103 protein-coding genes and 3 pseudogenes (1 of these 106 cut by a window edge) are annotated in these 115343 nt (G+C 68.8%); 36 read left to right on the top strand and 70 right to left on the bottom strand.

Going from position 1 to position 115343, the window contains the following annotated elements; all coding sequences use genetic code 11:
- Positions 1–191 precede the first annotated feature (191 nt).
- Positions 192–2156: a 3-hydroxyacyl-CoA dehydrogenase/enoyl-CoA hydratase family protein gene (locus POL67_RS11510; protein ID WP_271917301.1), complete on the top strand. Its 1965-nt coding sequence runs from the start codon at positions 192–194 to the stop codon at positions 2154–2156.
- A 14-nt stretch (positions 2157–2170) separates the two neighbouring features.
- Positions 2171–3454, top strand: coding sequence for a thiolase family protein (locus POL67_RS11505; RefSeq protein ID WP_271917300.1), 1284 nt, complete (start codon positions 2171–2173; stop codon positions 3452–3454).
- Positions 3455–4242: 788 nt separating this feature from the next.
- Here the strand turns inward: POL67_RS11505 and POL67_RS11500 are convergent.
- The 3 genes from POL67_RS11500 to POL67_RS11490 are packed head-to-tail and all read right to left on the bottom strand — an operon-like array spanning position 4243 to position 7509.
- Positions 4243–5070: a hypothetical protein gene (locus tag POL67_RS11500; protein WP_271917299.1), complete on the bottom strand. Its 828-nt coding sequence runs from the start codon at positions 5068–5070 to the stop codon at positions 4243–4245.
- Positions 5071–5079: 9 nt separating this feature from the next.
- Positions 5080–6054, bottom strand: a complete 975-nt coding sequence (locus POL67_RS11495; RefSeq protein ID WP_271917298.1) for a hypothetical protein — start codon at positions 6052–6054, stop codon at positions 5080–5082.
- Positions 6055–6090: 36 nt separating this feature from the next.
- Positions 6091–7509, bottom strand: a complete 1419-nt coding sequence (locus POL67_RS11490) for a hypothetical protein (protein WP_271917297.1) — start codon at positions 7507–7509, stop codon at positions 6091–6093.
- A 166-nt stretch (positions 7510–7675) separates the two neighbouring features.
- On the opposite strand from POL67_RS11490, the gene POL67_RS11485 reads away from it, so the two are divergent.
- Positions 7676–8563 (top strand): CAP domain-containing protein, encoded by an 888-nt coding sequence (locus POL67_RS11485; RefSeq protein WP_271917296.1) that lies wholly within the window; start codon positions 7676–7678, stop codon positions 8561–8563.
- 4 nt (positions 8564–8567) lie between these two features.
- Here POL67_RS11485 and POL67_RS11480 read toward each other — a convergent pair whose 3' ends face one another.
- Positions 8568–10400, bottom strand: coding sequence for a B12-binding domain-containing radical SAM protein (locus tag POL67_RS11480; protein WP_271917295.1), 1833 nt, complete (start codon positions 10398–10400; stop codon positions 8568–8570).
- Positions 10401–10780: 380 nt separating this feature from the next.
- Between POL67_RS11480 and POL67_RS11475 the strand changes: the two genes are divergently transcribed.
- A complete protein-coding gene (locus tag POL67_RS11475; RefSeq protein ID WP_271917294.1) occupies positions 10781–11218 on the top strand; it encodes a TFIIB-type zinc ribbon-containing protein in 438 nt (145 codons plus the stop codon).
- Here the strand turns inward: POL67_RS11475 and POL67_RS11470 are convergent.
- A complete protein-coding gene (locus tag POL67_RS11470) occupies positions 11215–11739 on the bottom strand; it encodes a hypothetical protein (RefSeq protein ID WP_271917293.1) in 525 nt (174 codons plus the stop codon). The two genes, POL67_RS11475 and POL67_RS11470, sit on opposite strands and share 4 nt — an antisense overlap.
- Positions 11740–11838: 99 nt before the next feature.
- On the bottom strand, positions 11839–12915 hold the full coding sequence (locus POL67_RS11465; protein ID WP_271917292.1) for a vWA domain-containing protein: 1077 nt from the start codon (positions 12913–12915) through the stop codon (positions 11839–11841).
- Between the two features lie 274 nt (positions 12916–13189).
- Between POL67_RS11465 and POL67_RS11460 the strand changes: the two genes are divergently transcribed.
- The 5 genes and pseudogenes from POL67_RS11460 to POL67_RS11445 all read left to right on the top strand — a co-directional run bounded on the left by POL67_RS11460 (position 13190) and on the right by POL67_RS11445 (position 17240).
- Positions 13190–13591, top strand: a complete 402-nt coding sequence (locus tag POL67_RS11460; protein ID WP_271917291.1) for a hypothetical protein — start codon at positions 13190–13192, stop codon at positions 13589–13591.
- A gap of 92 nt (positions 13592–13683) precedes the next feature.
- On the top strand, positions 13684–14661 hold the full coding sequence (locus tag POL67_RS11455; RefSeq protein ID WP_271917290.1) for an ATP-binding cassette domain-containing protein: 978 nt from the start codon (positions 13684–13686) through the stop codon (positions 14659–14661).
- Positions 14658–15416, top strand: a complete 759-nt coding sequence (locus POL67_RS11450) for an ABC transporter permease (RefSeq protein ID WP_271917289.1) — start codon at positions 14658–14660, stop codon at positions 15414–15416. The genes POL67_RS11455 and POL67_RS11450 overlap by 4 nt, the downstream gene beginning before the upstream one ends.
- A gap of 88 nt (positions 15417–15504) precedes the next feature.
- Positions 15505–15720 (top strand): annotated as a pseudogene (locus POL67_RS54190) (tetratricopeptide repeat protein); the annotation flags it as partial.
- A 527-nt stretch (positions 15721–16247) separates the two neighbouring features.
- Complete coding sequence (locus POL67_RS11445; RefSeq protein WP_271917288.1) at positions 16248–17240, top strand: hypothetical protein; 993 nt, start codon at positions 16248–16250, stop codon at positions 17238–17240.
- Here POL67_RS11445 and POL67_RS11440 read toward each other — a convergent pair.
- From POL67_RS11440 to POL67_RS11425, 4 genes are all read right to left on the bottom strand, one after another.
- Positions 17206–18375, bottom strand: a complete 1170-nt coding sequence (locus tag POL67_RS11440) for a 5-(carboxyamino)imidazole ribonucleotide synthase (RefSeq protein WP_271917287.1) — start codon at positions 18373–18375, stop codon at positions 17206–17208. The genes POL67_RS11445 and POL67_RS11440 overlap by 35 nt on opposite strands.
- A gap of 4 nt (positions 18376–18379) precedes the next feature.
- Complete coding sequence (gene purE, locus POL67_RS11435) at positions 18380–18868, bottom strand: 5-(carboxyamino)imidazole ribonucleotide mutase (protein WP_271917286.1); 489 nt, start codon at positions 18866–18868, stop codon at positions 18380–18382.
- 181 nt (positions 18869–19049) lie between these two features.
- Positions 19050–19796 (bottom strand): hypothetical protein, encoded by a 747-nt coding sequence (locus POL67_RS11430; protein WP_271917285.1) that lies wholly within the window; start codon positions 19794–19796, stop codon positions 19050–19052.
- A 368-nt stretch (positions 19797–20164) separates the two neighbouring features.
- Entirely contained in the window at positions 20165–20965 is an 801-nt protein-coding gene (locus POL67_RS11425; protein WP_271917284.1) for a cupin domain-containing protein, read from the bottom strand.
- 257 nt (positions 20966–21222) lie between these two features.
- On the opposite strand from POL67_RS11425, the gene POL67_RS11420 reads away from it, so the two are divergent.
- Positions 21223–23481 (top strand): hypothetical protein, encoded by a 2259-nt coding sequence (locus POL67_RS11420; RefSeq protein WP_271917283.1) that lies wholly within the window; start codon positions 21223–21225, stop codon positions 23479–23481.
- A 152-nt stretch (positions 23482–23633) separates the two neighbouring features.
- Complete coding sequence (locus tag POL67_RS11415; protein WP_271917282.1) at positions 23634–24767, top strand: hypothetical protein; 1134 nt, start codon at positions 23634–23636, stop codon at positions 24765–24767.
- A 62-nt stretch (positions 24768–24829) separates the two neighbouring features.
- On the opposite strand, the gene POL67_RS11410 is transcribed toward POL67_RS11415, so the two are convergent.
- A complete protein-coding gene (locus POL67_RS11410; protein ID WP_271917281.1) occupies positions 24830–25408 on the bottom strand; it encodes a peroxiredoxin in 579 nt (192 codons plus the stop codon).
- A gap of 58 nt (positions 25409–25466) precedes the next feature.
- On the bottom strand, positions 25467–26831 hold the full coding sequence (locus POL67_RS11405; protein WP_271917280.1) for a hypothetical protein: 1365 nt from the start codon (positions 26829–26831) through the stop codon (positions 25467–25469).
- Positions 26832–26909: 78 nt separating this feature from the next.
- Between POL67_RS11405 and POL67_RS11400 the strand changes: the two genes are divergently transcribed.
- A complete protein-coding gene (locus tag POL67_RS11400; RefSeq protein WP_271917279.1) occupies positions 26910–29165 on the top strand; it encodes a bifunctional salicylyl-CoA 5-hydroxylase/oxidoreductase in 2256 nt (751 codons plus the stop codon).
- A 3-nt stretch (positions 29166–29168) separates the two neighbouring features.
- Here the strand turns inward: POL67_RS11400 and POL67_RS11395 are convergent, their stop codons facing one another.
- Positions 29169–29957 (bottom strand): class I SAM-dependent methyltransferase, encoded by a 789-nt coding sequence (locus tag POL67_RS11395; RefSeq protein WP_271917278.1) that lies wholly within the window; start codon positions 29955–29957, stop codon positions 29169–29171.
- Positions 29958–30174: 217 nt separating this feature from the next.
- Between POL67_RS11395 and POL67_RS11390 the strand changes: the two genes are divergently transcribed.
- The 3 genes from POL67_RS11390 (at position 30175) to POL67_RS11380 (ending at position 32368) form a co-directional block, all read left to right on the top strand.
- Positions 30175–30780, top strand: coding sequence for a sporulation delaying protein family toxin (locus tag POL67_RS11390; protein WP_271917277.1), 606 nt, complete (start codon positions 30175–30177; stop codon positions 30778–30780).
- A gap of 80 nt (positions 30781–30860) precedes the next feature.
- Positions 30861–31430 carry an SdpA family antimicrobial peptide system protein gene (locus POL67_RS11385; RefSeq protein WP_271917276.1) on the top strand — a complete coding sequence of 190 codons (570 nt, stop codon included), beginning with the start codon at positions 30861–30863 and terminating at the stop codon, positions 31428–31430.
- Positions 31421–32368: a sporulation-delaying protein SdpB family protein gene (locus POL67_RS11380; RefSeq protein WP_271917275.1), complete on the top strand. Its 948-nt coding sequence runs from the start codon at positions 31421–31423 to the stop codon at positions 32366–32368. The genes POL67_RS11385 and POL67_RS11380 overlap by 10 nt, the downstream gene beginning before the upstream one ends.
- Here the strand turns inward: POL67_RS11380 and POL67_RS11375 are convergent.
- Entirely contained in the window at positions 32329–33234 is a 906-nt protein-coding gene (locus POL67_RS11375; protein WP_271917274.1) for a LysR family transcriptional regulator, read from the bottom strand. The genes POL67_RS11380 and POL67_RS11375 overlap by 40 nt on opposite strands.
- A gap of 108 nt (positions 33235–33342) precedes the next feature.
- Here POL67_RS11375 and POL67_RS11370 point away from each other — a divergent pair, with 108 nt between their 5' ends.
- Positions 33343–34002: a YceI family protein gene (locus POL67_RS11370; protein ID WP_271917273.1), complete on the top strand. Its 660-nt coding sequence runs from the start codon at positions 33343–33345 to the stop codon at positions 34000–34002.
- A 5-nt stretch (positions 34003–34007) separates the two neighbouring features.
- On the opposite strand, the gene POL67_RS11365 is transcribed toward POL67_RS11370, so the two are convergent.
- From POL67_RS11365 to POL67_RS11275, 19 genes are all read right to left on the bottom strand, one after another.
- On the bottom strand, positions 34008–34778 hold the full coding sequence (locus tag POL67_RS11365) for a MopE-related protein (RefSeq protein WP_271917272.1): 771 nt from the start codon (positions 34776–34778) through the stop codon (positions 34008–34010).
- A 253-nt stretch (positions 34779–35031) separates the two neighbouring features.
- Positions 35032–36351 carry a DUF58 domain-containing protein gene (locus tag POL67_RS11360; protein ID WP_271917271.1) on the bottom strand — a complete coding sequence of 440 codons (1320 nt, stop codon included), beginning with the start codon at positions 36349–36351 and terminating at the stop codon, positions 35032–35034.
- Between the two features lie 7 nt (positions 36352–36358).
- Entirely contained in the window at positions 36359–37324 is a 966-nt protein-coding gene (locus tag POL67_RS11355; protein ID WP_271917270.1) for an AAA family ATPase, read from the bottom strand.
- A complete protein-coding gene (locus tag POL67_RS11350) occupies positions 37321–39603 on the bottom strand; it encodes a DUF4350 domain-containing protein (protein ID WP_271917269.1) in 2283 nt (760 codons plus the stop codon). Before POL67_RS11350 ends, POL67_RS11355 begins: the two co-directional genes overlap by 4 nt.
- Complete coding sequence (locus POL67_RS11345; protein ID WP_271917268.1) at positions 39600–40400, bottom strand: hypothetical protein; 801 nt, start codon at positions 40398–40400, stop codon at positions 39600–39602. Before POL67_RS11345 ends, POL67_RS11350 begins: the two co-directional genes overlap by 4 nt.
- Positions 40397–41362, bottom strand: coding sequence for a stage II sporulation protein M (locus POL67_RS11340; protein WP_271917267.1), 966 nt, complete (start codon positions 41360–41362; stop codon positions 40397–40399). Before POL67_RS11340 ends, POL67_RS11345 begins: the two co-directional genes overlap by 4 nt.
- Positions 41359–42135 (bottom strand): RDD family protein, encoded by a 777-nt coding sequence (locus tag POL67_RS11335; protein WP_271917265.1) that lies wholly within the window; start codon positions 42133–42135, stop codon positions 41359–41361. Before POL67_RS11335 ends, POL67_RS11340 begins: the two co-directional genes overlap by 4 nt.
- A gap of 39 nt (positions 42136–42174) precedes the next feature.
- Positions 42175–42834, bottom strand: a complete 660-nt coding sequence (locus POL67_RS11330) for a Uma2 family endonuclease (RefSeq protein WP_271917264.1) — start codon at positions 42832–42834, stop codon at positions 42175–42177.
- A gap of 63 nt (positions 42835–42897) precedes the next feature.
- Positions 42898–43311: a hypothetical protein gene (locus tag POL67_RS11325; protein ID WP_271917263.1), complete on the bottom strand. Its 414-nt coding sequence runs from the start codon at positions 43309–43311 to the stop codon at positions 42898–42900.
- A gap of 122 nt (positions 43312–43433) precedes the next feature.
- Positions 43434–44054 (bottom strand): hypothetical protein, encoded by a 621-nt coding sequence (locus POL67_RS11320; RefSeq protein ID WP_271917262.1) that lies wholly within the window; start codon positions 44052–44054, stop codon positions 43434–43436.
- Between the two features lie 86 nt (positions 44055–44140).
- On the bottom strand, positions 44141–44674 hold the full coding sequence (locus POL67_RS11315) for an RNA polymerase sigma factor (RefSeq protein ID WP_271917261.1): 534 nt from the start codon (positions 44672–44674) through the stop codon (positions 44141–44143).
- A gap of 131 nt (positions 44675–44805) precedes the next feature.
- The gene (locus POL67_RS11310) at positions 44806–45825 is read right to left on the bottom strand and encodes a serine/threonine-protein kinase (RefSeq protein WP_271917260.1); all 1020 of its coding nucleotides are present in this window, start codon (positions 45823–45825) and stop codon (positions 44806–44808) included.
- Positions 45826–45834: 9 nt separating this feature from the next.
- Positions 45835–46896, bottom strand: coding sequence for an ABC transporter ATP-binding protein (locus POL67_RS11305; protein WP_271917259.1), 1062 nt, complete (start codon positions 46894–46896; stop codon positions 45835–45837).
- A gap of 15 nt (positions 46897–46911) precedes the next feature.
- A complete protein-coding gene (locus tag POL67_RS11300; protein WP_271917258.1) occupies positions 46912–47700 on the bottom strand; it encodes an ABC transporter permease in 789 nt (262 codons plus the stop codon).
- Positions 47697–48623 carry an ABC transporter permease gene (locus tag POL67_RS11295; protein WP_271917257.1) on the bottom strand — a complete coding sequence of 309 codons (927 nt, stop codon included), beginning with the start codon at positions 48621–48623 and terminating at the stop codon, positions 47697–47699. Before POL67_RS11295 ends, POL67_RS11300 begins: the two co-directional genes overlap by 4 nt.
- A 10-nt stretch (positions 48624–48633) precedes the next feature.
- Positions 48634–49785, bottom strand: a complete 1152-nt coding sequence (locus tag POL67_RS11290; RefSeq protein WP_271917256.1) for an ABC transporter substrate-binding protein — start codon at positions 49783–49785, stop codon at positions 48634–48636.
- 29 nt (positions 49786–49814) lie between these two features.
- Positions 49815–51266, bottom strand: a complete 1452-nt coding sequence (locus POL67_RS11285) for an aldehyde dehydrogenase family protein (RefSeq protein WP_271917255.1) — start codon at positions 51264–51266, stop codon at positions 49815–49817.
- Positions 51263–52591 (bottom strand): 4-aminobutyrate--2-oxoglutarate transaminase, encoded by a 1329-nt coding sequence (gene gabT / locus POL67_RS11280; RefSeq protein ID WP_271917254.1) that lies wholly within the window; start codon positions 52589–52591, stop codon positions 51263–51265. Before gabT ends, POL67_RS11285 begins: the two co-directional genes overlap by 4 nt.
- Positions 52592–52612: 21 nt before the next feature.
- On the bottom strand, positions 52613–54079 hold the full coding sequence (locus POL67_RS11275) for an aldehyde dehydrogenase family protein (RefSeq protein ID WP_271917253.1): 1467 nt from the start codon (positions 54077–54079) through the stop codon (positions 52613–52615).
- Between the two features lie 248 nt (positions 54080–54327).
- Between POL67_RS11275 and POL67_RS11270 the strand changes: the two genes are divergently transcribed.
- Positions 54328–55566 (top strand): AAA family ATPase, encoded by a 1239-nt coding sequence (locus POL67_RS11270; RefSeq protein WP_271917252.1) that lies wholly within the window; start codon positions 54328–54330, stop codon positions 55564–55566.
- Positions 55560–56330 carry a hypothetical protein gene (locus POL67_RS11265; protein ID WP_271917251.1) on the top strand — a complete coding sequence of 257 codons (771 nt, stop codon included), beginning with the start codon at positions 55560–55562 and terminating at the stop codon, positions 56328–56330. The genes POL67_RS11270 and POL67_RS11265 overlap by 7 nt, the downstream gene beginning before the upstream one ends.
- An 11-nt stretch (positions 56331–56341) precedes the next feature.
- Here the strand turns inward: POL67_RS11265 and POL67_RS11260 are convergent, their stop codons facing one another.
- The 3 genes from POL67_RS11260 to POL67_RS11250 all read right to left on the bottom strand — a co-directional run bounded on the left by POL67_RS11260 (position 56342) and on the right by POL67_RS11250 (position 59873).
- Positions 56342–57010: a hypothetical protein gene (locus tag POL67_RS11260; protein WP_271917250.1), complete on the bottom strand. Its 669-nt coding sequence runs from the start codon at positions 57008–57010 to the stop codon at positions 56342–56344.
- Positions 57011–57421: 411 nt separating this feature from the next.
- Positions 57422–58390: a Uma2 family endonuclease gene (locus POL67_RS11255; RefSeq protein ID WP_271917248.1), complete on the bottom strand. Its 969-nt coding sequence runs from the start codon at positions 58388–58390 to the stop codon at positions 57422–57424.
- A 91-nt stretch (positions 58391–58481) separates the two neighbouring features.
- The gene (locus POL67_RS11250; protein ID WP_271917247.1) at positions 58482–59873 is read right to left on the bottom strand and encodes a M12 family metallopeptidase; all 1392 of its coding nucleotides are present in this window, start codon (positions 59871–59873) and stop codon (positions 58482–58484) included.
- 81 nt (positions 59874–59954) lie between these two features.
- Here POL67_RS11250 and POL67_RS11245 point away from each other — a divergent pair, with 81 nt between their 5' ends.
- Complete coding sequence (locus POL67_RS11245) at positions 59955–60320, top strand: DUF4377 domain-containing protein (protein ID WP_271917246.1); 366 nt, start codon at positions 59955–59957, stop codon at positions 60318–60320.
- Between the two features lie 51 nt (positions 60321–60371).
- Here POL67_RS11245 and POL67_RS11240 read toward each other — a convergent pair whose 3' ends face one another.
- The 3 genes from POL67_RS11240 to POL67_RS11230 are packed head-to-tail and all read right to left on the bottom strand — an operon-like array spanning position 60372 to position 66129.
- Entirely contained in the window at positions 60372–60668 is a 297-nt protein-coding gene (locus POL67_RS11240) for a hypothetical protein (RefSeq protein ID WP_271917245.1), read from the bottom strand.
- Positions 60665–65200, bottom strand: a complete 4536-nt coding sequence (locus POL67_RS11235) for a sigma 54-interacting transcriptional regulator (RefSeq protein ID WP_271917244.1) — start codon at positions 65198–65200, stop codon at positions 60665–60667. Before POL67_RS11235 ends, POL67_RS11240 begins: the two co-directional genes overlap by 4 nt.
- 23 nt (positions 65201–65223) lie before the next feature.
- A complete protein-coding gene (locus POL67_RS11230) occupies positions 65224–66129 on the bottom strand; it encodes a hypothetical protein (RefSeq protein WP_271917243.1) in 906 nt (301 codons plus the stop codon).
- A 283-nt stretch (positions 66130–66412) separates the two neighbouring features.
- Here POL67_RS11230 and POL67_RS11225 point away from each other — a divergent pair, with 283 nt between their 5' ends.
- Positions 66413–67456: an alpha/beta hydrolase gene (locus tag POL67_RS11225; protein WP_271917242.1), complete on the top strand. Its 1044-nt coding sequence runs from the start codon at positions 66413–66415 to the stop codon at positions 67454–67456.
- 78 nt (positions 67457–67534) lie between these two features.
- Here the strand turns inward: POL67_RS11225 and POL67_RS11220 are convergent, their stop codons facing one another.
- Positions 67535–67978, bottom strand: coding sequence for a hypothetical protein (locus tag POL67_RS11220; RefSeq protein ID WP_271917240.1), 444 nt, complete (start codon positions 67976–67978; stop codon positions 67535–67537).
- A gap of 173 nt (positions 67979–68151) precedes the next feature.
- On the opposite strand from POL67_RS11220, the gene POL67_RS11215 reads away from it, so the two are divergent.
- On the top strand, positions 68152–68430 hold the full coding sequence (locus tag POL67_RS11215) for a hypothetical protein (RefSeq protein ID WP_271917239.1): 279 nt from the start codon (positions 68152–68154) through the stop codon (positions 68428–68430).
- An 8-nt stretch (positions 68431–68438) separates the two neighbouring features.
- On the opposite strand, the gene POL67_RS11210 is transcribed toward POL67_RS11215, so the two are convergent.
- The 8 genes and pseudogenes from POL67_RS11210 to dnaB all read right to left on the bottom strand — a co-directional run bounded on the left by POL67_RS11210 (position 68439) and on the right by dnaB (position 78446).
- Positions 68439–68867, bottom strand: a complete 429-nt coding sequence (locus tag POL67_RS11210; RefSeq protein WP_271917237.1) for a hypothetical protein — start codon at positions 68865–68867, stop codon at positions 68439–68441.
- Between the two features lie 225 nt (positions 68868–69092).
- Positions 69093–71147 carry a PrkA family serine protein kinase gene (locus tag POL67_RS11205; protein WP_271917236.1) on the bottom strand — a complete coding sequence of 685 codons (2055 nt, stop codon included), beginning with the start codon at positions 71145–71147 and terminating at the stop codon, positions 69093–69095.
- Positions 71148–71168: 21 nt separating this feature from the next.
- A complete protein-coding gene (locus tag POL67_RS11200; RefSeq protein ID WP_271917235.1) occupies positions 71169–72353 on the bottom strand; it encodes a hypothetical protein in 1185 nt (394 codons plus the stop codon).
- A 58-nt stretch (positions 72354–72411) separates the two neighbouring features.
- Positions 72412–73722: a YcbK family protein gene (locus POL67_RS11195; RefSeq protein WP_271917234.1), complete on the bottom strand. Its 1311-nt coding sequence runs from the start codon at positions 73720–73722 to the stop codon at positions 72412–72414.
- Between the two features lie 61 nt (positions 73723–73783).
- Positions 73784–74788: an L-threonylcarbamoyladenylate synthase gene (locus tag POL67_RS11190; RefSeq protein ID WP_271917233.1), complete on the bottom strand. Its 1005-nt coding sequence runs from the start codon at positions 74786–74788 to the stop codon at positions 73784–73786.
- A 40-nt stretch (positions 74789–74828) separates the two neighbouring features.
- On the bottom strand, positions 74829–75584 hold the full coding sequence (locus POL67_RS11185; protein ID WP_271917232.1) for an isochorismatase family protein: 756 nt from the start codon (positions 75582–75584) through the stop codon (positions 74829–74831).
- Positions 75585–75684: 100 nt separating this feature from the next.
- A complete protein-coding gene (locus POL67_RS11180; RefSeq protein ID WP_271931065.1) occupies positions 75685–76944 on the bottom strand; it encodes a hypothetical protein in 1260 nt (419 codons plus the stop codon).
- Between the two features lie 40 nt (positions 76945–76984).
- Positions 76985–78446 (bottom strand): annotated as a pseudogene (gene dnaB / locus POL67_RS11170) (replicative DNA helicase).
- Positions 78447–78684: 238 nt separating this feature from the next.
- Here dnaB and POL67_RS11165 point away from each other — a divergent pair.
- A complete protein-coding gene (locus POL67_RS11165) occupies positions 78685–79554 on the top strand; it encodes a carbohydrate kinase family protein (RefSeq protein ID WP_271930797.1) in 870 nt (289 codons plus the stop codon).
- Between the two features lie 64 nt (positions 79555–79618).
- Here the strand turns inward: POL67_RS11165 and rplI are convergent, their stop codons facing one another.
- The 6 genes from rplI to POL67_RS11135 form a co-directional block, all read right to left on the bottom strand.
- The gene (gene rplI / locus POL67_RS11160; protein WP_276075574.1) at positions 79619–80074 is read right to left on the bottom strand and encodes a 50S ribosomal protein L9; all 456 of its coding nucleotides are present in this window, start codon (positions 80072–80074) and stop codon (positions 79619–79621) included.
- A 13-nt stretch (positions 80075–80087) separates the two neighbouring features.
- Complete coding sequence (gene rpsR, locus POL67_RS11155) at positions 80088–80405, bottom strand: 30S ribosomal protein S18 (RefSeq protein ID WP_136929515.1); 318 nt, start codon at positions 80403–80405, stop codon at positions 80088–80090.
- A gap of 3 nt (positions 80406–80408) precedes the next feature.
- Entirely contained in the window at positions 80409–80948 is a 540-nt protein-coding gene (rpsF, locus tag POL67_RS11150) for a 30S ribosomal protein S6 (RefSeq protein ID WP_271917231.1), read from the bottom strand.
- A gap of 124 nt (positions 80949–81072) precedes the next feature.
- Complete coding sequence (gene pth, locus POL67_RS11145; RefSeq protein ID WP_271917230.1) at positions 81073–81765, bottom strand: aminoacyl-tRNA hydrolase; 693 nt, start codon at positions 81763–81765, stop codon at positions 81073–81075.
- Positions 81766–81864: 99 nt separating this feature from the next.
- The gene (locus POL67_RS11140) at positions 81865–82599 is read right to left on the bottom strand and encodes a 50S ribosomal protein L25 (protein WP_271917229.1); all 735 of its coding nucleotides are present in this window, start codon (positions 82597–82599) and stop codon (positions 81865–81867) included.
- Between the two features lie 169 nt (positions 82600–82768).
- Positions 82769–83713: a ribose-phosphate pyrophosphokinase gene (locus POL67_RS11135; protein ID WP_136929512.1), complete on the bottom strand. Its 945-nt coding sequence runs from the start codon at positions 83711–83713 to the stop codon at positions 82769–82771.
- Between the two features lie 199 nt (positions 83714–83912).
- Here POL67_RS11135 and ribF point away from each other — a divergent pair, with 199 nt between their 5' ends.
- Positions 83913–84908: a riboflavin biosynthesis protein RibF gene (gene ribF, locus POL67_RS11130; RefSeq protein ID WP_271917228.1), complete on the top strand. Its 996-nt coding sequence runs from the start codon at positions 83913–83915 to the stop codon at positions 84906–84908.
- Between the two features lie 10 nt (positions 84909–84918).
- On the opposite strand, the gene POL67_RS11125 is transcribed toward ribF, so the two are convergent.
- From POL67_RS11125 to POL67_RS11115, 3 genes are read right to left on the bottom strand one after another with little or no spacing between them, the layout of a single operon-like run.
- A complete protein-coding gene (locus tag POL67_RS11125) occupies positions 84919–85929 on the bottom strand; it encodes an Lcl C-terminal domain-containing protein (RefSeq protein ID WP_271917227.1) in 1011 nt (336 codons plus the stop codon).
- Entirely contained in the window at positions 85926–86894 is a 969-nt protein-coding gene (locus tag POL67_RS11120) for a hypothetical protein (RefSeq protein ID WP_271917226.1), read from the bottom strand. Before POL67_RS11120 ends, POL67_RS11125 begins: the two co-directional genes overlap by 4 nt.
- The gene (locus POL67_RS11115) at positions 86869–88182 is read right to left on the bottom strand and encodes a serine/threonine-protein kinase (RefSeq protein ID WP_271930792.1); all 1314 of its coding nucleotides are present in this window, start codon (positions 88180–88182) and stop codon (positions 86869–86871) included. Before POL67_RS11115 ends, POL67_RS11120 begins: the two co-directional genes overlap by 26 nt.
- On the opposite strand from POL67_RS11115, the pseudogene POL67_RS53530 reads away from it, so the two are divergent.
- The 10 genes and pseudogenes from POL67_RS53530 to POL67_RS11065 form a co-directional block, all read left to right on the top strand.
- Positions 88093–88662 (top strand): annotated as a pseudogene (locus POL67_RS53530) (carboxyvinyltransferase); the annotation flags it as partial. The gene POL67_RS11115 and the pseudogene POL67_RS53530 sit on opposite strands and share 90 nt — an antisense overlap.
- 73 nt (positions 88663–88735) lie before the next feature.
- A complete protein-coding gene (locus tag POL67_RS11105) occupies positions 88736–89257 on the top strand; it encodes a carboxyvinyltransferase (RefSeq protein ID WP_271917225.1) in 522 nt (173 codons plus the stop codon).
- Entirely contained in the window at positions 89254–89976 is a 723-nt protein-coding gene (gene cmk / locus POL67_RS11100; protein ID WP_271930790.1) for a (d)CMP kinase, read from the top strand. The genes POL67_RS11105 and cmk overlap by 4 nt, the downstream gene beginning before the upstream one ends.
- Positions 89945–90922: a hypothetical protein gene (locus tag POL67_RS11095; protein WP_271917224.1), complete on the top strand. Its 978-nt coding sequence runs from the start codon at positions 89945–89947 to the stop codon at positions 90920–90922. Before cmk ends, POL67_RS11095 begins: the two co-directional genes overlap by 32 nt.
- 19 nt (positions 90923–90941) lie before the next feature.
- Entirely contained in the window at positions 90942–92114 is a 1173-nt protein-coding gene (locus tag POL67_RS11090; RefSeq protein ID WP_271917223.1) for a hypothetical protein, read from the top strand.
- A gap of 270 nt (positions 92115–92384) precedes the next feature.
- Positions 92385–94127 carry a 30S ribosomal protein S1 gene (locus POL67_RS11085; protein ID WP_373372356.1) on the top strand — a complete coding sequence of 581 codons (1743 nt, stop codon included), beginning with the start codon at positions 92385–92387 and terminating at the stop codon, positions 94125–94127.
- Positions 94128–94207: 80 nt separating this feature from the next.
- Entirely contained in the window at positions 94208–94609 is a 402-nt protein-coding gene (locus tag POL67_RS11080; RefSeq protein WP_271917221.1) for a YfiM family protein, read from the top strand.
- Positions 94610–94648: 39 nt separating this feature from the next.
- A complete protein-coding gene (locus POL67_RS11075) occupies positions 94649–95185 on the top strand; it encodes an HIT family protein (protein WP_271917220.1) in 537 nt (178 codons plus the stop codon).
- Positions 95182–96564, top strand: a complete 1383-nt coding sequence (locus POL67_RS11070; protein ID WP_271917219.1) for an AI-2E family transporter — start codon at positions 95182–95184, stop codon at positions 96562–96564. The genes POL67_RS11075 and POL67_RS11070 overlap by 4 nt, the downstream gene beginning before the upstream one ends.
- Positions 96565–96622: 58 nt before the next feature.
- Complete coding sequence (locus POL67_RS11065; RefSeq protein ID WP_271917218.1) at positions 96623–97618, top strand: tetratricopeptide repeat protein; 996 nt, start codon at positions 96623–96625, stop codon at positions 97616–97618.
- A 45-nt stretch (positions 97619–97663) separates the two neighbouring features.
- On the opposite strand, the gene POL67_RS11060 is transcribed toward POL67_RS11065, so the two are convergent.
- Positions 97664–98047, bottom strand: coding sequence for a response regulator (locus POL67_RS11060; RefSeq protein WP_271917217.1), 384 nt, complete (start codon positions 98045–98047; stop codon positions 97664–97666).
- 133 nt (positions 98048–98180) lie between these two features.
- Here POL67_RS11060 and POL67_RS11055 point away from each other — a divergent pair, with 133 nt between their 5' ends.
- On the top strand, positions 98181–98606 hold the full coding sequence (locus tag POL67_RS11055; protein ID WP_271917216.1) for an HIT family protein: 426 nt from the start codon (positions 98181–98183) through the stop codon (positions 98604–98606).
- A 46-nt stretch (positions 98607–98652) separates the two neighbouring features.
- Positions 98653–100038 (top strand): hypothetical protein, encoded by a 1386-nt coding sequence (locus POL67_RS11050; RefSeq protein WP_271917215.1) that lies wholly within the window; start codon positions 98653–98655, stop codon positions 100036–100038.
- Positions 100039–100053: 15 nt separating this feature from the next.
- Here the strand turns inward: POL67_RS11050 and POL67_RS11045 are convergent, their stop codons facing one another.
- The 12 genes from POL67_RS11045 to POL67_RS10990 all read right to left on the bottom strand — a co-directional run bounded on the left by POL67_RS11045 (position 100054) and on the right by POL67_RS10990 (position 114913).
- Positions 100054–102729: a PEP/pyruvate-binding domain-containing protein gene (locus POL67_RS11045; RefSeq protein ID WP_271917214.1), complete on the bottom strand. Its 2676-nt coding sequence runs from the start codon at positions 102727–102729 to the stop codon at positions 100054–100056.
- Entirely contained in the window at positions 102726–103190 is a 465-nt protein-coding gene (locus POL67_RS11040) for a MarR family winged helix-turn-helix transcriptional regulator (RefSeq protein WP_271917213.1), read from the bottom strand. The genes POL67_RS11045 and POL67_RS11040 overlap by 4 nt, the downstream gene beginning before the upstream one ends.
- Before the next feature lie 119 nt (positions 103191–103309).
- Positions 103310–104701: an asparagine--tRNA ligase gene (asnS, locus tag POL67_RS11035; protein ID WP_271917212.1), complete on the bottom strand. Its 1392-nt coding sequence runs from the start codon at positions 104699–104701 to the stop codon at positions 103310–103312.
- 57 nt (positions 104702–104758) lie between these two features.
- Positions 104759–105610 (bottom strand): sulfurtransferase, encoded by an 852-nt coding sequence (locus tag POL67_RS11030; RefSeq protein WP_271917211.1) that lies wholly within the window; start codon positions 105608–105610, stop codon positions 104759–104761.
- A gap of 13 nt (positions 105611–105623) precedes the next feature.
- Positions 105624–106916, bottom strand: a complete 1293-nt coding sequence (locus POL67_RS11025; protein ID WP_271917210.1) for a hypothetical protein — start codon at positions 106914–106916, stop codon at positions 105624–105626.
- A 7-nt stretch (positions 106917–106923) separates the two neighbouring features.
- The gene (locus POL67_RS11020; protein ID WP_271917209.1) at positions 106924–108771 is read right to left on the bottom strand and encodes a serine/threonine protein kinase; all 1848 of its coding nucleotides are present in this window, start codon (positions 108769–108771) and stop codon (positions 106924–106926) included.
- A 7-nt stretch (positions 108772–108778) separates the two neighbouring features.
- Positions 108779–110059 carry a hypothetical protein gene (locus POL67_RS11015; RefSeq protein WP_271917208.1) on the bottom strand — a complete coding sequence of 427 codons (1281 nt, stop codon included), beginning with the start codon at positions 110057–110059 and terminating at the stop codon, positions 108779–108781.
- Between the two features lie 89 nt (positions 110060–110148).
- Complete coding sequence (locus POL67_RS11010; protein WP_271917207.1) at positions 110149–111516, bottom strand: hypothetical protein; 1368 nt, start codon at positions 111514–111516, stop codon at positions 110149–110151.
- 57 nt (positions 111517–111573) lie between these two features.
- Positions 111574–113226: a DUF2254 family protein gene (locus POL67_RS11005; protein ID WP_271917206.1), complete on the bottom strand. Its 1653-nt coding sequence runs from the start codon at positions 113224–113226 to the stop codon at positions 111574–111576.
- 28 nt (positions 113227–113254) lie between these two features.
- Complete coding sequence (locus POL67_RS11000) at positions 113255–114100, bottom strand: RomY N-terminal domain-containing regulatory protein (RefSeq protein WP_271917205.1); 846 nt, start codon at positions 114098–114100, stop codon at positions 113255–113257.
- Positions 114101–114242: 142 nt separating this feature from the next.
- Positions 114243–114590, bottom strand: a complete 348-nt coding sequence (locus POL67_RS10995) for a hypothetical protein (protein WP_271917204.1) — start codon at positions 114588–114590, stop codon at positions 114243–114245.
- A complete protein-coding gene (locus POL67_RS10990; RefSeq protein WP_271917203.1) occupies positions 114578–114913 on the bottom strand; it encodes a hypothetical protein in 336 nt (111 codons plus the stop codon). The genes POL67_RS10995 and POL67_RS10990 overlap by 13 nt, the downstream gene beginning before the upstream one ends.
- A gap of 121 nt (positions 114914–115034) precedes the next feature.
- On the opposite strand from POL67_RS10990, the gene POL67_RS10985 reads away from it, so the two are divergent.
- On the top strand, positions 115035–115343 hold the 5' end (the start) of the coding sequence (locus POL67_RS10985) for a tetratricopeptide repeat protein (protein ID WP_271917202.1). Its footprint extends 603 nt past the window's final position; only the first 309 of its 912 coding nucleotides appear in the window; its start codon is at positions 115035–115037; its stop codon lies beyond the right edge, outside the window.

Below are 115343 nucleotides of genomic sequence, written 5' to 3'. Positions count from 1 at the left end.
CCCTCGTCCTCGTCTGTTCGACGCCGCGACAAGCCAGCGCGGCAGGGCAAGCGCGAAGACCTCTGCGCAGCCTCCGGGGAGGGGAGAGCGCGCCAAGCCTTGGCGCCGCGGCTCTCCGGTGATAAGGGCCGGCCCTGCTTCGGAGGCACCCGGCCGCGGGCCGCCCCGACGCGCCGGAGGTGTTCTCACACATGATCGTTGGCGTGATCGGCTCGGGATCGATCGGCCCGGATCTGGCGTACGGCTTCGTATCCGCCATCGCCAGGGAAGGTGGCCGCGTCTATTTGCACGACATCAAGCAAGAGGCGCTCGACGCGGGCATGGCTCGTATCGGGACCTACGTGGCGAAGGCCCTCGCCCGCGGCAAGCTCTCCGAGAGCGCCGCGCGCGCGGTAAAAGAGGCCCTCGTCCCGACCCTCTCCCTCGCGGACCTCGCCGCGTGTGATTACGTCCTCGAGGCCGCGACCGAGGATCTTCCCATCAAGCGCAAGATCATCGCCGCGCTGGAAGCCACGGTCCGGCCCGACTGCCTGATCGGCTTTGCCACGAGCGGCATCCCGCGCGCCGAGATCGCGAAAGGGACGAAGCACCCCGAACGTTGCTTCGTGAACCACCCCTTTTATCCCGCGTGGCGCGCTCTCCCGGTCGAGGTCGTCCTCTCGGGCGACGACGCGTTCGGCGAGCGGATGCTCCGCACGCTGGAGAAGCTCGGCAAGGTCCCCATCATCACGGCCGACGTCGCGTGTTTCGCGGCCGATGACATTTTCTGCAATTACGTCTCCGAGGCCGCGCGTATTGTCGCCGAGGGCGTGGCCACGCCGGCGCAGGTCGACGCGATCGTGAATGACGCGATCGGCGGCGGCGGCCCGCTCAATGTGATGGACTTGACCCGGGGCAACCTGCTCACGGTCCATTGCCAGGAGCTCATGCGTGATGCGCCCACGGGCAGCGCGTGGTTCGAGCCGCCCGCCATTCTGCGCGAGGTCGGCAATCGCCCCTGGCACGACCCGAAGAACCGCGGCGACGGCCGGTACGACGAGGCGCTCGGCAAGAAGGTCCTCGATCGCATCCTCGCCGTGCTCTTCGCGCGCACCTATTTCGTCGCCGACGAGACCATCTGCGCCCCCTCGGACCTCGACTGGCTCACGCGCATGTCGCTCGGCTTCCGCAAGGGCCTGCTCTCGCTCGCCGAGGAGTTCGGCATCGAGCGCGTGCACGCCGTGTGCACCACGTACGCCTCCGCGCACCCGGGATTCCACGTCCCGAAGAGCATCACCGAAAAGAACCTCCCGCGCTTCCGCAAGAACGTCGTCGTCGGGCGCGACGGCGACCTCGCGATCGTCTCGGTGCGCAGGCCCGAGGTGCGCAATGCGTTGAACCGCGAGACGCTCTCCGAAATCGAGGCGTCGATGAAGGAGCTCGCCGCGGACGACACGGTCAAAGGCGTGATCTTCACGAGCCAGGACGGCGCGCTCGCGGGCGCGGACATCGGCGAGCTCGCCTCGCTGAAGACGCCGGCCGATTGCGAGGGCATCTGCCATTTCGGCCACGCGGTGCTGGACACCATCGCCTCGATGAAAAAGCCCGTCGTGGCGGCGCTCAATGGCCCCGTCCTCGGCGGCGGCGCCGAGATTTCGATGGCGTGCCACGGCCGTGTCATCGGCCCGGAGCTCGTCCTCGGCCAGCCCGAGGTGAACCTCGGCATCATCCCCGGTTATGGCGGCACGCAACGATTGCCGCGGCTCATCGGCTTCGAGCGCGCGCTCGACCTCCTCCGCACGGGCCGCACGGTCGGCGCGAAGGAAGCACACGCCTGGGGCTGGGCGACGCTCGCACCCGTGAAGGATTTCCTCGGCGAGGCGAAGGCCCTCGTGCAGAAGCACCTCGCGGGCGAGATCAAGCTCGCGCCCGTCGATGCGGCCCCGATCGCGGTCCCCGACAAGCTCCCCGCCACGGACCTCGGCCACCATTCGCGGGCCATCGACGCGATTCTGGTCTCCGTCGTCCGCCGCGGCAATGCCTTGCCGCTCGCCGAGGGCCTCGCGCTCGAAGCGAAGGGCTTCGGGCAATGCAAGGAGACGGTCGACCTCGACATCGGCATGAAGAACTTCATCCAGAACGGCCCGCGTGTACCGGCGGCGTTCCTCCACGAATGAGATCGGAGCGTTCGATGAGCAAGGAGACCAGCATCGTCATCCTCGACGGCGGGCGTCGCACCCCGCGCGCCGACATCCTCGTGGACAACAAGGCCCCGGGCCTCTTCTCGCGTTTCTCCACGACCCAGCTCGGCGGCATGGCCATCAAGGCGACGCTCGGGCACACGAAGATCGACCCCAGCCTCGTGGGCCACGTGGTGATGGGCATGGCCCAGCACAGCCACCGGGACTCAATTTACGGCGCGCAAGGCATGCGCTGGCGCGGCGGCCTCGGCAAGGACGTCCCGGCCCTCACCGTGGCGCGTATCTGCGGCAGCGGCGCCGAGGCGATCTGCGTCGGCGCGGAGATCCTCCTCGCAGGCCTGCGCAACGACGAGGAGCGCCCGTTCACCGTCGTCGGCGGCGCCGAGAGCATGCAATACCCCTTCTGCCTCTACGATTACCGCGGCAAGAAGGTCGGCGCGGCGACGCAGAAATACGGCCCCATCGAGGCGAAGGGTCTGCCCGCAGGCACGCACCTGCAGGACATGCTCCTCATGAGCCTCTACGACCCGAGCGCGAAGCTGGCCATGGCAAACACGGCCGAGGAGCTCGGCCGTCGTTACGGCATCCAGCGCGAGGAGGCCGACGCCTTCGCCTATCGCTCCCATAAAAACGCGAAAGCCGCCCGCGACGCAGGCCATTTCGACGAGGAGATCGAGCCGGTCGCGCTCCCCGCAGACGACGGCGGGGATCCCACGATCCTGAAATACGACACGCACATCCTCGAAGATCCGAGCCCCGCGAAGATGGGGCGTCTGCCGCCTGCATTCGAGGCAGGCGGCATCATCACGGCGGGCAACGCGAGCGCAGTCGTCGACGGCGCAGCGGCGATGCTCATCGGCAAGGAGTCAGACGCCGAGCGTCACGACGCGCGCCCGCTCGCGCGCATCGCAGGCATGGGCGTGGCCGCATGCGACCCGCAAATCATGGGCTGGGGCCCCGTCCCCGCCGTGAAAAAAGCGCTCGCGAAGGCAGGCATCACGGGCAAGGACGTGGACATCGTCGAAATCAACGAAGCATTCGCCCCCCAAGCGCTCGCCTGCGTCCGCGATTTCGAGAAAATGGGCATCGACCCGGAGCGCGTAAACCCGATGGGCAACGCAATCGCACTCGGCCACCCACTCGGCGCAACAGGCGCGATCCTGACGCTCACGTGTGCCTACGCGCTCCGCCGGACGAAGAAGCGCTACGGCATCGTGACGATGTGCATCGGCGGCGGGCAGGGCATCGCGCTCGTGCTCGAGTCGATGGGCTGAGGCGTCTCACGCGTAGGCCGTCGCGCCGGGGCGCTGCCCCGGACCCCGCGGGGGCTGTTCGCCCCTCGACCCGAACCAGGCACGGCCTGGACCGGGGATGGAAGAACTGCGCGATGCGCAGTTCTTCCAACGGGCCGGTGGCAAGACCATGGAGCTGGGTTTCAAGCTGGCGTCGGTTCGATGAACTGCGCGATGCGCTGTTCATCGATGAGGCCGTGTCTTCCAGCTTGGAGGCCGAGCAAAAAGGCGACGGGGACGTGTGTGCGAGAGATGGGCGCACGGTCGGAAGAGACGACGTCGAGTCTCCGGAGGTACGACGTCGTGCCTCGGAGGGACGAGGACGTGTCTCTGGGGCGTGCGGCCGAGTCTCCGGAGGTACGAGGTCGTGCCTTGGAGGGACGAGGACGTGTCTCTGGGCAGTGCGGCCGAGTCTCCGAGGTACGAGGGCGTGCCTCGGAGGGACGAGGGCGTGTCTCTGGGCAGTGCGGCCGAGTCTCCGGAGGTACGAGGGCGTGCCTTGGAGGGACGAGGACGTGTCTCTGGGCAGTGCGGCCGAGTCTCCGGAGGTACGAGGGCGTGCCTTGGAGGGACGAGGACGTGTCTCTGGGCAGTGCGGCCGAGTCTCCGGAGGTACGAGGGCGTGCCTCGGAGGAACGAGGCCGTGCCTCTGGGCAGTGCGGCCGAGTCTCCGGAGGTACGAGGGCGTGCCGTTTGGAAGATGAGGCCACCGCCTCAGGACACGACGTCATGCGACGGGGCGTTGCCCATCGAGCTGTCCGCGCTTGGCTCTACAACTCGTCCTTCCCGCCCGTGAGCATCGCTTCCAGCCGATCGGCCTGCTCGGCGATGGCCATTGCGATGGTCACGAAGCGGGCTCGATCCAGCGCTCGCAGCGGATACCGCGCCACGATCGTGTAATGCTCGGCTCGTTCGCAGAGCGCGCCCACGTCGAGCGAGCGGCTTCGGCGCAGCGCCTCCTCTGGCGTGAGACGATTCTTGGGACAAACGGGGCTCTCCAGCGTCACCCACGTTCCTTCGCTGCCGCTCTCCTCCTCGAAGCGCGGCGTGTGCGCGTGTGCGAGCAGGCCTTGCGTTCGCCCTACTGGTTTTTGCCAGGCGACTGTCACGCCGAAGGCTGTCTCGCCGCGCCCGTCCAGCGAGAACAGGTGGCGTGCGCGACGCGCGAGATCGTCGAAGGATGCCGGTTTGCTCCACGGATCCACGTCTGCTTCGGTCGCTTCCTCTTCCTCGACGTCCTCGCCTGCGGCCACTGCGGCGAGGTCTCGCACGCTTGCGAGCATGGCCTCGGCGATTGCGAAAATGGCGGGCAACACGGCGCCCGAATCCCGCGGGTCGATGACGAGGGACACGGTCTGGCCGTCGAATCGCACCGAGAGCGTCCCGATGCGCAGCTCCTCTCCGGCGGACTCGGGCAGGAGGGAGGGACCGAGCTCGATGTCGACGTCGAGCCCTTGCGGGGCTTCTTGCTCCATGTCGACGATGGCCCGCGCGATGCGTGCGTCCGGGAAAAAGGCCATGGCCTCCTCCAGGCTTGCGAGTGCGTGGGCTGGGGAGAACCGAGCGTAGGGCAGCGTGAAGCAGAACGGACGGGGCATGGTTTTCTCTCAGGAACGGGCGAGCTTGCCTTCTTCGATGGCCAGACCGAGGATGTCTGCCTGCTCGGCGAGCGCGAGCGAGATCTCCAGGAACAAGGACGCGTCGAGCGCGCGCACGGGATAACTCGTCGTGAGGAGGTACGTCTCGCCGTCGAGGGACATCTGGAAATCGGCGGCCGTGTTGATGCCGACCGCCTCGGCTGGCGCGAGCGCCGCGAGCGGGCAAACTTCGCATTCGAGCGCCACCCACGACGCGCCTGCGCCCTCGCCTACTGCGAATGTGGGCTCGAATGCGCGGACGCGGACGCCCTTCTTGCGGGGCGGCTCCTCCCAGGAGACCGTGAATGAAAAGGACGCCTCGTCCCCTTCCACGGCCCCGAACGTCCGCACGGCGACGACACGGAGCGATTCGAAGGCTTCTCCGACCTCGTCCTCGATTTCGTCTTCCTCGTCCTCGTCCTCGTCCTCGTCCTCGTCCTCGTCCTCGTCCTCGTCCTCGTCCTCGTCCTCGTCGTCCTCGTCTTCTTCGTCCTCGTCTTCGTCTTCCTCGTCGAATTCCTCGTCCTCGTCTTCTTCGTCTTCTTCGTCTTCCTCGTTTTCGTCCTCGTCCTCGGCGATCACCTCGAGGCGGCGCAGGACGTCCTCGACGATCTTGACGAGCACCGGCATCACGAAGGCGTTTCGTTCGAGGTCCACGGCGAGCGTCGTCTCTTCGCCTTCGGCGGAGAGCGTGATCTCGGCGCTCGGGGCGTCCTCCTCTTCCGGCAATTCGGGATCGTCGGGCGCGCGGTGGTGCTCGACGAGTGGGCGCGGCAGGGCGATCTCGATGCCGCAGAGGGGTTCGTCGGGATCGTCGGCGGCGTCGAGCTCGACGAACGTGACGCGGGCGCCGGGGAACGCGGCGAGCGACTGCTCCAGCGTGAGGAGGAATCGCGGCAGCTCCAGGCCCTCGAAGGGCAGGGTGAAGGTCGACCAGTTCGACATGAGCGGGCGCGGAGGATACACCTTCGCGGCCCGACGTCACGCGCGAACGGCCCGCGCCGCGCGGTGAAGCGCGCCCGCGATGGTGAGGCGCGCATCCGAATCCCGAACGAGGTGGAGGAGCAAACCGACCTGGCCCCCGGGCCGCAATGTTATGTTCCCCTCCGGCACGTGCCACGCGCGCAGAAGCTCGCGCCCGAGCGTGGCCGGGAGAAACGGGTCCGAAAGCCCGAGCACGGCGTGAATACGCTCCGGCGGAATGCCTGGCTCGCTTGGGGGATCAAAGACATCCCGTAAACAAGCGAGGGCCTCGCGTGTCCAGCCTGCTTCCAGGATCGCCTGGGACAGACCCATTCGTTCGGCGAGGGGCGCGTCGAGGATCGCCTCGTCGAGCCGGAGGGCCGCGCCGGCGAGGAAGACGGCGTCGGGGCGCATCCCGCGGGGGAAACTCCGCGCGCGGCCACAAACCGCCTGCGCCACGAGCGCCCCGATGCTCGTGCCCCCGATGCCGACCACGGACGAACCGAGCTCGCGGGCCCACGCAATGAGCACCGCCATTTCCTGGGCGCCGGCTGCGCACAAACGAAAGAGCCCTTCGGGCCCTGCCGAAAGGCTCGCCTCGCCGCTCGCCTTTCCGGCGGGCGCGCGCCTCCCGTGCCAGGGCAGCGCGAGCAGGACCACGCGATGCCCCCGCGCGGCGAGCCCTCGCCCCATGGCCTCCTCCTCGGGCCAATACACGTCATCGTCGCAGGCCGTGAAAAGGCCGCCTGCGTAAATGAACGTCGCCGCGACCTCCTCGCGCCGCTCCGGCTCGAAGACGCGGGCGTGAACGAGGTCGCCGATGCGCGAGGGCGAACGAAACCGGATCAGGTATTCGGGTCCGACGGGCCCCGGCAGCGCGCGGGACCGCTCGATCGGAGGCAGCTCCGCGGGCAATGCATACAAAAGCTCCGGCCGCGCGAGCTCCCGCGCCCACCGCGCCGCGACCTCGCCGGGCGAGGGCACGTGAAAAGCGATCGGATCAAATTGGATCTTTTCAGCAAAAAACCCGAGCGTTCGCTGGGGGACGAGGCACCGCCGCGCGCGCACGCGCCGCTCGATTTCCAGCCGGATGAGCTCCTCGCGCCCGGGCGACGGCCAGGGTTCGCCCCATACGGCGCGCTCCCAGCGGCGCGTGATGTCCTCCCGCGCCATGCGCACTCGTGCGAATTGCGTCAGCCCCCGGGCGAGGCGGCGCCGCATCGTCGTCGGGACCTCGCCCTTCACGCCGAGGCGCGCGATCAATTCGTCCGCGTCGGACGAGCCGAGGGCCGCGGCCATGGCGCCGAGGCGCAGGAGGCGCAGCTCGAACGGCAGACGTTCCAGCTTGAATCGTTCGTACGTGGGCGTATCGAGCAGGGCCCCGAGCGGGGAGCTGATCAGCCGGTGCACGGTCGGGGTCGGGAGCCGCGCTCGCATGAGACAGGTCTCCCCACCATGCACGCGGCTTGCCGCCGCGTGTTGGGCCGGAAAGGCCCCCTTGTCGGAAAAATGCGCCGGCGGCAAACCTATACCGCCCGCAAAGCACGCAATCGTGCATGTTCTCGGTAGAGGCGCGCGATGCATCCGACGTAGGATCGACGCCATGCAAAATCGCTCGGCTTTCGTGACGGCGTCCCTCGCGCTCCTTTCTTTTCTCGCGCTCGGCGCCTGCACTGGCGTCATCGGCGGGACCGATGACGGCGAAGGCCCGGACCAAGGCGATGGGGGTTCAGCGGGAATGCAAAATGGCCCTGCGAGCAGCAGCGCAGGCAGCGCAGGCGACGCGGGCGGCGGCAGTGCGGGCGGCGGCGGCGCGGGGAGTGCAGGCGCGGGCGGCGCGGGGCAAGGCGCCGGGGGTGGAGGCGCCTCTTCCACGGCGAGCTCCGGCGGCGGCGTCGGCTGCGGGGACGGGACGTGCGGCGGCGGCGAGAGCTGCGAGACGTGCCCGAAGGATTGCGGCGCGTGTTGTGGCAATGGAGTTTGCAGCGGCGCCGAGACGTGCATGAACTGCGCCTCCGATTGTGGCGCGTGCGCGATGTGCGCGGGCGCCGGCGAGGCCACGACGGCGCTCGATGTCGAGGAGAAGGGATTTTTGGCGATCCTGAACGATTACCGTGCGTCGAACAACCTGCCGCCGCTCGCGGCGTGCACCTCGCTGAACCGCGCCGCGCAGGGGCACAGCGAGGACATGCGCGACCAGAATTATTTCTCGCACACCGGCCAGAACGGCTCGGGCTTCAGCGACCGCGCGTGCGACGCCTGCTACGACCATGCGTGTCCCGTGCAGACCGCGATGGGCGAGAACATCGCCGCGGGCAACAGCACCGCCGACGCGGTGTTCACGCAATGGAAGAACTCGTCCGGGCACAACGCGAACATGCTCGGCAGCTCGTACACGGTGATCGGCATCGGCCGCGCGACCGGCGGCGGCGATTACGGCGTGTACTGGACGACGGTCTTCGGCGGAGCGACGGAGGCGAGCTGCAACTGAGCCCTCACGTAACCACGCGGAGCCGTGTTTTCGGCTGGAATGAGGCGTGGCTGCCGGTCTGCGGGACGCGCATCTCGGGATTCTGCGCGCGCGGCGCGGGCGCGCTCCAGACTGCGTAATCGGGCGGCAGCGGCCCCGGGAGCATCGGCTGCACGGTCCGTTCGAGGAGCTGAAACTCGTTGTGCGCTTCGAGCTCGAGCGGCAGGCCCCGCAGCGGCCCCGCCTGATCGAGCCACGCCTTCACCTTTTGCACGTTGCGCACGAGCACCCAGTGCTGGGGATCCTTGCGCCAGGCCTCCGTGAAGAGGTCTTGCATGTTCTTCCAGGCCGAGCGCCGGGCCGCGATCACCGCGAGCATGTTCAAGCAAAGCCCGGGCAAGGGGTGTCCGAGCTCGAGCGCCCGCGCCGCGTGCCGCTCGGCCGCATCCAGGTTGTTTTCCCGGTAATGGGCGCTCGCGCAGTCGAGGTGCGCGGCGTGGTGATCCCCGAGCCGCGCGAGGATCGCCTCGCACTCGGCCGCGCTCTCCCGGAAATGCTCGCGCAGGCCGCTGTTCTCGCGGAACCAGTCGCTCATGAGCTTCGTGTCCTCCTCGGAGGCGTCGAAGGGGACCTTGAGCTCCTGGAAATCCCCCGTGAAATACACCTCCGGATCGAGCCATCCGGTGGCCGTCGCCTCGTCGTAATCGTGCGTGCCAGGGTAAATGGAGAGGCACGAAAAGATGTATTGATGGGGCCGCGCGCGGTCGAGGAACGCGAGGGTCTCGCGGAACGTCTCGGCCGTCTCGCCGCGGTTGCCGAGCATCATGAAGTAACGGACCTTGATGCCGTATTTCTTCGCGAGCTCGGTCGAATCGATGATCTTCTGGACCGTGATCTTCTTGTCGACCGCCTTCAAAATCTTCGGCGAGCCGCTCTCCACGCCGAGCGAGAGCCGCTCGCAGCCCGCGAGGCGCATCTCGTAGAGCAACTCCTCGCCGAGCACGTCGACGCGCGTGTCGCAGCTCCACAAGAATCGAAGGTTCCGCTCCCGGATGCCGCGGCACAGGTCAAGGACGCGTTTTCGGTTCGTGGTGAACGTGTCGTCTTTGACCAAGATCATCTTCACGGGCAAACGCGCCACCGTCGTTTCGAGCACGTCGAGCACGTGCGACACCGATTGCCCCCGAAACCCGCGTCCCCAGGTGTTCTCGGCCCCGCAGAACGTGCAAGCCCACGGGCAGCCGCGGGACGTCATCAGGATGTGCGTGTCGAAAAACGCGTGCGGCGAGGCGAGCGTGTCGAGATCCTCGATCGACGCGCGGCTCGGCCCCATCTCCACGCGGCCTTCGAATCGATACGCCGCGCCCGCGAGCCCGCGCAAGCTGCGCCCCGCCGAGAGGCGATCCACGATCTCGAGGAACGTGATTTCACTCTCGCCGATCGTGGCGACGTCCACCTCGGGCCAGTGTTCGAGGATCTCCTTCGCGAACGGGCTCGCGTGGGGTCCCCCGACGACGATGGGCGCCTTCGGGCGGCGCGCGCGGATCGCCTTCGCGACGAGCGCGACGCCGCGGCGGTTCGCGGTCCAGCACGACATTGCGTAGAGATCGGCGTCGAGCGTGGAGAGCACCTCCTCGACCGTCGCCCACGTCATCGCCGAGAGGTTCAGGATCTTGACCTGATGACCGGCGCGAAGGGCCTGCGCCGCGATCGACAGCAGGCCATAGGGGATCTGGTAGAAGTCCGCGTCGAGATCTCCCTCGCGGTACTCGGCGGGCGGCCCGTCGCCGCGCATGTCGTACGGCTCGCCGCGAGCCGGGATCTTCCAGGGCGGGGGATACAGGAGCGCAATACGCATCGGTGCCTCTCGACGGACCGAGTGTAACGGGTCGCGAAGGAGCAGCGCCTCAAAAAATCACGCGCATCGCTCGGCCCGACCCGCCGGGTCCACGCCTGGAAGGCACAAAAAAGACGCGCCACGTGGACCTCGGGGGGGGGACAGGTCGACACGCGGCGCGCGAGGGAGTGGATAGCAGGGGGGCCCGGGGCGTGCAAGGGAGACGAACGCAGAACTCCGCGATTTCATTCGGCCTTCATGCCGGGCGGCAGCTCCCCGCTCCACACGGGGGCCGTGATCCATGCGGAGTGGCGAACGATAACGTACCGGCGGTGCGCACGAAATCGGCTTGCCTTCCTCGCTTCCGGACGCGGCGAGAGGTCTGGTAGCATCGGGAACCGATGGAATGCCCTCGTTGCAAGATCGACCTGACGAACGACCCCTACCGCGGCGCCGAAGACCGCCATCACCGCCGTGAGCGGCTCGAAACGATCGCTCACGAGGCCGGCGTGGAGCTCGATGGCTGCCGCGGATGCGGCGGCGTCTTCCTCGATCACGGCGAGCTCGCGAAAATCCAGATCGCCGCGTCGCACGGCGAAACGAAGCCGACGCGCACCCCGACGACGGCCCTCCAGCGCGTCTACGCGCGCGCCCGGGAGCACGGCGCGGGGACCGACGGAGAGGCCGTCGCCACGCTCGTTTGCCCGTCCTGCCGAGGCGAGATGGCCGCGCGCAACTGGGGCTTCGGCTCCGAGGTGACGGTCGACACGTGCATCGAGTGCCGCGGCGTATGGCTCGATTCCGGCGAGCTCGAGGCGCTCGAAGACCTCTTCCGTTAAAACCCGAGGCCGGCGTGCAAGCCGAGCTCGACCCATTCGAGGGGCACGTACACCGAATAGATCCCCCGATCGGCCGTGCTCTGCACGGCAACGTACCCCGCGTGCACGCCGACCCGGACGATCGCGGCGCTCAAATCGACCGCTGCGCCCAGGTCGTACGTGGGTCCGCGGACGTCCTGCTGCACGAGCGCGATCCCGTAATGGGCGAAGATCGAGGGCTGCACCATGCCGCGTAAGGCCAGGCGCCCGCCCACGACCCCGCGCATCGGGGTCTCGACCGCGTTCAGGCGCAGGTAGGATCCTCCGATCTCCGGGGTGATCGCGAAGGGCCCGAGGTTCGCGCGATATCCGATGCGGCCGCCGATGCCGCTGCCGACGTCGCCGATGGGGCCGGCGCCGCTGGTCACGACACCCACGTTCATATCGGCGCCCAGCGAAAGGCCAGCCCGGGCCGTGGAAGGGATGAACCCCACCACGCCCAGACCGGTGATCACGGAAATGAGGGAGAGGTTCCGGCGCATCTTTACCTCCAGGGACGGTCCTCGGCTGACGGAAGCATATCCGACGCCGCGCCGGGAGGCAGGCGGACCGAGCCCTGGAAGCACGTATCGGACTTCGATTCAGGCGGCCTCGGCCTTGGCCCAGTCCTCGACCTCGTAAAGGAAGCGCGTGCCGCCGATGAGCTTGCGGTTGTACGAGGTGCTCTGCACGAAGACCACGAACTTCTCCAGGCTCGCGGGCTTGATGCGCACGGTCGCGCCGGGCGGCAAACCGAGCATCTCGCGGGCGCGCTCGCCGCTGTAGAGATCGCCCGTCTTGCGGTCCATCAGCACCACCTCTTTGTGCCCCTGGATCGTCTCGGTCTTCATGAACTCGTAGAAGCCGCGGCCCGCCTTGAAGGCCAGGCCATTTTCCAGGACGAACTGCTTGATGGGCATGTCGCGGTCCACCTCGAGCGCCTGGAACCTGCCGCCCGGCACGGCGCGGAGGTCGGTGTCGCCGTATTCGGTGGACGCCTCGCGCTTCATCATCGTGCCGAACATCTTGTCGAGGCCGCGGTTCATGCGGCCCTGCTTCTTGACCTCGCGCTCGTAATCCTGGAGCTTCTCGTCGGACGATTGCTTGTAGCAAACCGCGAGGATCATGTCGGTCACGTAGGCGAACTGGTCGAGGCCGATGTGGAACCCGCCGCTCTTCCGCGCGAGCTCCGCGTAAAACGGCGTCGCGTGGCGGCGGCCGAGGCATTGCACGCCGTAGACCGGGATCCCGGCCGCGCCGAGCGCGTCGACCTCACTGCGCCAATCGAGCTTTTTCGGGTTCTGGTTCGGCCCGTGCGGCACGTCGTCGCCCATCAAAACGAAGACCTTCGTGTAGTTCTTGGTCCAGGACATCGAGCGGGCCTCGTGCAGGACGAGCTCGTAACACTCGGGCGCGTCGCCGCCGCCCGTGGGGCCGACCTTCTCCACGAAACGGACGATCGCGTCGCCGTCGTCGGTCAGGTCGAGGGCCTTCGTCACGTACGTCGAGCCGGCGTCGCAATAATCACCGTGGGCGATGATGCCGATCCGGATCCCCGGGATCTCCTTCATCAATCGCCGCACCGTCTCGCCGACCTTGCGCCGGACCTGCGTCAAGCAGGGGTACATGCTGCCGGTGGTGTCGAAAGAGAAGACGACCTCGATCCTGTTGTCGATCATAACCAAGCCCTCCGTTGGTCGCGACCGCGTCGCGATTGGTTCGTCCAATGTGCGCTCCTTCGACACGATTGTCCATTGACGATTCTTATGGGTCGGACATTGTTCGACCCGTGTTCGAGAATGGCGAACACGGAGGTCCAGGCGGACATTGTCCGTCACGGGATGGGCAAACGACGCAGCGGTGCGGCTTTGCAGGGGTACGGGCTTCCTGCTAGCGTCGGGGCGCCGGCCGTTCCGTCCGGGAATGGCAACCTTACTGGAAAGATCCTTGACGATGCGAACGAATCCCTTATCCCGCGCGCTCGCGATCTCGTTTTCCTTCGCCCTCGCCGCCCTGCTCGGCATCGGCTGTAGCTGCGAGGAGAACGAGTTCGACGGCGCGACCGCGTGCCAGAAGCTCGTCGACGCCGCGAACGGCGTGCTTCAGACCTGCAACAAGCCCGCCGTCGACGCGAATGACGTCTGCTTGGCTTCGACGGACGACTGCAGCAGCATTTCCGGCTGCTCCGCCAAGGTGGACGTCGACGCCTGCGTCAAGCTCATCCAGGCGAGAGACTGCGGCAGCGTGGAGCTCCGCGAGTACGCGTGGGGGACGGTTTGCACCGACGTGCTCGCCAACATCAAAACCTCCTGCGATCGGACGCGCACCGGCAGCGGCGACTCGGACGACGACTGAGCGTCCTCGACGTCGCGCGCGCCTCCCCTCCCCTTGCGGCCCTCGGCTTGCAAGGCGTATGAAGACGGCCCCTCCGGCCCTCTCCCCGCACGATGAGCCCCTCCCCCGCGATCGAGGTCCGTGACCTCTCGAAGCGCTTCGGCGACGTCGAGGCCGTCCGCGGCGTGAGCTTCACCGTGCAGGAAGGCGAGATCTTCGGGTTTCTCGGGCCAAACGGCGCCGGCAAGACCACGACGATCAAGATGCTCTGCACGCTGCTCGCGCCGACGAGCGGCGTCCTGCGGCTCGCCGGCCTCGACGTCACGAAGAGCCCCGAGGACGTGCGGCGAGCCATCGGCGTGATCTTTCAGGATCCGTCCCTCGACGATCGCCTCACCGCGGAGGAGAACCTCCTGCTCCACGCCGTCGTGTACGGCGTCCCCCGCGCCGAGCGCCGCGCGCGCCTCGACGAGGCCCTCGCGTTCGTGGATCTCGCGGCTCGAAAAAAGGATCTGGTGCGCACGTTCTCGGGCGGCATGAAGCGCAGGCTCGAGATCGCCCGCGGCCTCGTGCACCGGCCGCGCGTGCTCTTCCTCGATGAACCGACGACCGGGCTCGATCCACAAACGCGAAAAGCGACCTGGGAGGTGCTGCGCGGCCTGCGCGACCGAAACGGGATGACGTTGTTCCTGACGACCCATTACATGGACGAGGCCGAGCACTGCGATCGAATCGCGGTGATCGATCACGGGCGGATCGTGGCCGAGGACAGCCCCGAGGCGCTGAAACGCGCCGTGGGCAAGGACGTGGTCTTCGTGCGGACGAACGAGCCCGCGGCGCTCTGCGCAGTGCTCGCCGAGCGGTACGGCCTCACGCCGGATCGGACCGAGGAGGGGCTCAGCTTCCGCGTGGAGGACGGCGAGGCGTTCGTGGTGCAGCTCGTCTCCGAGGCACGCGTCGCCGTTACGGGCATCGCCGTGCGGCGCCCGACGCTGGACGACGTGTTCCTCGCCCTCACGGGTCGCCAGATCCGCAACGGCAACGGCGAGGCCGGGCGCGACGCGATGCGCGCCATGGCGCGGCGGAGATGAGCATGCGCGCGGAGGTCGTCTACCACCTCGCCCGCCGCGATGTCGTGAAGTTCCTGCGCGACCGGCAGAACCTCGTCGCGACGCTCGTGCGCCCGCTGCTCTGGATCCTGGCCGTCGGCTTCGGGCTCCGGAGGGCCTTCGACACGGGCGCGACCGGCGTCGATTTCGTCTCCTTCCTCGTGCCCGGCGTGGCCACGATGGCCGTGCTCTTCTCCAGCATGTTCTCCGCGATCTCGATCGTGTGGGACCGCGAGTTCGGCTTCCTGAAGGAGCTGCTCGTCGCGCCCGTCCCGCGCGCCACGCTGGTCCTCGCGAAGATGATCTCCGCCAGCGTGACGTCCCTCGTCGAGGTCTCGGTCGTGCTGCTCGTCGCGCCGCTCCTCGGCGCGCGGATCGATCCGCTCGGCGCGCTCTTCGCGATCCCCCTGCTCGTCGCCTTCGGCATGGCCGTGAGCGCGCTCGGGATCACCGTGGCCTCGCGCATGAAGACGTTCGAGGGCTTCGGCGGGATCGTGAACTTCCTGATCCAGCCGGTCTTTTTCTTCTCGGGCGCGCTCTATCCGCTCGACGGCCTGCCGCCCGCGCTCGCGGTCGTGGTGCGGCTGAACCCGATGTCGTACGCGGTCGACGCGACGCGGGGCCTCTGCGTCGGCGTGCACCATTTCCCGATCCTGCTCGACGTGGGCGTCGTGCTCGGGACGCTCGCCCTGGTGGGCGCGCTCGCGGTACGCTCGTTCTCGCGGATGCAGGCGTGACGCGCCGCGCCCGCCGTGCATGACCGCCGCAAGTTCTTGACGCGCGCGCCCGCGAATTCCATACGTCGAGGGGCGTCGTTCCATCAAAATGCGAATGCTTCCCCGCCGCCCTGCCCTCCCCGCCTTGCTCCTCGCCGTGACCCTCGCGCTCTCCGCAGCGGGCTGTGGACGCGCCTACAAGCGCGCGATGGAGCGCGGCGACACCTTCGCCCGCGCCGGCGACTGGGACGCCGCAGCCGCAGAGTACGAGCGCGCGACGCGCATCGATCCGGACGAGGCGTTGGCGCAGCAAAAGCTCGCGAACGCGCGGCGCAAGCAGTCGGAGGGGCGCACGGCCGAGAGCCGGGAGGCGCTCGGGCGCGGCGAGTTCGAAAGGGCGCTGTTCCTCGCCCGCGACGCGGTCGCGTTTGATCCGGTGAACCAGGAGGCGCGCCGCACCTACGTCGAGACACGCGCCGCCGTCTTCAAGCGCGCCGAGGAGCTGCTCGCGCGCGACCAAGACGACGCGGCCCTCTCCCTCGCGCGCGCGGCGCGGCAATGCGACCCGAGCGATCAGGCCGCCGCCGCCCTCGAAGGCCGGATCCTCGATCGGATGGCGACGCGCGCCTACGACCGCGCCGTCAAGTACGCCGTCGAGGGCAAGCGCGGCAACGCCCTGCTCGCGTTTCGCGACGTCGAGGCCGCCCGCCCGGGCTTCCGTGACGCGAAGCAACGCGAAGGCGAGCTTCGCCACGCGCTCGAAGACGAGCTCCGGTTCTTCCTCGTGATCGAGAAGCCCTCGGAAACGAAGGCGAGCGGCGTGTCCGCCCTCGTCGAGGCCGAGCTGCTCCGGTGGAAGGCGACACACGCGCGCGGCTCGTCGCGGCGACCAGCCAGGAACCACCGCCGAACGCGGCCGGCGTGCGGATCCAGGCGGCGTTCGACACGATCGCCCGGGACCACGACGTCACCACGCAGGGCCGCACCTGCGAGTACGTGTGCGGGACCGATCGCCTCCCGAACCCCGCCTACGACGCCGCCTCACGTGAGGTCGACGAGGCCGAGCGACGCGCGCGCGCCGCCGAAGGGTCCGCCCGCCGCGCGAAGAAGACCGTCGAGGACGCGCGCCGCAACCTCACGACGGCGACGAGCTTCCACGACCGCGCCAAGGCTGACGAGAAGCGCCTGCAACGCGAGCTCGATCAGTGCCGCGCGACGCACAAGCTGCCTTCCGAGTGCAAAGCGGAGGACGATCGTCACGACGCCGCGCGCCGCGCGCGGGACGAGGCCGAGACGCGCGAGGACGAGGCGAGGCGCGAGGTCGAGCGCAAAGAGCAGGAGCACACGAACGCCCAGCAAACGGTCTCGAACGAGCGCGACGCCTGGGAGCGCGCCGTCGCCCAGCTTCGGCGGACGCCCACGACGGTCCTCGTCGATCGCATCTGCGCGCACAACTACGGCGTCGAGCTGCACACGTGGAGCGCCGCCACGTCCCTCGCGCTCCGCGCGCACGTCCTCGGCGAGACCAGCGCCGTGACCTTGCCGCCGGATCCGATCTCGATGCGCACGACGGACGAGACCTTCCGCGCCGAGTCGGGGCGATGCAGGGAAGTCGCGGCGGGCGACCCGTTGCGCCCTCCCTCCGACGTGGACATCGAGGCGGCGCTCGCCACGCGCGCGGTCGAGAAGATCCGCGGGCAGGTGTTCGTCTGGTACGCGGGGTACGTCCAGAGCTACGCGGACGACCACGCGCGGGAGAAAGCGGCTGGGAGGATCGAGGAGGCGAACGAGGCCCGGGTCCGCCACCTGCTCACGGGCCCGGGTCTGCCCCCGGTCGGCCGCTGACGAGCGCGCTGCGCGCCGCGAGCACCCGCGCGGAGGCCTTCTCCGCCGTCTCCGCCATCGCCACGAGGTGCCCCATCTTCCGCCCCGGCCGCGCCTCGGTTTTTCCGTACAGATGAATCTTCACGTCCGGGAACGCCGCGGCCCGATCCCATTGCGGCTCGCCGTGCTCCCACAGATCGCCGAGCAGGTTCGCCATCGCCGCGGGCCGAAGCAAGGTGGGCTCGCCGAGGGGCAAACCGCAGACGGCCCGCAACTGCTGCTCGAACTGGCTCGTCACACAGGCGTCGAACGTGTAATGCCCCGAGTTGTGGGGCCGCGGGGCGAGCTCGTTCACCACGATGTCGCCGTTTGGCAGGTAAAACATCTCCACGCCGAGCACGCCCACGAGGTCGATCGCCTTCGCGATGTCCGAGGCGACTTCCGTTGCGCGCGCGCGCGCCGCCGCGGGGACCCCTGCGGGCGCGAGCGAGACGTCCAGGATGTGCCGCGCGTGCCGGTTCTCGGCGACCTCGAACGGGACGATGTCGCCCTCGTGCGAGCGCGCGACGACCACGGAGAGCTCACACGCGAACGGGACGAATGCTTCCAGCACGCCGAGCTTTCCGCCGAGCGCCTGGAACGCGCGGCCCGCGCTCTCCGGCGCGTCGATCCGGACCTGGCCCTTGCCGTCGTATCCGAACTCCGCCGTCTTCAGGATCGCCGGCGTGCCGAGACGAACGAGCGCGGCGCGGAGCTCGTCCTCGGTCCGGATCTCGGCGAAGCCTGCCACCGGAAAGCCGCCTTTCGCGAGGAAGCGCTTTTCACGCAGCCTGTGGCGGCACGTATCGAGCACGGCGGGCGAAGGGTAAACGGGCCTTCGCTCCGCGACGGCGGCGAGTGTCTCGGAGGGGACGTTTTCGAACTCGAACGTCACGACGTCGACCGCCTCGGCAAAACGCCGCGCCGCGTCCACGTCCTCGTACGGCGCGACGACCTCGACGTCCGCGACCTGCCCCGCGGGTCCGTCCTGCGAGGGGTCGAGCGCGTGCACGCGGTAGCCCATGCGCCGCGCCGCGATCGCGAACATGCGGCCGAGCTGTCCGCCGCCCAGAATGCCCACCGTGCGTCCGGGGAGAATGGGGCCGCGAGAGGTCACGTCGTCAAACCTCGCTTTCGAGCGCGGCCCGGGTCTGCTCCGCGCGGAATGCTTTGATGCGCTCGCGCAGCGGGGCGTCGTGGAGCGCGAGGATGGACGCGGCGAGGAGCGCGGCGTTTTTCGCGCCCGCATCGCCGATCGCCAGGGTCCCCACGGGGATGCCACCCGGCATCTGCACGATCGAGAGCAGCGAGTCGAGCCCATGCAGGGCGTGCGACAGGATCGGCACCCCGAGCACGGGCAGGACGGTCTTCGCGGCCACCATCCCGGGCAGGTGCGCGGCGCCGCCCGCGCCGGCGATGATCACCTGGAGCCCGCGCGCCTCGGCCTCTGCCGCGTAGCTGAACAGGAGGTCTGGCGTGCGGTGCGCGCTGACCACGCGCATCTCGTACGGCACCTCCAGGCGATCGAGCATCTCGGCGGCCTTTCGCAAGGTCGGCGCGTCGCTCGTGCTGCCCATGATGATCCCCACGCGGGGGGCGCGCTGCGTCATGGCGGGTGTTCTAGTCGGTTTCGGGGCGCACGTCATCGAACTCGGACGTCGAGCCTGGCCGCCCGGGAAAAACGAGCGAACGGACCCACAGGCCCACGTGCCTTCCCCACGGGTCCCCGAGCCCAGCACGAGCTCGGGGACCACGGCGATTCGGGGTTGCGCGCGGTGACGCGCGGTTCGCTCAGTCGAACCAGCCGTCGCCGCAGGGCCCGATGTCGTTGAAGGCGAACTCGCGGCCTGCGATGGCGAGCCTCACGCGGCTGAAATCGAGGCCGCCCCCGTAAACGCCGCCGTCGCAGAAATCGTCGAAGTAGCCGTCGAGATCGATCGCGCCCTGCCAGAGGTTCCCGCCGGCGAGCGGGTAGGCGTAGTAGCCGCCGATGCCGACGTCGCTGAAGAACCCGTCATTGCCGTACCACCCGCCCCCGACGCCCCCGACGCCCCCGACGCCCCCGATGCCTCCGATGCCCCCGATGCCCCCGACGCCGCCGCAGGTCGCGCCGCCCGTGAGGAACGCGTAGATCTCGACCTGGTTCTGCACGAATCCCGCGGCCTCGAAACGGCAGAAAATCTGATTGCCGTCGAAGCAGACGTTGACGTCGTTGAACGCGAAGTTGCCGCCATAACCGTAACCGCCGTAGCCGCCGTACCCGTAGCCGCCGTACCCGTAGCCGCCCCCAAGGCCGCCGCCCCCGAGGCCGCCGCCCCAGCCGCCGCCGAAATACCCGCCCAGCGGGCCACGAGGCCCGCCGTAGCCATATCCGTACGCGCCACGGTATCCGTACCCGCCGCGGGCTCCGTATCCGCCATAATATCCGGCTCCAAACCTGTCATCCAGGCCCCACCCACCCGCGATCGCCTGCCCGGAGGCGGCAAGGAGCATGGCAGAAGCGAACGCAGCGGAAAGGACGCGGAGCGACTTCTTCATGAAAACCCCCTTTTCGGTTCTCTGCCTCCTCTCGCGCCCAACATCGACGCGAGAAGGGCCGGCGCTTCATTACATCAAGCGGCGGCTCGCCGGCGTGCCGCACGCCCCGAAGCATTGCAAGGTCGCGGCCGCGGGGGTGGCGCGCCATGGTCGTTCGGGAGCGTGCGATATGGGCTCGCACGCCGGCTACGCCGCGCGGCCGCGAACGTATTTCGGTCCGCGGACGTACGCGGGCCGTGCAATGAGAAACCATACCGCCCGAGGTGCGCCGCGCGCCCGAATCGAGGACGGAGCCGCGTGCCCCGCGCGCACGTGATGGCGTCGGCCAGGACGCCGCGGCGCCGCCGGGGTGCGTCGGGAACGTCCCCTCAGCCGAATCGCTCGAGCGCCTCTCCCACGGTGGAGAGGCGCGGCGCGCGGAGCAGGCCTCCTTCGAGGGGCTCGGCGCGGACCGGATCGACGAGGTGCGTGTCCGTCGGCCGGCCTCCGAGATCGGCGCAAAGCACGTCGAGCAGGACGCCGTCGGTCTCGGCGACGTGCCAATGCACGTTGTCGCGCGCGTCGGAGATGCTCGTCGCCTCGCCCGGGCCGAGGACCCGATCGATCGTGGGCCGGAGGACGAACCCGCCGGGCTCGTCGCGCACGCGATCGTAATGGCGGACGCGGAACCGGCCCCGGAGCACGTAATGCATCGAGACCATGTTGTCGTGCGCGTGCGGCGGGTTCGCCCGGCCGGCGCGCAGGACGAAAAGCTTCGTCACGATCCGCGGCCCCTCGTCTTCGGGGAGCGAGGGCGAGAACGGTACGACCGCGGCGCCGCGGATCGCCGCGGGCGCACGCGCGACGAGCGACTCGACGTCGATGGCCCGGGCGATTTCCTCGGGGGAGGCGTCGCGGAAAACCTGCTCCACGAGCTCCTGCCATGTCGCGGGCGAAACGCGCCCCTCGGTGAGGGCCCGGGAGGCCTCGCGGGCGGCCTGAAAGACGTTCTCCGCGCGGCGGCGCTCGGCGGCCGATCCCGAAAAGAACGTGTACCGGGCCAGGGCGCCGAGGGCCGCAGTGAGGCAAGCGCCCATAACGACGCGCCGCCCGACGTGCCGCTCGGCGCGCAGAGCCCCCGCGGCCGTGGGCCGGCTCCGGAGCACGAACGTCCGAGGCTCGCTGGGCATCTGGCGCGCATTACGAAACGCCGGGTCGAAAGTCAAGAAAACAGCGCGATCCAGGCGCCGCGTTTCGTATCCACGCCCCGAGATCCCCTGGGACCACGTAGCATTCCGAGAATTATCCAGCCGGGAGAAACCCCCGCATGCGTCATGCACGGAACTCCTGTCACGTGACGTCATGGGCCTGCGGGCGGTGAATCCGCCCACGTTCCACGCGCGAAGGCATTGCCTGGCCTGCAAAACCGTGGCAAGAGCGTCCCCACGTGGCAAAAGCGCCCTTCATTTTCAGTGATTATCGTGGCCTCGTGCAGCTCAAGCTGGAGACGGCCGAGGACCTCGCGCTGATCCACGCGCTCCCGCCAGCCCGCTGGTCCTCGACGAGCGTCCCGATCGACCAGCTCCTCTGCGACAAGGCGCTGCTGCGGTATGTCGACGTCGACGGCAACGGGCGCATTCGCGTGCAAGAGCTGCTCGCCGCGCACGATTGGCTGCAGGCGCGTCTCCGGAACCCGAACCGCATCGCCGAGCGCACCGATACGGTCCACCTCGACGACCTCGACACCTCGCAGCCCGACGCCGCGCGCCTCCGCGCCCTCGCGAGAAAACGCATCAAAGCGAGCGGGCAGGCCGCGCGTGCCGGCGCGACGCTCTCCCTCGCCGACATTCGCGCTTTCCGCGACGGTTATGCGCGAAAATCACCGAACGGGGACGGGATCGTGGCGCCCTCCCAAATCGAGGAGCCGGCCCTCGCGCGCCTGGCGACGTTGATCGTCGAGGCCACGGGGGGCGTGATGGATCTCTCGGGTGACGCCGGCGTGGACGTGGCGAAGCTCGACGCGTTTCTCGCGCTCGGTCACGCGGAGCTCGCGTGGGAGGCGGCGGGCGCGCTGCGCGGGAACGCGGAGGCGAGCCTCGTATTGCCGTTCGGCGTCGGGACGGGGGCCGCGTTCGAGGTCGTGGACACGCTCGCGGGCAAGCTCGATCAATTCTTCGCGCAATGTGATCTGCTCGGACAAGGCCCGGCCGCGGAGGACAGGCTCGCCGTCAAACCGGAGCGGCTCGCGGCGCTCGACGTGAACGATCCCGCGGCGATCCGGGCTTACATGCGCGAGTCCGCGCTCGGGCCGCCGAACCGCTCGGGCGTGCTCGACCTCGAATCCGAGGTGAATCCGCTCTTCGCGGACGAGGCGCGGCGGCTCTCGGTCGACGTCTTGCCGCGCGCGCTCGGCGAGCCGGGGCCCGTGCGCAAGCTCGATCGCCAAGGCTGGGAGCGGGTCCGCGCGCTCTTCGAGCCATACCGCGCGTGGCAATCGAAGAGGCCCGCGCCTTTGCCGGGCGGGCTCGTGGGCGACGAGCTCCGCGCCTTGCTCGAAGGGCCCTTGCCAAAGGCGCTGCGCGCGCTGGTGACCGAGGACGAAAAGGCCTCGGCCGAGCTCGTGGGGCTCTCGGATCTGGAGAAGCTCGCGCTCTTGCAGCGGTGGATCCTGGATCTCGCGAACAACATGGTCAGCTTCCCCGCGCTCTTTTCGGTCGGGGAGCGATGCTTGTTCGAGGTCGGCACGCTCGTGCTCGACGGCCGCGAGATCAACCTCTGCGTCCGCGTCCTCGACAAGGCCGAGCACCAGCCGATCGCGGAGACGAGCAACATCTTCGTCGCGTACGTCGATCTGGATCGCAAAGAGGGCGACCTGACGATGACGATGCACGTCGCCGTGGGCGTGACCTCGGGCTCGCGGCGCGGCATCTCCGTGGGCAAGCGCGGCGTGTTTTACGATCGCGACGGCAAGGAATGGGACGCGAGGATCACGGACGTGATCGTCAAGCCCATTTCGATCCAGGAAGCGGCGTTCGCGCCTTTCGTGAAGCTGCGCGACTTCATCGACGACAAGGTGACGAAGCTCTTCGGCAGCAAGCTCGATGCCATGGAGAAGAGCGTCTCCGAGCGGGTCGGCGCGCAGATCTCGGCCGACCCGCCGAAGGTCCCGCCCGCCGCGCCGCCGCCGCCGCCTCCTCCGCCCCCGCCGCCCCCGCCGAGCCCGCCTGCCGCGGCGCCCGTCGTGGCCCCGGGGCTGCAAGGCACGATCGTGGGCGGCGGCATCGCATTCGCGGCCGTGGGCTCCGCCGCGGCGTTCGCGCTCCAGACGCTGTCGAATACGAACCCCCTGAATGCTTTGCTCGCGGTGGCGGGCGTCGCGCTCGGCGTGATGACGGTCTCGGGGTTCCTCGGCTGGCTCAAGCTTCGCAGGCGGGACGTCTCGGCGCTGCTCGAAGCGTCAGGCTGGGCGTTCAACGTCCGCATTTATCTCCGGCGGAATCTGAGCCTCCGCTTCACGCGCGTGCCGCCGCTGCCGCGGGGAAGCGTACGCGAGCGCAGCGTCCTGCCCGTCTTCGTCTCCGGCGAAGAGGAGGTGCCCGTGGGCCGCATCGTGATCGTGCTCGCCGTCATCGCGCTCGGCGGGGCCCTCACGTGGCATTACCGCGAGGTGATCGTGGCATCGCTCCGCCATTTCTTCCGGATTTGATCCGAAACGTCCCCTCCCACGTAAGCACGTACGCCCTCGCGAAGGCGCCCTGACGCGCGCCTTCGCGGGGCTTGACACGGGTTCGCATTCGCGATTTTCTGGCCATGCTGGCGCACGAGCGCCGGCATTTGCTTAACGAGGGGAACGACGACATGAAGGCACTTGCGAAGTACGCTGGCATTGCGCTGTCCGTGGGCATCGTGGGCTGCGGCGGCGGCGACGGTGGGGGGGACGCGATCGATCAAGGGCTGCTCGCGCAATACCGCGCGGCCGTCCCCAGCGAGACGCAGATCATGGCTTCTTCGCCGAAGGCCTCGAGCGGGGCGAAGATCGGCGATCCGGCGCTGTATCCGTCCGGTTCCGCGGAGATCGTGCTCGGGATCAACGGATCGATCGAGTACATCCTCACGGGGCTGGAGCTCCTCGTGAGCATCGAGCCCACGGTATACAACAGCGACACGAAGGAGTTCTTCTGGGGCCCGTACAAGAACGAAAACGGGTTCGGGACGATCGCCGCGTACATCAAGGACGCGGGCGAAGGGCAGGACTTCCGTTACCATTACGCGATCCTCCGCGGCAAGGACAACGACGTCGCGGGCCTCGTGCCGATCCTCTGGGGCGGCGCGAACCCGGATCCCGACGCGAAGGATCACGGCTCGGGCATCACGCTCATCGATTTCGAGGCGAATGCAGCGTTCGAACAGGCGAACAACCCGAACGGCGCGAACATGCCGATGGACCGCGGCCGCTTCGTGGCCGTCTACGGCAAGGACGCGGCGGACAAGGGCGATCTGACGCTCGTCTTCGCGGCCCTGCGCGGCTTCGTGTCCAAGGACAAACCTGACGCGATGCCCGCGGATCTCGATTACCTCTACGGCCGCCTCGACGACGGCGCGAACAAGGTCGATTTCGTCGACTGGAAGAGCACGTTCGACGTACACGAGGATGCCGCGATGGCGAAGCCCGAGGATGTCGGCGTGCGCCTCGCGTTCGTGAACGAGGGCCAGGGCCGCGCCGAGGCGCAGGCCTCCGGCGGGGATCTCGCGTCGGGTCAGGTGGCGGACGCGATCGAGTGCTGGGACAACGCGCTCGCGCAGAGCTACCTGTCGTTCAAGACCTCGACGAACGGCACGGAGGACAGCGCGGCCTCCGAGGGCGACCTCGCGAGCTGCGGCCTGTTCCAGGCGTCCTTGTCCGAGCTCGGCGTGCCCGCGCTCGCGGACGTGCCCGCGGACTTCAAGGCGGCGCTCGACGATCTCGCGAAAAACGGCGCGCCGAAGGAGTGACCCAGCGACCCACGCTGGAAGGAGCAACGGGGGCTCGGCGCGTGCCGGGCCCCCTTTTTCTATCAGCTCTTCGCGGCGGCAATCACGGTCGAGGCGTGCTCCTTCGGGTCCACCTCGAGCCACACGTGCTTGATCTTCCCGTCTTTGCCGATCAGGAACGACTGCCGCGCGGCGAACGAGAGACGCATCGGCACGCGGAACGCCTTCGTCACAGCGCCGTCCGTGTCCACGACGAGCGGGAACGGCAACTTGTATTTGTCGATGAACGCCTGGTGGCTCTCGGCGTCCTGCGTCGAGACGCCATACACCTCGAGCCCGGCGGCCTGGATATCGGCCCAGCCGTCGCGCAGGCCTTGCGCCTCGATGGTGCACCCCGGCGTATCGTCCTTCGGATAGAAATACACGAGGACTTGCTTGCCCTGGAGGCTCGACAGCTTGACCTCTTTGCCGTCGTTGAGCTTCAGCGTGATGTCGGGCGCGGCGTCCCCCGCTTCGAGCGGCTTGGATTCGTCGGCCGCGTGGGGGTTCGCGCCTGCGGCGGCCGGATCGGCCTTTGTGGAGGCGGGTTTGTCATCCTTGCACGCCGCGAGGCCGAGCGCGGCGATCACGAGGAGCGGGAGGAGGCGGGGCGATCCGTTCATGGCCGGCAGGATGGCGTAGGAGCGCCGGCGCCGCAAGGCCTGCGGTCCGGCCTTCGGATCAAGGCTTCTTGCGCGGCTTCGGCTTCGGGGCCGGCAGCGTGGTGAGCGGGCGCGTCGTCGGCATGTAGCCGCCGAGCTGCTTGTCGAAGCGCCACAGGATCTCGATGGGCCGCGGCGTCTCCTCGTCCGCATACCCGATGGGCACACCTCGCACGCCGAACCAATCGAATTTGTCCGAATGGATCTCGTAGACCTTCTCCCAGCGGCCGACCCCCGTCTCCCCGTTGAACGGATACGAAACGGAGCCGTCCTCGCCCACGGCGAGGACCGACCATCCTGCCTGGGTGCCCGCAGTGTCGAGCGTGTCCGTCTGCGAATAACTGAAGACGTGGATCTGCTTGTTCCGTTCGACGATACCCATCGGCTCTTCCCCGATGTCTGCGACGTCGATGAGCTCCACGAGCGTGCCCCCCTTGAAGACGGCGACGGAAGGCAACACGGCGTTCGCGTATCCGATCTCGACATCGCCGAGCTTCCGTTCGGGCACGTAAAGAGGGTACTCCGACGTCACGACGGAGGAGGTGTCCTTGCCTGGGTGACGGACCGTCTCGATGTGGTCGAGGTCTGCGGGGGAATACGAGAGGCCAAACGGTCGACGCTCGGCGAGGTTCTGCCGGTAGACAGCGGCGCGGAGATCGGCGTGCGGCTCGAATGCGACGGGCTCGGGCGCGGCGACGCGAATTCGATCGTCGCCGGAGGCCTTCGGGGGCGTGGGGGTCGATGCGGCCATCGCGCGGACGAGGACCTCGGGAATCGGCGCGGACGACGCGCGGGGATACGCCGCGACGGGAATCCGCGCCTCGATGGTCATTCCGCGCGCCGTGAATGCCATGGCCGCGACGGAGCCCGGGACCGGGACGAGCGCGCCGCTCTCGTTCACCTGCCAAAGGCCCCTCTTGTCGAGCCGGAACATCCGCTCGAATCGCGCCTCGTGCGCCTCGACGCCGGAGGAGGGAGCGGGCGCCGACGGCGGAAACCCAAAGGCGAACCAGATCCCATCTTTCGAGAGCTCGGCGAGATCCGCCGCGACGAACACGCCGTCCTTCGTGAGCGCAAAAGCCAGGTGCGAGGGCGCGTCGCGCGAATTCGGATCGGCCGGAGGCGGGTTCCCCGCGGGCGGGGGCGGCAGGAGCGAGCCCCACTCGGAGACGTTGCCGTCGATCACGAGGTTCGCGGGGAGTTTGTCCGGCGCGCTCACGCTGACGCGCGGCGAGGGCTCGCGGGGCGCGGGCTTGGCCGCCTCCGCCGCCGCAGGCTCCCGCGACGACGGGGCGGGGTTTCCGCGGGTCTGAGGCGCGGGCGCAGACGCGCATGAGGCCAACAGCGCGGCAAGCGGGAGGGCGAGCGCGGCGAACCGAGTCATGCCCTCCAGCGTGTACCATACCCCTTGACGCCTTCGCCATCGTGGTCTCCCCTCCGCGCAGGAACCGGAGGATCGACGTTGAAGATCACGTGCATCGGCGGCGGACCCAGCGGCCTCTACCTCGCCATCCTGGCCAAGAAGCGTGATCCTTCGCGCGAGGTGGTGGTGCTCGAACGCAACCGGCCGGACGACACGTTCGGCTTCGGCGTGGTCTTCTCCGACGCGACGCTCGACAACCTGGAGGGCGTCGATCGGCCCGTGTACGACGCGATCCGGCAGAGCCTCTCGCACTGGGACGACATCCACACGTTCGTCCGCGGCGAGCGGCTCGTCTCGACCGGGCACGGCTTCAGCGGCCTCTCCCGCCATCGCCTGCTCGCCATCCTGCAGGCCCGCGCCGAGGAGCTCGGCGTCGTCCTCAGCTTCGAGCACGAGGCCACGGACTTCGACGCGATCCGGCGCACGAGTGACCTCGTGATCGCGGCGGACGGCGTGAACAGCGCGGTGCGGAGCCGCTACCAGCCGCACTTCGGCACGCGCGTCGACGGGCGGCCGAACCGCTTCGTCTGGCTCGGCACGACGTTCCCCTTCGACGCGTTCACGTTCTACTTCGACGCGAACGAGCACGGCCTCTTCCGGGTGCACGCCTATCGTTATGAGGCCGAACGATCGACGTTCATCGTGGAGTGCCGCGAGGAGACGTGGCGCCGCGCCGGGCTCGATCAGGCGACCGAGGACGAGACGCTCGCGTACTGCGAGAAGCTCTTCGCGCCGCGGCTCGCCGGGCACCGGCTGCTCAAGAACAAGAGCGTCTGGCGGAGCTTTCCCACGGTGCACAACGAGCGGTTTTCCTGGGAAAACGTGGTGCTCGTGGGGGACGCCGTGCATACGGCGCATTTCTCCATCGGCTCGGGGACGAAGCTCGCGCTGGAAGACGCGATCAGCCTGGCGGATGCGCTCGACGGGCACGCGCGCCTGTCCGACGCGCTCGCCGCATACGAGGCGGATCGGCGGCCGAAGGTGGAGACGCTCCAGCGCGCGGCGCAGGTGAGCCTGGAGTGGTTCGAGAACACCGAGCGATACATGGAGCTCGACCCGCTGCAATTCAACTTCAGCATGCTGACGCGCAGCCTGCGCGTGACGCACGAAAACCTGAAGGTGCGGGATCCGGCGCTCGTGCGCGCGGTCGATACGTGGGTCGCGAAGGAAGCGGAAGCGCAATCGGGCGTGCGGATCGAGAGCAAAGAGCCGCCGCCGCCGATGTTCACGCCGTACCGCCTCGGCAAGCTCCTCCTCGACAATCGCGTCGTGGTCTCGCCGATGTGCCAGTATTCGGCGGAGGACGGCGCGCCGAACGATTGGCACCTCGTGCACCTCGGCAGCCGCGCGGTCGGCGGCGCGGGCCTCGTGATCGCCGAAATGACGGACGTGAGCCCCGAAGGCCGCATCACGCCCGGCTGCACGGGCCTCTACCGCGCGAGCCACGTGCCCGCGTGGCGGCGCGTGACCGAATTCGTGCATCAATTCTCCACGGCGAAGATCGGCGTGCAGATCGCCCACGCGGGCCGCAAAGGCTCGACGAAGCGAATGTGGGAGGGCATCGATCAGCCGCTCGAATCGGGCGGCTGGCCGCTCCTCGCCGCGTCCGCGATCCCCTACCTGCCGAAGAGCCCCGTGCCGCGCGCAATGGATCGCGAGGACATGGACCGCGTGAAGGCCGATTTCGTGACGGCGACGAAGATGGCCGACGAGGCGGGGTTCGACCTCGTCGAGGTGCACCTGGCCCACGGGTATCTGCTCGCGAGCTTCCTGTCGCCGATCACGAACCGGAGGACCGACGAATACGGCGGCTCGATCGAGAACCGCATGCGCTTCCCGCTCGAGGTCTTCGACGCCGTGCGGGCGGCGTGGCCGAAGGACAAACCGACGAGCGTGCGTATCTCGGCGACGGACTGGGCGCCCGGCGGGATCACGCCGGACGACGTGATCCGGCTCGCCGTGGCGCTGCGGGAGCACGGGGTCGACATCGTGGATGTATCGGCGGGCCAAACCGATCCGTCGTCGAGGCCAGTGTACGGGCGGCTCTTCCAGACGCCGTTCAGCGAGCTCGTGCGGATCGAAGCAAAGGTGCCGACGATGACCGTGGGCAACATCCAGAGTTATGCCGACGTGAACAGCATCATCGCCGCAGGACGAGCGGATCTCTGCGTGCTGGCGCGGGCGCACCTGTTCGACCCGTACTGGACGCGGCACGCGGCGGTGGAGCAGGGATACATGATGCGGTGGCCGAACCAATACGTGTCGGTGGAGCGTTACGTGCCTCGCATGAAGTAGGCATCATCCCCGGCGGCGCGCGAGCGCGAAATAACTCGGGAGCGCCTCGATTTCGTCACGCGTACGCAGCGGCAGCGTGTACATGACCGTGGGTCCACTCTCCAGGATCTCCCACGCGGCGCCGGGGAAGTATTCGCGCACCTCGGCGTCGCCGAAGCGGGACGGCGGCCGGACGCCGGCGGCGACGACCTTGCGCATCGGCTCGGGCAGGTACGTCGGGGTCGCGCCCTGGAGCACCATGTGATCGAGCGGATCGCCGTCGATGCTGCTCTCCGATAAATAAAGCACGCCCCGCGGGCCGAGCGCGCCGCGCATATTCTCGACCGCGATGGCGCGGCGCTTCGGATCGAGGACGTGGAGGACGCCGCGCATGAAGACGTTGGCCTCGCCGAGCTCGCCCGTGAGCCATCGAAGCGCGTAGGGGATGCTGATGTCGGCGACGTGGAAGGAAAGGTTTTCGATCGCGGCGGACTCCTCCCGCGCCTTCTCGATGGCGTGGCTCGACACGTCGAGGCCGACGACCTTGGAATAACGCGCGGCGAGGAGCCGCGAAAACCTACCATTGCCGCAGCCGATGTCGATCACGGGAAGACCGGGGATGAAATGGCTGGAGACACGTTTCGTGACCTCCTCGATTTCGCGTGCGTCCTCCGTGTCCCAAAGAACCTCCCCCTGGTTGCCCGTACGGCGGATGCCGCTCCAGAAGCGATCCCACGCCTTCGCCGGGTCGCGCGGCGCGCGAACGGCGTACGAGAGGAGCTGTGGGAGAAGCAGATACTTTTGGAAGGACATGGCGGAACGACGATAAGGCCAGCGTGAAGGGGCGACAAGATTTCCCTTCCGAGCGCTCCCCCCGTTCTCATTCCCGCGCCCGCATGGTGCGTCGTTTGCACCGTCCGGGCCGCCAGAGGGTCGAGCGATACGGCTGCGCACACTCCGGTGCGCGGCGATGGTGGAAAAGACGACCCTCTTTGGCGGCAGGTGAACCCCCGCAAAAAGGGAGGATTCCATGTTCACGCAAAACCAGGTCGTTCGTGCATTGGGATGGGTGACGTGCGGCGCGATTGTCGCGTCGCTCGCCCTCGTGGCGTGCTCGAAGGGGGACGACGTGGAGGCCCGGGACGGGGTCTCCAGCGTCGATCCGCAGGAGCTCTCGGCGGAGGAGCTTTTCAGCGGCATATTCTTCGGCGTCGGCCCGGCGGCGCCGCTGTGTCCCGAGGGCCATTCGAACGCCGCGGACGAGGGCGATGCGGACGAATTCGTGGCCCTGCTGAAAGCAAAGGAGCCGGCATTCCTGCCGCAATTCAGGGCGGACGTCACGAGCGGCGATGCCCTCCGTGTCGATCGTGCCGTCGGGGACGCCGTCGACGCCGCGACGCGCCTCTCCAGCGTCGTGAGCCCCGTGGCCGGCGCCGATGGCGTCATCGTCGTCGACGTCGACACGCTCAACAAGAACCAGAACAGCGACAGCACCAAGGATACGCAGAAAGGCGACCACAAATCCTTCCTTTCGGACCGGGTCTTCGATCGCGTGCTCGAGAGCCGCCTCTATCGTTCGGAGCTCGTGCGGGAGCTTTCGCGGGATCTCGCGGTGGGAGGGCTCGTCGGCCGTTAGAAGGGCGCCGTCCCGAGGGTCCTCCGTGTGTTCCCCTGTCGCGGAGGGCCCTCGGCTCCCGTCATCCAAAGGAGAGGACGATGATCGACTCCACCCACGAGACGCGCCGCGTGCATGCGCGCGTGGTCGGCGCCGCGGCCATCGCTGTTGTGCTCGGGTGGTCGACGCTCGCCGCCTACACCATTCATGCGGCGCTCCCGACCAATCCGATCGAGCTCCCGTTCGCGTCGCACGTGCATGCCGAGAACTTCGCGCAAGAGTCCTTCAAGTATTTCACGAAAAACCCGCATTATCCGCGGATGCTCGCCTACGTGCCCGCCGGCGAAGGGCGCTGGCGCTCGGCGAACGTATCGCCGTATGCGAGTCCTCGGAATGCGCTCGGCCTCTCGCGTGGTCCCGAAGCGCAGGAGCAGGAAATGAAGATGCTCGCCAGGCACGTCCGGCAATCCGACCTCGCCCCGTGCGAAGGAGAGCTCGACGCGTGTTTGCATCGAGCCGGCGTGATCGCGCGCGTGAACAACGACGCCCCGCGCAGGACGCTCTGCGGCTCCGTGGGCATCGTGCTGCGAAGGCCCACGCCTTGGGCGTGGAGGAACGATGGGGTGCGAACGGACACGCGCGTCGCACGCCTGGAGGTCTCATGCTCGTAGGACGATTTCAATGGCTCGACGAGCTCGGCCGTCGCGCGAGCGCCTGGGCGCACCAGGCTGCCCCGTGGTCCCGGACGATCGGCTATGCGCGCTCGCTCCTCGCCCTCTGTACGGCGGCGACGCTCGCCGTCAATGGAGCCGACGTCCTGTTCGCCCCGACGCCCGATGTCCACGGAGGCCTCGCTTGCGACGGCGCGCGTGGCGCAGGGCTCTTTTGCCTCGCGGCATACGAGCACCTCGACGCCGCGCGCTGGCTCGCGGTGATTGCATTGCTCGGCGTCGCCTCCGGTTATCGACCTCGTTTCACGGGCGTCGTGCACTGGTGGATCAGCTTCAGCCTCCACAACAACACGACCGTCGGGAATGGCGGGGATCAAATCGCTGCCGCGCTCACGCTGCTCCTCTTGCCGCTCACCCTCACCGATCCGCGGCGCTGGCACTGGGAAGAGGCTCCGCCAGCCTCCGGCACCACCGGTGATACCGTGGCAAGGCTCGTCGCGCGCTCGTCTGCATGGGCGATTCGCGTGCAGGTGGCCATCATCTATTTTCATGCGGCGGTCGGAAAGATGTCCGTGCAGGAGTGGGTCGACGGCACGGTCCTCTATTACTGGTTCACCGATCCCCACATCGGCGCGGCCCCGTGGCTCATGCCCTTCGTCCAAGGGTTCGTCGACCACGGCGCGCTCCTCGCCCTCACGACGTGGAGCGTCCTCGTGATCGAATTCCTCCTCGCCGCCGCGCTCGTCATGGATCGGCGCTTCTGGCCGCCGGTCTTCGCCCTCGGGATCACCCTCCATGCGGGCATCCTCGTCGTGCACGGGCTCTTCACGTTCGCCGTCACGATGATGGCTGCGCTCGTCCTCTATCTGCCACCCGAGCGCGCCGCGGCCCGCCGCCTCTATTCGTCGCTCGTGTTGCGGAACCGCTGGACCACGTAATCCACGAAGGCCCGCACCTTCGTCGGCATGTGCCTGTGGTACGGGTGCACCACGAAGACGTTCGTCTCGCCAAGCGCGTGCTCTGGCAGGACGCGCCGCAGCCGGCCCACTTCGATGTCCGTCGCGACGAACGACCGCGGCAGCCGCGCGACGCCGATCCCGTCGAGGGTCGCCTGGCGCAGCACGGCGATGTTGTCGGTGATGAGGCTGCCGGAGACGGCGACGAGATGCGTGCGGCGGCCGCATCGAAAGGTCCATTCGCGCCGGACCGGCGAGAGGCGCAGGCAATTGTGGTGCACGAGATCCTGCGGGGAGGACGGCGTCCCGCGGCGCGCGAGGTAGTCGGGCGACGCGCAGAGGTTCATCCGCACGGCGCCGATGCGGCGCGCGACGAGCGCCGAGTCTTCGAGCGTGTCGGCAACACGAATCGCCACGTCGAAGCCCTCCGCGACGATGTCGACGCGGTGCTCCGACAAGGAGAGCTCGACCACGAGCCGCGGATATCGCTCGTGGAGCTCGCGCAGGATGCTGGGGAATTGCAGGATTCCAATGCCCACCGGTACGGTGACGCGCACGAGACCCTCGGGCTCCGCCGAAGCGCTCTCCAGGACGCCCTGCGCCTCGTCCGCCGCCGAGACGATCCGCGCGCACGTCTCGTAGAGCCGCGTGCCCTCCTCCGTGAGCGAGAGACGGCGCGTGGTACGATGCAGGAGCCGCACGCCGAGCCGCTCCTCCAGCCCCGAAATCCGCGCGCTCACGACCGATTTGGAGAGGCCGAGGAGCGCCGCCGCGCCCGTGAAGGAGCGCGCCTCCACGACCCGCGCGAAGACCGCCATGGAGACCACATCGTCGAGCGCCGCCGTCATCGATTGTTCGCCCTGGCGAACAGTGTTACCCGAGCCGCCCCCCTAATCAAGCGGCCGTTCGGGGCGCATGGTACGCCGTCGAAACCACCCCGAAGGGACGATCCGACCATGCGCACGATTCGATTTGTCGTTCTCGCCGCTGCCGTGCCCGCTCTGCTCTCGCTCGCGGCTTGCGAGGATCCGGCCAAGGACAAGCCCAAGGCGACGGTCGCTCCGGCCTCGTCGGCGCAGGCCGAGACCAAGCCCGCCACCACGGCGGCGACCACCGAGACGCTCGACGTCGACGCCACGGCCTCGACGGTCGGGTTCATCGGCTCGAAGGTCACCGGCAAGCACGAGGGCAAGTTCGAGAAGCTCGCCGGCAAGATCACGCTCGCGGACGGCAAGGCCGAGGGCGGCAAGATCTCGTTCGAGGTCGAGACGGCGTCGGTCAAGACCGACGCGGCCGACCTCGACAAGCACCTGAAGAACGCCGATTTCTTCGACGTCGAGAAGTTCCCCAAGGCGACGTTCACGTCGACGGAGATCAAGGCCGGCGGCACGAACGGCGCGACGCACACGATCACGGGGGATCTCGACCTCCACGGCGTGAAGAAGTCGATCACGTTCCCTGTGACGATCACGATCGCGGCGGACGCCGCCACGGGCACCGCGGAGTTCTCGATCAACCGGAAGGATTTCAACATCACGATCGCGGGCAAGCCCGACGACCTCATCCGCGACGACGTGCTGCTCAAGCTCACGCTCAAGGCACCGCGCAAGAAGTAACACGCTCAGGGGACCACGAAGACCGCCCCGATCATCCCGGCATTCGCGTGGGCGGGCGAGACGTACGGGAACGTGCCCGCCTTGCCCATCGTGAACGTCGTCGAGGTCCCAGCGTTCGTCGCGGGGACGAAGGGCCCGGCGGCGGCGGGGATCACGGCGCCATTCTCCACGTGCCCGCCTTCGAGCGGGTAAAGGGAAAAATCCCCCGAAAAGGTCACGTTCGTCCCGACCTTCACCTTGACGCACGCCGGGGAGAACACGAGCCCGGGCCCGGGAAACGTGATCTCCACGGAAGGGACGGTCGTCTTCTCGACGGCCGTCGTCACATCACAACCGTTGATCGAGGCGACGCACTTGCCGGCATGACACATGCCACTGGCGCACTCCGCGTCTTTCATGCAGGGCTCGCCCTCGCCGCAGGGGAGACAGGGCGGCTCTCCGCAGACGATACACATGACGGTTTGGCACGTGCCACCGAAGCAAACGCCGGGGCCCGGGCAGAGCGCAGGAGGATTGTCGTCGACGACGTTGTTGCAATCGTTGTCGCGTGCGTCGCACACCTCGGGGGACGGCTGGACGAGCTGCGCGCAGACGATCTGTCCGTTGAAACATTTCGACGACCCCTGCGCGCACACGCCGAACTGCCCCGGGACCACGCAGGGCGTCCCTGCCTCAGGATCTCCCTCGTCCACCGCGCCGTCGCAATCGTTGTCCACACCGTCGCATAACTCCGGCGACGGCACGACGTCGCCCATACATGGGTGGGACGAGTCCATGCATTGTATCCCGGCCTTGCAGATTCCAACGCCGAGCGTCCTCGGAGGCCCCGAGTAGCACTCTAGGCATGGGCCGTCGCCTCCCCCGCCCGCAGCCCCTGCCCCGCCCTGACCGCCGCCGCCCGCAGCCCCTGCCCCGCCGCCTCCTTCCACCGTTCCCGGCAAGCCCCCGGGCGAACCGCAGCCGCAGGCCATCAGAAAGACCAACCCGAACGCCGCTCTCCGACCCATGGCGTGCTCCTCTCACCCGGCATTACAGCAGGTGCCGGGCCTTGATTTCAAGATAACGATTGATGAGCGCGGGCGTGAGGTCGCCGGGCGCGACGTCGAGGACGAGCGCGCCGTGTTGCTTGAGGCGGCGCACGAGCTTGTCGCGAAACGAGAGGATCTCCGCGGCCGCGCCGCGCAGGTAGGGGCCGACGCCGGCGAGCGCCGCGGCCTCGCCGGAATGCCCCAGCGCGAGGGCGTCGACGTCGACGTCGCGCAAAAGCACGAGGAGCGGCAAATGGCGCGGCATGAGCCCGCGCATGAGCTTTTCGAGCTCGGCGGCGGCGACCTCGTCGACGACCTGCGTGAAAAGCACGACGAGCGTCCGCTTTTTCACGCGGACGGCGAGCGCCTCGAAAGCCGCTCGATAATTCGTGGGGGCGAGGTCGGGCTCGATGTCGTAGCCGGCCTGCACGATCTTGCGCGTCGCGCGGGCGCCGCCCGTGAGCGGCGCATACGCGAGGACCTCCTCGGCGAACGCCATCATGGAGACCTTGTCGCCGCCGCGGGAGGCGACGTGCGAGAGCATGAGCGTCGCGTTCAAGGCGTGATCGAAGAGCGAGAGGTTCGCGAACTCGGCCGTCATGAGGCGGCCGGCGTCGATCAAGAAGACGACGTTCTGGTCGCTTTCGAGCTGGTACTCGCGGGCGATGAGCTTCTTGCGGCGCGCCGTGGCCCGCCAGTCGATGCTGCGATATTCGTCCTCGCGGCGATATTCGCGGAGGCGCGCGAACTCGCTCTCGCCGCCGAGGCGGCGCGAGGCGCGCACGCCGGCCGGATCGCGGTCCTGCCGCGCGAGCAGCTCGTAGCCGCGGACGGCTTCGAGGTCGGGATACACCTTGACGGGGGAGCGCGCCGAAATCGGGTACTGGCGAATCCAGAGGCCGAGGGGCGACGGATACCGGACGTAATGATCGCCGAGGACGTGGGCGCCGCGGCGGGAGGGCGTGACGCGATACTTGAGGGTCGCATGCCCGCGCGGCGGGAGCTCTGCTTCGAGCGGGAGCTCGTCGCTCTCGGCGGAGGGAAAGAGCTCCTCCTGCACGCGCACGTGGAGCTTGCGCCGGGCGAGGGAGCGGACGTCGAGGGAGATGACGTTGGGCCGGCCAATCGAGAGCACGGCCGGGGCGCGACGGACGACGGAGACGAGGCGGCGCCGCGCGAGCAGGGCGTCGAGGAGCGCGAGCACGAGGATCGCGGCGTCCGTGAGGATCATGGGGACGATCAATCCCCGATCGAGGAGCGTGAAAAAGGAGAGGACGAGCGGCCCCGCGAACAGGAGGACGAGCGCGCGCGAGGGGACCATGTCGAAATCAGGCCGCCGTGCGCGGGACCTTCGCCTCGCGCAAAATGTCTTCGACGCAATCGTCGGCGCTCGTGCCTTCGATTTCGGCGTCGGGGTGGAGGATCAAGCGGTGGCGCAGCACGGCCGGGGCGAGCGCCTTGACGTCGTCGGGGGTGACGAAATCGCGGCCCTCGCTGGCGGCCCGGGCGCGCGCCGATCCGAGCAGGCCAATCGACCCACGCGGGGAAGAGCCGAGGTAGACGGCGCGGTGGGCGCGGGTGCGGGCGACGATGTCGGTGATGTATTCGAGGATGCCGTCGTCGACGCGCACGCTGCCGAGGGCCGCGCGCATCTCGAGGATCTCCTCGGCGGAGGCAATCCGATCGAGGCCGGCGCGGTCGAGCTTCGCCGCGGAGAATCCCTCGACGTGCTGGCGAAGGATCTGCTTTTCGACGGCGGCCCCGGGGTAACGGACGTGCAATTTGACGAGGAACCGGTCGAGCTGGGCCTCGGGCAAGGGATAGGTGCCCTGGGATTCGACGGGGTTTTGCGTGGCGATGACGAGGAAAGGCTCGGGCAGGGGGCGCGTGACGCCGTCCGTGGTGACGGCGAGGTCCTGCATGGCTTCGAGGAGCGCCGATTGTGTCTTCGCCGGGGCGCGGTTGATCTCGTCGGCGAGCAGGAGCTGCGTGAAGACCGGCCCCTGGTGGAAGACGAAGCGGTCTTCTTTCTGGTCGAAGACGTTGCCGCCGGTGACGTCGCTCGGCATGAGGTCGGGGGTGAATTGAATGCGGCGGAAGCTCGCGCCGAAGACCTGGGCGAGGGTGCGGACGAGCAGGGTTTTTCCAAGGCCGGGGACGCCCTCGATGAGGACGTGGCCGCCGGCCAGGATCGCGAGCAGCGTGGTCTCGATGATCTCGTCCTGGCCGAGGAGGACCTTGCCCGCCTCGCGGCGGATGCGGTCGAAGGTTTCGCGGAAAAGGGACAGGTTCATGCTTTTCGGGTCTTCTTGCGGGAGCGCTCGCGGGAGGTCCGCGCGAGGAAATGGTCGAGGGCGCGCATGACGGCGAAATCGGACGCGGCCTGCGCCCGGTCCTTGCCCCGCGCGCGGCCGGGGAGCTCGCCGGCGCGGAGGGACGGAGGCGCCGCCTCTTTTTGCGCCTCGGTGGCCTCGACGAGGACACGCATGACCTCGCCCGTGGGTTTGCCGACGCGCACACCAATGGCCTCGGCGAGCCCGGAGAGCCCCTGGCGGCCCTCGCGCGGGACACGCTCGCGCAGGCGCTCGACGGCCCACGTGGCATACAGGCCGAGGGCGTGGCGCGAGGCGCCGGCGCGGGCATACGCGAGGCCGAGGGCGCGGACGTGGTCGGCGAAGGCGCGGCGGCGATTCGCAGGCGGATCGCGCAAGACGCCAAAGGCGCGGCCTTGCCAGAGGAAAAAGAGGCCGAGGAGCAAGACGAGCTGGAGGAGAATGGGCAGGAGGTGCGCGCGGCCGAGGGTCTCGAGGGGCGTGTCGGCGCCGAGGGAGGTCCAGGCGTCGCAGAGCTCGACCTCGCGATGGAGCGGGCGGAAGAGGGAGATCAGGAAGGCCGCGTTCTCCTCGACCGTCAAAGCGACGTTCATGAGGAGTTTGTCGTCGGCGAGGACGATGACGCGCCCGTCCCCGACCTGCTTGAAGGACGCATACACGCCATTCGAGCGGGCCAGCATGGGTTCCGCGTCCGTGAGGGTGAGCGAGGGGCCGCGGGGCACGGCGAGGACGAGCTCGCCGAGATCGGAGCGATACCCCGGAGAGACGACGATGTCGCCCTCGCTGACATTGTCGAGGTCGAGGGACGCGCCGGCCCAGGCGGGGAGATCCGGCATGCCGGCGACGACGAGATCACCGCCGGACTCGACCCAGCTTTGCAAGCGGCGAAAATCAGCGGCCGAGATGTCGAGGTCCGGCAGGACGATGAGGGTCGTGTCGTCCGCGTCGGGCAGTTTGTCGAGGGCCCCACGGCGATGGCGGAAATCGATGCCATACGCCGCGAGCATGGCGCCGACGCCGTGCGTGCCCGAGGGCGAGGTGTCGCCGCGGAAGACGCCGTCGGATTCGTCCAATGCGGCGACGCGGCCACAAGAGACGGTCGCGGAGAGGCCCAGGATCACGGCGAGGATGCCGAGGGCCCGCGAGACGAGCGGGACGACGCGGTCGTGAATGCGGGCGAAGGCCTCGGCCGAGGGCGCGCGGGATCCGAACTGAACGCTCTCCACCTCCGTGACGATGGTGCGCATGTCGGCGGCGATCTCGGGCCGCTCGCGGCGGAGGGCGCGCACGTAATCGCCGTTCGTGCGAGAGGCGTGGATCTCGATGATGCCGTCGCCGTCGAGGCGCCGGAGGAGCGCGGCATACACGTCGTCGATGGCGGGCCCGAACGCGCCGCGCTGGGCAGCCGCGCGGGCGCGGGCGAGCAGGCGCGCGACGTCGGTCTCGACAGGGCCGCGAGGCCCCTCTCGCCGTGGCCCCGGGGCATTCGCGGGCAGATCCTCGGGGAGGGGCTCGTCCTCGGGCGCGTCGCGGTCGGCGAGGACGTTTTTCAGGACCATCCACGCGACGAAAGCAACGAACCCGCCGAGCAGGACGAAAAAGAGGACCCGCGCGAAGCCACTCGCGGCGACGACGGTCGGCTCCGGAGCCTCGGGGGGTGGCGGCGGCGGCTCCGCGGGTTTTGGGTCGGCTTGCCCCTTCCCCTCCCCCGCCCCGGGGTGCTGGCCGGGCCCGCCGCCGGGTTTGCCCGAACCGGACGCCTCTCCGCTGCCATTCTGGCCCTGCTCGCCGCCGGGCTTGTCCTGCCCGGGCGTGCCCGCGCCGGCGCTGTCTCCGTCGCCGCCGGGGCCGCCCTTGCCATTCCCGTCGCCCGGCGCCCCGTCCCCCGAGGCGCTGCCGGACGAGCCGTCGAATCGGCGGACGGCCGCGCGATCATCACGGCCGGAGGATCGTCCGGCCAAACAGCGGGAGCCCGCTTTGCAGCTCGGGGAGATGCCGGGCGGCGGGCCGCCCTTTTCGATCGGCGCGGACGGCTTGCGGCAGGCGGCGGGGAGCGAAGGACAAGCCTCGCTGGTCTCGCCGAGGAGGGGACAAAAGGCGCGCTCGTCGTCGCCGAGGGGATACGCGTCCTCGTGACAGAACCGATACCGCGCATCGGTGAGGACCTCGCGGACCCGATCGTCGGCGTTGTACACCGGGTTCGCGCCGAGGATCGAGAGGAGCACGACGAACTTGATCACGCGGCCCTCCTGCGCTCCTGATCGGCCCGCGCGCGGATCGCGGTGAAACGGAGCTGGATGTCCCAGCCGTCCTCCCGCGTGCGGGTGTCGATGTAATAAAGGAACCGCGCCGTGGAGACAAAAGGCACGGCCAGGAAAAACCCGGCGAGGGCCGCGGGCGAGCCGCCGTCGTGGAAGAGCCAGCCAAAAGGACGGCCGAACTGGAGGAGGTCGTTCACGAGCCCGTCGAAGAGCAGCTCCGCCGTGAGGACACCACCGAAGCGCGCGCCGAGCAGCATGAGGAGGACGAGGAATGCGTCCCCGGTGCGGAGCGAGACGAGGCGCTGGGCGCGCTCATAGGCGCGCGTGCCGGAGAGGCCTTCGAGCATGCAGGCCTCGTCGAGGAGCAGGAGGCGAATGCCCACGAAGGGCAGGAGGAGGAGGAACGAGAGGGCGCCGATCACGAGGCCCACGATGCGGAGGACGAACGAGCCAAGGAGCGCGCCGAACCGCTTGCGAAAGAGGGCAAAGACGGCGCGCGGGGTGATCGAGGGCGAAAAGATGATTTGGCTGACGGCGACGGTGAAGAGGGCCTCGACGAAGGGCACGGTGAGGAAGGCCGCGAGCCAGACGAGGAGCCAGGAGGCATCAAGCGCATACCGAAGCGCGAGGCACCCGGCGAGGAGCGGGACGATGGCAACGAGGGTGAGCCGCGCATAGAGGGAAAACGCGAGGGAGAAGCAGAGGCGAAACGCGAGGTCCATGACCTCGGTGAGGCTGCGGGGGCGCAGGACGATCGCGGAGTCGCCGAGGTTCAAGGTGTCCTCGCGCGCTCACGGCCGGCGAAAAGGAAATACGCCGTGACGAGCAAGGAGAAGAGGGTCGCGACGGCCCATTTGACGGGCGGCGGCGCGGCCGAGGGGGACCAGAATCCCTCGATGCCCGCGGCGAGGAGCAACATGACGGCCGCACCCACGACAAGGTGAACGATGTCGGGCGCGCTCTCGCGGAGCGATCCGAGGCGGGTGCGGCCCTGCGTGACGACGAGGGAATGCCCCATGCGGAGCCCCGCGGCGCCCGCGACGACGATGGCCGTGAGCTCGAAGGGGCCATGACCACACATGAACGTGCCGATGTTCCGGCCAAACCCGGCGGCCGTGACCCAGCCGGTGACCATGCCGATGTTGAGGCCGTTGTAGATGAGGTAAAAGACGCTGCCGAGGCCGAAGAAGATGCCGGTGGCGAAACAACGAAACGCGATGCCGACGTTGTTCCTGACGTAAAACCCGGCCATCGCGGAGTCGGCCCCCTCGCCGCGGCCCTCGTCGAAGCCCTTCGAATACATGTCGGCCATGCCGTCGAGCATGCTGCGCGGGAGGATCTGCGAAGCCGCGTCGGGGACGAAGAGCGCGAGGACGATGCCAATGGCGCAGGGGATCAGGAAGAGCGCGGTCGAGAGGGCGAAAAACGAGGCGTTCTTGCGGAGCGCGCGGGGGAAGTCACGGGTGAGGAGGGAGCCGAAGGCCGGAAGGCGAAACGGCTCGGCGCCATAAAGGGCGCTGTGCGCGCGGCCGGCGAGGTTGTCGAGGTAGGCGACGAGGTCGGGCGTGCAGCGGGCGCGGCAGAGGACGAGGTCACCCGAGAGGGCCCGATACAACGCAGCGGCGCGGGAAATGGAGGGGCCGTCGAGGTGGTGGAGGGCCTCGGCGCGCGAGACGAGGGTTTCGAGCTCGCGCCAATCGGCATTCCGCGCCGCGACGATCTCGTCCTGGCTCCTCACAGAGGCCTCCTGCGCTCGCTGGCGCGCGCGTGGAGCAAGGCGAGGAGGCGCGCGGAGTCCTTGTTCCGAAGGCCCATGCGGCTCGCGAAGAGGGGCGCGACCATGGCCGCGAGCTCCTCCTCCCGCGCAGGGCCGAGGCCTTCCTTGCGGCGAAGAAACAGCTCGATGGCTTCGAGCTCGTCACCCGAGAGCGGGAGGCGCTGGGGGAGGCTCGCGAGCTCCTTCGGGGTGGGCGGAGGATCGATCCGAAGCGTAGAGGCGACGGCGCGGCGCTCCTCGACGATGACCATGGTGCCCGCGACCATGTCGCCGAGGCGTCGAAACCGGCTGTCGCGGGCCATGGCGACGAGGCCCACGGCATACCCCAGGGGGAGGAAATCCGCGGCGCGGAGGAGGTTCCTGAGGAAGCTGTCGCCAATCCGCAAAGGATGGCCATGGACGGTGACGACGCGCAGATCGAGCGCGCGTTTGCCCGGCGTGCGGCCATTCCAGGCGACCTCCCAGAGCGTGTAATACCCCCACTCCAGAAGGAAAAGGATGACCAGGAGAAACCCGGTGGAGAGGCCGGAGACGGCATCCCCGATGGCGAGGCCACCCATGACGGCGATGATGGCGAAGACGAGGAGGACGGCGCCCCGAAGGAGCCAGTCGAGCGCCCAGGCGACGACGCGGCGAGCAGGGCCGGCAACGGGGTAATGGAACCGCACGTGCTCGGGCGTCTCGATCTCCGCAGTGGTGTCGATCGGCTGGAGGCGTCGGGCAGGCTCCGCCATGGGGGCGGATGACATCACATCACGAGCGAGGCGTGGGGGTCAAACGACGTCGTCGTCGCCTTCCGTGGCCGCTTCGCGCTCCTCGGGCTCCTCGCGTTCCTCGGCCTCGTCGTCGCCGACGATCCACGCGACCTCGGCCCACAGGGCGTTGAGATCGAGCTCGAGTCCCTCGCATCCAGGGAGCGTCATTTTGCCTTCCGAGGCGAAGGCATCGAGGACGTAACGCCCGTCCGCGCCAAGCTCGTAGAGCTCCAGCACGCGGGCTTCGGGGTCGACGAGCAGGTAGAGCTTGACACCAAAGCGGGCGTACTCCGAGCGCTTGTCCAGGCGATCCCGTCGGACGTCGCGGGGGCGGGGAGAGAGGACCTCGACGACGAGCAGGGGCGCGGTGCGGGAGAGCGCGCCGCGTCCGAGGCGCGTCCCGGGGGCATACATGGTGACGTCGGGCTTGCGTCCGCGTGTCTGCGAAACGCCGAGCTTGTGGTCAGCGCCGAAGACGGCCGCTCGGCGCTCGGCGCCCCATACGCCGAGCATGCGGAATAGCCAGGCTGCAACGGCCTCGTGTAGGTTGTCCGGCACTTCTTCCTCTTGGAGATGACCATCGACGAGCTCGCCCGGCTCGTCCTCGTCCAGGTCGGCCCATTCCTCGAGGGTCATGGGGTCCGGAGGGAGGAGCTCGGCGGTCGCGAGGGAGCGCATGGGGAAGAGCTTACCACGCGGGGGACACGAGGGCCCAGGTGGTCCGCGGCGGGAGACGAGGCATTATTTGCAGTTGATGGAGAGCGACCCGGGGTTGTTCCCGTTCGAATCCCACGCCTGCACGTGGATGGTGAACGAGAAGGGCGCCCCTACGCTGCCCGGGTCCTGGCAATGTCCCCAGTTCACGTCGTCCCCGCTGAGATAAGAGGGGCCGTCCAGCCCCCATGTGTTCGAATAATCGTACTGCCAGCGCGCGAGCCCGTTCGTCCCGCCCGTATAGATGCATCGCATTCCGTACCCGCTCTGGTGGAAGCAGCTCAGATTCGTACCGTTCGTCACGTGATAGCTCTCCGAGAGCCCCGGCCCCTCGACCTCCACGACCTCGTCCCCCACGTCCTCTCCTCCCGCCACGCACCCCGCGGCGAAGGGCATGACGAACAGCGCGGCGGCCAGCGACAAAGCGCGGTGATGATGCATGATTCTCCTCGACCTTTCTCTTCGCGCGGAGCACCCGCGCTCTATCGGGGTCGTTGCTCGCTGGCATGGCGATCCTTCACGAAATCGTCCCACGAGCGCCATTCTGGTACGCAATCACCCGCTCACTCCTCGCAAAACCCCTCGACGCACATCCATTTCATGTTCGACAGGAGGCGGCGCCTGTCGCGCAGGCATCCACTCCCACCGTCGTACCCCAAGCTCGTGCCGGGATCGTCGCCCCGAGGGAGCTCCTCCACGCGCTTCAGGTACATGGGACACGCGCATCCCGGGCAACTCTCCCGGTCGTGCCAGTAGCAACGGCCCGCGCGCACGGGCGAGGCGTGGGACGTCACGCGGGTCAGCTCGAGGAGCGTCCTGTCACAACGCTCGTCCCAAACACCCTCGCAGCAGGAAGGCTCCAGATCACATACGTTCCGCCCGCAGACATCGCCACGTCCGGGAACGTCCTCTCCCTCGTCCTCCGACACGCGCGTGCTCGGCTCGTCCGGGACCCGAGCAAACCCATGCCGAGGCTCCGCGCGCGCCACGTCGTCGGCGACGAGGGTCGGCTCCGCGCGTGGCACTTCGTGGTGCGCCGAGGACCCGAATACGAGGACCACGGCGGCCATGGCAACCACCACACGGGGCACGCGCGCAAGGCCCGTGGCGTGCTCGCCGCGCGCAGGTTCGTCCACGAGCGCCGCGACGAATGCCGCCGAACGAGCCCGCTCGGCAGGTCGCATGCGACGCACGGGGCGCGCGGCCAGGAGGAGGCGCCGCGCCGAAGGGGAGAGCCCGTCCCCCACAGGAGGCCGACCCCGCGCGGCCATCAGCGCCGCCCCGCCGCGCGCACGGAGCGCGTCATCGCCTTCTCGAAATCACGCCGCGCCGCATGAAGACGTGAATACACCGTGCCGACGGGGATCCCGAGCTGCGCCGCGATGCGGTCGCATTCGATGCCCTCGATCTCGTACATGACGAGCACCACGCGTTTGTCGAGGTCGAGCATGTCGAGGACCCGCTCGACCTCGCGGCGCTCCTGCCCACGCGCGAGCGCCTGCTCGGGATCGGCCTCGCTGTCCTCGATGTCCCAGTCGGGGTCCACGGAGACCTCGTGCCGCAGGTGGGCCTTGCGCCGGTGCGCCGCCGCGACACGCCGGCAAATGCCGAAGAGCCACGCGGGCATGCTGGAGCGGCCGTCGTACGAGGAAAGGCGGCGGTGGACGACGAGAAAGACCTCCTGGTGCGCGTCTTCGAGCGCCACGCCGCGCACGCCGAGGCGCTGCAGGGAGGCGAAGACATACTCGGCGTGGCGCGCGTGCACGGAGGCGAGCTCGGGCGCAGGCGCGGGAGCGTCCTCCATGGCAGGGACGCTCGCGAACCACGTCGTGCTGCGAAGCCAGGACCAGGTCAAACGGCCACCCGATCCCATGTTGCTCGCATGGGTCGGGGTCCTTCACGAAAACCGACGCGGCCAGCAGACCGCGCAAACGCTCATCCCAAGGCGACGTAAAGCACGAGCGCGACGACGAGCAACACGCCAAGCCCAACGGCCACATACAGCCGAACGGACCGTGATCCCACGGGCGCCGCGCGCGGCGTGGCCGTCGGCACGGCCGTCAGCACGGCAGCGGGCGCGGTGCGCGTCTCCGGCGGCAAGGGAATGCCATGCTTCTGCAGCCATCCGCCGAGCGCTTCATGCATCTCCGCGGCCGTCTGGAAGCGGGCGTCGGGGTCGCGTGACATCGCGCGGCGAATGACCGCCGAGAGCTCGGGATCGAGCGAGGGCAGATGCGTCTCCGGCGGCGGCGGATCCTGCGAGACCACGCGAAACGCGAGTTCGATCGCGTTTCGCACGTCGAACGGGACCTTGCCCGTGACGCTCTCGTAAAGAATCACGCCCGCTGCATACACGTCCGAGCGCGGGTCGACCTTGTCGGAGCTGCGGATCTGCTCGGGCGACATGTACATCGGCGTGCCGACCATGGCCCCGGTGCGCGTGAGGGCCTGGCCCGCATTCGTGAGCTTCGAGGCGCCGAAGTCGAGGATCTTGAGGAATTCGCCGCCCTGCGGGCCCGGCACGAGGAAGAGGTTCGCGGGCTTCAAATCGCGGTGCACGATGCCGAGCGCGTGCGCCTTCGATAAGCCGGCGAGGAGCTGGACGACGAGCGAGACGGCCTCCTCGGCAGGGAGCGGGCGGCGCTTTCGCAAGAGATCGGCGAGCGTGCCGCCGTCGAGGTATTCGAGGACGATGAATCGTCCCTCGGGGGAGGCCCCCGCGCCATACACGAGGACGATGTGCTCGGAGCCGATGCGGCTCGCGGCCTCGGCCTCGCGCTCGAATCGCTGGACGATCTCGGTGTTCTGCGAGAGCTCGCGGTGCAGGAGCTTCACCGCGACGCGGTGGCCCCGCACGTCGTCGACGGCCTCGTACACAGCGCTCACCGCGCCCTCGCCGAGGAATCGCACGACACGAAAGCGCCCCGCGACGAGATGACCAGGCTGGAGCTCCATGGGTCTCCGTCAGGCCTCCAGGACGACGGCGCTCTTGGGATTCCAACCCACGACGACCGAGGTGCCCTTTTCGAGCTGGTCGTGTGTGGCCGGCGGCTCGGTCGCGACGACACGCTCGCCGCCCTTGAGGCGCACGACGGTCTTCCAGACGGAGCCGACGAAGACGGTCTCCTCGACGATCCCGGGGAGCGCGACGCCCTCGGCTGTGCTGCCCTCGGCCTTGCGCACGCTGACCATTTCGGGGCGCACGCTCAAGGAGACACCACGCCCCGATTCAAGGACGGCGTCGGGCTCGATCGGGATGCGCGCGTCGCCGAGGGAAAACGCGTGCGCGGAGCCCTCGCGCAAAACCTCGCCCGCGAGCAGGTTGGTCTCGCCGATGAAATCGGCGACGAAGCGGGTCTTCGGGCGGTTGTAAATGGCGACTGGCTCGTCGATCTGCTCGATCCGGCCGCCGTTCATGACGGCGACGCGGTCGCTCATGGTGAGCGCCTCTTCCTGGTCGTGCGTGACGTAGACGAACGTCATGCCGAGCTTGCGCTGGAGGCTCTTCAGCTCGAATTGCATCTCCTTGCGGAGCTTCAAGTCGAGCGCGCCGAGGGGCTCGTCGAGCAGGAGCACGGTGGGGCCATTGACGATCGCGCGCGCAACGGCGACGCGCTGCTGCTGGCCGCCGGAGAGCTCGCGGGGCTTGCGCGCGGCGAAGCTGTCCATGCGCACCATGGCGAGGACCTCCGTCACCTTGCGCTCGATCTCGGCCTTGGGGAGGCGCTTCTGTTCGAGCCCATAAGCGACGTTCTGGCGCACGCTCATGTGGGGGAAGAGGGCGTAGCTCTGGAAGACCGTGTTCACGTCGCGCTTGTACGGCGGGAGCGCGGAGACCTCGCGGCCGCTCAGGTAGATCTCGCCCGAGGTGGGCATCTCGAAGCCGCCGATCATGCGCAGCGTCGTGGTCTTGCCGCACCCGCTCGGGCCGAGGAAGGTGAGGAATTCGCCCTTCTCGATGGATAGATCGAGCGACTTGACGACCTCGACGTCGCCGAAGCGCTTGACGACCTTGCGTAGCTCCACGATGCCCAAAACGTTTTACTCCTTGTCGCGGCCGCCGAGCGCGGTGCCGAGCAGGATGAGGCCGATCGATCCAGCAAAGACGAGGGTCGAGATGGCGTTCACCTCGGGAGAAATGCCCCGGCGCATCATGGCCCAGATCTGAATGGGGAGGGTGTTGTCGCCCGCGATGAGGAAAAACGTGACCGGAATCTCGTCGAGCGAGAGCGTGAACGAGAGGAGCGCCGAGCCGATGATGGCCGTCTTGATGTTCGGCAGGACGACCTTGAAAAAGGTCGTGATCGGCGGCGCGCCGAGATCCGCCGAGGCCTCTTCGAGCGAAGGATCGAGGCGCCGGAGGCGGGCATAGACCTGCGTGAGCGTGATCGCGATGAGGAACGTGCCGTGGCCAATGAGGACGGCGAGGAGCGAGACGGGGACGCCGAGGAGCGGAAAGAAGCTCAACATGGCGACGCCCGTGACGATGCCCGGCAAGGTGAGGGGCAAAAGGACGATCCGTTCGAGGATCCGTTTGCCCGGGAAATCATGGCGCGCGAGCGCGATGGCCCCAGGGACGCCGAGGAGGAGGCCGATCGAGGTGCCGCCGAGCGCGACGAGGAGGCTGATGCGCAGCGCCGCGAGGAGCTGCTCATCCTCGAGCATCACGCGATACCAGCGGAGGGAGAAGCCGCGCATCGGGAAGACGTTCACCGCGTCGGGGTTGAACGAATACACGACGACGACCACCATCGGCAGGTAGATGAACGCGAGGACGAACGCCGCCGCGGAGCCGACGAGGAACGTGGGCAGATCGAAGCGGCGCTTCAACGCGCGCCTCCGAGGCGGCCGCGGCCCGATTCGAGGCTCGCGAACGACTTTTCCGCGCGCGACGTCGTCTCCAGCAGCGCCACGACCACGACGAGCAGGACGATTCCGACGACGGAGCCGAGGGGACGATCGTTCGAGGTGCCGAAGAGGTTCTGCACGACGTTCGAGATCATGAGGTTGTCGGTGCCGCCGAGCAGGACGGGCGCGAGGAAATCACCGAGCGTCAAAACGAACGCAAAGGTGCCGCCCGCGATGACGCCCGGGAGCGAGAGCGGGAGCACGACGCGGAAGAACGTGGTGATGCGGCCGGCCCCGAGGTCCTTCGAGGCCTCGACGAGCGAGCGCGGGATCTGCTCGAACGCGGTGTACACCGGCATGAGCACGAAGGGCGTGTAGATGTGGACGAGGCCGATGATGATGGCCCATTCACTGTAGAGGAAGGCCTCGACGGGCGCGTCCGTGATCTTCGCCCATTGCAAAAAGGAGTTCAGGATCCCTTCGCGGCCGAGGATGATCTTCCACGCATACGCACGGACGATGTAGCTCACCCAGAGCGGGACGATGATGAGGCTGTAGAGCAATTCCTTCCCGCGGCGCACCTTGAAGGCAATGAAGTACGCGAGCGGCACGCTGAAGAGCACGGCGAGGCTCGTGACGGTCAGCGCGATCTTGAAGGTGTAGAGCAACGTGCTGCGGTAGAGGGTCTTCGTGAAGAAGGCCCTCCACGCGTCCAGCGAGGGCTCGAGGACGACGTCGCCGAGGTCGTTCGTGCCGAGGAAGCTCTGAAAGAACAGACCCAGGTAGGGCAGGACGAGGAAGCAGAGCAGCCAGAGCGCAGGGGGCAGGACGAGGAACAGGAGCGCCCGCCGCTTCGGCGGGGTTTGCGCGTGAATCGATGCCTTCGCGGCGGGCGCCGTATCCATTCGTGTTCGCCTACTTCGCGCTCTTCACCTCGTTCCAGAGCTCGTTGTACTTCTTGCGCTCCTTCACGTATTGCCAGAAGTTCAGGCGCTTGAAGTACGTCTCGCCCTCGGTGACACACGGGCTCTTCTTGAGGTCCTCGGACATGTGCTCCTTGGCCTTCGCGTTTGCCACGCAATACCCGCCCGTCGCCTCGAAGACGAGCGCCTGGGCCTTGGGCGACGTGACGTAATCGAGGTACGCGAGCGCGAGGTCCTTGTTCTTCGAGGACGAGGTGATCATGAGCCGATCGATCCAGCCCGTCGCGCCCTCCTCGGGGATCACGCCCTTGAGGTTCAACCCCTCCTTGTTGAGCGTGCCGACCGTGAGCGGCCAGCCGACGGCCAGGACGACCTCCTTGTTCTTGAAGAGATCGTTCAGCTCACCCGCGGTCGCCCAGTACTTGCGCACCTGGGGCTTGAGCTCGACGAGCTTCTTCTTCGCCTCGGCGAGCTGCTCGTCCGTCATGTTGTAGAGCGCCGCCTGGTTCGTCTTGTCGAGCCCCATGATCTGGCCGACGAGATAGATGTTCGAGATGTCGTCCCAGAGGGTGACCTTGCCCTTGTACTGGGCGTCGTAGAAGACCTTCCAGCTCTTCGGCTCCTCCTTCACGACGTTGGCGTCGTAAATGAGGTAATCGGGGCCCCAGGTGAAGGGGACGCCGTATTGCTTGCCGTCCTTCTTCGCGTCTTCGAGGTTCTTCAGCGCGTCCGCGAGGTCACCCCAGTTCGCGATCTTGCTGGTGTCGATCGGATCGACGAGGCCGCCCTGCACGAGGGTATACGCGACGTCCGACGACGGCGAGACGATGTCGTACACGCCCGGGCTCGACTTGAGCTTCGCCACGAGCTCATCGCTCGAACCGAAATACGTGCCCTTGACGGTGACGCCGTATTTCTCCTCGAACCCCTTCGTGAACTTGGGATCGGCATAACCCTCCCACGCGAGGATGTTCAAGGTCTGGCCCTTGAATTTCTCGGCAGGGTCGGCCGGCTTCTGCGCCGCGGGCGCCGCGCTGCCCGTCGGCGCCGCGCCCTCCGGCTTCTTTTCGCCCTGACAGCCGAGCGAAGCGATCCCGAGCACGGCGAGGCCCGCCGCCGATACCCACGAAGACATACGAATCATCGCGAATCCTCCAATCCCCACGGTCGAGTCTATCCCCTGTACGAAATGACGGTCTTGCGCTCGCTGTACTCTTCCATCGCGTAACGCACGCCCTCGCGGCCAAGACCGGATTCCTTCACGCCGCCATAAGGCATGTGATCGGCGCGATAGGTGGGGACCTCGTTGATCATGACGCCGCCGACCTCGAGATCCTCGACCGTACGACGCGCGACGCGCAAGCTGTCGGTGAAGACGCCCGCCTGCAGGCCATACTTCGAGCGATTCACAGCCTCGATGGCCTCGCCGACGTCGCGGTAGGTGAGCAGGTTGAGCACCGGGCCAAAGACCTCCTCGCGCACGACCGCGAGCGCCTCGCCCGGACGATCGAGGACCGTCGGCTGGAGGAGGTTGCCCTCGCGCTTGCCGCCGCAAAGGACGTTCGCGCCCGCCTTTTGCGCCTCGTCGATCCACGCCGTGATGCGGTCGGCCGCCTTGCCGTCGATGACCGGGCCGACGAGCACGCCCTCGCCGCGCGGATCGCCCGTCTTGATGCGGCCGACCTCCTCCAGCAAGAAGCCGCGGAACGCCTCCTCGACGCTCTCCTCGACCCACACGTTTTGCACGGAAATGCAGACCTGGCCGGCATACGCGAAAGCGCCGTACGCGACGCGCGCGGCGGCGCGGACGAGGTCGGCCCCGCCATGCACGAGGACCGCCGCATTGCCGCCGAGCTCGAGCACGGTGCGCTTGCCGCGCGCCATGCCCTGGATGCTCCAGCCGACCGAAGCGCTGCCCGTGAAGCTGACGACGGCGACGCGTGGATCCCGAATGGCGCGGCCCGTGACCTCGTTCGGCGCGGTGATCGTCTGGAGCGCGGCGAGCGGGATGGTCTCGCGGCTCTCGGAGACCTCGTTCGCCGCCGCCTCGAAGACCTCCGCGAGCAGGCGCACGGCGCCCGGCGTCTGCGGCGCCGGCTTGATGAGCACGGGCGCGCCGATCGCGAGCGCAGGGACGACCTTGTGCGCGACGAGGTTCAGCGGAAAGTTGAAGGGCGTGATCGCGAGGACGGGCCCCCGCGGGACGAAGAGGCTCGTGCCGGGCTCGTACGCGCGGCCCGCCGCGTCGATGTCGACGGGGAAGACCTCGCCGCCATACCGCTTGGCCTCCTCGGCGCCGACGATGAACGTGGTGATCGCGCGGGACACCTCGGCGTCCGCGAGCGCCGCGGGTTTGCCGGCCTCGTCGACGATCGACGTGACGAACTTCGCCCGATCCTCGTCGATCCGCCGCGCCATCGCCGCGAGGAGGCGGCTGCGCAGGTACCGGCTCGTCTTGCGGAAGCGCGTCTGCGCGGCCTTCGCGGCCGAGAGCGCGCGCTCCATGAGGGCTTCGTCCGCCTCCTCCGCGACGGCGACGATGCGGCCGCTGAAAGGGGATTTGATGGTGTGCGTGCGGGCCGATTCCCGCCAAGCGCCGTCAATGTAGAGCAGGTGCCGGCTCATGCGCGCCTCCCGAGTTCTGCAAGCCCCGCTTCGAGGATCACGAGCCCTTCGTCGAGCTCGGCATCTTCGAGGGTGAGCGGCGGGGCCAGTCGAATGACGTTGCCGTACGTGCCAGCGCCGAGGACGACGACGCCGTGCTGGTAACAATACTTCGCGAGCGCCTGCGCCGCGGCCTTGTCGGGCTCGCGCGTCCGAGGATCCTGCACGAGCTCGATGGCCCGCATGGGGCCGATGCCGCGCACGTCGCCGATGATCGGAAAACGCTCTTTCCAAGCGAGGAGGCGCGCGCCGATCTGCTCGCCGACGGCCTGGATGCGCTTCAAAAGCGCGCCGCCGTCGGCCTCGAAGCGATCGAGCACGGCGAGCGCGGCCGCGATGGCGACGGGGTTTCCGCCGAACGTGCCGCCGATCGCGCCCTCGACAGGCGCATCCATGATCTCGGCGCGGCCGACGACCGCGGAGATCGGCAGGCCCGATCCGAGGCCCTTCGCGAGCGTGACGAGGTCGGGCTCGACGCCGTAGTGCTCGCACGCGAAGAGCGCGCCGGTGCGGCCGAAGCCGGTCTGGATCTCGTCGACGATGAGGACGATGCCGTGCTCTTTGCAGAAGCTCGCGAGCTCTTGGACAAAAGGCACGGGCGCGTCGACGAAGCCGCCCTCGCCGAGGATGAGCTCGATCACGACCGCCGCGACGTTGTTCGCGCCGACGTGGTGCAGGACGAGCTCACGCAGCTCGCGCAGGGCCCACGCGGAGGCGTCGGGCTCGGGCGAGCGGTAGGCGTAGGGGAACGGCGTGCGGTAGACCTCGGGGACGAAGGGCGCGAAGCCCTGCCGATAGCCGACCTTGCTGGTCATGCTCATCGCGAGGTAGGTGCGGCCGTGGAAGGCGTGGTCGAAGACGACGACGCCCTGGCGCTTCGTGTGGGCGCGGGCGATCTTGACGGCGTTCTCGACGGCCTCGGCGCCGCTGTTCGCGAGGAAAGCCTTCTTCGCGAAGCTGCCCGGCGTGATGCGGTTCAGGCGCTCGCAGAGCGTCACGTAGCCCTCGTAAGGGACGACGTTGAAGCTCGTGTGCAAGAACCGCTCGGCCTGCGTTTGCACGGCCCGCACGACGTCCTCGGGCGTGTGGCCGAGGTTCGTCACGGCGATACCCGACGCGAAATCGAGGAGCCGATTGCCGTCGACGTCCTCGATCACCGCGCCGTGCGCCTTCGCGACGAAGATGGGCGTGCCATGGAACGGCCCCCGAGCGACCGCCGCGCGCCGCTGCTCCATGAGCTCCCGGCTCCGAGGCCCCGGGATCTCTGTCTTCAATTCGATCCGCATGGTCTCTCCCAAAATCGTCGGCTAGTACCAGCCGAGCGGGGCCTCGTCCAGATTGATGTTGACCTGCTTGGTCTCGAGATAAGCCTCGATGCCATAGAGCCCGAGCTCACGCCCGGTGCCGCTCTGCTTGTAGCCGCCCCAAGGCATCTCGTTGAACGTCGGGTGATACGTGTTCACCCAGGTGATGCCGGCGCGAAGCTCGCGGATCACGCGGTGCGCGCGCGTGAGGTTCTTCGTCCACACCGCCGCCGCGAGGCCGTACTCGCTGTCGTTCGCGATCGCGATGGCCTCCTCCTCGGTGTCGAAGGGGATGACGCTGAGGACAGGCCCGAAGATCTCCTCGCGCGCGATGCGCATCGAAGGCTTGACGTCGACGAAAATCGTGGGCTCGAGGAAGTGCCCCTTCGCGAGCGCAGGATCCGCGGGCCGCTTGCCGCCGCAGACGAGCCGCGCGCCCTCCTCGACGCCGATGCGGATGTACGACTCGACCTTGTCCCGGTGCGCCGCCGAGACGAGCGGGCCCATCTTCGTCGCGGGATCGAGGCCATGGCCGACCTTCACGCGCGGGATCTTCTCGACCATGCCGGCGACGAGGCGATCGTGGATCGAGCGCTCGACGAGGAGGCGAGATCCGGCCGAGCAGACCTCGCCTTGGTTCGCGAAGGCGCCGAAGAGCGCGCCGTCGACGGCGGCCTCGAAATCGGCGTCGGCGAAGACGATGTTCGGGTTCTTGCCGCCGAGCTCGAGCGTGACCTTCTTCAAGTTGCCCGAGGAAGCGAGGAGGATCTTGCGGCCGGTGACGGTGCCGCCGGTGAAAGCGACCTTGTCGACGTGCGGGCTCTCGGCGAGCTCCTCGCCCGCGCCGGCCCCCGGGCCCGTGATGATGTTGACGACGCCGGGCGGAAAGCCGACCTCGGTGAGGATGCGGCCGAGCTCCAAGGCCGTGAGGGGCGTCAGCTCCGACGGTTTGAGCACACACGTGTTGCCGGCCGCGAGGGCGGGGGCGAGCTTCCACGCGGCCATGAGGAGCGGGTAGTTCCAGGGGATGATCTGGCCGCAGACGCCGAGGGGTTCGCGAACGACGAAGCTCAGGCTGTTCGCGGGGACGTTCATGGTCTCGCCGGCGATCTTGGTGGCGAGGCCGCCGTAGAACTCGAAGCAGTTGGCGGCGTCGGCGACGTCGAACTGGGCCTCGGCGAGGGGCTTGCCACAGCTCTGGACTTCGAGGCGCGCGAGGGCGTCGGCCTCCTTGGTGAGGGCTTCGGCGAGCTTGAAGAGGAGTTTTCCGCGATCGAGCGCGGTGGTCTTGCGCCAGGGGCCGCGATCGAAGGCAACACGGGCCGCGTCGATGGCCGCCCGCGCATCCTCCCGGGAGGCCTCGGGGACCGAGGCGACGACCTCGCCATTGGCCGGGTCGCGAAGCTCACGCGTCTGACCGGAGACGCTGTCCACCCAATTCCCACCGATGAGCATCTGATAGCGTTTCATTGCGCGGCCCTCTCCTCCCCTCGGAAGGCGGGGAGTCTACCCGGGAAGAGGGTTCCAGCGGGAAAAAAAAGGCGCGCGGGCGGACGAGGGAGCGACGCGGACGGAGGGGTGGGAGTGAGCGTGGGGGCGGGCGGAGGAGCAGGGCAAACGGGGGCGGTGGGGCGCGTTGCGTGGTTCGGAGGGGATGGAGTAAGGTGCGCGGGCGCGGGCGCGGTCGGGTCGCGAAGCGCACGGATGGGACGGAGCGCATGGCGAAGCTCAAGCGGCTGAAGATCAACAAGTTCCGGAATGTCGAGCCGGTCGAGCTGCACTTCAGCGATGGGTTCAACGTGCTGCTCGGGATCAATGGGTCTGGGAAGACGACGCTATTGGAGTTGATTGTGGCGGTGCTCAGCCGGGATTTATCAGCAATCCAGGAGGAGGAGTTCGAGGTCGAGTACCAAATCGAACTGGAGACCGTCACGTTCGAGGCGGTGCTCGAAAACTCTGCCCGTTCCCCTGGCGAGGGATTGAACCGCGGCGCGAACGGCCGGCGCGCGAGCCGGAGGGCGGAAGCCGCATATCATTTCCGCGGAACCGTTCGCATGGGCGAGGGGGCCGACCCGAGCGAACCATGGCGAAAGCTCTCCGAGGATGATTGGGAGGAATTGTCGTTCTCGATGCAGGGCCGATACCCCCTGAGCGTCATCGATTCGATGGAGACGCTGGAACACGCGTCACGCTTCGACGAGTCCACGGATTTCTTTCGATCACTCTTCGATGCGCGCACGAATGCCTCGTCGACGTTCACCACCATCGGTGACCGCTACGATCCGGATGGCGGCATCATCTTCATGGGGCCTCGCGAGCAGGTGTCGAATGCGCTCAAGAGAGCCATGATCGACGAGAGCGCGGGGAAATGGCCCGCATGGCGCGAGCCTCACTTGTTGCGGTTCGACATGGACAAGCTGCCATTCGTGAGAGATTTCGTTCGCCTCGCTGGGCTCAAAAACGGTTGGCTCGATGTCAGGCTCTTGCAGAGGTCCACCAGAGGTGGTGACGACACGGCGCCATATCTGACCTTCGGCGACCTGGAATTTTGGTTCGAACGCCTGGATGATTCCCGGGTCCGCGGTGACAAGCTCAGCCATGGCCAGAAGCGCCTGCTCGCCTTTCTCTACTACCTCGACTGCAATCCTCACATCGTCATCGCCGACGAACTCACGAACGGCCTCCACCACGCGTGGATCACCGCCTGCCTCCAGGCGATCGGCGACCGGCAAGCCTTCCTCGCGAACCAGGATCCCCTCCTCCTCGATGAGCTCGAATTCTCCTCGGCTGAAGACGTCAAGCGCGCCTTCATCCTCTGCCGCTGCGATACGAGCTCCGGCAAGGAGCGCCTCGTCTGGTCCAACATGAGCGACTACGACGCCGAGCGCTTCTTCGAGGCTTACAACGTCGGCCTCCAGCACGTCAGCGAGATCCTTCGAGACAAGAACCTATGGTGAGCGGCCGACGCTTCGTCGCCAGCATCCTGGTCCTCACGGAGGATGGCCACCACGAACCCCTTCGCGCGCTCGTGCGGCGCATGCTGCGCCTCGTCGATCCGAACCACGACTCCACGTCTATCGACGTGCAGGGGGATCATCCCCAGGCGCAAGAGGCCGCAACGGCGAACCTCGCGAAAGGAAGCCACAAACAGCGCGTCGCTCTCGCGCGCGCCATCGCGACGCACATCTACATCGAGGCGAACTTCGTGTTCCATCACGTCGACGCCGACCGGTGTTTCAGCGACCCGCGCCGCGATGTTCCAGAGAACGTCACGTTCCACGAGAAGGTTCTCGTCGCTGTACACCAGCACCTCGAATCCCTGAGGCAGAAGCACAGCGACAGCCGAGCGCCCGACTCGTTCATGCGTCGGGTCAAGCTCCTCGTGCCCTACTACAGTATCGAAGCCTGGCTCTTCCAGAACACGCGTGTCGGCCGCGCGTTGTGCCAGAAGCACCACCGTGGCCAACACGCGGGATACTGGAACGTCTTGGAACAGGACCGCAGAGCGCTCGACGAGATCGAGAAGCCCAAGAAGAACCCGTGCATGGACGCGCGGTACTACGTCGACCTGGCCAGCAAGGATTACCCGGCGAGCGCCGTTTACGACGTCGGAAAGTCGTTCACGCAAGCCGTGGACGGTCTAAAGAAGTGCGAGCCGCTCTGCGCGGCACTCGCCGCGACCTACGCACCCGAGACGCCGGGCGCGGGCTCGGATGCGTAGGACGTCGACCCTTATTGCCCCGCCCCCGCGGCCGCCTCCTCCGCGCCCTTCGCCCGGCGCACCTTCCGGAAAAACTGATCCGCCCAATTCCGCGAGAGCCCTCGCTCCCGCCCGCGGGCCGTCAATGCATCGTGCAGCCCATCCCGCTCGCGCGTGAGATCCGCGGCGAGCTTCTCCCGGCTGATACGCGTTTCGCCGCGCACCGTGGCCACCGCCGTCGTCCGCTTGAGCGCGACGTCGGCGGCCAGCGCCCAGGGTTCGAGGTCGCCGCGGTGCTTGTCGAGCACGGGGTCCGTCGATTCGAACCACCCGAGCACACGCGCGACCTGCCGCGGCAACGCTTGGCGAATGAACTTGCTGACGGGGACCGGGAAGAACTGCGTCCACCGCGCCACCCCGCGCTCCTTGCCCACAGCGAGAAAAAGCTCGTCCCCGAACCGCTGGCAAGCACGATCGAGCCGCGTATTGGCGACGACACGCGCGGCGTCCACGTCCGCCTGCGCCTCGCGAGCCGAGCGCTCCTTCGTACGAACGAGGTCGATCATGGCGAGCCAGCCGTCCGTGAGAGGGAGGAGATCCTGCGCGTCGGGGTCGGCTTTCAGTCCGGAGCGCGTGAAAAAGACCTCGGCCTCGGCGTCGTCGAGCAGCAGCGTGGGCAAAACCTTGCGGGGATGGGACATGGGAACCTCCAGAAAGGGGTCACGTGCGAAACGTCGTGAGGCAGACGCGGAGGCCGAGGCGGCGATGCAAGGGGAGCACACTATCGACGGAAAACGCCCCGTCGAGCGTCACGAGACCCGCGTGCAGCCGTTGCAAGGCGCGATGTGCGCGTACAAAGCGCCGGTTGCACGCGTTGCAAGCGGCATTCGTACGCGCCGAGAGGCGTTTGCAACGCTTGCAAGCGGCGTTCGGTACACCCCGAGAGGCGTTTGCAACGCTTGCAAGCGGCGTTCGTGCACACCGAGAGGCGTTTGCAACGCGTGCAAGCGGGTCTCCGAGCGGTGCATATGCCGTTTGCAACCGTTGCACGCGGCATTCGGACGTCACCAAGGGCGTTTGCGCGCGTTGCAGGCTGCGGTCGGACGAGACGGTTACGTGTTTTCCGCGAACACCTCGGCCATCGAGCCGACGGTGGCGGCCCGGACGAGCCAGCGCTGGAGCGTTTCAAGCTCGACGCAGGAACGGACGCGCTCGCGGTCGCTGTCCGAGCAAGGGATCCCCCGGGCCGCGACGATGGCGAGGAGGCTGTTCTGTAGGCTTGTAAGGGCTTGCTCCGCTTGCGCCTGCGCTTGCTCCGCTTGCGCCTGCGCTTGCTCCGCTTGCGCCTGCGCTTGCTCCGCTTGCGCCTCGGCATGCTCCGCCTTCGCCTCCAGGCTCTGCATCATGCCTTTCAGGCGCCCGATGAGATCCTCCGTCCCGAAGAGCGCGGCCATTCCGTAGAAAAACTCGAGCTTGCCGTTCTCGATGGCAAGATCGAGCCCCAGCACGGCCGACGCATAACGCCCCCCCTGCGGCACGATACGCTGATAACGGCGCGCCTCCGGGCTCGGAAAACGGTAGCCGTGAAGCTGCTGCTTCTTGCGGTCGTAGACGAAATACTCAGGGATCCCGAGGCGCGCGTAACGCTCCACGTTGTCCACGAGGTCCTTCTTGCGATGGCCCTCGTAAAGGACCTCGATGACGAGGTCGAGCCCGCGCCCCTCGTCCGCCACGACCCACGCCATCCGCTCGTCGTCTTCGGGCTGGGGGACGTCGAGGACGGCCAGGATGTCCGGGCAGAACGCGCGCTCGCCGGGGTAGAGGACGTTGAGCTCCTCCGCCAGATAGATGCGGCGGCCGATCGCATCGAAGTGCCTGCGGAGGCGATCGGTCGCGCGACGCTTGGCGAGGTTGTGGGGCTGGCCGTTCCCCATGGTGAGCCGGGGGTCGGAGAGCGCGTCGATCACCTCGACAAGGAATCGCTCTCGCGCTTCGGGCGACATCACGCGCCACTCATCCGCCGACGGCGTCACGGGCGGTTCGGGCAGAGCCTCATCGCTCTTCTCGGCCGGAGGTGCCATGCACGGACCTATACCACGTCCGCACGCTCGACGTCGCACGCTCGCATCCCCCCACCTTTCCGATGCACGTCACGTCACCACGTCACGCGCCTCATTGCCGCGTCGCATCCCACCGACCGCCGTCGGTCTCGTTCTGCAGGTTGCCCCAGGTCCCGCCGAGGTTCGGGTCCGCCGTGGAGCTACGCCGGAGCGCGGCGCGGCCCGCGCCCGGGCGCGGGAGAAACGTCATCCAGGTGCAGGAGAGCTGCACGCTCCCCGCGTCCTTCACGCAATCGAGGCGGCCCGGCGCGCCTCCGTCCTGGAAGCTACAAGCCACCATCGAGGCGTTTTCCGAGCATTGCATCGGCCCTCGGGTGCTCGAATAGTTGCCGGTGAACGAGACCGGCGTGGCCGGCACCTGCGGGGGCGTCGGAGGAGGGGCGGGCTGCGTGGTGGGGAATGGGAACGAGGGGATGGGGAAAGGCAGGCTCGGCAAAGGGAGCCCCGCCGTGGGGAACGGGAAGGTCGTGCCGGGGAAAGGCAGGCTCGGCTGGGGTGTGGGAAGCTCCGGCGCCCCGCCGGTCCCGTAAAGCACCTGGATCGCAGACCGATCGAGCTGGGAGAGGCCCTCGCGCTGGCCGATGTTGGCGTTCGGGTCCCGGGGGACGATCGTGGGCCTGCCGGTGCGGCTGAACGCGCGCGACGAGTAATGCATGATGCTCTGGTAATCGTAGGGCCCGATGTCCTGCCCCACGCCGCCCCTCTGCTCGAAGTCGCTCCGATATTGCGTCGGGATCTCGTCCCACACGATGGTGACGTACTGGTCGCGGTCATTGCGCGATTGCTCGTGGAAGAAGCCGGCCGCGTGCAGGATTTCGTGGACGATGCTGCCGCGACCGCAGTCGGCGACCTGGATTTCCTGGGGGCCCCCGATGCGGCCGACGTACGAGCTGCACCCGCTGCCCTCGCCGCTGTTGCGAAAGACGACGTAATCGGCGTCGCCCGCGCGGGGCCGGAGCCGGAGCTGCGTGGTATTCACGTGGGAGACGGCCCAGCCAATCCCTTCGACCGTGGCGGGGGGGACGGAGGCGTCGATCACATAAGGGATCTCGCCCCGAGGCCAGAGGTCCGTGCGGCTCTGGAGGCCCATCGCGCCCTTGATGTCTCCGGTGGGGCGCGGCGGCGTGCCATACCGGAAGGGCACGAGCGTGGCCGGGCCGAGCATCATGTCGCCTTCCATGACGGCCAATCCGTCGACGACGTCGAAGCCCACGAGCTGCCGCGAGACGTTGTTGGCGAGGTAGATGAACGCGCTGCCGAAATACCGAGGCGCGGCAGGGCGGTAAACCTCGGCCTGCTGGGGAGAGGCCTGGGAAACGCCGCTCCACGTGCCCGGAGGCGGGCCCGCCGTTCGCGTCGGCGCGGAGGAAGAGCCCTGGCTGCACGCCGCGACGGAGAGGAGCAACCCGAGCGCACCGGACAGGGAACGAAGGCTCTCGTTCATGCTCGAACGATTCCAGGCGTGGGGCGACGATTCCAGGAAATTCGCACGAGGGTTCGAAGAATGAGCTACGTTGCGCGGGCCATGAGCTCCGCTTTGCGTCAAGCCCTCGTCACCATCGTCCTCTTCACCGCGGCATGCGCGCCGAGCGCGACGCCCGGCACGTCGAACACGACCGAGGCGTCGCCCGCGAAAGACGGAGAAACGACGCTCTTCGTCCACGCGGAGCGGGTCGACTGCATGGGCGTCGGCCCGATGCGGTGCATGCAAGTCCGGGAGGCGGAGAACAAGGAATGGGAGCGCTTCTACGGGAGGATCGAGGGGTTTTCCTACGAAGAGGGGTATGCCTACGAGCTGCGGGTGAAGCGCGAGCCGGTGGCGAATCCGCCGGCGGATGGGTCGTCGCTGAGGACGCTGCTCGTCAAGATTGTATCGAAGAAGAAGCCGTGAGCCTTCCCCCCCGACGAAGACACGGACGAGGAAGAACCTCGACGCGCGAGGTTATCGTCTTCCGCCGCCACCCGCCCGACCGCCTCGACGCGCTCCGCCCCCCTTCCCCGCCGGCTTCGTTTGCGGCGGCGCGGGCGGCGGCTCCTTCGTATACGCGATCAACACGGCCCGCCCGCCTCTGTATTCGGGCGTGATCTGCGTGTATCCGTTGATTTTTCCGAACCCCTCCATGTCACCCTTGTGCTCGCCCATCCATTCGCTGAAGCGCGTCCAAAGGTTGCGTGCCGCTTCCTCGGGCAGCGCGACGCCGTCCACGAATGCGGAGAGGTTACCGGGCTGGGTCGTCATTGAATTCCGTACTCCTTGAGTCGTCTATAAAACGTGCGGCGGGGCAATCCCACGAGGCGCGCGGCCTTCACGCGGTTCCAGTTGGATGCCTGGAGCGCCGCGAGGATGCGCTCGCGCTCGTCGGCCTTGTGCGCTTCGAGCGAGGAGAGCTTGCGCGAGGGCTCGGGCGAGGCGCGCTGAGGGCCTTCCCGGAGGCTCTCCGGCGGGGGCGGCGGGCGCGGGGCGAGGCGGGCCTCCGGGAGCTCGAAGTCCTCGGGTTCGAGCTCGGCCTGATCCGAGAGGACCCACGCATTCAAGAGGACGTTTTCGAGCTGGCGCACGTTGCCGGGCCAGCCATGCCCCATCAGCCGGCGAAGCGCAGCCCGCGAGACGCTCCGGCGCTCACGGCCATAACGAGCCGCGAAGATGCCGAGGAAATGGTCGATGAGGATCGGAATGTCCTCGATGCGCTCGCGCAAAGGCGGGACGCGGACCTCGACGACGTGCAAGCGGTAGAGGAGATCCTCGCGGAAGGTGCCAGCCGCGGTCATCGCCACGAGGTCCCGGTGGGTCGCGGCAATGACGCGCGTGTTGACGGGCTCTTCGCGCGCGCCGCCGACCGGGCGGACGAGCTTTTCCTGGAGGACACGGAGGAGCCCGGCCTGCATTTTCGGCGGCATTTCGCCGATTTCGTCGAGGAGGATCGTGCCGCCCTCGGCCTCGCGGAAGAGGCCACGGCGATCCCGATCGGCGCCGGTGAAGGCGCCTCGCACGTGGCCGAAGAGCTCGCTCTCCAGGAGGTGCTCGGGAATGGCGCCGACGTTGATGCCCACGAAAGGTTTCTTGGCGCGCGGGCCGGCGTTGTGAATGGCCCGCGCCACGACTTCCTTGCCCGTGCCGCTCTCGCCGATGACGAGGACCGGGATGTCCGTGTCCTTGACGCGGTCGATGAGCGCGTAGACGCGGCGCATGGCCTCGCTGCGGCCGACGAGGCCCTCGTAGCCGAAATGCCCCTTGATGACCGCGCGGGCCGAGCGGAGGTCGCGCTTCGTGGCCTTGAGCTCCTCGGTGCGCTGGCCGAGCAGCTCTTCGAGCTCGGCGCGGGCCGCTTCGAGGTCGCCGTTCGCCCGTTCGAGCTCCGCGCTCTTCTTTTCGAGCTCCCGCGCGCGGCGCGCGTTCTCGCCGACGAGGCGCGCGGTCTCGATGGTGATCGCCACCTGGTCGGCGAGCGCGACGAGCGTGGGGAGCTCGTCCGTGAAGCCCATCGCAGGGCGGAGGCGTGTCTCCAGGTAGAGCGCGCCGATGACCTCGCCGCCCCGCGCGCGGATGGGCACACACGCGATCGACTGGAGCATGAGCTGGTGGACCGAGACGTACCCGGCCATGCGGGCGTCCTCGCGCGCGCTCACCGTGACGATCGGCTCGCCGATGTGGACGACACGCTCGGCAATCGACTGCGAGAAGCGCGCATGCGCGTCGTCGCCCTCGCGTCCGCGGAAGGCGTGGACCGAGAGCGCGAACGGGAGCGCCGCCGTGGGATCGGCCTCGTCCCGCGGCTGCGTGCTCTTGAGGATGACAAAACCCCGCTCCGCGCCGAGGAGGGCGATCGCGTGGTCGGTGACCTTCTCCAGCAGGCGCCCGAGATCAACCTCGCCCGCGATGGCGCGGTTGATCTCCAGGATGCGCGCGAGGCGTTCCTCCGTGGGGGCCTTGCGCGGCGCCGCGAGCGTGCTCGATGGCGAGGCGTTCGGCGGAGAGGGCGTCGCGGTCTGCGGGGTGTGCACGGAGGGCACGCAGAGCGCACGCAGGGCGCGGCGGCGCGGGTCGTCCCAGAAGACCTCACGCAGGTCGCGCGGCAAGACCGAGGCGATCTCTTCGAGCACGGCGAGCGCGGCCTCCCGATCGCGTCGCGCGAGCATGGGCTTGCCGCCGTCCTCGTGCAGGGTCGCGCGTGCTTCGAGGGCGCGGGCGATGAAGTCCTTCTGGCCCGAGGCGCGCGCCGCTTCGAGCGCCTCCTCGCAGTGCGCCGCGGCCTGCCGCTCGTCGCCGCGCAACGTGGCCACGCGGGCGCGCGCGAGCGAGAGGAGCGGGCGATGCGCCGAGCCACCCCCGAGCGCCGCCGAGGCACGCTCGATCTCGGCGTCGAGCTCACGCGCGCCTTCGCCGGACGTCGCGGGGGCGATCATCACACGTTCGAGCCGCGCCTCGGCCGCGTCGACGCCCCGGCCGAGGCTCTCCCAGCTCTCGGCGCAGGCGCCGCAGAGGCGCTCGGCCGCGGCGGGATCCCCCGAGCGCGCGGCGTGCTCGGCTTCGAGCGAGAGGAGCTGCGCGCGCTGGCTCGGGCCGAGCTCGCTGCGCTGGAGCGCGAGCTGGTCGATGGAGACACGCGCCCGCGCGAGGCGGCCGAGGTAGAGCTCCAGGTTCGCGAGGTTCAAGAGCGCCTGGCGAAGCGTGGGGACGCGGCCCGAGCGGCGCCCCATGTCGACCGCAGCTTCGAGGTGCATGAGCGCGGCCGCGAGGTCGCCTTGCGCCTTGGCGATGCCCGCGAGGTTCAAGCGCGTCGTGGCCACGCTGCCCGCATCGCCCGCTTGCTCGGCCGCGGAGAGCGCTTCTTCGTAGGCGGCCTTCGCGGGGTCGAGCTGATCGTCGCGCTGGAGCGCAAAGGCGAGCGAGCCGAGCGCGACCGAGAGGATGCGCGGCTCGCCGCCGACCCCACGCGCGAGGCGGACGGCGCGCGTGAGCGTGCGCTTCGCGTCGTCGTGCCGCGAGGAGAAGCTCTGCGCGAGGCCGGAGACGGCGAGCGCGTCGGCGGCGATCGCCAGCATGGAGAGCGCGCGGCGGCCCTCCGCGCGCGGCAAGGGTGCGGCGTCGTCCGCGGCAGCCGGGAGGCCCGTGCGTTCGGCCGCGGCGCCGGCCTGGGTTTCGGCGCCCGCGTAGTCACCGGCGCGGAGGAGCGCGCGCGCCGCGTGGAGGCAATACGAGGCGGCGATCTCGGCGTCGGCCGCGAGGGCTTCGTCCTGCACGCGTTCGAGCTCGGCGATCGCGCGCAGGGCGTCGCCGCGGCTCGTGAACAGGCGCGCGCGGGCGATCGCGACGGCCGGCGAGGGGTCGTCTTCGAGGCGCGCGAGCACCTCGGCGGCTTCGTCGACATGGCCCCGATCGAGCAGCTTCATCGCGCGCTCGCGATCGGTGCCGCGCTCGTCCTCCTCGGCGAGGAGGCGATCGACGTCCGCGGCGCTCGCGACGGGGGCGCGCGCGATCGCCTCGACGATCGCGCGGATCTTGCCGGGCAAGTGGCCCGCGCGGCGCGCGACGTGATCCGCGACGACGTCGCCGAGCGAGGGGATCGCCGAGCGCACGAGGTCACGCGCGCGCGCCTCGTCGAGCGGCGGAACGGCGAAGAGTTCGAGCGTCGGGCCCGGCAGGTTCGGCAGGCGCTCCGGGTCGAAGGTGACGACGACGCGGGCGCCGGCCTCGCGCAGCGCGGCGAGGCGCGTGACGTCCGGTTTCGCGAGGCGATCGGCGTCGTCCACGAGGACGATCGCGCCCTCGGGCTCCTCGGCTCCTGCGAGCTCGAGGTCCATCGCCTGCCCCGGATCGGGCGCGAGCCCAGCCTCGACCCAGGCCACACCGCGCCCCTTCACGCCGAGCCACCACGCGACGCGCCGGAGCAACGTGCTCTTGCCGGCACCCGGCAGGCCCGTGACCACGATGCCGCCGCCCGGGCGCAGGTCCTCGATCTGCGCGTCGAGCGCGGCGGCGTGCTCGTCGAGGCCGACGATCGGCCAGACGAGCGCGTCGCGCGGAGCGAACGCCTCGGGCATCGGCAAGGACGCAGCGCGGCGGATGGCGCTCGCGAGCTCGTCCGCGCTTGGAAAGCGGCTCGTCGGATCGGCCGCGGTGGCGCGACGCTCGACCTCTTCGAGCGCCGCGACGACGGCCGGATCGAGCCGAGGCCCCACCGCGACGAGGGCCTCGCGCAGCGTGACGCCGAGGGCGTAGATCTCCGCGCGAACGCCGAGCGGCGCGCCCGTGAGCAGCTCGGGCGCGGCATACCGCGGCGTGAGGCCCGACGGGCGCTCGCCGCCGTCGCGGAAGTTCGCCGCGAGCCCGAGGTCGACGAGCGTCGCCTTGCCGAAGGGCCCGACGATGATGTTCGCGGGCTTGAGGTCCCCGTGCAGCAAGAGCGCGCGGTGCAGCCGCGTGAGCTGGTCGGCGGCCTGCGCGATGGCGGCGAGGGTCTCCAGCGGCTCGTCCGGTTCCGCGAATCGCGCGGCCAGGCTCTTGCCGACGACGAGCTCCCGCACGAGGTAGGCGCGGGGGCTGTTCGGCAGGCGCCCGAAGCCGAGGATGCGCGGCACGCCGAGGCCTTCGAGGCCGGAGAGGGCCACGGCTTCGCGCACGAGGGCGAGCATTTCTGCCTCGTTCGCGCCTTCGGCGAGGACCTTCACGGCCACGGTCGCGCCGGTGATGCGGTCTTTGGCCGACCACACCTCTCCGCCGCCGCCCTTGCCAAGGGGCGCGATGGGCTCGTATCGGGGCGGGAGCTGCAACGTTCCCCTGGGCTCCTCTTCGTTCAGAGGATGTAGTCGATGCTGGCGCCGAAGTAGACGCCCGAGCTAATGGCGAAGCCCACGTCCGCGCGTGCCTGGAGCATCTTGATGGGCTTGTAGCGGAAGCTCACCTGCGGCACCGCGATCCACGGGAAAATGAACGGCTTCGATCCGCCGCTCGCCCAGCTCGGCTCGGCGTAGTCGCCGAAGTGGCCGTTGTCGACGTCGCAGTAGGTGGCGTTCGGCTCGCCAAAGGCCGTGCAGTCGTTCCACTGCGAGGGCACCGCGGGATCACTGCCCGAGCCCGGGTAGACCTGCCGCCGATGGAGGTCGCCGATGACGCCGCCGATGCCCACGCCGCCGCCGAAGAGCAACGAGAAGCGGCTGCGGCTGTCGAGCGGCACCTCGTAGAGGATCTCGACCTTGCCGTAAATGACGGCGAGATCGCTCTGCACGCGCTCGTACGCCGTGACCGGCTGGCCCTTGCCTTTGAAGAGCATCTCGCCCTTCGAGTAGTCGGCGTACGAGAGCGAGAAAATGTATTCGAGGCGGTCACGTCGCGTGCCGAACTCGAGGCCCCCCATCGGCACCCCGACCGTGGCGCCGCCGTCCGTGAAGAGGTTCAGGATCGCCTTCGGGATGATGGCGTGGCGGTACCGGAGGCCGACGTAACGGTACGCCTTCGTGGGATCCTCTTTCGTGTCCCAGATCCCGACGTCGCCGCTGTCCTCCTTCTTTTTCTCCTTCTCGCCCGGCATCTTGTCGCCGGCCGCCGCCTCCTCCTTGTCGTTCGCCTTTCCGGCCATCGTATCTTCGGCGTCCTTGTCGAACCCGTCCTCGGAGGGCTGCGCATACGCGGTGCGGGCCACGAAGAGGGACGCGCCGAGGGTCAAGAGGGCAAAGCGGGTAAGCAGGGCCATGCGGGACATGGGGCGCTCTTTCGTCGGTGTGCTCGAAGAGAGAAGGACGCCCGAGACAGTACACGAGCCCGCCCGTCTTGAAAGCCCCCCGCAACACCCCAACCCCACCGACATGCGCGGCGACGTGATCTTCCCAACCCAACAAGACCCACGTGCCATCCATTTCGGGGCCTCACCCGCGCGGCTTCCCGGTTTTCCTTGGAAACGACGGCGCGCGCGCGGCCTCAATGTCCGGGAAGTGCTCGGCGCGTTGCATGCTCGGCGCATTCTTGTAGGTAATCGGAGGGCACCGATGATCCTGCACCAACTCCGGGTCGAACAAGCGATCGATCGCGACGCGCGCGGGCGTTTCGTCAAGGAGCTGTGCGTCGTGCGGGGCGGCGGAGCCGAGGATGGAATTCCGCTGGCGATGGTGAGAAAACGCTCGGCGGAGCTCGGCGGGACGCGGGGGAGCGTGCTGCTCATTCACGGCTACGGGCAAAATCGGTACGCCTGGCACCTGCCCGCCCGGAGCCTGTCGAACTACCTGGCCCGCGAGGGCTTCGACGTCTTCAACCTGGACCTGCGCGGCCACGGCCGTTCCCGACACCTCGGCGCGCGGCGGCCCACCGACGTGAGCGAGTTCGTCAAGCAGGACGTCCCCTGGGCGCTCGAAGAGGTGCAACGGCTGGCCGGGCCGCAGCCCGTTTTCCTCGTGGGACACTCGCTCGGCGGGCTCGTCAGTTACGCGGCGGCGCCGCTCGCCCACGGCGCGGTGGCCGGCGTGGTGACGCTCGGCAGTCCCTACCATTTCACGCGCGGCTCGCTGCCGCTCACGCTGGCCGGCCACCTGCTGCTCGCCGTGGACCGGCGGATGTCGTTCGGCCACGGGGCGCTCGGGCTGCGCGCCATCGGCGAGGTCGTCCGGCTCGCGCGCGTGCTCGTCGAAAGTCCCGTGTTTCCACTGCCGATCCGCGGCTTCCGTCCCGGATCGATGGAGCCCGTGGTGCTCTCGCAGCACATGTCGCTGGCGATGGATAGCGGGAGCATCACGGTGCTCCGGAACATGTTCCTCGCGGCGGCGGAGGCGCGGCAAAGCGGGCACCGGCTCGGCGGATTGTCCGGGTTCGTCGAGGGGTTCGAGGCGATGGACGTGCCGCTTCTCGTGGTCGCGGGCGAGAGCGACGACCTCGCGCCGCCCGCGTCGGTCGAGCCGGCCTATCGATCGAGCCGATCGGGGGACAAGACGTACCGCGTCTTCCCGCAAGGTCACATCGATCTGATCATGGGCAGCCGCTCGACGCACACGGTATGGCCGCTGCTCTCGCGGTGGCTCGGCGCGCGCGTCGACCATTGAAGAATCGTACCGAAAGAATACAACGCTCGGGGGCCCGGCGCGGCCTGCGAGCCGAGCCCCCGAGCGCAAAGGCCGAATTCACCAGCCGACGGTGATCGCCAGCGGATCGGTGGAGGACGGGGGCGACGAATCCGGCGTGGGCTCCTCCGGCTGGCGGAGGACGACGCGGATCGGGCGCGGCGGCGGCGGCGTCGATTGCGCCTTGCGCCCGAGAGCCACAGCCACGGTGATGTCGGTGACGGGCATGATGACCTCGGCCCACGAGACATACCCGGGCGCCACGGCGCGCAGGACGCGCCAGCGAAGCTCGCACGGAATGCGCCCGCGATGCGGCCCGACCGAGATCAACGTATCGTCGAGGAAAATGCGGGCGTCTGAAGGCATGACCTGGACGCAAAGCAGGACCGTAGAATCAGGCGACGCCTCGGCAGAGCGCTTGGTCCTGGGCTGGGTCGACGGCGGATCGTCGTCGGATTCGTGAACGCCCGGCACGCAGCCATTGGCGAGGCCGTTCGAGTGCATTCGCTCCCCTCCCCGAGCCCACGCGCGGGAAAAATCCGGCGCGAAATGGCTCTGCAGGACTCTGACAAACGTAATAACAAACGCAAATCGAACCCACGTTTTATCAGGGGACGGGGGACAGGAGGCCGCCTACGCTGCACCCTCGGCTTGCCCGGGTCTGCTAGGCTCCGTCCATGTCCATCAAGGATCGGATCGTCTCCGAGGGAATGAAGTTCGCGGCGAGCCCGCAGGTGGCGAAGCTCATGCAGGACGAGCGCTTCATGAAGCTCGTGATGACGGCGATGAGCATGCCCGGGCGTGTCTCGACGTTCACGACGGAGCAAAAAGAAGCGTTCGCGAAGTCGATGGGCCTGGCGACCTCGGACGAGGTGCGCGACCTCCGGCGGGTCGTTTCGTCGCTGGAGCAGAGCGTGTCGCGGCTGCGCGCGAAGCTCGAAAGAGACGCGTCCTAAGGCGCGTCCTAGGGCGCAGGCTCGGTCTGCCGGACCGTCTGAAGAAAGGTCCCGTCCTGGGTGGGCTCCTCGCCCGCCGCCTTGGCCTTCTCCTCGATGCCGGCGAGCTGCCCGCGGGCGGCCTCGAGCTCGCGTTTCTCGTCAGGCCGCAAGGTCCCGGGCCGCTGGGCTTCGACCTGCTCGGCAAACCCGAGCCAGCGCTCGGCGCCGTCGTGGTCCCCGAGCTTCATCAGGGACAGCCCCATATACAGCCCGTAGCTCACCTGCTTGCGCGGCGAGAGCTTGGCGACTTCGTCCTCGTGATCCCCGAGCTTCTCGGCCGCTTCGAGGTAGCGACCGTCCTGGTAGGCGCGCTGGGCGCTGCCGAGGTATCCGCCGCAGCCGGCGGAAAACACCAAGAGGAGGGACGAACCAAGGAGCGCGCCGAGGCGTCGCATGACCGATCTATACCCCGGGAAAGACCAGGACCCAATGGGGAGATCCGCGAAAATAGGCGCGAAATGGGTTTTGCGTAGCGCGAAGGCGGCTGCGCAGCGACGCAATTTGCGACGGTTCACGTGTATTCGCGCGCGGGGCCGGGGGCACGGCGCACCGCGGCAAAATAAAAAAAGCTCCCCGCTCGGTGGGAGCGGGGAGCCTGGGGACGCGCTCGAGAGGGCTGGCTACTTCGTATCGCCGCGGGCGTAGATGCTGGCGACGTAGTCGAGGACGTCGCGCGCGGAGACCTCGTTGTACCCGAAGTATTTGATCATCCGCGTCTTGATGATGTCGATCTTCTCCTGGGTCTCCTTGTCGATGACGCTGGAGACGAGGGTCTGGAGCTTGATCGCGTCCTTCTGATCCTCGAAGAGCTTGAGCTCGAGCGCGCGGCGCAGGCGGTCGTTCGTGTGCCACTCGAACTTCTTGCCGTCGACCGCGAGCGCGCCGATGTAATTCATGATCTCGCGGCGGAAGTCGTCCTTGCGGTTCTCGGGGATGTCGATCTTCTCCTCGATCGACCGCATGAGCCGCTCGTCCGGCTCGACGTCTTCGCGGGTGAACCGATCCTTGACCTTCTCCTTCAGGGTGTAGGCCTTGATCGAGTCGATGTAGTTCGCCGCGAGCTTCTGGATCGCGTCCTCGTCGGCGCTGATGGCGCGCTGGACCTCGTTCTTGACGATCTCCTCGTACTCGCGCTTCACCATGCCGATGCACTCGCCGTAACGCTTGCGCTGCTCGTCGCTCGAGATGAGCGAGTGGTGGCGCAGGCCCTTCTCGAGCTCGGAGAGCACCATGAACGGGTTGATCGTGCCCTCTCCGATGTCGTTGACGAGCGCGTTCGAGATCTTGTCCTGCACGTAACGCGGGCTGATGCCCTCCATGCCCTCGCGCGGCGCCTCCTTGCGCAGCTCCTTCACGGTGTCCTGCGTATAGCCCGGCAGGACCTTGCCGTCGTAGAGCTTCATCTTCTGCACGAGCGAGAGGTTGTGCTTCTTCGGATCCTCGAGCCGCGTGAGCACGGCCCACATCGCCGCGACTTCCAGCGTGTGCGGGGCGATGTGCTTGCCGCGGATCTTGTCGCGGTTGAAGTCCTTCTCGTAGATCCGGATCTCCTCCGACACCTTCGTGATGTACGGGATGTCGATCTTGATCGTGCGGTCGCGCAGGGCCTCCATGAACTCGTTCGAGAGGAGCTTCTTGTACTCGGCCTCGTTCGTGTGGCCGAGGATGACCTCGTCGATGTCCGTCTGCGCGAACTTCTTCGGCTTGATCTTGTGCTCCTGCGACGCGCCGAGCAGGTCGTAGAGGAACGCGACGTCGAGCTTCAGGACCTCGATGAACTCGACGACGCCGCGGTTCGAGATGTTGAACTCGCCGTCGAAGTTGAACGCGCGCGGGTCGGAGTCGGAGCCGTACTCGGCGATCTTGCGGTAGTTGATGTCGCCCGTGAGCTCGGTCGAGTCCTGGTTCTTCTCGTCCTTCGGCTGGAAGGTGCCGATGCCGATGCGGTCCTTCTCGCTGAGCACGAGGCGCCGCACGCGGATGTGCTGCATGACCTTGCCCCAGTCGCCGCCGTACCGCTCCATCAGCTTGTTGAAGATGAAGCGGCACGCCGGATCGAGGTCGCCGTCGACGCGCACGTGGAAGGTGGGGTTCGAGAGCTCGAGCTCCTTGATCGCGCGGTCACGCCACGTCGGCGGGATGAGGCGCAAGGGCTCCTCGTGCATGGGACACTTGAAGCGGCCGCTCTCGGGGCCCGCCATGCCGACGCCGTCGAGGTTCACCCAGTCGAACGTGTAGAGCGCTCCGTCCGTCGACATCGAGTAGTGCTCGATGCCCTTCTTCATGAGGCGCGCGATCGTCGACTTCGAGGAGCCAACAGGGCCGTGGAGCAAGATGACGCGCTTCTCGGGGCCATACCCTTCCGCCGCCGCCTTGAGCACGTGGACGAGGCGCATGAGCGGGATGTCGAGGCCGTAGATGGCGTCCTGGCCGCTGTTCAGCTCGTCCTTGAAGAAGTTGTACCGGACGAGCTTCTTCTTGTTGTCGGTGTACTCCTCCGTCCCGTACCGGATGATCATGTCGTACGCACGCTGGAACGCGTTGCGCGTGACTTGCGGCTGCTTGCGAATGAGCCCCAGGTACTCCTCGAAGCTCCCTTCCCAAGACAGGTCCCGATACAGGGCGTAGTCCTGCATCGCAGCGATCTTGCCCACCAGACTTTGCGCGTCGCCCATGTGGATACCTTACATCACGGATCACGGTGACGCGAACGCGGCCGCGCCGTTCAAGAATGCCTTCCAGGAAGGCTTTTCCTGACCCTGCTCCGTGAAGAGGCCGAGCGAGCATGCATAGGCTGCGTACGCTCCATCCACAGGCTCGCCCAAGACGGACACGCGCTCTCCGCACCGGACAGGACCGAGATCGTGCAGCGCCTCGACGTTGACGAAGACGAAGCGCTCCCGTCGCGGCGCGAGCGCGCCGAAGAACGTCTCGAGGAAAAGCGCCTGCTTGTCGTCCGATCCCCCGACGACGGACGAGCTCGGAGACCCGACGGATTCGAGCACGATCTCCTTGTCCGCCGCATGCGCGAGGATCGTGTCGGCATGCACGGAGATGTCGCTCGCACGTCCCGCCTCGACGGCGCCGAGACCGGGCAGGTACGAAGCGACCGCGACGTCGCTCGTATCGAGGAGCGGTAAGAACGAGGGATCCGGAGCAGCCACGCCCTCGAACGAGAAGCCCACGCCCGCGCGTACACCCGGCGCGGCGAGCGGATGCGCGCGGACGTAGTCGAGGACGTCGCTCGCGAAGAGCTCGAAGGCCGCGCGTTCGTTGGGGTGTGCGGCGAGGCGGACGTCGACGTCACGGCCGAGCACGACGAACCGCGCCGCACCGCCGAGCGCCGCGAACGCCGCGTCGATCGAGGCATGCGTGAAGGCGAGGACCTCGGGCGCGTTCCACGGTTTCTCCGCGAGCTCGGGCGGGAGAAACGCGACAGCGCGATCGAGGATGACGAGGGAGAAGCCGAGGACGACGCCGCGGCTGTTGAAGAAGGCAGCCTCCTCGGCAAGCGCCTGCGAGGCTTCGTCCGTGGCGAGTTCCGTCGGCGTGCGCCGGAGCATCGTGGCCCGCGCGCCGAGCGCGAGCGCCCCGAGGCGCGCAGCGATGACGTCGCCGGGCTTCGGCGCTCCATCCCCCACGGGGTTCGGCGTGAGGCCGATCCAGACGGGTGTGGAAGGGGCGTCCGGCGCATCGGGATCACCGGCGTCGCCGTCGGGGAAGGCGTCGGGCCAGGTGGCGTCGAAGGAGGGACCGCCGTCGCCGGGATCCCCCGGACGAACGATGATCTGAGGGTAGCCGCTGTCGTCACACGCGAGCGGCGCGAGGGCGACGCCGAGAGGCACGCCGCCGAGCAAGAGCCAACGAAGCAAAGCGCGCACGAAGAGGATCGTAACGAATTCTTCGCGTGGTGGCTCGCGCGTGGGCGCGCGAGGCGCGCTACGGCGGCCCGCCGTACCGCGGCGGCGCAGGCATGCTTGCCCCGGACGGCAGGCGGGAAGACCACTCCACGACACCAGGCGTGGCATGCGCGGGCGCCCAGGCCATGCCGCCCTTCTCGAGCACGCCCGGCCACGAATCGACGTACTGCGGGGGCTCGGAGGGGCCGGACGCGTCGATCCAGAGCGCGTGTCCCGTGCCAGGCCTGCGCACGTCGACATGGACGAATTTGCTGTTCGGATAGAAGCCGCAACCGACGTCGTCGAGGGCGCGACAGAGCTGGAAGATCGTGGCGTTCGGGATGCCGTGGACCTGGATGTCCGCGGCGCGCGCAGCCGCGTGCATGCTCTGGTGGCTCGTGCCCGCAACCTTCGCGCCGGGGCGATAGCCGCTGTAGATGTAGATCGGCCGCCACGGGAACGAGTCGGCGATGCGCTGCAGCGCCCAGAGCAAACGCGGGTGCACGAGGCGCACGTCGGAGATCCACTCGCCTTTGCGCACGGCCTCGGGATCGGGCTCGTCAGGGAGGAGATCGGCGGGGCGCGCGACGTCGGCCGGGCGCATCATGATCGAGAGGCGATCGAGCGCCTCGGGCGCGACGGAGCCATCACAACGCACGAGCGGGAAGACGTCACGCTCGCCGGAGCCGCGAACGAACGTCACGGGGCGACGACGGCAACGCCAGTCACGCACGGGCTTTGGCGGCGCCGCCCAGAGCGAGTCGAAGCCGTTCGAAGCGAAGCTCGGGCCGGTCGAGGCGAGCAGCGCAGGTGCGCGCGCGGGGTCGAGGCCGTTCCACGACCAGGACGGCAGGACGTCGGGCTCGATGCGCAGGATCCCCGAGCCCTCGGAGGCCACGCGGAACACCTGAAGCGCCGCGAAGCTCGCGGACGCGTCGTCGAGCAGACGAACGCGGCTCGATCCGAACGCGTGAAGGTCGTCGTGCGACGCGTGAGGTTCGTCCGCGGCATCGCCTTCCGCTTGCGCGTGGCGCCACGCGAGCTGCAACCACGGCTCGTTCCGCCACTGGCCGAAGGGTCCCCAGATGTAGCGACGCAGCGGGCCGGGGCTCTCGACCTCGGCGTTGAGGTACGCGCGCAAGAGGCCGAGGCGCGGCGCGGACGGGTCGTCGAGCTTGAAGGTGTAGAGCTTAGGCGGCTGATCGAGGAGCGGCCCCGCGTGGGTCGACGTCGCGGCCGCGACCACGAGCGCCGCGATGCCAATCGCCGGGAGCGTGGACCGGAGCGAACCACGCGTCGTACGCGCGGGGCGCTTCTTCTTTTGATCCGAACGAACCACGAGCTTCGTCATCCCAAGAGCTGGCTCTCCCGTTTTGCCACAACCCGCGAGGGGGCGTCAGCAATTCCCGCGCTCAAGCAGAAGAGGCGCGACGCAGGCGATCGTGGACGGCAGCCCACGCAGAGCCCGCCGGAGGTGCTTCGACCACGACGCTGTCGCAGCCCGCGTCGTCGAGGCGATGGAGCGCCGCATAAAGCGCAGCCGCGTACCCCTCGGGGTCCGCAGGCAAGATCTCGACGGGAGGATCCACGGCGGCGCCGGGCGCACGCAAGGCAGCGCCGGTGACGAGGCCCGCAGCGCGGCGTCTCGCGAGCTCGACGCGCGCCTCGTCGGCAGGTACGACGACGAGCGTGGCGCGTGGCGCGTAGTGGCGCGCGGAGGTGCCCGGCGAAGGCGCGCGTTCGTCGAGAGGGACGGTGATCACGCCGGGATCGACGACGTCGACGTGGCGGCGCAGTTCGTCGAGGGAGACGGCGCCCGGGCGTAAAAGAACAGCAGGACTGCGAGAGACGTCGACGATCGTGGACTCGATGCCGTGCCGGCAAGGGCCACCGTCGAGCACGAGCGGGATGCGCCCGCCGAGGGATTTCAGGACGTGCTCGGCCGTCGTGGGCGAGAGCGAGGTCGTGCGGTTGGCGCTCGGCGCCGCGATGGGCAAACGGCACGCTTCGAGGAGCGCGCGCGCGACAGGCGCGGCAGGCACGCGAATCGCGACGGTCGGTCCGCCAGCCGCGACCTCGTCGGAGACGGCGCCGGGACGACGCGTGACGACGAGCGTGAGCGGGCCAGGCCAGAAGAGCTCGGCGAGGCGCTCGGCAGCAGGCGGGAAGTCGAGCGCGAGCGCGCGCGCCTCGGCGACGCTGGCGACGTGCACGATGAGCGGGTTCGTCGCGGGACGACCCTTTGCTTCGAAGATGCGACGCACGGCGATCGGTTCGTCGGCGCGCGCGCCAAGCCCGTAGACGGTCTCGGTCGGAAAGGCGACGAGGCGCTTGCCGCGGAGGAGCGCGGCCGCGCGCGCGACGGCAGGCGGGTCGAAGGGCAGGAGCTCGGTGCGGATCACAGGCGCGGCGATCATGGAGCAAGGCGAGCCGCTTCGCACGCGGCGCGCAGGTTCTTCAAGGCGCAGCGCGGAGGTAACGCGGCTCGAAGGGCACGAGGGCGGCGAGGGTCACGAGCGCGACGTGCTCGGCCACGGGGCTCATGCCCGCCTGGCAGTCGGGCGGGATCGTCACGACGAACCCTCGCTCGAGCGCGTCCTTCGCGGTGGCGAACATGCCGATCTCGGTGGCGCAGCCCGTGAGGATGATCTGATCGGCGTGGAGCTCGTCGAGCAGCGGCCCGAAAGAGCTGCCCGTGAAGGCGCTGTACGTCCGCTTGTGCACGAGGTGATCGCCGGGCGAAGGCGCAATCGCGGGCCACACGTCGGCGCCCTCGGTGCCGGTGACGGCGTGGCGCGGCCAGTCGCGGAAGTCCTCATCGTCAGGCTCGTGCGCGTCGCACACGTAGATCACGGGGACGTGTTTCTCGTGCGCCCACGTGATGCGCTCCTTCACCGCCGGGACCACGTCGCGCGCGCGCGGGACCTCGAGCGGGCGGCCAGGCGTGAGGTAGTCGTTGATCATGTCGAGGACCACGAGCACGGGCCGCCTGGGTCCACGTGGCCGCGGGCGCGTCGCGAGGAGGCGCTCGCGCAGGCGCTTCGGCAGCTCGACGGGCGGCGCGGCGTGCCCGAGGCGCGCGAGGTCTTCACGCAGCGCGGCGAGGTCGGCCGCGTCCTCGGGCGAAGCGGCGACGAGCGACGCGAGGGCCCTGTCGGGCGTGCCCGCGAGCGTGAGTTCGAGGAGCCGTTCTCTGCCGAGCCGATCCACCATGGAACGCGCTTTTTTTTCGTAGCACGTCCGTGCGGACGAACCCACGGCGGAGGCGCGCGCGGGCAGCAGTTCCTTTGGTGGGGCCCGGGAGCCGCGGCGATCAGGGCGCGGGCGTACCGCCCTCGGGCACGCCCGTCGCGGGCACAGGCGCAGCTTCTGCGCCTACGGTGATCGTCGCCTGCGTCACCTCGCCCGACTTCACCTCGATCGGGATCCGGGCGAGCGCGCGCAGCCCTTTTCCGCGAAGGTCGAGCTCGTACGCGCCCGGAGGCGCCTCTGCGGCGACGCCGGCTTCCGCAACGGAAGATCCGATCCGAAGGAAGGGGACGAGCGTATCCCGCGGGGACAGGAGCTCGACGCGCGCATCCGCGGGCGGAGGGAGCGGCTTGCCGGCCTCGTCCACGAAACGCAGCTCGATCGCGCCCGGCACACGCGCCTCGCGGACGAGGGCGAGCTCAGTGACCACGCCGAGCGTGTCGCCGCGCGGGGCCACCACGAAGAGCCGCTCGTAGCGCGCCGAGCCGCCGGGCGGCAGCGTGACGTTCCGGCCGAAGCGGAGGCTCGTCGCCCCGGCAGCGCTTTCGATCTCGAGCGTGGGTCGATCGGCGGCGGGCGCGATCGCGTACGCCACGGAAGACCCGAGTGCAGCAGCGAACGGGGCTTCGGTCGGTGCGGCGGCGGCGGGCGCCGGCTCGTTGCCGATCGCGGGCAGCGGCTCGGCCGAGCCCCAGTGGACGGCGTCTCCGAGGCTCGGGATCACGAGCGGCTCGTCGGCCTTCGAGGTGATCAGGGTCGAGACGAGGATCACGCGCGCGCCCGGGACGAGCATGTACCGCGTGGCGATCGTCACGCGCGGATCCCCCTCGGCGTGGCCACGCGCAAGCACCTGCGCCGATCCGTCACGCCCTTGCGAGAAGCTCATCGTCACGCCGGTCAGGCAGCCGAGCGGCGCGCCGAGGCACGTCCCCACGCGCCCGAGCGCGTCCTCGCGGATCTCGGAATCGGCAGCGTCCACGAGCGCGCCGTCCGAGGCGCTGATCACCGCCGCGATCGCGCCGTTGTCGACGAGGACGTCGCCCGCCTTGGCCTCGACGAGCGCGCCGGCGAAGGGCTTTTTGTCCCCTTCGATGCGCGCGAGGGTGACCGCGGCGGGCGCTTCCGGCTCGGGCGCACAGAACCCGGCCTTGCCCTCGGCACCGCGGCGGAAGCGGCACATCGCGGCGACACGCGCGCCTTCGCCGCCGTACATGACGACGCCTCCGCTCTGGATCGGCTCGACGCAGGCGGTGAGGCCGGTCGCGAGGCCGAGCAGGAGGAGGGTTCCGAGGGCGAGGCGTTTGCTGTTGTTGCCGGGCGGCATGATGAGCCTCCGACGCGCGAACGCGCCGGATCTTGGGACGTCACTCGTCGTCGACCATCTCGGGGTAGTCGCCGGGCGCGAGGTTGTCGAAGCGCGTGTACGACGACGCGAAGCGCACGAGCACCTTGCCCGTGGGGCCGTTTCGCTGCTTCGCGATGATGATCTCGGCGATGCCCTTCGCGTTCGTGGTCTCCGCGTTGTAGTACTCGTCGCGGTAGATGAACATGATCGTGTCCGCGTCGCTCGATGGCGCCGGACTCGCGCAGATCGCTGAGCTGAGGACGCTTGCCGTTGTCCTTGTTCGTGCGGGTCTCGACGGAGCGGTTGAGCTGCGAGAGCGCGATCACGGGGACACGGAGCTCCTTGGCGAGCTGCTTCAGGCCTCGGGAGATCTCGCTGATCTCCTGCTCGCGGCTGCTCACGCCGTCGCGGCCCTTCATGAGCTGGAGGTAGTCGATGATGACGAGCCCCACGCGCCGCTCGGGCTGCCCCGGCCCGGCCGTACGGTTGTACTCGGCCTGGATGCGGCGGACCTTCGCGCGGACCTCGAGGAGCGTGAGCGCGGACGTGTCGTCGACCCAGATCGGGAGCGTCGACAGGTACGAGGCGCTCTCGGTGAGCCTGCGCCAGTCGTCCGGCTGCAAGAAGCCCTGGCGCAGCTTGCCGAGATCGACGCGGCCCTCGGTGCAGACCATACGACTCGCGAGCTGCTCGCGGGGCATTTCGAGCGAGAACACGCAGACGCCGTAGCCGGGCTCTTGCCGCTCGTACCCATGGTCCTCTTCGCCGGGACCAGCGGCCACCGTGCGCGGCGAGGCGACGTTCACGGCGATGTTGAGGACGAACGACGTCTTGCCCATGCCGGGGCGCGCCGCGACGATCATGAGATCGCCGTCGTGGAGGCCGGCGGTCTTCGAATCGAGTCGCTCGTACCCCGTGGAGATGCCCGTGATGCGATCACCGCGCTCGGCCGCGGCCGTGATCTGCTCGAACGCGGCCTTCAGGACCTGCGCGATCGGCTGCACGCTCGTCGACTGCGCGGTGCGCGCGAGCGCGTAGATCGATTGCTCGGCGCCGTCGATGAACTCCTGCACCGTGCCGACGTCGCCGTACCCCTCGGCCGCGACGCGCTGGCAGGTCGCGATGAGCTGCCGCAGCCGCCATTTCTCGTACACGACCTTGGCGTGCGTAGCGACGTGCGCGACGGCGGGCGTCGCATCGGCGAGCTGTGCGAGGTAACTGGCGCCGCCGATCTGAGCGAGCCACTCGCGATCCCGAAGCCAGGAGGCTATGGAGACGATGTCGATCGGCGTGCCGGAGAGCGCGAGCGCCGTCGCTGCCTCGAAGATGCGCTTGTTCGCGTCGCTGTAGAAATGTTCCGGCTTCAGGATCTCGAGGACTCGATCGAGCGCATCACGCTCGAGGAGCACCGCCGAGAGCACCGCGGCCTCGGCGTCGAGGTCATGCGGAGGGACGCGGCCCGCGACAGGGGCCGGTTCCATCGGTTGGTTCGAACGTCCACGACGCTGCTGCGCGATCTGCATGGCACTTCTTCACCAGATGGCCCCAAGCAATCCCGAAGATATCCACATGGTGAGGCCCCAAATGGGAGACGCCCCGAAGGGCGGGCCCTCCGAGGCGTCGGGATCGTCGAGCGATCTACCAGGAAACACCCGCGCGCGGTACCCGGATCGGCAAGACGATCACGAGGAAACGGCGACATCCGCCGACGTGGTGTGTGTGGGTGAGGCACTATGGGACCTCTCCACGCCCCAAGGCACGTCGCTCGACGATGCGACGCAGCTCTCTCTCACGCCGGGCGGCGGCGCAGTGAACGTGGCGCTCACGCTGGCACAGCTCGGCCTGCGCGCAGGGATTGTGGCGCCCGTGGGAGACGATCCGGTCGGGCACGCGCTCGTGGCACACCTGTCGCGACGCGGGGTCGATGTGTCACGCATGCGTGCCACCAAGTCGACCCGCACAGGGCTCGTGTTCCTGACCCACGCGCCGACGCGCGCCGTGGCGTATCGCGCCGTGCAGGAAGAAGCGCTCGCCCTGCGTGACGCCTTGCCGCGCTCCTTCGGCGCAAGCGTCGTCCACGTCTCCGGGCTCCTGCCCTCACGCGCATGCCTGCTCGCGCTCGAGCGAGCAGCGCGTCACGCGCAGCGCGAGGGAGCGCTCGTCACGCTGGACGCAAACCTACGGCCTCGGCTGTGGGCCGATGGCGCGCTCGGGCGCGCGGATCCGCGGAGGCTCCTCGGTAAGGTCGACGTGCTCAAGGTGAGCGAGGACGATCTGCGCCTGCTCGGCGCGTCGGATCCGCGGGATCTCGCGCCCGTGCTCCATCCCGAGGCGATCGTGGTCGCGACGTTCGGCGCGGCGAAGACACGCGCGCTCGGACCCTTCGGCGAGGTACACGCAGGCGGCCCGGCGCTCGCGGTGGAGAGCACGATCGGCGCGGGAGACGCGTTCGTCGCGGGGCTGCTCTCGGTGCTCGCGCGCGAGGGGCGCTCGGCGCTGGGGGATCACGCGACGATCGAACGCGCGATCCTGCGCGGCAACGAGGTCGCGCGGAGAACGCTCGAAGTGCGATCGTTCGACGTCAAATGAACGAAGGCCCGGACCGATCGGCTCTTCGCCGTTCGATCCGGGCCAACGCCTGCTCCTCGTGGGATCAGGACTTCGCCGCGACCGTGACGTCGATCGTCGCGGTAACGGACGTCGCGAGGCGAACCGGAACCTGGTAGGTGCCGAGCGCCTTGATCGTGTCGAGCTCGATGCGACGACGATCCACGGTGAATCCCTGCGCCGCGAGCGCCTCTTCGATGTCGCGCGAGGTCACCGAGCCGTAAAGCCGATCACCCTCGCCGACAGGCTTCGTGATCGTGAGCTTCACGTTCGCGAGCTTCTGCGCGAGCTCCTCGGCTGCCTTCTTGCTCTTCACCGCGCGCGTCTCGGCGACCTTCTTCTCGTGCTCGATGCGAGCGACGTTCTCCGCCGTCGCGCCGACAGCGAGGCCGCGGGGGACGAGGAAGTTACGAGCGTAGCCCGGGCGAACACGCACGAGCTCGCCGCTCTTGCCGACGTTGGGGAGGTCCTCGGTCAGGACCACGTGAATGTAGTTGGCCATGACGTCCTCCTCGTTACGCCGTCACGGTGAACGGCAAGAGCGCGATGTTACGCGCCCGCTTGATGGCGAGCGTGACCTTGCGCTGATGCCGCGCGCAGTTGCCGCTGATGCGGCGCGGGACGACCTTGCCGCGCTCCGAGATGAAGTACTTGAGCGCCTGCGGGTCCTTGTAGTCGATGAAGAGCGCCTTGTCGGCGCAGTAACGGCAGACGCGCTTGCGACCGGTGCGGCGGCGTCCGGGGGCGTCGGCGTTCAGATCCGGCGTCCGCCCGAAATCGCGGTCGTCCATGTCCATGTTGCGGCTGCCCGAATCCATTCCTCGTTGATTCATGGCTCAGCCTCCCTCTTCCTCGGTGCCGGTCATGTCCGCCTCGCCCTCGAGGTCGTCGAACTCGCCCGAAGCTGGCGCCTCGCTGGTCCGCTCCTGACGACGCTCCGGCTCGATCAGGCCGAGCTGACGCTCCCTCGACTCGTCGCGCTCCTCCTCGATCGGCGGCAGCTCGACACGCTCGAACTTCACGTCCTCATCGGCGATCGCGATCGCCGCGACCTCCACGTCGTTGCGGACGAGGACGGTCTGGTACTTGATCACGCTGTCCATCAAGCGCAGGTTGCGCTCGATCTCGGAGACCACGCGGCCCGTACCGAGGTACTTGAGGTAGATGTACACGCCACGACGGTTCTTGCGGATGTCGTAGGCGAGCCGGCGGCGGCCCCAGTTCTCGACCTTGGTCAGCCGACCTTGCTCACGGCCGATCACGTCGGACAGGCGCGAGCCGACACGCTCGGCGGAGTCCGCGTCGATGTCGGGTCGCAGGATATAGATCGTTTCGTATTCTCTGGCGCGGTTCGGCGCCGTCACGAGTCGACTCATGCTTCTCCTCTTGGACGATGGCCCCGGAGACGTCGTGCCCCGGAGCGAGGACGGCGCGCCCGCTGGTGTTCCATACGGACAAACCAGCGTTCGTGCCTCACGTAAGGTGCGGAAAACGTCCGGATTACTGTCCCTCGCGTTTTTCGCCAGGCGAAACCGACGGTTTGTCCTCCGCCGTTTTCGCGTTCGCGGGCTCGGGCGACGTGCGCGCCTCGCTCCGCTCCTTCGCTTGCTTCTTGCCGGCTTTTGGCCGGCTGTTTCGAACGTTCATCGCGGCGTCGAGGCCGCGGGTCGCGACTTCTAGCACAGAATCCGTCACGAGCTTCAAGATGTCGGGCAGGCGCGAGCGTTCGACCGCGTCGAACGGCGACAGCACGTAGTCCGCCACCTCCCCGCGAAACCCCGCCGGCGGTCGCCCGACGCCCACGCGGACGCGCGCGAAATCGCCCGTGCCGACGTGGGACATGATGGAACGCAGTCCGTTGTGCCCGGCGTGTCCGCCGCCGAACTTGAGCCGGACGTCCCCGAACGGAAGGTCGAGCTCGTCGTGGATCACCACGAGCTCCTTCGGGGCGATCTTGAAGAATGCGAGGGCGGGCTGCACGCTGCGGCCCGACTCGTTCATGTACGTCATCGGCTGAAGGAGCACGCCCGGCTCGTCCCCGAGCGTCGCGCGCGACCACATGCCCGAGAACTTCTCGCGAAAGGCATCGGCGCGAGCGCGCGCCGCGAGCGCTTCGACGGCCATGAAGCCGACGTTGTGCCGGTGCGACGCGTATTTCTCGCCCGGGTTGCCCAGGCCGACGACGAGCAGCATGACGAGGAAGTCGAGGCCCGAAGACGAGCGTGCCCCGCGGAACGACCTCGTTCGGAGATCATGCCGCGGGGCGGATCGCTCGGACCGTTTGAGCTGAAACTACTTCTTCTTGGCGTCCTTGGCGGGAGCCGCAGCCTTCGCCGCGGGAGCCGCGCCCTTGGCCGCGGGAGCCGCAGCCTTCGCCGCGGGCGCCGCGCCCTTCGCGCCGGCCGCAGGAGCCGCCGCCGCCGGAGCGCCCGGAGCGCCCGGAGCCGCAGCCGCGCCTTCCTCACCCTTCTCGGGAATGGCCACGACGACGACCGTCTGATCCTCGGGCAGGCGCGTCTTCACGCCCTCGGGGAGCGGAACCGCGCCCGCCTTCACCGTGTCACCGAGGTCGAGCTCGCTGATGTCGATCTCGACGAGCGCCGGGATCTTCTCGGGCAGGCAGCGGATGGGCAGGTTGCGGAAGATCTGCTGGAGGATGCCGCCGCCCGCGACGCCCTTCGACTTGCCGACGCAACGAACGGGCACCTCGACGTCGACCGGCTGGTCGAGCTTGACCTGCAGGAAGTCTGCGTGGACGAGCTCACGCGAGATCGGGTGGTAGCCGTAATCGCGCACCATGACGGTGAGCTTGTCGCTGCCCTCGACGGCCAGCTCGATGACCGAGTTCTTCCCGTGCGCCGACTTCAGCACCTCGAGGAGGGCCTTCGGAGAAACGGCAACCGGGAACGCTTCGAGGCCCTTGCCGTAGCAGATGGCAGGGATGTTCCCCGTGCGGCGGAGCCTGTTCGACGGGCCCTTTCCGCTTTCCTGACGAAGGGTGGCGCTGAGCTTGATGATTTCCATCATGGGACGACTCTCCGGTTCCGATCCGAGACGCGGCGCTATAGCAGAGATCGATCGGGTTGTGCGCCGATTCCGACGATCCTCCGAGGCGAAGCCGCAAGCCTGAGAGGAAACTGCGCGATTGTCCAGGCGCTGAGGGACACGAAACGACGAACGCGAGGCGAGGACACGACTAGACGAAGAGGGAGCTCACCGAATCCGAGTGGTGGATCCGGCGGATGGCCTCCGCGAGCAGGCGCGCCACGCTGACGACCTTGAACTTCCCGCACGCCTTGGCTTCCTCGGAGAGCGGGATCGAGTTGGAGACGATGACCTCGGCGAGCGGCGACTCCATGATGCGCGACAGCGCCGGGCCCGAAAGCACGGCGTGTGTGGCGCAGGCAGCGACGCTCTTCGCGCCCGCCTTCATGAGGGCATTCGCCGCGTTCACCAGCGTGCCCGCCGTGTCGATGATGTCGTCGAGGATGAGGCAACGCTTGCCCTCGACCTCGCCGATGATGTTCATCACCTCGCTCTCGTTCGCGCGCTCGCGGCGCTTGTCGATGATGGCGAGCGTGCCGTCGAGGCGCTTCGCGTAAGCACGCGCGCGCTCGACGCCGCCCGCATCCGGCGAGACGATCACGCAGTCGCGGCTGTAGTGCTCGCGAAGGTGCTGATCGAGGAACGCCGGCATCGCGTGGAGGTGATCGAAGGGGATGTTGAAGAACCCCTGGATCTGGCCCGCGTGCAGATCGAGCGCGACGATGCGGTGCACGCCCGCAGCGACGAGAAGATCAGCCACGAGCTTCGCCGTGATCGGCGTGCGCGGCGCGGCCTTGCGGTCCTGCCGGGCGTAGCCGTAGTACGGAATCACGGCGGTGATGGAGCCCGCGGAGGCGCGCCGAAGCGCGTCCACCATGATGAGCAGCTCCATCACGCTGTCGTTCACCGGCGAGCACGTCGGTTGTACGACGTACGTGTCCACGCCACGGACGTTCTCCTGAATCACGCAGAACGTCTCCCCGTCGGAGAACCGCGAGACGCGGCACTTCCCGAGCGGGAACTCGAGGCACTGGCAAATCTCCTGCGTGAGCGTGGGGTTTGCGTTCCCCGAGAAGATGCTCACTCTCTTGAACATCGGCCAGCCTCCCTGCTTGCCGAGGGTTCGGTCGACGCTCGGCCAGTCCGAGCGACCACGACAACCCCGAACGCCGAAGGGTCAACGGCGGCGCGGCTCTACCAGTCACCCCTACTTCCGTCAAGGATCTTGTGGTCATTGCATCATGACACGACCTCGGCTTTGCGCGGCGCCTCGGGTTTGACTAGGTAGCGCGATCGTGGATCGGCAGAGCGGCTCCCAGCGCGGCGAGACGAGCGGACGTAGCGGCACCCTCGTCGTGATCGGCAATTTCGACGGTCTGCACAGGGGCCATCGCGCCGTCCTGGATGAAGCCGCTCGGATCGCCAACGAGCGCGGGCTCGCTCCGGTGGTGCTGACGTTCCATCCACACCCGGCCGAGGTCCTCGGCCGCAAGGCGCCGCCGCTGCTCACGCCGCTCGCACGCAAGATCGCGCTGTGCGAGCGCGCCGTGCCGGGGCTCCGGGTCTCCGTGGCCCCCTTCGATCGCGCGTTCGCGGCGCAGAGCCCGCGCGACTTCGCCGAGCGCGTGCTCGGCGATCTCGGCGCGCGCGTGGTGATGGTCGGGCAGAACTTCCGCTTCGGCGCGCAGCGGGCCGGCGATTTCGCCGAGCTCGAGCGGCTCGGCAAGGAGCTCGGCTTCGAGACGCGCTCCCATGCGCTCGTCGGCGACACGAGCGGGCCGTGGTCGAGCACGCGCGCGAGGGAGGCGATCGCACGGGGCGATCTCGACGAGGCGCAGCGCATCCTCGGGCGATGGCACGCGCTCTCGGGGACCGTGGTGGCAGGGGACAAACGCGGGCGGACGATCGGCTTTCCCACCGCGAACATCCTCGACGCGCCGGAGGCGCTCCCACCGCTCGGCGTGTACGCCGTGCTGATCGATCGTTTGCCCCCGGAAGGAGCGGGTGAGCGCGGCGCGACGATGCTCGGGCGCGGCGTCGCAAACCTCGGCGTGCGGCCCACGGTGGATCCCACGGCGGCGCGCCCGCGCCTCGAAGTGCACGTCTTCGATCGGGACGAGGATCTGTACGGCGCGCGGCTGCGCGTGCACCTCGTTCGGCACATTCGTCCGGAGCAACGTTTCTCAGGGCTCGACGCGCTGAAGGCGCAGATCGCGCGGGACGCCGAGGAGGCGCGGCGCGCGCTCGAAGGCATCACGCCCGATCCCGAGGCGGGCTCGGCCTGGGCTTGATCCGCGCGCATCATCGAACGCAACGCACGCGCGCCTTCACCATCGTCGACTGGTGATCGACGCGGCCCGTGAGGCCGTCGACGAGCCATGCTTCCGCCGGCGCAGCGGCGACGGGCGTGGACGACCAGAAGCGGCCCTCGCCGTCGGGGAACGGCGTCGCCGCGGACATGGGTTCGTCCTCCTCGCCGTGACCGAGGCTCACGAGTTCCTTGATGCTCGGGAGCCGGAAGCCGTCAGCGCCACCGATCGAGAGCGACGCGCAGAAAGCGAGCGCGCCTTGCCACGTGCTCACCTCCGGCGTGCTCAGGCGTTGCCACACGAAGCCCGTGCGCCTGTCGATCAGCGTCTCCCCCTCCGCGCCCGCTTCGAGGCACGACGCGCGCGGAGGACCCACGACACAACGGACGCGCGCCGCGACCGTGCGATCGAGCGACGTCATCGATCCGTCGACGAACCCGATGGCCCACACACCATCCATCGCCGTCGTCATGGTCCAGTAGAGATCCGTGGACCACGTGGGCACGGAGATCATCGAGGGGTTGATCGCGGGCCCGTCGCGCCCGTAGTCCACGAGCGAGACGAGCTCCACGCGCGTCGGGAGCCGCGCGCCGCCGCCGGACTTCTCGCAACGCGCGCGCGCTTCCTCCCACGAGACCGGCTCCGAGGCTGCTTCGCTCTCCCATACGAGATCGAGGATCTCGTCACGCACGCCGTCGCCCGCGGACTCCCCGAACGAAGCCTCCTCGTAGCTCGGCAAGACGCCAACGACATGGCCGTCCTGGCCCACCGCGAGGATCGGATCGTCACACGAGACCGCGTCGGATCCATCGGTGCAGAACCGTGTGGCCGAGTCGGGGAAGCCCACGCCCGTGCTCGCCTCGCACGCGCCCGCAGAGCCGTCCGACGCGAGCGTGCGTGGCTCGATCCCCGCTACGATCTCGCAGCCGATCGGGCCCGCGAGCAGGAGTGGCCACGCACCGAATCGCGCGAAGGGAGGGGTCGCTATTCGTTTCGTGCTCAAAATGTTCCTCCCAGGAGCAACGTCGCGCCCGCTCCCGCGGACGGCACGATCACGATCGACGCGCGTGGATCTTCGGGGCTCTTCGAGCGCGAGACCCAGTAGAGGGTCGCGGACGTCAAGAGGCCGACCGCGCCCACGCCGAGCGCCACGTCGGCGATCCGCGCGGCCGTCCGCCCGTCCTCGGCCACGTCGAGCGACGCCACGTTGGGGCAAACCGTGCCCTGGCACCGCGCGCGCGCCTCGTTCTCCTTCACGAGCGCGCGGATCCCGAAGAACGTCCCCACGCCGAGGGCGCCGAGCGAGATCCCCGCGGTCACATGCGCCGCGATGCGCGCGCCCGAGGGCCCGCGCGACGGCGCGAGCGCGGGCACCACCACGGTCACGCGTGCGCCCGGCGCGACCCGCACCGTCGTCCGAAACGGCGCCCTCCCCTCGGCCGTCGCGACGACCACGTGTTCACCGGGATCGACGGGCGCGGGCTCGCCGAGCGACGCCTCCGAGATCGACGCCCCGTCGCGCTCGATCACCATGCCCGCGACGCGCGCGCCCGGCCCGAGCACCACCACGAGCCGCGCGAGCTTGCGTTCGAGCGCGTCGAGCCGCTCGTGGGCGATCTCTGCGCGATCGGGCCTCGCGTCCGTGCGCGCCCACGCGAGGGCCTCGCCGAGCTCGCGGTAGGCCGTGGCGGTCTTGCCTTCCGCCTCGTGGCAGAGGGCGAGGTTCAGGATCGTCCCGCCGCCCGGATCGAGCCGATGGCTCTCCGCGAGCTTCGGACAAGCCTCGGCATACCGCTTCTCCCCCATGAGCTGCTTGCCCTCGCGGAAGAGGACCTCTGCCTCCGCAGCGGCGTCACCGTCCGCGCGGGCGGTCCCCTCGCCGGCGAAGACGAGCGCGGCGAGCGCTGGGAGAAGAAGTCGATTGGCGAGACGAACGTATCTTTTATTTGCGGCTATCCAGCGGATCAAGGAAGCTCCCTCCTTTGCGGCGCCCTGTGGGCGCTCCAGAGGTTCGATAAGACGAAGTCGTTCCACCCTTTGGCGCTTTCGCCGCCGAGCTCGGCGCGGGGGCCGCTGGCTCCTCGACGCCTTGGGCGGACGGGTTGCTCGGACCGCCCGGCGTGACGACCACCGAGGGCTCCTTTGGCCGCTCGGGGGCCGCGCGCGATGGCCCCGGCGAGGGCGCGCGATCGTCCGGCGTTTCTCCCCAGGACACGACGAGCGCTCCCACCACGAGCAGCGTCACGCCGAGCAAACCGAGCCCCGCGCGAAGGCGCGCGGATCGCCGGAGCGCCGCGGGCACGAGGGCCGTCGAGAGGAGGCCGCGCAAGCCGTCGGCGTCGCGGCTCCCGGCCGTGGCGGCGTGCGTCGGAAGTTTCTCCGGAGGAATGCCGATCACCCGGATCACCCGGCGCACGCTGGTCTCGCTGCGCTCGGGCGCAAAAGGCCGGAGCGACGCGGCGAGCTCGGCCACGTCGGGCGTGCGTTTGTCCGGGTCTTTTTGCAAGCACTGGAGGATCGCCTTTTCGAGCCCCTCCGGTACGTCGGGACGAACGTCCCGCACCCGCGCGGGCGGGTCCGCGGCGATGCGGAAATACAGCGAAGAAATGGTCTTCGCCTCGAAGGGGCTCTGGCCCGTCAACAGCTCGTGCAGGACGATGCCGAGGGACCAGAGGTCAGTGCGTGGATCGACGTGGGTCGGGTCCCGCAGCCGCTCGGGCGAGGTGTACCGGGGCGAACCCACCACGAATCCATTGCCCGTGAGCGTCACGACGTCCTCCGCCTGCGCGGCGCCGCCTGGGCGGAGGAGCTTGGCGATGCCGAAATCGAGGACCTTGATGAGCGGCGAGCCGTCGGCGCGGCTCGTGAGAAAGAGGTTCGAGGGCTTGATGTCGCGGTGGACGATTCCCATGGAATGGGCCTCGGCGAGCGCCTCGCAGGCCTGTAGGATGTAATCGACCGCGTCCTCGACGGGCAGCGGGCCGCGGCGGCCGAGCATGCCGCGGAGATCGATTCCTGTGAGGTATTCCATCACGACGAACGGCGAGCCCCACGGCAGGGTGCCCATGTCGAGCACGCGCGCCACGTGCTCGCTCTTGATCGCGCTCGCGGCCCGCGCCTCGCGGAGGAGCCGCGTCACGGAGACGTCGCTCGCTGCCACCTTGGGATGCAGGAACTTGAGCGCGACGCGCTGCCGGAGGTTCGCGTGCTCCGCCTCCACGACGACCCCCATCCCCCCAGCGCCGAGGATCCGCAGGATCCGGTATTTCCCCGCGACTACGTCGCCTGGGCGCGGCAGCGAGGCCTCGGCCGCATCGAAGGCGGCGCGCTCGGCGCAGACAACATGTCCACGCTCGCTGCGCTCCGCGCGATGGGCATCACCGCTGAGGAGCAGAACGAGACGCTGCTCGTCGGAGGCAAGGGCCTCTACGGACTGCGCGCGCCGAGCGCGCCCATCGACTGCGGCAACTCGGGCACGACGATGCGCCTGCTCGCCGGCGTGCTCGCCGCGCAACGCTTCGCCACCGTGCTCGTCGGCGACGAGTCGCTCACGCGAAGGCCGATGGAGCGCGTCGCGAGGCCCCTGCGCCTGCGCGGCGGCCGCATCGAGGGCAAGCTCGATCCGAAGCGCGTCGGAGAGATTACGGCGCCGCTCCAGATCGGTCCTCTGCCGGAGCCCAACGTGCTCGGGCCCCTCGAGTACGAGATGCCCGTCGCGAGCGCGCAGGTGAAGAGCGCGATCTTGCTCTCGGGCCTCTACGCCGACGGACCAACGTACGTGCGCGAGCCGCTCGTATCGCGAGATCAAGGTGCTGCGCGACATGGGCGGCTCGCTCGTCCTCGAGCCGAAGGGCGAGGAGATGGGCGAGCCGATCGGCGACCTGCACGCCAGCGCGTCCGATCTGCGGCAAGGGAGGCTCGGCGGGGAGCTCGTGGCGCGGACGATCGACGAGGTGCCGATCCTGTGTGCGCTGGCGGCGCGCGCGCATGGCACGACACTCATCGAGGACGCGGCCGAGCTCCGCGTGAAGGAGAGCGATCGGATCGCGATGATGGCGCGCGTGCTGCGCGCGTTCGGCGTGACGTGCGAGGAGCGTCCGGACGGGCTCGCCGTCGAGGGACAGCCGGAAGGCAAGCTCAAGGCCGCAGACATCGAGAGCGGCGGCGATCACCGCATCGCGATGACATCGTGTGTGCTCGGCCTCCTCGCGGACGGGCCCACGCGCGTGCGCGACGCCGACAACATCGCGACGAGCTTCCCGCGGTTCGTCGGTACGATGCGCGCGCTCGGGGCGCGGATCGAGGTGGAGTCGGGCGGAGGGACTCCATGAGCAGCGGAGGGCGGAGGGCCGTACGCGTCGCGATCGACGGGCCGGCCGGCGCGGGCAAGAGCACGGTCGCGCGCAGGCTCGCGGAGCGGCTCGGCTACCTGCTCCTCGACACGGGCGCGCTTTACCGCACGGTCGCGCTCGCGGCCGTGCGTGGGCCGATCCGCTGGGATGATCGAGAGACGCTCGGCGCGCTCGCCGAGGATCTCGTGGCCCGCAAGCGCATGCTCATCGAGCGCGCCGAGGGCGCGACGGGCGGCGGCAGCGGCATGCGGGTCCTGCTCGACGGCGAGGATGTCTCGGCGGCGATCCGCTCGCCCGAGGTGAGCCTCGGCGCGAGCCGTGTCTCGGCTGTTCCCGCGGTGCGCGCCGCGCTGCTCGACATGCAGCGCGGCCAAGGCGCCGAGGGCGGCGTCGTGCTCGAAGGTCGCGACATCGGCACGGTCGTCTTCCCGGACGCGGAGGTGAAGTTTTTCCTGACCGCCTCCCCCGAGGTCCGTGCGCGCAGGCGTTACGAGGAGCTCGTCGCGCAGGGCAAGTCCGCCACCTACGAGGACACGTTCGCGGACGTCGAGCGCCGCGACAAAGCCGACACGGAGCGCCCCGTGGCGCCGCTTCGGCAGGCCGACGACGCGATCGTCGTCGACTCGAGCCACAGGGACGTCGCCGAGCTCGTCGAGGAGATGGCGCTTGTCGTCGAAGCGCGCGAGCGCGCCGGCTGAGGTTTTCCGCCGCGCTTTCGTGCTCGGCCTCGGCGCGCTCGCCTTCGGTACGGCGGCGTGCGGCGGCGAGGTACCGGCTCCAAAGGCACCGGCGCGGGGCAAACGCGACGTCCTCGATCCGGCCGAGCTCTTCCCTGCCGATCTCGATCTCGTGCTGCGCGTCGACCTCGGCCGCATGCGCGCGCAGCTCGGCCCCTTGGCGGACGTGCTCTCCGCGCGCGTCGAGGAGGAGAGCGGCAGCGAGGAGGCGCTCGTCTCGCAGGCGATCGCGCGCGCCAAGGTCGTATGGATCGGCCTGCGCGCCGCGGACGCCGAGGCCGGGGATCGTGTGCTCGTCATCGAAGGCGACGTGGAGGACGTGCGGCCCGATCCCAAGCAGTTCCGCCTCGTCGATCCTCCGATCGCGGACGACATCCGGAGCTGGGAGCGCACAGGGCCCCTCGGCCGCGCCACGACCGCGCGGATCCACACGTTCGCCGATCGCATGATCGTGTTCGTCACGCCGGTCGAGGTGGACAGCGTCGAGCGCGTGCTCCTGAAGGGCCCGGACGAGCGCCGCCGGGATCCCGCAGCCGAGGGCCTCGTCAGCGCGGACCTACGCGCGCGCCGCCTGCCGCCTTCGCTCGAACGGCGCTTCCCTTCCATCGCGTCGATCATCGGCGGCCTCGAGCGCGCCCGCGCGAGCGCGGTGATGGTCGGCGACGCCTTGCGTGTCGACGCCGAGGTCACGGCCGGCACGGGGCAAGCCGCCGGCAAAGCCGAGAACCTGCTCCGCGCGCTGCGCGAGGGTGGACAGGGCAGCCGCTACGCCGCGCTCTTCGAGGAGATGCGGATCGAGCGTGTCGATCGCGCCGTGCGTGTGCGCTGGGACCTCTCCTCGGACGTCCTGCGCGCCCTGCTCGAAGGCAAGCTCGCGGCGCCGGAGAGGATGCAAGGCGAACGCTGAACGCTTACGCTCGGGGGCGATGGCCGACACGCTCGTCGATCCGATCGAGCCCGTTCCCCCCACGCAGCGCGATCCCGATGCGCTCGGGGCCGCGCCCGTTCTTGCACCGGAAGCCCCCGCGCTCGCTCCGCCTGAACCTCCGCCCGAACTTCCGCCCGAATCTCCGCCCGAACCTCTGCCCGAGCCTCGCGCCGAGGCGCCGCGCCCGAAGCCGCGCGGGTCGCGCATGGTGCTCGTAGCCGTGGCCGCGATCTTCGTGCTCGCGTCGGTCGCCGGGCTCCTGTTCTGGAACTTCGTCCTGCGGTACCGCCCCACGGCGCGCGCGCACGTGCCTGGTGGGACGAACATCGCGATCCGGCTCGAAGCCGCGGACATCGTGCTCTTCGGCCCCGTGCGCGAGCATCTTTTGAAGCTCGCGCTCGACGAAGGCAGCGGGCCTGAGGCCTCCGCGCCGTCGCGCCCCTCGCGCGCCACGCGCATCCACGATCACACAGGGGTGCGTTTGCCCGCGGACGTGCGCGAGGTCGTCATCGCGTCGATGGACGGCAAGAGCTGGGTCGCGCTCCTCGGCGGTCGCATCGAACGCGGGCGGTTCGTCCAAGGACTCGCCGAGGTCGCGCGTGAGGAGGGATGGGCCGGGTTTCGCCGGGAAGGCGAGCTCTTCGTGGGACCTTCGATCGTGATCGGACAGGCGGACGACGGGACGATCCTCGTCGGCACGGATCGATCGATCGTGGAGGCCGCGCTCCCCGCGACGGAGGAAGGCGAGAAGCTCGGTTTGCCCGAGAAGGGCGCGGTCACGTTCGCGATCGCGCGGCAGGCGTTCGAGGTCTTGTCGGGGGCGAACATGATCACGCCGCGCGCGGCCGTTCTCGGCACGGTCGAGCGAGCCACGGGCACGCTCGCGCTCGGCGGTTCGCCGGAGCTCGTCGTTCGTCTCGAACCGACGAAAGCCGCGGATGCTCCGAAGCTCGAAGAAGGCGCGCGCGCGCTGCTCGCGGATCTCGGGCTCGCGTTCTTGCTCCTGCCGGATGTTGCGGGTGAGAAGGAGGCGCTGCGCGCGGCGACGGTGAAGCGCGACGGGAATGTCGTCGTGCTCCGCGCGCTGTGGCCGTACGAGGGGCTGGATCGGGCGACGGCGGAGCTCGCGGGGAAGCTCCGCGGCGCGGAAAACCCTGGCAAAAAGCCTTGATCGCGCGTGCCCCGACCGAACGCTACGTTGCTGGCCGGGGCGGACAAAACGGACCCCTTGGGGGCATTGCATTGACAAGGGGCTGGCCTCGGACTAGACGGACCGCTCTCCCGGATCCGGACCGACGCCCGACGTGTGCCCGAGGCCGGCTCAATTCGAGCTGCACGCTCGCGCGGCGCATCGCATCCGTGCCCCGGGAAATCCTAGGGAAGGACGGTTTCAAAAGACCAGATGGCTAGTAACGCGAACGTGGAGATGACGGGATCCGACATGGGATCCAGCATGGAGAGCTTCGCCGCGCTCTTCGAGCAGCGGGTCGAGTCCGATTTCGCGCGCGAGGGCGAGATCATCGCAGGAACGGTCGTTCAGGTCGGCCGTGACTCGGTGGTGGTCGACATCGGTGGCAAGAGCGAGGGCGTAATCCCGCTCCGAGAGTTCGCGGACGCCACAGGTCAGGTCGGCGTCAAGCCCGGCGACAAGGTGGACGTCTACATCGAGAGCCGCGAGAACGACGACGGCCTCGTCACCTTGTCGAAGGAAAAAGCCGACAAGATGAAGGTCTGGGATGAGATCTCGAACGCCTGCGAGGCGGACGAGCTCATCGAGGGCACCATCAGCCAGCGCGTGAAGGGCGGCCTCTCGGTCACCATCCGCGGCGGCGTGAAGGCGTTCCTCCCGGGGTCGCAGGTCGACCTCCGCCCGATCCGCAACTTGGACAAACTGATCGGCCAGACCTACAAGTTCAAGGTCATCAAGTTCAACAAGAAGCGGGGCAACATCGTCCTGTCCCGCCGCGTCCTGCTCGAGCGCGAGCGCGACGAGATGAAGCAGAAGACGCTCGAGACCCTCACCGAGGGCATGACCGTCAAGGGCACGATCAAGAACATCACCGAGTACGGTGCGTTCGTGGACCTCGGCGGCATCGACGGCCTGCTCCACATCACGGACATGAGCTGGGGCCGCGTGAACCACCCGAACGAGGTGTTCAACGTCGGCGACGAGGTCACCGTCAAGGTCCTCAAGTACAACCCCGAGACCGAGCGCGTCTCCCTGGGCCTCAAGCAGACCCAGGAGGATCCGTGGAACCACGCCGAGGAGGCCTACCCGGCCGGCAAGAAGGTCCGCGGCAAGGTCATGTCGATCACGGACTACGGCGCCTTCGTGGAGCTGGAGCCGGGCGTCGAGGGCCTGATCCACGTGAGCGAGATGAGCTGGACCAAGAAGGTCAAGCACCCGTCGAAGCTCCTCGAGGTCGGCCAGGAGATCGAGTGCCAGGTGCTCGAGGTCGACGCGCGCGCCAAGCGCATCAGCCTCGGTCTCAAGCAGCTCGAGCCCGATCCGTGGATGCTCTTCACGGACAAGTACCACCCCGGCGACAAGATCGCGGGCAAGGTCCGTTCGCTCACCGATTACGGCGTGTTCGTCGGGATCGAGGAGGGCGTCGACGGCATGGTCCACAAGAGCGATCTCTCGTGGTCGGTGCGCGTCAACAACCCGAGCGACCTCCACCACAAGGGTGACGACGTCGAGGCGATCATCCTCTCGATCAACCACGACGAGAAGAAGGTCTCGCTCGGCATCAAGCAGCTCTGGGACGACCCGTGGCCGACGATGCTCAGCGAGTTCGCGCCGGGCCGCGTGATCGACGAGTCCCAGGTGATCAGCATCGTCGAGTACGGTATCTTCGTGCGCCTGCGCGAGGGCGTCGAGGCGCTCATCTCGACGGGCGACATCCTCGAGCCCGAGGGCACGAAGATCAAGGTCGGCGACCTCGTGAAGGTCGAGATCTCGAGCGTCGACACGATCGAGCGCCGCCTCTTCGCGACGATGAAGAACATCGGCGTGGAGAAGCCGCAGCCCGCCGAACGTCCGAAGCGCGTGAAGAGCGCGGGCGGCGGTGGTGGTGCGGCGGCCGAGGAGGAGAAGAGCGTGGCCGGAACGGTCGGCGATCTCATCCGCGAGAAGCTGGCCGGCAAGCTCGACCTCAAGAACAAGGCGAAGGATCAGGAGTAATCCTGCCCCTTCCCTGGTGACCGTTCGCGGCGCCTTCCCTCGGGGAGGCGCCGCGCGCGTTTTGTCCCTACGATCAGCGCATGAAACGACGAACCCTCGTCGCGCCCGCGGTCCTCGTCGCGCTCCTCGCCGCGCTCCCTGCCCACGCAGAGCCCCCGGACAACCCCGACCCTTTTTTCGGCCGCGACAAGGCCCTGCACTTCGGCTTCTCGGCCGCGCTCGCGAGCGGCGCGTACGGCGCCTCCGCGTTGTCCGGGCTCGACGGGCGGGCGAACCGTGTCGCCGTCGGCATGGCCGTCGCGCTTGGTGCTGGGTACAGCAAGGAAATCCTCGACGCCGCGGGGTTCGGCACGCCGTCGTGGAAGGATTTCGCCTGGGACCTCATCGGGACGGCAGTGGGGCTCGGCGTCTCGCTCGCCATCGATTACGCCCTTTCACCGTCCCCGACCGAGAAATCCGGTAGGCCAGCGCCCGCGCGTTGATCGCCACCGGCCGGTGCCGGTGCTAGCGTGCCGCGATCGATGGGCAATCCGCTCTGGGCGCCGTGGCGCATGGAGTACATCCTTTCGAAGAAGGGTGGATCCTGCGTGTTTTGCGGCATTGAGGCTGCTCCGCCGGAGGAGCTCCGCGCGCGGCTCGTGGTGTGTGACACCCCGCGCGCGTTTGTCGTGTTGAACCGTTACCCGTTCGCCGCGGCGCACCTTCTCATCGTGCCGCACGCGCACGTCGACGCGCTGGAGAAGCTCTCGCACGAGGATCATCACGCTCTCTTCGATCTCGTGCGCGAGGCGACGGTGCGCCTGCGCGCGGCCGTGAAGCCCGAGGGGCTCAACGTGGGCTTGAACCTCGGCGCGGCTGCGGGCGCGGGGATCGCCGAGCACCTGCACGCGCACATCGTCCCGCGCTGGAGCGGAGACACGAACTTCATGCCGGTGCTCGCCGACGTACGCGTCGTGCCGCAGGCCCTCGAAAAGACGCGCGACTACCTCGTGCCGTTCTTCGCGGATCTGCCGGGCGTTCGTTTGCCCGCGGCGAGCGAGGGAGCCGGAACCCCGTGAGCGAAGCGCCGCCGCCCGTATCCACCCTGCCCCCGGAGCGCAAGGCTGCGCGCCGCATCTTCCTCGCCACGAGCGCGGTGCTCGTCGTCGCGCTCTGCATCGTCGCGCACGACGTGATGCTCCCGTTCGTGCTGGCGCTCGTCGTCGCGTACGTGCTGACGCCCGCGGTGCTGCGCGTCGAGCGCATGCGCGTGCCGCGCTGGGCCGCGATCCTGCTCGTCTACGCGATGACGCTCGGCGCGATCGGCGGGTTCATCGGGATGATCGTCCCGCGCCTCGTCACCGAGGGGCAGGCGCTCGCGTCCGAGTGGCCGAACCTCACGCGCAAGGTGCGAAACGAGTGGCTGCCGGCGATCGACGCGCGCCTCATGCGCTGGTCGGGGCAACGCCCCGCCGAGGAAGCGCCAGCGCCCACGCCGAACCCGGTCCCGGAGGTGAACGCGGGTGAGCCGAGCAAGGCCGACGCGCGCGCCGAGGAACGACCGCCGCTGCGGATCGTGAAGCGCGACGACGGCTCGTACGACGTCTTCGTGAGCGAGGACCTACGCCTGCACGAGGTGCAGCACGGCACGTGGGAGGTCGTGAACCAGGAGCCGAAGCAGCTCTCGAGCGCAGGCCTCTTGCGCGAAGGGTTCGACAAGGGGCTGCTCTACCTGCGCCAGAACGCGACCGTCGTGCTGCAGATCGGCCAGCGGATCGCGGGCGCGATCTCGCGTGGCATCTTCAACCTGTTCATGACGTTGATGCTCGCGGGGTACATCATCCTGACCCACGAGAAGATCCTCGCGTTTTTCCGCGATCTTTGGGATCCCACGTCGCATCACACGTTCCATCGGTTCATGCGAAGGCTCGATCGGGGCCTCTCCGGCGTCGTGCGCGGGCAGCTCCTCATCTGCCTCGTGAACGGCGTGCTCTCGGCGATCGGCTTCTGGCTCTTCCACCTGAAGTACTGGCCGATCCTGTCGATCCTCGCGGCCGTGATGTCGCTCATCCCGATCTTCGGCTCGATCTTGAGCTCGGTCCCGGCCGTGCTGATCGGCCTCACGCAATCGCCCATGACGGCGGTCGGCGTCCTCGCGTGGATCGTGGGTATCCATCAGCTCGAAGCGAACTTCCTGAACCCGAAGATCATCGGCGACGCGGCGAAGATCCACCCGGTCCTCGTCGTCTTCTCGCTGCTCGTCGGCGAGCACTTCTTTCAGATCACGGGCGCGCTCTTCGCGGTGCCGTGCATGTCCATCGCCCAGACCATCTTCCTGCACTTCCGCGAGTCCACGATGGGCCTCTCCGATCCCATGTCGTCGCACCCGCCCTCGGCGAAGGTGCGTCCGGACGTGAAGGAGACGCCACCCGAGCCCGAAGCAGGCGCCCCGGGCTGACGAAGTCGGGAGGGGCCACGCTACTGTTTCCCGTGGCACGTGGTATGAAGCGCTCGCCTTGAAGACGTCCGACAAGCCGAAGAGCAACACCCAGGAGAAACCGAAGACCGCGGACATGCCGAAGGCCGCGGCGAAGCCGGCGAGCGCGAAGGACGCGCGGGAGGCGCTCATCGCGTCCGCGCGCGACAAACAGGCTGCGCAGCCCGATCCGCTTCAGATGCTCGAGCCGAAGAAGCTCGCGGTCCGGATCGGCATCCCGCTCGCGATCGTCTGGATCATCGCGATCTTCATCTCGGGCTGGATCTCGAAGGTCGTCGCGCTCGTCGTCACGATCGCGGTCGCGGCGCTCGTCGTCTGGGTGCTCCGGTACGCGAAGCGCTCGCGCGCCGTGGCGAACCTCGTGCGCGGGGCGGACACGCCCGAGGCGCGCAAGGAGGCCATCGAGAAGCTCGAGAGCGAGTTCGGCAAGGACGATCCTGCGGCCGTGTTCGCCCGCGCGCAGCTCGAGCTGCAAGAGGATCCGAAGAAGGCGCTCGCGACGCTGGAGAGCATCAAGCTCGACCGCGTGATGCCGCCCGTCGCGGACGAGGCGCGGGCGCAGCGCGCGATGATCCACCTCGTGCTCGGCGAGACCGAGGCGGCGAAGGGCCTCGTCGACAAGATCGATCTCGGCCGGCACAAGGACGCGAAGAGCCGGGCGACGATCGCAGCGATCGTGGGTGAGGCGTGGGCGCGCGGCGGTCAGGCGAAGAAGGCCGTGGAGCTGCTCGACACGCTCGATCCGAACGACGCGACGTTCGCCGAGATCAAGCCGCAGCTCCTGCGCTCGCGCGCGTTCGCGTACGCGTGGACGAACGACACGAAGCGGATGAAGCAGATCCTGCGTCAGCTCTCGGCGATCAACCCGCAGTACCTCGCGTCGTTCATCACGAAGAAGAAGATCCCCGGCGGCGTGTCGCCGAAGGGCGTGCACCCGCTCCTCGAAAAAGAGGCGTTCGAGATGATCTCGAAGAGCGGGATGATCCCGCGCAAGATGGAGTACCGCAGGTCGTAGCTTCGCCCCGAGCCCTCTCCCTCGCGGGAGAGGGGCGAAGAGGCGTTACGCCTTCAGGTAACGCTGGACCGTGCTGAGCAACGTCTCGATGCCGACGGGCTTGCGCAGGTAGCCGTTCGCCTGGATCTTCGCGGCCTGTTGCCGCAGGTTGCCGTCGGCCGAGATCACGATGACGGGGATGTCGGCGATCTTCGGATCGTTGCGCTGCTCGGTCCGGAACAGCCAGCCGTCCATGATCGGCATCATCAGGTCGAGCAGGATGAGCTGCGGGCGTACGCCTTCGCGGAGCAGGTCGAGGGCCTGCTTCCCGTTGCTCGCGCCGCGCACCTCGTACCCCTCTTCCTCGAGGATCTGCGCGATGGTCTCACGGATGTCGGGATCGTCCTCGACGACGAGGACGCCGCGCCTTCCCTGCTCGATCGTGCCCATGGTCCCCGCCCGGCGAAGGCGTGCCACTCTACTGACCCGCCCACGGCATCGCCAGCCCCGCATCCCACCGCATGGAACGAATTATCGTACGTCGGACAGCGTACAACGCACACCTGTGACGAGATTCTCTGCCATGGCCCAGGCATGCACGTTTTGTCGGATTGCGTCCGGTGAGCTTCCTGCCCAGCTCGTGCTCGACGAGCCCGAGGTCCTCGCATTCCTCGATCGCAGCCCTCTGTTCCTGGGCCACTGCCTCGTCGTACCTCGCGCCCACGTGCCGACGCTGCTCGATCTGCCCGCGCCCTCGATCGCTCCGCTCTTCGGGGCCGCCCAGCGCATCGCCCGCGCGATCGAGCCGGCGCTCTCGGCGGACGGCTCCTTCGTGGCGATGAACAACAAGGTCAGCCAGAGCGTGCCGCACCTGCACGTGCACGTGGTGCCGCGCCGCAAGAAGGATGGATTGCGGGGGTTCTTCTGGCCTCGCGCGAAATACGAGAGCGACGAAGCGATGGCGCGTGTCGCGGAGACGCTACGTACGGCGCTGCGATCTCCCGCATAATGCGCGCATGAGTGACACCCCTCCCTCGTCTCGCCCACGTTCACGCGTGCGCGAGGTGGCGAGGCTCTGGTTCGGCCTCGAAGCGCCTGTCGGTAGGCGCGCCTATCTGCTCACGGGCGTCACGCTGATGGCCCTCAAGTACGGCCTCGACACGCTGCTCGTGTATCTCGCGTCGGGCGTCTTGTGGTCGCCGCTCGCGTACATGAGCCCGGCCCTCACGTTACGTATGAGGAGCATTCCGGACGCGCCGTCGTGGCTCTTCGTGGTGCTCGCGGTCGCGACGCTGCCGTTCCTGTGGATCGGGATCTCGATGAGCATCCGGCGCGCGGCGAACGCGGGCCTGTCGCCGTGGTTCGGCCTCGCGTTCCTCGTGCCGGCGCTGAACTACCTCGTGATGCTCGTGCTCGCGGGGCTCCCGGAGCGCGCGGACGCGTGGAAGCCGGAGCCGACGTCGCCCTACCGCGCAGGCGGGCCGCAGGAGAAGATCCAGCCGAAGATCGAGGGCTCCCTGCGGAGCGCGTTGCTCGGCGTCGCAGCAGCCGTCGCGGTGGGGCTCGGGATGGCGGGCCTCAGCGTGTACGCGCTGGATCTCTACGGCCTGTCGCTCTTCTTCGTGACGCCGTTCGTGATGGGCGCGGTGAGCTCGTTCCTCCTGAACCGCGAGGCGCCGCAGTCCCTCAAGCGCGCGGTCGGAGTCGCGTGTTTGTCCGTGGCGATCACGGGCGGGGCGATGCTGCTGTTCGCGCTGGAGGGGCTCGTGTGCCTCTTGATGGCCGCGCCGATCGCGGGCGTGGTGGCCGTGATCGGCGCGATCCTGGGTCGCGCGATCGCGCTGCAGGCGAAGACGCCGCACTCGCACGCGGCCGCCGCGGTGCTGGCGCTGCCGGGGCTCGTGGGCGCAGAGGCGGCGGTGGTGCAGCCGGATCTGCGCGAGGTGAAGACGGTGATCGAGGTGGATGCGCCGCCGGATCGCGTGTGGGAAAACGTGATCGGCTTCGGCGAGCTCTCGCCGCCTTCGGAATGGTTCTTCCACACGGGGATCGCCTACCCCGTGCGAGCGCGCCTCGAAGGTGAAGGCGTGGGCGCCGTGCGGTACTGCGAGTTCTCGACGGGCCCGTTCGTCGAGCCGATCACGGTCTGGGACAAGCCGCACCGGCTCGCGTTCGACGTGTCGAAGCAGCCGCACGCGATGAAAGAGTGGAGCCCGTTCCAGTACGTGCACGCGCCGCACCTCGACGGTAGTTTGAGGTCCAAGCGTGGGCAGTTCCTGCTGACGGAGCTGCCGGGCGGGCGGACGCGGCTGGAAGGGACGACGTGGTACGAGCTCGAAATGGCACCGAACGTGTACTGGGCGTTCTGGTCCGACAGCGCGATCCACGCGATCCACACACGCGTGCTCGAGCACGTGAAGAAGCTCAGCGAGACGAAGTGACGCCGCGCGGGCGGGCTACACTTCCACGCCCACCCGCCCCGCGCCTCCATCCACGGTGATCTGCTGCCCCGTCGTGATCCGCGCCGTCGCGCCGGCAACGCCCACGACGGCCGGGATCCCGTACTCACGCGCGACCACCGCGCCGTGCGACATGCTCCCGCCCATCTCCATCACAAGCCCGCCCGCCGTCAGAAACAGCGGCGTCCAGCCGGGATCCGTGGAGGGCGCGACCAGGATCTCGCCGGGCTCGATCTTCGCGCCCACCGGATCCAGCACCACGCGCGCCTTGCCCGTGACACGACCCGCGGAGGCAGGCGTGCCGGACAACCCTCCCTCGCCCGACGCGGCGGCGGCCATCATCTCGGGCTCCGTGCCGTCCGAGAGCAGGATCCGCGGGACGTGCTTGCGGCCGAGCTCCTGCGTGATCATGCGGCGACGCTCCGTCACGAGCGCGCGGAGATCCGTGCCTCCGGTGACGGCGCGTAGCTCACGCAGGTCGAGGAGGAAGACGTCGTCCTCGGCAGCGAGTTTGCCTTCCTGCACGAGCAACCGGCCTGCCTGAAGCAGCAGCGAACGTGCGTGCGCGATGATGCGCACGATCCCGAACTTCGGCGCCTCGCGCGCACCGAGGAGCCTGCGCACGCGTGGCACCGCGAAGCGCGCGACCCCGCCGCGCAGGACCCCCTTCTCGCGCGCTCGTTCCACGAGCTCCTCCGCCTTCCGCTCCGCCTCGCGCGCGCCGCGCTCGAAGGCCACATCCGGCGGCGACGCATCATCGCCGAGCGAAAGGTAGTTCGCGAGGCTGCCGAGGATGTGCGTCGGATCATCACGCCAACGCGGCACGCCGATGTCGATCTCCGCGACGCCGCGCGCGCCCCAGCGCGCGAGGAACGCTCCGAGCTCGCGCTGGAGCACGGCCGGCAACGATCGTTCGGCGTAACGCTTCGCGAGCGCCGCGGGCGCCTCCTCGCCGAGCGCACTCCGCGACGCGGGATCCGCGCCCACGCGGCGCGAGAGCGACCAGAGCTCGAGGTCCATCTCCGTCGTCGGGTTATTCGGAAGCGATCGGAGCAGCGTGTGGACTTCGTCCTCGGTCATCAGGCCCGAGAGCGCGCGGCGGAAGAGGAGCATGCTCACGAGCGCGCCGGCGATGCTGGGGATCGCGGTGAAGATGAAAGGACCGACGCCCTCCCGGATCATGCGCTCGACCGCATCGACATACGCGGAGGGCGGCGCGCCCTCGGGCACCTCGCCCACCGCGATCGCGGCGTCGACCTTCGCGGCAATACGATCGGGCACGGCGTCGGGATCCCGGAGGGCACGCGCGAGCGTGACGGGCGCGCGCGTACGCGCGAGCGCACGAAGAGCCGCACGCGCGATCTTCCAGCGTGGCGTCTCCACGACGCCGAGCCGTTCATCGTCGAGGACCGCGCGCACAGCGACGCCGCTGCGCGCCTCCATCCTGGACAAGGCGAACGCGGCGACACGCCTGCCGAGCGGATCTCGCAAGATCGCGGTGATGTCGAGGAAGAGCCGACTCGCGCCCACGGCGAAGATGGGCGGACCGTCGAGCGGCTCGCCGTCCCACAGGCCGAGGCCACGCGACGCGACGCCCCCGAACGCGCGCCAGAACTGCAGGCCCATCGGCGAAAACGGCCGGAACACGCCCTGCGCCACGTTGAAGCTGAAGAAGACGCGGAGATCGTCGTTCTTCGACAGCGGGCCCGCGGGGATCGGGAACAACGTGGTGATCGGGCGCGACTGCACGAGGAGGAGCTTTCCTTCGGGATCGATCGCCCACTCGATGTCCTGCGGCGCCCCGTAATGCGCCTCGACGCGCGCACCCATCGCTGCGAGCGCGCGCGCCTCCGCGTCCGAGATGCAGGCCTCCGCCGAGCCGTCCGCGCGCTCCTCGTGGCGCGTCCCTCCGCCCGGAAGCGCCTCGATCACGACCCGTTTGTCCCCGAGGCGGCGCGTGACGATCTCCCCCGTGTCGACGCGGACCTCCAGGTGATCGGGGTTCGTCGCGCCACTCACGACCGCCTCGCCGAGCCCCGGCGCTGCGTCGATCACGGCCTCGCGGCGCCGCCCCGTCACGGGGTTCGCCGTGAAGAGCACGCCCGCCGCGCGTGCATGCACGAGGCGCTGCACCACGACGGCGAGCGACACGTCGCGTGGATCGATCGATCGATCCGCGCGGTAGACGACGGCGCGCTCCGTGAAGAGAGATGCCCAGCAGCGACGAACGGCGTCGAGCAAGGCTTCCTTGCCGAGCACGCCGAGGTAGGTGTCCTGTTGCCCGGCGAAGCTCGCGTCCGGCAGATCCTCGGCCGTTGCCGACGAACGCACGGCCACGGCTACGCCGCCGAGCTCGACGTCATACGCGCGAACGCACGCCTCGGCGATCGCATCGGGCACGGTCACGGACGAGAGCTCCGCGCGGATCTCGCCCGCAAGCGCCGCGAGCCGGGCGCGATCGTTCGGTTCGGTGCCCGCGAGCGCTTCGAGCTTCGGGCCGATGTTCGCCGCTTCCGCCGCGGCGCGAAACGCGGACGTCGTCAGGACGAACCCCGGCGGGACCGGCACCCCGGCGCGGATCATCTCGCCGAGGTTCGCGGCTTTTCCGCCAGCGATGGGGAGCGAGGATCGATCGAGCGCCGAGAGCGGGAGCACCGTGCTTTCTGTCGTCATCGTCGGACCTCCTTCTTCGTCATCCTTTGCGCGGCCTCGCCCAGGATGACGAAGGCCCGCAGTACGAGCGCGCGCTCCTCGTCCGAGAGCGACGCCATCATGCTGATCTGCACATCCGTGCGGCGATCGAGGAGCTCCGCCACGAGCCGCGCCGCGCGTGGGCTCCGCGTGACGCGCCGCGCGCGCCGATCCTCGGGATCCTCCTCGCGAACGAGTAGCTTGCGCCGCACGAGCTGATCGACGAGGCGGCTCGTCGCCGAGGGCGAACGGCCGACGAGCTCCGCGAGCTCCTTCAACGTGCGCGGCACGCCGTCTTCGAGCAGGAGGAGCACGCCGAGCTGCAGGAGCGTCAGCTCGACCTCGTCGAGCGAGGAAATCGCCCCGATCAGGAAGTCGCGCGCCGTCGCCATCCGCGTGACGCGGATGCTCTCCCGCAGCGCTCGGCGGTCATCGGCCTTCATGTGCACAATTGGAATCGTTGCATCCATGCACATAATTACGCCAGAAAAAAGCCGCGCTCGATTCGTGCCGAGCGCGGCGGAAGGGAGCCCGTGCGCGGGCCGGGCTCCCTCGTCGGGCCTCAGAACTCGCAGTGTCCGGGCGTGCGCGGGAACGGGATGACGTCCCGGATGTTGCCCATGCCCGTGCAGAGCAGAACGAGGCGCTCGAAGCCGAGGCCGAAGCCCGCATGCGGGGCCGTGCCGTACTTGCGGAGGTCGATGTAGAACGCGTAGTCCTCGGGCTTCAGGCCGGCCTCCTGCATGCGCTCGAGGAGCACGTCGTACCGCTCCTCGCGCTGGCTGCCGCCGATGATCTCGCCGATCTGCGGCACGAGCACGTCCATGTTGCGCACGGTCTTCTTGTCGTCGTTCAGGCGCATGTAGAAGGCCGTGAACTCCTTCGGGTAGTCCGTGAGGATCACGGGGCGCTTGTGGTGCACCTCGGTCAGGTACCGCTCGTGCTCCGTCTGCAAGCTCGATCCCCACTTCGCCGGGTACTCGAACTTCTGGCCGGACTTCTCGAGGACCTCGATCGCCTCGGTGTACGTCATGCGCGCGAACGGGCCCGCGACGATGTTCTGGAGGCTCTCCTTGAGGCCCTTCTGCACGAAGCTGTCGAGCAGGTGGACGTCCTCCTGGTTCTGCTCGAGCACGGCGCGGATGACGTGCTTCAGGAACTCCTCGGCGATGTACGCGTTGTGATCGAGATCCGCGAACGCCATCTCGGGCTCGATCATCCAGAACTCGGCGAGGTGGCGCGTGGTGTTCGAGTTCTCGGCGCGGAACGTGGGGCCGAACGTGTAGATGTTGCCGAGGGCCATCGCATACGTCTCGCCCTCGAGCTGGCCGCTCACGGTGAGGCTCGTACGGCGGCCGAAAAAGTCCTGCGCGTAGTCGATCTTGCCCTCGGGCGTGCGCGGGACCTTTTCCAGGTCGAACGTCGTGACCTGGAACATCTCGCCCGCGCCTTCGGCGTCGTTCGCCGTGATGATCGGCGTCTGGACGTAGAAGAAGCCCCGCGAATGGAAGAAGTCGTGCACGGCCATCGACAGCGTGTGGCGGATGCGCGTGACGGCGGCGAACGTGTTCGTGCGCGGCCGGAGGTGCGCGATCGTGCGCAGGTAGTCGAAGCCGTGGCGCTTCTTCTGCAGCGGGAAGTCCTCGGGCGCGAAGCCGTAGACGTGCACGCGCTCGGCCTTGATCTCGATCGCCTGCTCCTTGCCCTGGCTCGCGACGACGATCCCCTCGACACGCAAGCTCGAACCGGTGCCGAGCTTCTTCACCTCGGTCTCGTAGTTCTCGAGCGTGCCGTCCGCGATGACCTGCAGGTTCTTCAAGCAGGAGCCGTCGTTGATCTCCAGGAAGGAGAAGTTGTTCTTCGCGTCGCGGCGCGTGCGGACCCAACCACACACGCTCACGCGCTGACCAACGGGCGACTGCTTGAAAAGCTCCTGTACGCGATGGATCTGCATGGCCCTACCCCAAAGCACCGCAGTTGCGATGGCGCAAGGGGCTTCCCGGATCGAGGCTCAGCCGGTCTCGATCGGGAGGGCCGCGTCCCGCGCCCAGTCGCTCCAGGACCCCTCGTACAGAGCGACGTCGTCACGGCCGAGGATCGCGAGGGCGAGGAGATCGTGGCAAGCGGTGACGCCCGAGCCGCAGTAACAAGCGACGCTCTTCGCATCGAGCGCGCCGAGCGCACGGTACCGCGCGGCGAGCGCCTCGCGCGGCAGGAAGGCCCCGCCAGGCGCCACGAGGTTCTCCACGAAAGGCGCATTCCGTGCCCCGGGGACGTGCCCAGCGCGCGCGTCGATCGGCTCGGATCGGCCCTCGTACCGCTCGCGAGCCCGCGCATCGAGGACGACGGCCGCCGGCAAGCCGAGCGCAACGAGGCGAGCGACGTCAGCTTTGTCCACGACGGGCGCGCCGCCGGGCCGAAGCACGAGCGGCGGCGTGGATGTCACGCGAGGGGCGTCCGTTTCGAGCACGTGGCCCGCCGCAATCCAGGCGCCGATGCCGCCGTCGAGGACACGGCCGTCTCGATGCCCGAAGTAGCGGAGCAGCCACCACATGCGCGCGGCGATCGCGCCGCCGGCGTCATCGTAGGCCACGACGATCGAACCCTCGGTGACGCCGAGGCGCGAGAGCAGCGCCGCGAAGGTCTGCAACGCGGGCAGCGGATGACGGCCAGGGCCACGCGCCGGATCCCCCGCGAGCTCGGCGTCGAGATCCACGAACGACGCGCCGGGGATGTGGCCCGCGTCGTACGCATCGACGCCGCGCTTGCCCGAGAGATACCAGCGCACGTCGACGACGAGGACGCGCGGATCGGACGCATGCGCCGCGAGCCAATCCACCGTGACGAGCGGGCCTTCGGACATCGACGTTTCTCTCCTAGAACGTACCCGACAAACCCACGCTCCCCGGCCCGATGTACGGCACGATCACGGGCGCGAGGTGCGCGTCTTTCTTCACCGGTTTTTTCCCACCACCGGACGGCAAGAGCCAGAACGTGAGCGCGAGCGCGCCTATCACGCCGCCGCCGATCGCGAGGCCGAGGCCCACCGTCTGGAACGTCCGTCGCTCGTCGTCCCGCGCCTTGATCTCGGCATAGTCCGTCGCGGGCAAGCTCGTGCCCGGCTCGCGCAGCGCCGCGAGGTCCTCGATCTCGCTCGTGCGTGAAGCCGCCGTGTAGAGCATCACGCCCGAGGCGGCGCCGAGCCCGACGGTCAAACCCGTCGCGATCCACGCGAACGTCCGGCCGCCGCCCTTCGTCGGCGAGAGCGCCACGCGCGCCACGCTTCCACGCTGCACCGTGACGACCGTGCTCGACGTCGCGCCGTCCACCTGCATCTCGACCTCGTGCTTGCCCGGCTCCACGGCGACGTGCCCGTCGTCGTCGGGATCCACGGGCTTGTCGTCGACGAGCACCACAGCCGAGCCCGGCACATCGCCGAGCGCGACGATCGCCTCCTTGGCAGGCACTGTGAGCGACTTCGTGAGCGCCGTCGTCGCGAGATCCCCGAACTTGTCCTGCGCGACGATCGTGATATCGAGCTTCGCCTTCGGCCGGATGAACGAAGGATCGAGCGTGCCGCGCAGAGGCCCGTCGGGCGAAGGCGCGAGCGGCAGATCAAACGAGCCTTCGATCGCGCTCGATCGAACCCGCGCGATCACCCGCAACCACGGAGGCGCAACGCTCGCCGTCGCGGAGATCCGCACGGGCGCCCACGCCACCTCGGGCGCCTCGATCTCGAGGTCGGAGAGCTTTACGCCCGCACGTTCGATGCGATCTTTCCGCGCGCTCTCCGCGGCCGTGCGGCAAGCCGCGCGCACCTTCGGCGATTGATCTCGCGCGACCTCGGGATCGTAGCCCGCCGCGACGACCGCCTTCGTGCACGCCTGCGCGCCCGCCGCCTCGCCCTTCGTGACCAGCGCGGCCTGCGTCTCCAGCAGGCCCGCCTCCACCGCGAGCGTCGGCGGGATCTCCGACTTCGGCAGCGTGCTCAGCGTGCGGAGCGCGTCCGCGAACGCGCCGCTCTCGACCTGCTCGCGCGCCCTCGCCACGACGCTCGCGAGATCCTGCCCTCGCGCCTCCGTCCCGGCAGCGCCGAGCGCCGCGCACATCAAAACAGCCACCGCGACTCGCCCGAGCCGAGCGCCCATGCTCCGCGTCCCGTTCTTCATGGCAACCCTACTCCGCCCTGCGCAAATCCACCCGGACCGACGATGGTTTGCCCGGCTTGATCGTGACCGACAGGCTGCGCGACGCGCCGAGCTCGCTGTTGCGCAACACCACCGAGTGCGGGCCCGGCGCGAGCGAGATCGGCGCGAGCGGCGTCGTCCCGACGGAACGTCCATCCACGGTCACGTCGGCCCAAGGCGAGACGGACACGACGAGCGTGCCCGGCTCGTTCGAGTTCGCTTCCTCGACGGCCGCCGACGCGGTCGACGCCGGCGTCGCGCCTTGCCCCCCTTGCCGCGGATTCGCGGTCCGCGCGCCCGTCCCCTGCGCGATCGTCGCCGTCGGCGTGGGCGGGGTCGCGCCCGAAGCCGAGGTCGTCGGAAGCGCGTCGGGCTCCACCGTGCTCGGCGCGGCCGCGATGGACGCCGTCGGCGCAGGCGCGATCGCGGACGGCGACGCCGACGTGGCGGAGGGATCCGTGCGTGGCCCCGACGCGCTCTGCGAGAGCACGAAAAACGCCGCGACGCCGCCGAGGATCGTGAAGCCCGCGAGCGCGAGCACGGGCAGGACCATCGAGCGGCGCCCGCTCGCCTGCAAGCTCGACGGCGCGCCCGCGTCCGCGAAGCTCGCGACGTTCGTCACGCCAAGGCCGCCGCTCGTCGGGTTCGATCCGGGCGACGATCCCGGCGCGCCCATCGTCGAGAGGTGATGCCCGGACGTCGAGATTCGCCCCGCGTTGGTCCCGGGTTGGGCCGCGCCCCCGTACGTGCCGTACGAGGGTTGCCCCGGCGCGTCGGACGAGCGCGTGGTCTCCACGGGAAACGCGCTCGGCCGCTGCGCGCCCGTGCCGAGCTGCATGCTCCACTCCTGCGGCCGCTTCGCTTGCCCCGTGCCCGGCGCGCTTGATCCGCCGGCAGGCGCGCCCGCCACCTGCTCGACGCGCGCGCGGAGCTCGGCTTGTGCTTCCTTCACGGCCGTCGGCCCGAGCGCGCGCAAAGCCTCGTCCATGAGATACGCGAGCTCGCTGCCGTCCGCGATGCGCCGGCGTGGATCGAGCTCCGTCGCGCGATCGATCGCGTGCGCGAGCGCGTCGGGGACGCCCTGCATGAGCTCGTGCACGCGCGCGACCGGCTCGCTCGCGATCATCATGAGGAGCTGCGTCTGCGTCTCGGCTTTGCGGAGCCTGCGCCCGAGGAGCCCTTCGAAGAGCGTGATGCCGAGCGCGAAGACGTCCGCGCGCCCGTCGAAGGGCTCGCCGCGCGCCTGCTCGGGCGGCATGTACGGGAGTTTGCCCTTGAACACGCCGGTCTCGGTCTTCTCGCCGCCGAGGCCCGAGATGCGCGCCACGCCGAAGTCCGAGAGCCGCACGCGGCCGTCGCGCGCGACGAGGATGTTCGACGGCGTCACGTCGCGGTGCACGACGCCGACGTTGTTGCCGTTCTCGTCGCACATGCCGTGCACGGCCTCGAGCGCGCGCGCGACCTCGCGGCCGATGTACGCGACCGTCGCGGGCGCGAGCGCGCCCGTGCGCTTGAAGATGCGATCGAGCGCGGCGCCGTCGACGAACTCGAGCACGAGGTAGAGTCCGCCCTCCGCGTTGCCGAGCTCGATCAGGCGCACGACGTTCGGGTGATCGAGGCGCGCGATCACCTGCGCCTCGGCGACGAACGAGTCGGTCGCGATGTCGCCGATGTCGCCCGCGGCGAGCAGGCGCTTCACCGCGACGCGGCGGCGGAAGTTGCGCGGCCCTTCCTCCTCGGCGAGCCAGACCTCCCCCATCGCGCCCTTGCCGAGCATGCGGATGAGGCGGTACTTGCCTGCGAACAGAGGCTGGGAGCCAATGGAGCCGATGCTCATACGCGCCTCAAGGTGCCGCCGGGGGCTCGGGCTCGGGTAGGATGGCCATGCGGATCGTGGCCGATGTTTCGTCCGTCTCGAGCCAGCCGACGAAGAGCTTGCCCGAGGTGAGGACCGCATGGAGCGCGCCGATGGTGCGCGTCGAGAGCCGCGGAATCGAAGCCACGCGTGTCGTCGCGGCGCTCGCCGGATCCACGAGGTAGACCGTGAGTTCGGGCGCATCGACGGCCTCGCCGGGCGTCACGAGGATCGGCTTTGCACCCTGCCGTCCGATCCACGCGGGGCGCGGCGTATCGCGCAGGCCCGGCAGCGCGCCGATCGACGTCTCGGCCGGCGGCATGGGATCCCCGATCACGGGCGCCGCGACCGTGCGCAGCGCGGCTGGCCCCGACACGGGATCCGTCGGCTGTTTGTCACCCGAACGCGCCGAGGGCTCGATGTACGTGAGCGACGTGTCGTCGGCCGCGACCGGCACCGCGAGGCGACCGAGCTTCACCTCCGCCTCACCGCCGCTGTCCGGGAGCAGCACCGCGCTCGGCCGCTCGTTGTCGAGGATCCACCACGCGCCCGTGCTCATGCCGAACCCACCGAGGACCCCCACGGCGACGGGCAAATTCGCGCGGGCCGGGTGGTACGTGGGATCGGGTGAAAAAAGCGTCCCGTCCTCCTGCATCGAGAAAATCGCGAGCTCCGCGATCGTCTCGAGGTTGTTGTCGACGGTCGTCGTCCGCGATCGGACGTAGCCGAGCTCGACCCGATCGCCGCGGTGAAGCAGCTTCGGAAAGCTCACCGCGCCGTAGCCCACGGTCGCGAGGCGCTCCTCCTTGGCCCACGCGGATTCAAACGCGGCCGGTTGATCCTCGCGACCCTCCGGCGGCAGATCGACGCGGTACGTGACGAGACGAGGCTCGACCGAGGGATCCTCCGGGAGCGAGGGCGAGCTGATCGCCACGAGCACGCGATCCCCGCTCACGGACAGGACGTCGAAGTAGGGCTCGAGCGAGTCGCTGTCCGCGACGAAGCGGCCCACGATGTCCATGCGCGGGCTCACCGCGCCCGTGGGCGTGACGCGCGCGCCCACGAAGCGCTGCCCGTCCTCGGAGTACGCGTACGTCTCCCACACGACGAGCACGCCCGAGGCTTGCGGCACCATGCGCATGTCCGAGCCACGCAGGTACGGGACGGTGCCGACGGTGACGGGCACGGGCGTGCCCGGCAACGCGCAGACGCCGTGAATGCAGTCGTATCCCTCGGGGCAAGCGCCGTCCTCCGCACAGAGCGCCGGCATCTCCCCGAACGAAGGCTCCCCGCAACCTGCCCCGAACATCCCGAGCGCGGCCACCATCGCGCCCGAAAGAACCCGTCCCCTCGATCCCCTCAAGGTGCCCCCTGCCCTTCCGCCTTCTCGATCTGCGGCCCTCCGACCGGCCGCGAGAGCCCCCGCACGCGCATCGATCGACCGAGGAGCATCCCCACGCCCTCGCGACGCAGATCCGACACGCCGATCCAGAGGTCCATGTTCGACTCGTAGAACTCGGTCCACGCGACGTACGCCTTGTCGCCCAGGCCATACGCGCGCGACGTGAAGATCGATCCGGTGCTCGTGCGCGGCACGCTCGCCACGATCCGCAGAGGCTCCGTCGGCGAGCGCCACCCGACGTCGATCGTCGGCAGCTTCGGATCACGCGACACCGGCGCGACGAGCGCGCCTCCCTCGAACGGCGTGCCCACGAAAGGCGTCGTCGTCTCCGGCATCGTGAAGCCCTTGTCCTCCGTGGGCATGCCCATCGCGGGGGTGAACACGTAGCTCACCGCGAACGCCGCCTTCGCCGGATCGTAGTCGCCGCGCCGCATCGCGAAGACGCCGTCTTTCCAGCCGAAGAGCGGCTCGTCGGTCGTCGGCGCGAAGGTCGTCATCGAGCCCATGCCGTCCATCGCGGTCGCGGGATCCAGCGTCGAGAGCGCGTAACTCTCGAAGCCCACGCGCACCGTGAGCACGCCGCCGTCGTCGCGGAAGAGCTGGCAGTCGCCGGAGAGCGGCGGCACGTTGGGCGGCAGGCTCGTCGACGCCTTCCACGTGGGGTTCCAGAGCGAGCCTTGCCGTTCGAGGTGCAGCACCTCGACACGTCCGCCGCCGGAAGGCACCGTCCACGCGATGTTCAGCGTGGTCCCGTCGATCGCGGCGCCGACGTACGGAGGCTCCACGCCGCCGAGGAACGGCGTCGTCGTGGAGAAGAGCTTCTCCACCGCGGGCGTCGATCCGCTCGCCGACGTTCGCTCGATCCCGAGCAGCTCGAGCGTCGTCTCGTCGGACTCGACGTTCGGGAAACGCACGAGCACCACGCCGTAACGACCGTCCGGCAGCGGCACCACGGCCGAGGAGATCACCGCGCCGCCGTACGTGAGGAGCGCGCGCGGCTCGGACACCTTCCCGTCGGGCGCGACGTGGATCTCGTAGATCCCGCGCGCGCCCGGGGTGAAGCCGTCGTTCACGAGGAGCGTCGCGCCCTCGCCCGGGGCCGAGAGCCAGAACATCTCGGGCGGGTTGATCCAGGCGACGCGCTTCGGCCTGCGGCTCGTGGGGCTCGCGCCGTCACGTACGCAGACCGTGGCCTGGCACGAATACCCTTCGGGGCAAAGCCCGCCGGCGCCGCACGCGAACGGCACGTCGCCGAGCTCGGGCGTGCAGCCCGCGCCGAGGAGCGCTGAAAGGACCCAAACGTAGCGGGCCATCCGCCCGATCATGCGAGCAGTCTACCCCCGGACCCGGCCGATTTGCGTCGGAAATGCGCGGTGTCCGGCTCAGCCTTCGTGCGCGCCGCCAGGCGCGAGGGCAGCGGAAGCAGGCTGCTTCGGCCCGCCCGGCTCGCGTTGTGGCCCATCGAGGTGGGGAAACCACTCGAAAAACTCGTGCAAATGGGCATGCCTCGCGGGCTCGATGTACTCGAAGACCACGCCCCGATCGTTGATCTCCCAGAATTCGTTCGTGGTCACGGCGAGCATCTCGTTCTTGATCGAGCGCAGCCGATCGGGCCGCTCGTCGCGCATGTCGCGATGGATCCGCCGCGCCAGATCGATCTCGCCCTTCTGCAAGTAATACGTCGCGAGCTTGACCTGGGCCTTGCGCACGCCGCGGAGCGACTGCTCCTGCTGCGCCACCTCGGCCTCCTTGTCGACCTCGAGGAAGTTGTGCAGAAGCTCGTCGCGCACGTCCGCGCCGAGATCGTAGGCGAGCTCGTTCAGCGCGCAGAGATCGAAGGCCACGGTCTCGGTGACGAACGCGAGCTTCATCGCGTGCGCCGTCTGCGCGTAGTACTTGAAGTGCCCCGCGATCCGCAGCGCCTCGTCGCCCCATCCTTGCGAGAGGATCTTCTCGCCGAGGTAGCGGTACTGGTTCAGGCAGTTGTAGGCCGCGGGCACGTCCCGCGCGTTCAGCGCGCGGCGCATGTATGTGTTGAAGAACTTGATCACCGTCGCGAGCGCGGCCCGATCCTCCGCCGCGAGCGCAGCGAGCCCGATGTACCGCGTACCGATCGCGATGCGGTTGACGATGTCGGGCATCTCCGTGAGCGCCTCACGGAAGACCATCAAGAACTGCCGCAGCGCCTTGTATTCGAGCCAGGTGCGATCGCTCTGGAGTTTGCCGAGCGCGATCTCGTTCATGCTCACGAAGTCCGCGTCCTTGAGCAGCCGCCCGCGGATCGAGAACCAGCGATCGTCGAGCTCGCTCTTGTGCGGCATGTACGCGACCACGAGGTCGCAGATCGCGTCGACCGTGTTCGAGGCGATCCCCTTGTCCTTCTGCTCGATCGCGTTGAGCCCGATGTCGGCGAGGTGCTCCAGCGCCGAGAGCGCGGTCATGCGCCGGCCGTCGACCTCCTCCTCCGACTCGCCGCGCGAGCGCAAAAGCGCCTGGGCCACGCCGCCTCGACGGATGCGCTCGACGATCTTGTCGGGCTCGAGGAAGTCGAAGACGTAATTGAAGTACGGCGCCATCACGAGCAGGCTCAGCGTGAGCAGCACGATCGAGCCGATGACGCCGAAGCGCGGGACGAAGGATTGCGCCGGATCGGACGCCTGCCGGATCGCGTAGTTCACCCAGAGCGAGAAGACCGCCGAGACCACGAAGAACGCGATCACCGCGCGGTTCGTACGGTCTCGGAAGAACATGTCCGTGATGCGCGGCGTGTACCGCGTCGCCGCGAGCTGCACGATGATCGACGCGACCGTGATGACGATCCCGAGGATCGCCGCGATCACCTCGCCCGTGCCGCCCATGATCCGGCTCGCGTCGTCGGGCGACATCTCGCCGAAGAGCGTGGTCACGCCGCCGGGCTGCGCGTGCGAAAGATCGAAGAGCCGGAGCGCGACGAACGCCGTCACGCTGACGATCGCGAGGATCGACAGCGGGTAGAGCCACAAGCTGTTCGAGAGCGCGAGGCGAGCTTTACGCACGAGCCTCCTCGAAAGGACGAGAGCGCGGCTACGGGCTCTCGCCGCCCTCGAGGTCCTCGGCCAGGTAGCTCAGGATGACCTCATCGAGCGATTTTTCGCTGATGAGATCCTCCCCGAAGATCGAGGTTCCCTGCGCGGGACGCGCGGTCGCGAAGATGGCCGGGGGGCGCGTTTGCGCGTATCGACCCGCCGAGGACGGCGACGACGCGGACGCGGGCTCGGGCGTGCCGAGCGCGCGGTAGACGCCTGCCGTGAAGAGCGCGCCGCCCTTCTTGATCGACGCGGGCGGCGGCGGGACGTCCTGCGTCTGCTGCACGAACGCCGGCGTTTCGGGCGCCTTCGTCTGCTGCTCGAGCGCCGCGAGCTGCATGTCGATCTCCGCGCTCGACGGCACCGCGGCCTGCGACGCGGGCGGTTTTCCGCGGAGCGCGGCCTGCAGATCCGCCGCGTTCATCAGCACGGAGGGCCGCTGTGGCAGCGCCGGGTTGTAGCTCGGCGGAGGCGCCGCAGGCTCGGGCGCCGGAGGCGCGGGAGCGGGTGCTGGCGCGGCGGCGGCCGGCGCGGGAGCGGGTGCTGGCGCAGCGGTCTCCGCTTTGTCCTCGAAAATGTGATCGAATTGCCCGTCTCGCAAAGCGACGAACATCGCCTTGTGCTGATCCTTCATCAGCTGACGGACCGTCTCCTGCACGTTCGCCTCGTTGAGGTGCTCCGCGTAGGAGGTCTTCAGGGTCTTCAGGATGCGCCCGCCGTCCGCAAAAAGATGCGTGATCACGTGCGGGTGACGGTGCCCCGAGTCTTCCGTTTGAATATGGAAGACACGCCCCTTGTGCTTGACGTTGTTGTTGAAGCCGAGAAGCGGTGAGATGACTTTCACGGCGATCGATAAGGCTCCTGAAGGCCCGAAGAGAACCTACCATAGGGGCCGCCGATGCGACCAGGAAACGACGTGTAGATCGACACGACCGCTGGAATCCTGCGCCCCCACGAGCGCCATTCTCCTGGCTTGTCGAACTTCGTCACGGAAGACATCGCTCGAACTCGTCGGCGTTGTTCGCGCGCATCGCGCACTCGGCCTCGTCGACGGTGAGGTAGGTCGGGCAGCGAGCGAACTTGGGATCCGTGGAGGCGAGCGTCCGCGCCTGCGCCTTGCGCGTGACGAGCTCGGAGGCCGGAGGCTTCTCGTCGATCGCGTGGATGATGTGCTCCACGTAACGATCGAGCAGCGCCGCGCACGTGTCCTGCGAAGGGTGCGCCGAGAACGAGCGACGAACCGGCTTCGACACGACGAACCCCACGACGAGGAGCACGATCGCGAGCGTCGCGACCACCTCGGCGCGGGTCGCCGGCGTGCTCAATCGAGACACCGATCGACCTGCTCGGCCGTCGTGGCCTTGCGCACGCACTCCATCGCGCGCTGCGTGATCCGGCGGCCGACGCACTTGCTGACGAGCTCCTCCCCCCGCGCGGCGCGGACGGCGGCCGTCCTCTTCTGCACCTCGGCCGGGTCCGTCACGTTCTGCGAGGCGAGCTCGATCGCGGCGCTCTTGTCGAGGATCTCGTCGCACTCGGCGCGCGTCGCCGGGCGACCACACCCGACCCCGACGAACCCGAGCGTGAGCATCAGGAAGGCCCCGGCGAGGCCCCTCCTCGCACTCGAACCACCCTGCTCCGTTACCCGCTGGCCCATGGCGTCGAGACCTTGGCGTGCCTCCGCCCGAGGCGCAACCTCGCCGCGCGAGGGGGCACGGCCTCGTACAGAGGGGCTGTCGAATTCTGGACGCTCAGGGAGGCCTTGCTAAGCTCGATCCGTGAGCAAGGCGAAGGACAACCCAGCTTCCTTCGCCCCCGCAGGAGCGGGGAAGACGGCCAAACCCAAGGCGCCACGCCGCACCTCGCGCGAGCGAGAGCAAGAGGCGGGCGTCCCCGCTGCCGCCACGAAAGAAACGTCCGCGCGGCGCGAGCGCGCCAAGGCCCCTGCGAAGAAGCGGCCTGCGCGGCCGAAGTCCGTGCTCGCCGAGGACATGCTCCGCCGCGCGCTCGAAGCGCCGACGCCGCGCTCGCGCGCGCTCTGGGCCCGCCGCGGCCTCGCGACCCGCGCGCAGCTCGATCGCACGACG

This window comes from Polyangium mundeleinium, from assembly GCF_028369105.1.
Classification (GTDB): domain Bacteria; phylum Myxococcota_A; class Polyangia; order Polyangiales; family Polyangiaceae; genus Polyangium; species Polyangium mundeleinium.
Note: the sequence above shows the minus strand (reverse complement) of the source record. Positions and strands in the feature narration are given on the sequence as shown.

Coding starts and splice junctions, on each gene's coding strand:
- POL67_RS11185 (WP_271917232.1), bottom strand. CDS start 75,584: ATGGTGGATCGGCTCGGCAGAGAACGGCTCCTCGAACTCACGCTCGCG.
- POL67_RS11460 (WP_271917291.1), top strand. CDS start 13,190: ATGCGAACGAATCCCTTATCCCGCGCGCTCGCGATCTCGTTTTCCTTC.
- POL67_RS11195 (WP_271917234.1), bottom strand. CDS start 73,722: ATGACGAAGCTCGTGGTTCGTTCGGATCAAAAGAAGAAGCGCCCCGCG.
- POL67_RS11250 (WP_271917247.1), bottom strand. CDS start 59,873: ATGAACGAGAGCCTTCGTTCCCTGTCCGGTGCGCTCGGGTTGCTCCTC.
- POL67_RS11240 (WP_271917245.1), bottom strand. CDS start 60,668: ATGACGACCCAGCCCGGTAACCTCTCCGCATTCGTGGACGGCGTCGCG.
- POL67_RS11290 (WP_271917256.1), bottom strand. CDS start 49,785: ATGATTCGTATGTCTTCGTGGGTATCGGCGGCGGGCCTCGCCGTGCTC.
- POL67_RS11465 (WP_271917292.1), bottom strand. CDS start 12,915: ATGATCGACAACAGGATCGAGGTCGTCTTCTCTTTCGACACCACCGGC.
- POL67_RS11260 (WP_271917250.1), bottom strand. CDS start 57,010: ATGTCCCATCCCCGCAAGGTTTTGCCCACGCTGCTGCTCGACGACGCC.
- POL67_RS11425 (WP_271917284.1), bottom strand. CDS start 20,965: ATGCCCAGCGAGCCTCGGACGTTCGTGCTCCGGAGCCGGCCCACGGCC.
- POL67_RS11500 (WP_271917299.1), bottom strand. CDS start 5,070: ATGCCCCGTCCGTTCTGCTTCACGCTGCCCTACGCTCGGTTCTCCCCA.
- POL67_RS11355 (WP_271917270.1), bottom strand. CDS start 37,324: ATGAACCTGTCCCTTTTCCGCGAAACCTTCGACCGCATCCGCCGCGAG.
- POL67_RS11450 (WP_271917289.1), top strand. CDS start 14,658: ATGAGCATGCGCGCGGAGGTCGTCTACCACCTCGCCCGCCGCGATGTC.
- POL67_RS11430 (WP_271917285.1), bottom strand. CDS start 19,796: ATGAAGAAGTCGCTCCGCGTCCTTTCCGCTGCGTTCGCTTCTGCCATG.
- POL67_RS11375 (WP_271917274.1), bottom strand. CDS start 33,234: ATGACGGCGGCGCTCGACGATGTGGTCTCCATGGCGGTCTTCGCGCGG.
- POL67_RS11470 (WP_271917293.1), bottom strand. CDS start 11,739: ATGCGCCGGAACCTCTCCCTCATTTCCGTGATCACCGGTCTGGGCGTG.
- POL67_RS11410 (WP_271917281.1), bottom strand. CDS start 25,408: ATGAACGGATCGCCCCGCCTCCTCCCGCTCCTCGTGATCGCCGCGCTC.
- POL67_RS11230 (WP_271917243.1), bottom strand. CDS start 66,129: ATGTCCCGCATGGCCCTGCTTACCCGCTTTGCCCTCTTGACCCTCGGC.
- POL67_RS11205 (WP_271917236.1), bottom strand. CDS start 71,147: ATGGGCGACGCGCAAAGTCTGGTGGGCAAGATCGCTGCGATGCAGGAC.
- POL67_RS11370 (WP_271917273.1), top strand. CDS start 33,343: ATGCGCACGATTCGATTTGTCGTTCTCGCCGCTGCCGTGCCCGCTCTG.
- POL67_RS11025 (WP_271917210.1), bottom strand. CDS start 106,916: ATGAAGAACGGGACGCGGAGCATGGGCGCTCGGCTCGGGCGAGTCGCG.
- POL67_RS11080 (WP_271917221.1), top strand. CDS start 94,208: ATGAAACGACGAACCCTCGTCGCGCCCGCGGTCCTCGTCGCGCTCCTC.
- POL67_RS11285 (WP_271917255.1), bottom strand. CDS start 51,266: ATGAGCCGGCACCTGCTCTACATTGACGGCGCTTGGCGGGAATCGGCC.
- POL67_RS11010 (WP_271917207.1), bottom strand. CDS start 111,516: ATGATCGGGCGGATGGCCCGCTACGTTTGGGTCCTTTCAGCGCTCCTC.
- POL67_RS11415 (WP_271917282.1), top strand. CDS start 23,634: ATGAAGGCACTTGCGAAGTACGCTGGCATTGCGCTGTCCGTGGGCATC.
- POL67_RS11255 (WP_271917248.1), bottom strand. CDS start 58,390: ATGGCACCTCCGGCCGAGAAGAGCGATGAGGCTCTGCCCGAACCGCCC.
- purE (WP_271917286.1), bottom strand. CDS start 18,868: ATGACGCAGCGCGCCCCCCGCGTGGGGATCATCATGGGCAGCACGAGC.
- gabT (WP_271917254.1), bottom strand. CDS start 52,591: ATGCGGATCGAATTGAAGACAGAGATCCCGGGGCCTCGGAGCCGGGAG.
- POL67_RS11270 (WP_271917252.1), top strand. CDS start 54,328: ATGGCGAAGCTCAAGCGGCTGAAGATCAACAAGTTCCGGAATGTCGAG.
- POL67_RS11030 (WP_271917211.1), bottom strand. CDS start 105,610: ATGTCCGAAGGCCCGCTCGTCACGGTGGATTGGCTCGCGGCGCATGCG.
- POL67_RS11385 (WP_271917276.1), top strand. CDS start 30,861: ATGATCGACTCCACCCACGAGACGCGCCGCGTGCATGCGCGCGTGGTC.
- POL67_RS11360 (WP_271917271.1), bottom strand. CDS start 36,351: ATGGTCCCCTCGCGCGCGCTCGTCCTCCTGTTCGCGGGGCCGCTCGTC.
- POL67_RS11505 (WP_271917300.1), top strand. CDS start 2,171: ATGAGCAAGGAGACCAGCATCGTCATCCTCGACGGCGGGCGTCGCACC.
- POL67_RS11210 (WP_271917237.1), bottom strand. CDS start 68,867: ATGCGACGCCTCGGCGCGCTCCTTGGTTCGTCCCTCCTCTTGGTGTTT.
- POL67_RS11085 (WP_373372356.1), top strand. CDS start 92,385: ATGGGATCCAGCATGGAGAGCTTCGCCGCGCTCTTCGAGCAGCGGGTC.
- asnS (WP_271917212.1), bottom strand. CDS start 104,701: ATGCAGATCCATCGCGTACAGGAGCTTTTCAAGCAGTCGCCCGTTGGT.
- POL67_RS11015 (WP_271917208.1), bottom strand. CDS start 110,059: ATGCCGGCGCTCTGTGCGGAGGACGGCGCTTGCCCCGAGGGATACGAC.
- rpsF (WP_271917231.1), bottom strand. CDS start 80,948: ATGAGTCGACTCGTGACGGCGCCGAACCGCGCCAGAGAATACGAAACG.
- POL67_RS11495 (WP_271917298.1), bottom strand. CDS start 6,054: ATGTCGAACTGGTCGACCTTCACCCTGCCCTTCGAGGGCCTGGAGCTG.
- POL67_RS11045 (WP_271917214.1), bottom strand. CDS start 102,729: ATGACGACAGAAAGCACGGTGCTCCCGCTCTCGGCGCTCGATCGATCC.
- POL67_RS11405 (WP_271917280.1), bottom strand. CDS start 26,831: ATGACTCGGTTCGCCGCGCTCGCCCTCCCGCTTGCCGCGCTGTTGGCC.
- POL67_RS11040 (WP_271917213.1), bottom strand. CDS start 103,190: ATGAAGGCCGATGACCGCCGAGCGCTGCGGGAGAGCATCCGCGTCACG.
- POL67_RS11310 (WP_271917260.1), bottom strand. CDS start 45,825: ATGGAGCTCCAGCCTGGTCATCTCGTCGCGGGGCGCTTTCGTGTCGTG.
- POL67_RS11135 (WP_136929512.1), bottom strand. CDS start 83,713: ATGTTCAAGAGAGTGAGCATCTTCTCGGGGAACGCAAACCCCACGCTC.
- POL67_RS11510 (WP_271917301.1), top strand. CDS start 192: ATGATCGTTGGCGTGATCGGCTCGGGATCGATCGGCCCGGATCTGGCG.
- POL67_RS11485 (WP_271917296.1), top strand. CDS start 7,676: ATGCAAAATCGCTCGGCTTTCGTGACGGCGTCCCTCGCGCTCCTTTCT.
- POL67_RS11090 (WP_271917223.1), top strand. CDS start 90,942: ATGGCCGACACGCTCGTCGATCCGATCGAGCCCGTTCCCCCCACGCAG.
- cmk (WP_271930790.1), top strand. CDS start 89,254: ATGAGCAGCGGAGGGCGGAGGGCCGTACGCGTCGCGATCGACGGGCCG.
- POL67_RS11275 (WP_271917253.1), bottom strand. CDS start 54,079: ATGAAACGCTATCAGATGCTCATCGGTGGGAATTGGGTGGACAGCGTC.
- POL67_RS11075 (WP_271917220.1), top strand. CDS start 94,649: ATGGGCAATCCGCTCTGGGCGCCGTGGCGCATGGAGTACATCCTTTCG.
- POL67_RS11490 (WP_271917297.1), bottom strand. CDS start 7,509: ATGCGAGCGCGGCTCCCGACCCCGACCGTGCACCGGCTGATCAGCTCC.
- rpsR (WP_136929515.1), bottom strand. CDS start 80,405: ATGAATCAACGAGGAATGGATTCGGGCAGCCGCAACATGGACATGGAC.
- POL67_RS11480 (WP_271917295.1), bottom strand. CDS start 10,400: ATGCGTATTGCGCTCCTGTATCCCCCGCCCTGGAAGATCCCGGCTCGC.
- POL67_RS11055 (WP_271917216.1), top strand. CDS start 98,181: ATGGCCCAGGCATGCACGTTTTGTCGGATTGCGTCCGGTGAGCTTCCT.
- POL67_RS11380 (WP_271917275.1), top strand. CDS start 31,421: ATGCTCGTAGGACGATTTCAATGGCTCGACGAGCTCGGCCGTCGCGCG.
- pth (WP_271917230.1), bottom strand. CDS start 81,765: ATGCTGCTCGTCGTCGGCCTGGGCAACCCGGGCGAGAAATACGCGTCG.
- POL67_RS11265 (WP_271917251.1), top strand. CDS start 55,560: ATGGTGAGCGGCCGACGCTTCGTCGCCAGCATCCTGGTCCTCACGGAG.
- POL67_RS11190 (WP_271917233.1), bottom strand. CDS start 74,788: ATGATCGCCGCGCCTGTGATCCGCACCGAGCTCCTGCCCTTCGACCCG.
- POL67_RS11225 (WP_271917242.1), top strand. CDS start 66,413: ATGATCCTGCACCAACTCCGGGTCGAACAAGCGATCGATCGCGACGCG.
- POL67_RS11455 (WP_271917290.1), top strand. CDS start 13,684: ATGAGCCCCTCCCCCGCGATCGAGGTCCGTGACCTCTCGAAGCGCTTC.
- POL67_RS11220 (WP_271917240.1), bottom strand. CDS start 67,978: ATGCACTCGAACGGCCTCGCCAATGGCTGCGTGCCGGGCGTTCACGAA.
- POL67_RS11215 (WP_271917239.1), top strand. CDS start 68,152: ATGTCCATCAAGGATCGGATCGTCTCCGAGGGAATGAAGTTCGCGGCG.
- POL67_RS11245 (WP_271917246.1), top strand. CDS start 59,955: ATGAGCTCCGCTTTGCGTCAAGCCCTCGTCACCATCGTCCTCTTCACC.
- POL67_RS11320 (WP_271917262.1), bottom strand. CDS start 44,054: ATGCGACCTGCCGAGCGGGCTCGTTCGGCGGCATTCGTCGCGGCGCTC.
- POL67_RS11315 (WP_271917261.1), bottom strand. CDS start 44,674: ATGGAGGACGCTCCCGCGCCTGCGCCCGAGCTCGCCTCCGTGCACGCG.
- POL67_RS11325 (WP_271917263.1), bottom strand. CDS start 43,311: ATGCATCATCACCGCGCTTTGTCGCTGGCCGCCGCGCTGTTCGTCATG.
- POL67_RS11365 (WP_271917272.1), bottom strand. CDS start 34,778: ATGGACTCGTCCCACCCATGTATGGGCGACGTCGTGCCGTCGCCGGAG.
- POL67_RS11295 (WP_271917257.1), bottom strand. CDS start 48,623: ATGGATACGGCGCCCGCCGCGAAGGCATCGATTCACGCGCAAACCCCG.
- POL67_RS11020 (WP_271917209.1), bottom strand. CDS start 108,771: ATGAGCATCGGCTCCATTGGCTCCCAGCCTCTGTTCGCAGGCAAGTAC.
- POL67_RS10990 (WP_271917203.1), bottom strand. CDS start 114,913: ATGGGCCAGCGGGTAACGGAGCAGGGTGGTTCGAGTGCGAGGAGGGGC.
- POL67_RS11395 (WP_271917278.1), bottom strand. CDS start 29,957: ATGTCCTTCCAAAAGTATCTGCTTCTCCCACAGCTCCTCTCGTACGCC.
- POL67_RS11475 (WP_271917294.1), top strand. CDS start 10,781: ATGGAATGCCCTCGTTGCAAGATCGACCTGACGAACGACCCCTACCGC.
- POL67_RS11180 (WP_271931065.1), bottom strand. CDS start 76,944: ATGCCGCCCGGCAACAACAGCAAACGCCTCGCCCTCGGAACCCTCCTC.
- rplI (WP_276075574.1), bottom strand. CDS start 80,074: ATGGCCAACTACATTCACGTGGTCCTGACCGAGGACCTCCCCAACGTC.
- POL67_RS11335 (WP_271917265.1), bottom strand. CDS start 42,135: ATGGCGGAGCCTGCCCGACGCCTCCAGCCGATCGACACCACTGCGGAG.
- POL67_RS11330 (WP_271917264.1), bottom strand. CDS start 42,834: ATGCGCTCCCTCGCGACCGCCGAGCTCCTCCCTCCGGACCCCATGACC.
- POL67_RS11060 (WP_271917217.1), bottom strand. CDS start 98,047: ATGGGCACGATCGAGCAGGGAAGGCGCGGCGTCCTCGTCGTCGAGGAC.
- POL67_RS11390 (WP_271917277.1), top strand. CDS start 30,175: ATGTTCACGCAAAACCAGGTCGTTCGTGCATTGGGATGGGTGACGTGC.
- POL67_RS11140 (WP_271917229.1), bottom strand. CDS start 82,599: ATGATGGAAATCATCAAGCTCAGCGCCACCCTTCGTCAGGAAAGCGGA.